Source organism: Streptomyces sp. XD-27, from assembly GCF_030553055.1.
GTDB lineage: Bacteria > Actinomycetota > Actinomycetes > Streptomycetales > Streptomycetaceae > Streptomyces.
The window spans coordinates 573,845-689,187 of the sequence record NZ_CP130713.1 but is presented as its reverse complement, the minus strand read 5'-3'; the positions used below and the strand labels follow the sequence as shown (position 1 = coordinate 689,187).

The window sequence follows — 115,343 nt, the reverse complement described above, 5'->3', positions numbered from 1 at the left end:
TGCGCGACATCTCGTGAGTTCTCCTGAGCCCCTCAGGCCGCGAAGTTGGCTTGTCTGTCGGGGTAGGCCCTCGGCTCACTTTCACCTCTGTGCGCTCACGCAGGGAGGTCACGCACCCATGGCGGAGCGCAGAGTGTCGTCGGTCCTGTACGCAAGGTGCGCCGAGACCGAAACTACGCCGTCAACGCTCCGACACAGTCGCTCGACGATGGGGATCAGGCTCCTGGCCTCGACGGTTCCGCCGAGGGTGACCTGCCCCTCGCGCACCTCGACTGTCACTTCGCGCGGGGCCAGGCCCATCGTCTGCTGCAGCAGGTCCCGGTTGATCTCGTCGCGGATCGCGTCGTCATGGCGCAGGAAGATGCGTAGCAGGTCGCTCCGGCTGACGATGCCCTGCAGCCTGTCCGTCTCGTCCACCACGGGCAGGCGTTTGACGTTCTGGACGTCCATGAGGCGGGCCGCCTCGACCACGGTCCACTCCGGACGCGCGCAGACAGCGGGAGCCGACATCAGCTCCTCGGCCCTGGCCCCTTCGGCTTTGGCCTTCTCCCACGCCTCCAGATGAGGGATCGCCGTCCGGCCGGACGGGTCGGACTGGCCGGAGGACTTGCGCAGCAGATCGGCTTCGGACACCACACCCATCGGGCGGTCCAGATCGTCCACGACGGGTACTGCGGTGACATCGTTCTCGGCGAGCAGCTTGACGATCTCCTTGAACGGCATGTCGCGCCGCGCCCGGACGACGTTGCGGGTCATGAGCTCTCCGACCGTTCGGTGATGCATGGCGCCTCTCCTTTTCCGGCCCTCTTCCGGGTCGTGACAGCCACTGTGGTCCTGTGTCAAGCGTGTCAGAGGTCAGTCGTTCACGGGTGAGCCGACCGGGCCCCTCCCGGGACCGTTCGGCCCTGCGGGGCCACGGCTGGTCGTCTGATGCGGTCGGCACGCTCGGCGTGGCACGTTGGGTACAGCGACGTTTCGCAGGAACGGGTGAGGACCATGCGAGCCAGCCTCGGCGATCAACTAGTTGTCGAAAGCCCGACCACCGGCGCCACACGGCGCGACGGCGAGATCGTCGGACTCCACCACGAGGACGGGACGCCTCCCTACGACGTGCGCTGGTCGGACACGGACCAGGTGACGCTCGTGTTCCCCGGGCCGGACGCGCATATCCACCACGTCGAGCACGCGCCCGGACGAGCCCACCAGGTCTCCCGGCCAAGCGCGAATGAGGCAGGTGAGCAGGCGGCTGCCGTGTCCGGCAGGGCGCCGCATCACCGGGCACCCGACCCCGGCGACATCGGCCGGCGCGTAGCCGCCGAACGCAGGCGACGGGGACTGCCCCGGGCGGAAACCGCCCGCCGCGCCGGCATGACGCCGGACTACCTGGCGTACCTCGAAGAACACCCGGCCGACCCGAGCATGGCGAGTCTCACCGGACTGGCCGACGCGCTGGGCACGACCGTCGCGGCCCTGCGTGGGGGCGGCATCGATCTGCCGCCTGGCCAGGGCCAGGCACTCCTCCACCCTCAGCTGAGGGACCTCAGCCCCGATGAATGCCGTGCCCGGCTGTCCACGCACGGCGTGGGGCGCGTCGCGGTGTCGACATCCGAGGGCCCGGCCGTCATTCCGGTGAACTACGAAGTCATCGACGACGCGATCACCTTCCGGACCGCGCCTGACTCGGCCGCAGCGGCTGCCGTGGGCACGGAGGTCGCCTTCGAGGTCGACCATGTGGACGAGGCCATGAGCCAGGGCTGGAGCGTGCTCGTCGTCGGTCCTGCGCGGGTTGTCACGGAGCCCGACGCGGTGCGGCGGCTGGCCGATCGCGCCCACACCGAGCCGTGGGCGGGGGGCGAACGCGAGATATGGGTGTCGATCCGGCCTGCGCGCCTTACAGGGCGTCGCATCAGTGCGTCTGAGTGACGGGCTCGTCAGGACGCGCTTTGCGCTGGCGTCGTTCCGGTTGGCGCGTCGGATGTGCCGGTGAGATGGCATTCGACGTCCACGACGCCCTCCACAGCGCGGACAAGCCGTGCGGCAACCGAGATGAGCGAGGTGTCGCGGATCTGTCCGCTGAGCGTGACGACTCCCTCGTGCACACGCACGTGGATGGCGTGGCTGAAGGCGGGGAAGAGGTAGGCCACCACCGTGCGGCGGACCTCCTCTTCGATGTCCTCGTCGGCTCGTAGGAAGACCTTCAGCAGGTCGGCACGGCTGACGATGCCCTGCAACATGCCCTCGCCATCGACCACGGGGAGTCGCTTGATGTGCTTCACGGCCATGATCCGCGCAGCCTGTGCCAAGGTGGCGCCAGCGTGCACCGTGACCGCCGGGGTGCTCATGAGTTTCTCAGCGGTCACCGCTCCCGCCTTGGCAAGGTCGGACAGCCGCTGGAGCTGCGTGTAGCGGTTCGGATCGCTGTCGCGGAACTCCTCCTTGGGCAGCAGGTCCGCCTCGGAGACGACTCCGATGACGCGCCCTTCTCCCTCCAGGACGGGAAGAGCACTCACCTTCCACTGCTCCATGGTCCTGACGATCTCCTTGAAGGGCGCGTCGCGTCCGACGGCCACCACGGTCTGGGTCATCACATCGCTCACGATGTGCGGGGTCTCAGGCACTTCGGACCTCCTCCTCTCTCGTTGTCAGGGCACCTGCCCTGCGCCGTGAGGCGCGTACAGGTCGAGCAGTCGCACGCGGGCGGCCCTGAGCCGGTCTGCGATGACGCCGGCGACATAGGTGCACAGTGCGTGGTCCAGTACGGGGTCTTTCTCGCAGAGCTCGCGGACGGCCGCCGCATCGAACTCGTGGGCGCGTACGGGGCTGGTGCTCTCCGCGCCGAGGTGCCATTGCCGGGGCGGGATCAGCCAGGACCAGCCCAGCAGCTCACCGGCACCGACGGTCTCGATGACCGCGGCGCGCCGACCCGGCACGTGAAGGTCGAGAGCGACCGTGCCTGTGTGGATGATCCAGAATCATGATGGCCTTCCTTGGCGGCATGGCATCGAACCTGGCGGGCACGCCGCCCGTCGTACTGCGGAGTGCCTCACCATGCGGCACGCTTGTCTTCGTCGGCGAGACCGAGCAGCGTCTGTTCGGCCGGCCGGAGATGGGAATCGTCGTAGCGGTATGTCAACTTTTCGTTGACGGAGACGACGCCATCCACCTGTTGGGTCAACCGGACCGCGACCGGGATGTCGCTGAGCCGCTCCAACTGGCCCTCGAGGGTGACCACGCCGTCGAGCACATGCACCGCGACCGTGTCCGGTGCGAGCCACAGCGTGCCGACGAGGACTTCCTGGATGACCTCACGGCGGATGTCCGGGTCCGGCCGCAGGAAGACCTGCAACAGGTCGCGGCGGGTCACGATGCCCACCAGGCGGTTCTCCTCGTCGACCACGGGCAGTCGCTCGACGCGGTGCCGCGCCATCGTCCGGGCGGCCTCGGCAATGGTGTCGTCGGCGTGGACGGTGATCGCGGGCCGGGACATCAGGTCACCGGCGCTCGTCGCGTGCGCCTTGGCCTCTGCGAGGCCGGTGCCGCGGCCGGGGTGCCACAGCCGGGACGGCCCCGTGTGGTGGCGCCGCTCGGGCGCGTCGCCGGTCTGCCGGAGCATCAGGTCGCTCTCGGAGATCACCCCGAGCACCCTGTCGTCCGGGTCCAGCACCGGCAGGCCGCTGATGTCGTGGACGGCAAGCAGTTTGGCGACATCCTTGAAGGGAGTCTCCGGCACCACCGAGACCACGTCGGTCACCATCAGGCTGCCGATCTTGCAGTGCTTCATCGCTGGCTCCCTCCGTCACGCACTCCGTGCCGGTCGGATGTCGCCGGGCCGCTCCTCCGTTCTCCCGACTCCTCCAGCGTCCCGCGAGGAGTCGCCCGTCCCCAAGGGCTGATGGGTGCATGGAGCTGGGCCGACCGACCCTGTTGGGCTGCCGACAGCCTCACCCTCCCCAGGGAGTGCCACGCGCGGCTGCGTCACGGTGCCGCACGATCTCCGCCTCGACACGCTCCGCCAGCGGTTCCACTGCCGCGGTGACCGGCACGGAGAGACCTGTTCCGAGCGCGCTGTCGGCTCCCTGGACCGTGTACACCACGAGGTGGCCGGGCAGACGGCCGAGAGCACCGGACAGCTCCACGGCCTCGTCGATGCCAAGGCCGTGCGCGCTGCGTATCCGGGGGGTGCCGGAGCGCAGCTCATGCCGATCCAGCTCTTGTCGGTGGATGAGCCCGGGATGCTCCGGGTCCGCGAAGGTGGCGTCGACCACGATGGCGAGACCGGCGTCCTCCCAGAGTCTGGTCAGCCGTGCGGGATCCCCGTCGCATGCCGTCACCTCGGTACCTGGCGGCAGTGGCCGGTCCGCGGCGCGTGCCGCCAGCCGGGCGGTTACGGAGAAGGCCACGCCGTCGTCCCGCCGGGACGTGTCGCCGACACCGATGACGGCGATGCGTGGAGCCGTACCCATTGCTCTGTTCCTTTTCGTCGCTCTGTTTCTCGTGTCCGTACGACTCCACGATCGTGGCGAACCGGCGCGGCGGCACCCGGGCCGAAGGTCCCTTTCCGGCGCCGATCCGCCTGTCGCGGTGGCCTCGGGGCGGTGCGACGGTATTCACAGGGGGACTCGGAGGATGGGAAGGAAGGCGGTGGGGACGATGGAGGTCCCGCTGGTCGTGGGGGTCGACGGATCGGACTCCAGTCTTCAGGCGGTGGACTGGGCTGTGGACGAGGCGGCGCGCCACGGGCTCCCACTGCGCCTGGTCTATGCCTCCCTGTGGGAGCGTTACGAAGGCAGCCGCCCGTCCTTCGGTACCGACCGCCCTTCCGAGGAGGTGCTGGCCGAGCACATCACCGCTGCCTCCGCGGAGCGCGCCCGGCTCCGCAATCCGGATGTGAAACTTTCAACTGACGTGCTGCCGGACGACGCGGTGAACGCGCTGCTGCGTGCGGGCCGTGAGGCATTCGCTGTGGTCACGGGCTCGCGCGGTCGAGGCGCGCTGACCGGGATGCTGCTGGGTTCGGTGAGCCTGGCAGTGGCGGGCCGAGCCATCTGCCCGGTCATGGTGGTTCGCGGCTCCGAGCAGAACAGGCAGGGGTCCTTCCAGCGGGTGACGGTCGGCGTCGGCGACTCCACCGAGGGATCAACCGCCGTACGGTTCGCCTTCCGCGAGGCCGATGCGCGCGGCTGCGCACTCCACGCCGTACGCGCCTGGCGCCGCCCGGCCCATGAGCACGCGGACCACCTGTTGGTCGCGGACGATGCCGTCCGTGTCCACGAGGAACGCGCCTCGACAGCCCTGACCGACGCGCTGCGCGGGGCCGAGCGGGAGCACCCCCGGGTCGAGGTACACCGCGAGGTGACGGAGGGCACGCCGCACAAGGTGCTCCTGGACGCTTCGTCGGGCGCGGACCTGCTGGTCGTCGGGGCGTTGAGGCGCCATGGCCACTTCGGTCTGCAGCTCGGCCGGATCAACCACGCCGTACTGCACCACGCGGACTGCCCGGTCGCCGTCGTCCCGCAGCGAGCATGAATCCCCGTACGTCTGCCGGTTCTCCGGCCACCTCGTGAAGTGAGGGAAGCGAGGACGAGGATGCCGGAGTGGAGCTGGGAGTACGAGGGCTACGACCCCGGTGCCGAGCGGCTGCGGGAGTCCCTGTGCACCCTCGGCAACGGCTACTTCGCCACCCGCGGTGCGGTGCCCGAGAGCAAGGCGGGCCTGGTGCACTATCCGGCCACCTACGTCGCCGGGTGCTACAACCTCCTGGAATCGACGGTGGCCGGACGCCGAGTGGAGAACGAGGACCTGGTCAATCTCCCGAACTGGCTGCGGTTGCGGTTCCGTCTTCGCTCCGCCGACGGTGCGGCGGGCCCGTGGTTCTCCCCGGACACCTGCGAGCTGCTCGAATACCGGCACACCCTCGATCTGCGCCGGGGCACGCTCACCCGCCGATTGCGGTACCGGGACAGCGAGGGCGGCCCGGTGAGTGTGGAGCAGTGCCGCCTGGTCCACATGGGGGATCCGCATCTGGCCGCGCTGCGGACCGTCGTCACCGTCGAGAGCTGGTCGGGCGAGATCGAGGTCGACTCCGCCATCGACGGCGACGTGATCAACGCGAACGTGCACCGCTACCGCTCCCTCGGCAAGAACCACCTGACTCACGTGCAGACCGGATCCGAGGACCCCGACACGGTGTGGCTGCGCTGCCGTACCAGCACCTCCGACATCGGCGTCGGCATGGCGGCGCGCACCGTCGCCCCCGGCCAAGCTCCCTCTTCATCGGGGCTCCATCCCACTCACCACCGTGCCGCGCACCGCCTGGTGATCCCGATCGCTCCCGGTCGGCCCGCCGTCGTCGTCAAGACCGCCGCCGTGCACACCTCACGTGACCAGGCGATCAGGAACCCGCTTGAAGCGGCTGTCGACCGGGTGACCGGAGCCCCGGACTTCGCCACGCTCCTGGACTCGCACACCGCCGCCTGGGAGCGGTTGTGGCGGGGTGCGGAAATCCGGGTGCCCGGGGAGGCGGGCCGTGTCCTGCGCCTGCACCTGTTCCACGTCCTGCAGACGCTGTCGCCGCACACCGCGGAACTGGACGTGGGAGTTCCGGCGCGCGGGCTGCATGGGGAGGCGTACCGGGGACATGTGTTCTGGGACGAGCTGTTCGTGCTGCCGTATCTGAACCTCCACTTCCCGGAGGTGTCGCGAGCGTTGCTGAACTACCGGCACCGGCGGCTTCCGCAGGCATGCCGGGCGGCCGGGGAGATCGGCCGGGCCGGGGCCATGTACCCGTGGCAGAGCGGCAGCGACGGACGGGAAGAGACCCAGCAACTGCATCTCAACCCCCGTTCGGGCCGCTGGCTGCCCGACAACTCCCGGCTCCAGCACCACGTCGGATCGGCGATCGCCTACAACGTGTGGCAGTACTGCGAAGCGACCGGCGACACCGAGTACCTGCACACCAAGGGCGCGGAGATGCTGCTGCAGATCGCCCGCTTCTGGGCGGACACCGCGGCCTACGACCCCCGGACGGACCGCTACCGCATCCGCGGGGTGCTCGGGCCCGACGAGTACCACGACAGCTACCCTGGCGCCGCTGCGCCGGGCCTGGACGACAACGCGTACACCAACGTCACCGCCGCCTGGGTGCTCAGCCGCGCCCTGGACCTCGTACGGCGCCTCCCCGCATGGCGCCGGCAGGAACTGTTCGAGCGCATCGAACTGAACGGCGGCGAACTCCCGAAGTGGGAGGCGGTGTCCCGGCGGTTGCGGGTGCCGTTCCACCAGGGTGTCATCAGCCAGTTCGACGGCTACGGCGACCTCGCCGAGCTGGACTGGGACAGCTACCGCGCACGCTACGACAGCATCCGGCGGCTGGACCGCATCCTTGAGGCCGAGGGCGACACGGTCAACCGCTACCAAGCCTCCAAACAGGCCGACGTCCTGATGCTCGGATACCTCTTCTCACCCGCCGAGCTTCAGAGCCTGTTCCACCGCCTCGGGTACGAGCTGGACGACGAGGTCTGGCGCAGGACCGTCGACTACTACCTGAAGCGCACCAGCCACGGCTCCACCCTCAGCGGCCTCGTCCACGGCTGGGTCCTGACCCGGGCACGGCGGGCCGAGGCATGGACGTACTGCCGGGAAGCCCTGGAAGAGGACGTCGCCGACCTCCAGGGCGGTACGACCGGCGAAGGCATCCACCTCGGTGCCATGGCCGGGACCCTCGACCTCGTACAGCGTGGCCTGACCGGCCTGGAGACCCGCGAAGACGCGCTCCGGCTGGACCCGGTGCCGCTCCCGGCCCTGTCCGAGTACGGGTTCTCACTGCGCTACCGCGGCCACTGGGGGGTCAGCGTGCGGCTGCAGAGCGGACAGCTGCGGATCAGTGTGCCCGACTCGGAGGAATCACCGATCCGCGTCGTCCTGACCGACCGGGCCGTGACCATCGCACCGGGGGACACCTGCACGCTCGTACTGCCGCGGAGCTGATCCCTCCGGCTGACCTGAGCGGGAGGTGGTCATCGGATCGCCGATGGACGACTCTCCGGACGGGCCGCAGGAGCCCGGGAACGCGGCGAGTCGGCGTTCGCCGGTGTCGTCCTCGGCCTAGGCTCCGAGCGTAGGGCCGACTTGGGCGGCAGACGGCTGGGCCGGACGCCTCACTGTCCGGGGCCGCGCGGGCCGCTCCACGGAACGGGGCCGTGGGAGACGAACATGGAGTGGTTGGTCTCGCTGGCGGGAGCCGGGCTGGTCATGGCCGCCCTGCGAGATCTGTTCCACACACTGTGGCATCCCACCCGCCACGGCGGTCTGAGCCGACTCGTCATGACGGCGTTGTGGAAGCTGTCCCAGCATCTGCGCGCTCGCAGGCGCGTGGTCGGGCTCGTCGGGCCGCTCGCCATGGTGACGGTGGTCGGAATGTGGGCCACCACCATCATCCTGGGCTGGGCCATCGTCTACTGGCCCCACATGCCGGAGGCGTTCGGCTTCACGGCCGGTTCGCGACCGTCGCAGCGGTCGGACCTGCTCGACGCCCTCTACCTGTCGCTCTCCACGGTCGCCACGCTCGGACTCGGCGACGTCGTGCCCACCGAAGGATGGCTCCGCGTCGCCGCGCCGTTGGAGGCCCTCGTCGGCTTCGCCCTTTTCACGGCCACCGTCTCCTGGGTGCTCGAAATCTACCCGGCGCTGACGCGCAGAAGGGTGTTGGCGATCCGGCTGGCGCTGCTGCGTCGCTCGGACCCGTCGACGCAGCAGCTCGACTGCGCAGTGGGGGCCTCATTGTTGGAGAGCCTGGCCACCGAGGTGGTGCGCGTCCGCATCGACTTCACCCAGTACGCGGAGGCCTACTACTTCCACGACGGTGAGGATCCCGCGTCCCTCGCGGCCATGGTCGCCTACGCCGCCGACCTCGCCCAGCGCGGGCAGGCCGCCCGGCGGGCGGACGTGCGTCTGACCGCCGATGTCCTCGCCGGTGCGTTGGAAGACCTCGCCGCCATCCTTGACCAGCGTTTCCTCCATACGGGCGGACCACCGTCGGAAGTCTTCGCCGCGTACGCCGCCGACCACGGTCGCAGCCTCCCTCAGGGCACAGATGCCTGACCGCTGCGTCGGCCGGATCCTTGCTGGTGCTGGTCGCGCTCATGCGGTGGACCGCTCTCGTCGGAGTGCTTGCCGCCATCGCCGTGCATGCCGCGCATCATGAAGAACATCATCAGCGGGCACATGGCCACAACGGCCAGAACGAAGAGTGTCTCCGCGGGCACGCCGAGCGCCAGCGTGCCGACGACGACGATGGCGAGCGCGAGCGCGTACAGGCCGTAGTTCTTCGTGTTGCTCATGGCGGCGCCTCCTTCGGGGACAGCGGGCCCGGCAGGGCTGTGGGGGTGGTCGGCAGTGCGGCCTCCTGAGGCGGGTGCGAGCCCGCCGCTCGGCTCGGTCGCTGCTTACTGCCATGGTCCCCGGCTCCGGGCGCGGGGTGCAGGGGCCACTGGTCCCGGGACGGTGGGCTGGTCAGCCCCTACCTGGTACGGGTAGCCGCGAGGCAGGCTGGAGGGAGCGAACAGGCAGGGAGGACGGTCTGCCATGGGTGTCGCCGATGTGGTCGTGGTGGTCTTCGCCACCGTACTGATCGCCGGGCTGGGCTGGGCTGGTTCTTCTTCGGACCGCGCCGGGCCCGTGCGGCGCGGCTGGAGGGCGGGGTCCAGCGGGTCGAGGTGACGGTGCGTGGCGGCTACAGCCCCAGCGTCATCAAGGTACGCCAGGGGGTGCCGGTGGAGCTGGTCTTCGATCGGCGGGAGAGCGGGGAGTGCACCTCCCGGGTCGTCTTCCCCGACCTGAGGGTCAGCGCCGGGCTGCCCGCGTACGCACGCACCACCGTGCGCCTCCGCCCGGCCGACGCCGGCTCCTTCGGCTTCGCCTGCGGGATGAACATGATCCACGGCACGCTGCTGGTCGAACCGACGGACGGACCCGGCGGCACGGCCGCCGCCCCGGACGGCGGCGGCCGGGAGGAGGCTGCCGCCACAGCTGCGGGACCCGCGGGCGGCAGGGAGACCGGAGCCGAGGCGGAAGCGACCGAGGCCGCCGAGCGGAGAGCGGAGATTGCCGATCTGACCCGCCGTGTCGCGGTCGGCGTGGTGCTCACCCTGCCCGTGCTCTTCGCCGTCATGGCCCGTGAGCTCTTCGGTGCTGACTGGCTGCCCGGCTGGCTGCTGAACCACTGGCTGCAACTGGCACTGGTCACGCCGGTGATGCTCTACACCGGGTGGCCGATCCACACCACCGGCTGGGCGGCCCTGCGCCACCGCGGCGCGGAGATGAACAGCCTCATCACCCTCGGGACGAGCGCCGCCTACGGCTACAGCCTGCTGGTCACTCTCGCCCCCGGCCTGCTCCCGGAGGACGTACGGGAGGTGTACTTCGAGGCGGTCGGGGTGATCCTCACCCTCATCCTGCTCGGCCGCCTGCTGGAGGCCCGCGCCAAGGCCGGCACCGGCGAGGCCATCCGCGCCCTGCTGGGCCTTCAGGCCCGCACCGCGCGCGTCGTGCGCGACGGCACCGAGACCGAGATCCCCGTCGAGGACGTCGCGGTCGGCGACGAGGTGGTGATCCGGCCCGGGGAGAAGGTCCCGGTCGACGCCGACGTGCTGTCCGGGTCCTCGCCGGTGGACGAGTCGATGGTCACCGGCGAGCCGATGCCGGTCACCAAGCGGGCCGGGGACACGGTCATCGGCGCCACCGTGAACGGCACGGGATCGCTCCGGGTCCGGGCGAACAGGGTCGGGGCCGACACGACGCTCGCCCAGATCATCCGCTTGGTGCGGCAGGCCCAGGCGTCCAAGGCCCCCATCCAACGGCTCGCCGACGCGGTCTCCGCCTACTTCGTGCCCGCCGTCATCGCCGTCGCCATCGCCACCTTCGCCCTCTGGTACACCATCGGACCGGCCCCGGCGCTCACCCTGGCGCTGGTCTCCGCGGTCGCGGTGCTGATCATCGCCTGCCCCTGCGCCCTCGGCCTGGCCACCCCGCTGTCGGTCATGGTCGGCACCGGCAAGGGCGCCCGGGCGGGCATCCTCATCCGCTCCGCCGAGGCCCTGGAGACCGCCCACAAGCTGGACACGATCGTGCTGGACAAGACCGGCACCGTGACCTCCGGGAAGCCCGTCCTCACGGATGTACGCGCCGCCGACGGCGTCCGGAGCGACGAACTGCTGGGCCTGGTGGCGGCGGCCGAGGCCGACAGCGAGCATCCCCTCGCGGCGGCCATCGTCACCGGGGCCCGTGGCCGCGGCCTGGCCTGGGCTGTGGCAAGCGGCTTCGAATCCCTCACCGGCAAGGGCGTGCGGGCCACCGTCGACGGTCACACGGTCCTGGTGGGCACCGCCCGGCTGCTCGGCGATGTCGACATCGACACCGGTGCACTCCACCCGGTCGCGGCCGGCTTCTCGGCCGAGGGCAAGACCCCGGTCTTCGCCGCGGTCGACGGGCGGCCCGCCGGGGTGCTCGCCGTCGCCGACACCGTCAAGGAGGACTCGGTCCAGGCCATCGCCGCCCTGCACCGGCTCGGCATCGAGACGGTCATCATCACCGGCGACAACGCCCGCACCGCCGCCGCCATTGCCGCCCAGGTCGGCGTGGGGCGTGTACTCGCCGAGGTGCTGCCGGAGCACAAGGCGGACGAGATCCACCGCCTTCAGGGCGAGGGCCGCACGGTGGGCATGGTCGGCGACGGCATCAACGACGCCCCCGCGCTCGCCGCCGCCGACGTCGGCCTGGCCATCGGCACCGGTACGGACGTTGCCATCGAGGCCGCCGACATCACGCTCATCTCCGGCTCCCTGACCGGCGTCGTCACCGCCATCCGGCTCTCCCGCGCGACGATGCGCAATATCCGCCAGAACCTGTTCTTCGCCCTGATCTACAACGCCGTGGGCGTCCCTCTCGCCGCCGGAGCCCTCTACCCGGTGTGGGGCATCCGCCTCAGCCCGATCATCGCCGCAGCCGCGATGGCACTCAGTTCTCTGTCGGTGGTGACCAACGCGTCCCGCCTGCGACGCTGGCGGACCGGCACACCGCCGCCCGCCGCGGCGGAATCCGTCGCACCACAGGTTGATCGCGGACCTCGGCCGCAGGCCACCCGTCGGCCTCCAGCCCGTGCGATCCGGTGGCGGCGGTCGACAGGGCCTGCTCAGCGCAGCCGGCGCAGGTAGGGGTCGTGGGCGTGGCGGGGGAGCACGCGGAAACGGTTCCTGGGCGTCGGCGCCCGGGGAGGTCTTCATCCGGATCGCCCCTGAGCTGGTGACAGGGCGGGTCCTGGACAGCGGCGGTCAGCTCACGGGCACGCGCCAGGTCAGAACCGTCCCGCCACCGGGCGGGGCGGACAGCTGAAGCTCCCCGCCCAGGCGCTCGGCCCTCTCGGCGAGGTTGCGCAGGCCACTGCGGCGGCCCTCGGGCGGGATCCCCGTACCGTCGTCGGTGACGGTCAACGTGAGCTCATCCCCGTCCGTGCCGAGGACCACGTCGACGCGGGCGGCGTGCGCGTGCCGGGCGACATTGGCCAGCGCCTCCGAGAGCACCGGTACCACCTGGTCGGCGACTTCCCTGGGCACCTGCGTGTCCAGCAAACCCTCCATGCGCAGACTCGGCGCGAATCCCAGCACGGGGGTGGCCTCGCCGACCGCCTGGACGACGCGGGCCCGCAGGTTCTGCCCGGCCCCGGGCTGGTGTGACCGCAGGCCGAAGATCGTCGAGCGAATGATCTTGATGGTGTCGTCCAGGTCGCGGACCGCGCGCAGCACCCGTTCGGAGGCGCCAGGGTGGTCGATGACCCGTGCTGCACTCTGCAGCGTCATCCCCGTGGCGAACAAGCGCTGGATGGCCAGATCGTGCAGGTCACGGGCGATCCGGTCGCGCTCCTCCAACAGCGCGACCTGCTCGGCATCCCTCCGCCGCTCCGCGAGCTCCATCGCCACCGCCGCCTGCCCCGCGAAGCCCATCAGCGGCTCGGTCTCCTCCTCGGCGAAGCCCGGACGTCCGGATGCCCGCGCCAACAGCAGCACACCGCGCACCCCGGCGCCTGTGGCGGAGCCAGTCCCGATGGGCACCGCCACCGCGGGACCCAGCCCGGCGACACGGAGCGGGCTCGCGAAGACGCGGGGGCCGTGGGACACGTCCGCGCTCGTGACCGGGGCCACCGTGGAAAACGCCGTACCGATCAAGCTGCCTTCGACCGGCAGTACGAGACCGCGGAGCGCCTCCGCGCCCTCGCCGAGGACGAACTCGACCGACAACGTGGAGGTGTCCGTCATCGGCAGGGCCACCATGGCCAGTGCGGCGTCCGTGATCTCCTTCGCCGACTCGGCGATCAGCCCCATCACCTCGCTCCGGGGCTTGCCTGACATCAGGCTGTAAGTGATCTCCGCATTCGCCCGAAGCCAGCGCTCACGCCGCCGTCCCTCCTCGTACAGCCGGGCGTTGTCGATCGCCACCCCTGCCGCGACTGCGAGGGTGGACAGCAGGGACTCGTCCTCGGCATCGAACTCGGCGCCACCCCGCTTCTCGGTCAGATACAGATTGCCGAACACCTGGTCGCCCACCCGGATCGGAACGCCGAGGAAGGTGTCCATCGGCGGGTGATGCGCCGGGAAGCCGTACGAGGCCGGGTGCTCGGAGAGCTTCGGCAGCCGCAGTGGTTCCGGGTGGCGGATCAGCTCGCCCAGAATGCCGTGTCCGGAGGGGAAGGGGCCGATGGCGGCGATCTGCTCCTCGCTCACCCCGACCGGCAGGAACTGGACGATCTTCCCTCCTGGGCCGATGACGCCCAGGGCCCCGTACTCGGCGTCGACCAGGGATACGGCCTCCTCGACGATGCGCCGTAGTACGTGCTCCAGGTCCAGCCCGCTCCCGACCGACAGCACCGCTTCGAACAGGCCGTGCACCCGGTCTCGCGTTTCCCGGACCGCGTTAAGGCGTGCCTGGAGCTCCTCCAGCAGCTCGTCCAGCCGGAGCTGAGGCACGTGCACCCGGCCCTCATCGGCGCTTCCCAACGTCGCTCCTCCACCAGCGCCCGGCGGTCGAAGATCCTCTCGCACCTCTGAGTATCCGCCCCACCGCGGGAAGGCACGAGAGGGATGAGCCCGACGGGTATGGGGGCCGCGGGCCGCCACGGTGCGTGGCGGCTCTGCTCCACGAGCGCGGTGGCGCGGCCCGGTACGGAGGTCCGCTGTACGACACAGGGCGTTCCCTCCTCACAGGCGACCGGCCTGCGTGGTGGCACCCTGAGAAGCGGGTCCCCTCCTCCGGGGCGGTGGCTCGACACACGACGGGAGCGGCTGATGGCACACAGCGAACCGACCGGTCCGGACACCCCGATCACGGTCTTCCTGCTCGACGACCACGAGGTCGTACGCCGCGGGGTGCGCGATCTGCTCGACGATGAGCCGGACATCACCGTGGTCGGCGAGGCGGCCACCGCCGAGCAGGCCCTGGTACGCGTGCCCGCGCTGCGTCCGACGGTCGCGGTGCTGGACGTACGCCTGCCCGACAGCGATGGAGTGACCGTGTGCCGGGAACTGCGCTCGCGCATGCCCGGCCTGGCGTGCTTGATGCTCACCTCCTTCGACGACGAGGAGGCACTGCTGGACTCGATCATGGCTGGAGCCGCGGGCTACGTCCTCAAACAGATCCAGGGAGCGGACCTGATCTCGGCCGTACGCACGGTGGCCTCGGGCCAGTCGATGCTCGACCCCGCGCCACCACCCGGCTCATGGCACGGCTGCGGGGAACCGGAGCAGAAGAATCAGGGCCGGAGGCCCTGCAAGGCCTGACGGCCCGAGAGCGGGAGATCCTGGCACTGATCGGCGACGGGCTGACGAACCGCCAGATCGGCCGGCGGCTGTACCTCGCTGAGAAGACGGTCAAGAACCACATCTCACACCTGCTGGCCAAGCTCGGGGTGGAACGACGGATCCAGGCCGCCGTCATCGCCACCCAGGCGCAGAGCGCCAAGCAGCGCCCCCAGCACCTCGCCTGACGCGCTTCGTAGGTCGTGCCGACAACCCCGTTCCGTGAACGAGGGGTACCCGGGGACCGTCAGCCCGGAGCCGGTGGCTTCCGGAGAAGTGCCGGTTCGTCGCCGGGTTCATGTCCGCCCATGTCCAGGCGGAACGGCGGGTACTCGTCGGTCATCAGGGCGGCGTAGGCGCTGACCCGTAGCACCCATCGATCCAGACCGAGGATGAAGTCGAAGAGGCCGGAGGGGTACCGGCCGGTCGCCGCCAGCACGATCACCGCGACCAGGGAGAGGTAGCTGATGAGCCCGCCGTACCATGCCGTCCAGTGGAAGCCGCCGAGGAAGATGGCGATGGCGATGTAGTGGGGGATCGCGAGCAGCCACCACTTCACGAGGACCAGACCGCGGGAGAGTCGCTCCGGGTAGGCGATTTCGAGGTGTACCGGGTAGTCGGGCACGTCGGCGAGCGTGAACGGCGGGTAGCGGTCGGTGCCGAGTCCGGCACGGGTGTAGTAGTTGACGCGCCAGTTCCAGCGGAGGACACCGACGTTGAAGTCGAAAAGTACCCGCGGGTATCGGCCGGTGAACAGGATGGCGAAGAAGGCTCCGATGCCGGCGAGCACGAACGCGATCCACAGGAAGACCAGCACGATGTAGTGCGGGATGGCGAGCAGCCATTTGACCAGCCACAGCCATCGGGACAGCTGAGGGTCGAGTGTGGCTTCGACGCGTACGGGATACGGGGCGGACGTCACCTTGGTCATCTCCCTCAACGCCCCTCCGTGAGCGGGCGGATCGTCGATGTCCTGATGTGTCGCAGACCGGTGTCTTGGACAGGAGAGGAGTCAGGGCGGGGTCGGCCTCGGACACGAGGCGGAGCCGCCGGTGCTGACACGAGCACGCAGATTCCGGAACTGACGGGTCTGCATGATGAGGTGAGCGGGTTCCCCCAGCAGCAGGTCGGCCACCCACATGAGCGGACGCGGCGTGCCACGGCCACGCGTGCGTACCACGAGGCGGGTTGCGCACGCGGAAACAGGCCGGAGATGGAATCCCCAGATCCCGCCGACGTAGCCCCGCGGTGGGGGCCACCGGCTTGGGTCGAACGGCCGGCCCGAGGGCAGCTTCAGATCGGCACGCAAGACCAGCGACTTCGGTGGATCCACCACGGCGGCCGTGAACCAAGCGGTGCCGTTCGGCACCGAGGCGAGGCGTTGGCCCTCCTTGAGGTCCTGCCACTCCGGCACGATGCTCTCCGCACTGGTCCGGCCGCCGTTGTCGAACCGGTCCCAGCTGTACCAGCCCGCCCGATCGCACCCCATCTGCTGCAGCCAGGGCCAGACGTCCTCGGGGGAGCCGGCAGCGTCACGGCCATCGTCGTCTGACTGTCCGCGTAGGGAACGAGCTCGTCTCCTGGATAAGCGCGCGCAGCCTCATCGGCTGTCGCCCCCCAGCGACGGACCCGGGGCCGCACGAGAAATGCGTACACGCCCACAGCGGCGCCCAGGACGACCGGGGAGATCCGCTTCAGGAACGGTTCATGCCCGTCCATATGCCCAGGCTCCCACCGGAAGCCACCGGTCACCACTTCAGCAGAGCGCGGATCTCCCGTTCAGCTCAATGCCGCTCCCCATGCCGTCGCCCGGTCGATCTCCCCTTCGCGTAGCGGGCCCTCGGCGTCCTCGATGAGGAAACCCTCCGGCTCCGCCACGAGCTGGTACCCGTGGTGGCGCAGTCTGCGTGCGATGCCGTGAGCGGCGCCGCCGGCCAGGCGGGAGTCCATGCGGGTGTCGAAGGCGGCGGCGCGGGTGGCGTCGCGGGCCTTGGGAAGTGTGTGGAACCAGTCGCGGACGCCCGGCCCCTCCGCACCCGGTTCGGGCTCGTGCTGGTGCTCGGCCTGCTCGCCTTCCCTCTTGTCGGCCGTCAGCCCCATCTTCCGTGACAGGCGCGAGGTCATGCCCCGCATGTGGGTCGGGCCTCCGACCACCAGCAGGTCGGCCGGACCGACGCGCTGCGGGTCCGCCTCGTCCACCGGCACGCAGTCGACTTCGGCCTCCGGACGCGACTCCCGTACGCCCTCGCCGATGGCCTCGGCGACCTGGCGCGTATTGCCGAACAAGCTCTCGTACACGATGACGACACGCATCACATCTCATCTCCTCCAGCACCTCGCTCGGCGGGCCCGGGCCGGGCCCGGTGTTCCACGATCTCCTTGACCGCTTGGAGTGCTGCGCGCATGACGATGCCGACCCCTGGCGAGACGAGCGACCAGTAGCGGCCGAACCGGGCGAGGGCTTCCAGACCTTGCCGACGGCGCCGAAGATCATCTCCCGCCCGGGGTTCTCTCCCAGCGCCACCCACGGCTGGTCCTGCGGCCTCGTGTCGACAGCGTCGAGCAGATCGGCCAGCCGCATCGAGGACGGCTCCGGTACGGGCTGGCCGCGGAACCGGTCCGGCAGCGCGCCGTCCAGGAGCAACGGGGCTGCGCTCATTTCGCCGGCGGTGTTGCCGTTCATCAGAGCCTCCCGGGGCCGACACCTCCAGTGTGGATGATTGCCACGCCCACTGATCGTGTGCACCCGCCACTCGACGCGAACCGCCGCGTGACGATCCGGGAGCACCGCGTACGGGGCCGGTCGGCGGAGAGGAAGAGGGTTCCCTGGGCGCGCCAGTGGCCCGTGCCTCCTGCGGGGACGGGTGCAACCCAGACGAAGGGCTGTTCCAGCGCGTCGGCTATCCGGACGCTCAGCGTCACGGTGAGGGGCTGACTGGTGGGGTGGTGCGGTACAGCGGGCTCGGCTGGCCACCGAGTCCGCTGGTGCGGCGGCCGACTTCGGCTGCAAGGGAGCGCTGGGTGAGCGCCCGACAAGGGTACGTATCCGGGCACCGTCAAAGGCGCGTACACGCGGGCCGTGAAGTGGGAGGCCCCCATCGGTACTGCCTACTTCAAGCTGTTCCCCGTGAAGGCCCTGTCCCGTAGCCGCAGCCGCCGCTCTCTCGGTGCTGCCGTCATCTCGGCCTCGCCGCCTGCTCCCGGGTGGTGAATCCCGAGAGCAGCGTCAAGATTCCATAGTGAACGCGTAAGAATCCTGTAAGGTGCCTGGCGGAGTGCCGGGAAGTCTGGTCGGCGAACAAGGGATCAATCTCTTGACCGATCGGGGGCGAAACTCATGGTGCTCATCGCTGTCTTCGGCGTTGCACTCCTCATCGCGGTACTGGTCTCGGGTCTGGCGGCCCGGTCCGTACTCTCCACGTCTCTTCTCTTCCTCGTCGCCGGTGCGCTTGTCGGTGACGGTTTCCTTGGGCTGATCCACGTCTCCGCGGACAGCTCCATCGTCGCGGTCACTGCTGATCTGGCACTGTTCGCCGTGCTGTTCACCGACGGCATGCACGTCTCGTTTCCCGCGCTGCGCAGCGCCTGGCGGAACCCGGCGCGGGCCCTCGGGCTCGGCATGCCGCTGGCCTTCGTCGGGATGGCGCTGATCACCCACTTCCTGGCCGGCCTGGACTGGACGACGTCCTTCCTGGTCGGGGCGGTGCTGGCGCCGACCGACCCGGTGTTCGCGTCGGCGATCGTGGGACGCAAGAAGGTGCCGGCCCGGCTGCGGCAGCTGCTGAATGTGGAGAGCGGGATCAACGACGGGCTGGCGCTGCCGGTCGTCCTGGTGCTGATCACGGCCGCAGGTCCCACCTCGGGCACGGCCGAGGCGTCGCTGTCGAAGATCGGCCTGGAGCTGGTCGGCGGGCTGGCGCTTGGTGTCGTGCTGCCGTTGGTGGTGAACGGGCTGGTGCGGTTCCGGCTGCTGGGTGCCGAGCCGAAGCTCCAGCCGCTGCTGCCCTTGGCAACCGGTGTGATCCTGTACGCGACCTGCCACCTCACCCACGCCAACCCCTACCTGGCGGCGTTTTCCGCGGGCGCGGTCCTGGCCTCCGTCTCGGCGGAGTCCAAGGAGGCGTTCGAGCCGCTGGGTGAGGCCCTGGCGGAGTTGAGCAAGTTCGCCGCGCTGCTGGTGTTCGGTGCGCTGCTGACGCCGGAGCTGTTCGGTGATCTGTCGGTTGGCGGGTACGTGGCGGTGGTCCTGGCGATCGTGCTGATCCGGCCGGCCTCGCTGCTGATCTCGCTGATCGGTACGCGCTTCGACCGGCGGGAGCGGCTGGCGGCGGCCTGGTTCGGGCCGAAAGGTTTCGCCTCCGTCGTGTATGGGCTGCTGGTGCTGCAGTCCGGCATCCCGCAGGGCGAGGAGGCGTACACCCTGATCGCGGTGTGCATCGCGTTCTCCATCGCCGCCCACAGCAGCACGGATGTGCCTGTCGCCCGCCTCTTCGATGTCGAGGACCTCGTCGGCATACCGGACGACGACGATGAGGACGCGAAGAGGAAGACGGCCATGGCCGCACAGCCCGCGGCCTCTAGAGAGTAGGACGGCGATGCGCGCACGTGATCTGGCGGTGGAGTATCCGTCGGTGAGTCTGGACAGCGACGCTCTGGACGCGGCGCGGCTGCTGGCCGAGCAGCGGTTGCCCGGGGTGCTGGTGATGGGCGACGACGGGGAGCCGTACGCCCTGCTGCCCGCGTCCCGGCTGGTCAAGCTGCTGGTGCCCGGATATGTGATCGAGGATCCGACGCTTGCGGCGGTGGTCGACGAGCCGCATGCGGACCGGATGTGTGAGGCGCTGGCGGGGCGGCGGGTGGCCGACTGCCTGGCCAAGGAACGTCAGAAGCCGTCGGTTGCGGACCCGGACGACACCGTGCTGGAGGTCGCCGCGCTGATGGCGCGTGACCGCAGCCCGCTGGTCGCGGTGGTGGAACGAGGCAGTCGGAAGCGCGGCGGCTCCCGGCTGCTCGGGGTCATCACCGCCGCGCACCTGCTGGAGCGACTCCTTGGGGTGACATGAGGGACTGGCACAGCTGGGCGGCGGTCGTCGTCTTCGTGATCGCATACGTGGCGATCATCAGCGAGCGGGTGCACCGTACGGCCGCCGCCCTGGCAGGGGCCGGGATCATGCTCGCGATCAGCGCCACCGACGACAAGGCGGCGTTCTTCGACGAGCACTCCGGGATCGACTGGAATGTCATCTTCCTGCTGCTGGGGATGATGGCGATCGTCGGTGTGCTGCGGCAGACGGGCCTGTTCGAGTATCTGGCGATCTGGTCGGTCAAGCGCGCCCGCGGCAAGCCGTTCCGGGTGATGGCGATGCTGATAGTGATCACCGCGGTCGCCTCCGCGCTGCTGGACAACGTCACCACGGTCCTGCTGGTCGCCCCGGTCACCCTGCTGGTCTGTGAACGGCTCGCCCTGCCCGCCGCGCCGTATCTGATCGCGGAGGTGATGGCGTCCAACATCGGCGGCACCGCGACCCTCGTCGGTGACCCGCCGAACATCATCATCGCCAGCCGGGCCGGCCTGTCCTTCAACGACTTCCTGGTCCATCTGGCACCGATCTCCGCGGTCCTCACCGCCGTTCTGGTGGTGATGTGCCGGGTGATGTTCCGCAAGGTGTTCGTCTACGACGAGGAACGCGCCGCCGAAGTGCTGGCCCTGGAGGAGCGCGAGGCGATCCGCGACCACCGGCTGCTGGCCCAGGGCCTGGCCGTCCTCACCCTCGTCATCATCGGATTCGTGGCGCACCCGGTGCTGCACTTCGCGCCGAGCGTCGTCGCCCTGCTCGGTGCCGGGCTGCTCATCGCCGTCTCCTCGGTGGAGACCGGCGAGGCGCTGAACGAGGTCGAGTGGCCGACCCTGGCCTTCTTCGCCGGGCTGTTCATCATGGTCGGCGCGCTGATCGAGACCGGCGTCATCGGCGAGGTCTCCGGCGCCCTGGCGGATGCCACCGGCGACAGCGAGCTCCGCGCGGCGATGCTGCTGGTGTTCGGCTCCGCCGCGCTGTCGGGAATCGTCGACAACATTCCGTACGTCGCCACCATGGCCCCCATCACCGCCGACCTGACGCACAGCTTCGGCGGCGGCGACGGCCCGCATGTGCTGTGGTGGGCGCTGGCCCTCGGCGCGGACCTCGGCGGCAACGCCACCGCCATCGGCGCCTCCGCCAACGTCGTGGTCCTGGGCATCGCCGAACGCAGCCGCCAGCCCATCTCCTTCTGGCAGTTCACCAAGTACGGTCTGGTCGTCACCGCGGTGACCGTGGCACTGGCCGCAGCGTATGTGTGGCTGCGCTACTTCGCCCTGAGCTGATCCGAAACCGCTGACCATATGACGGGGGGCTTGATGGTCGTGCCTGCCAACGCCGGACCGTCCACGGACCCGGCCGTCCCGCACATGGTCGTCTGCGGTGACGACGCCCTCGCCCACCGCCTCGCCGCCGAGCTCCGCGAGGTCTACCGCACCCGCGTCACGGTCGTCGTCCCCGCTGCCACCCCGGCACCGGATGCCACCGGGACGCCTGCCGCGGGGCTGCGCCGCGGAAGAGAGCTGCGCGCCTCCGCGCTCTTCGACCGCGTCACCGCGGCGGTCGGGCGCACCACCGTCCCCCGCCAGCCGACGGCACACCCGGCCCCGGACCAGGACGAACGGATCCTGGAGGCCCCGGTCTCACCGACGACGTCCTGACCGAGGCAGGGGTGGCGCGAGCCACCGCCCTCGCCCTGGTCCATGAGGACGACGAGACCAACATCCACGCCGCCTTGCGCGCCCGCCGCCTCAACCCCCGGCTGCGGCTCGTCATCCGGCTGTACAACCGGAAGCTGGGCCAGCACCTGGAAGAGCTGCTGGACCAGGCCGCGGCACTCGCTGTCCCCGGCCTGGATCCCGCTGAGTTGGACGCCGCCACGACCGTGCTCTCGGACGCCGACACCGCGGCCCCGGCCCTGGCCGCCACCGCCGTCGCGGGCACCCGCAAGGTGGTCCAGGCCGACGGGCTGCTCCTGCGCGCGGCCGAGCGGACACCGCCCGGCCGCGGCGAGGTCGCCGACCCAGGGCTGTGCACCCTCGCGCTGCTCTCCTCCACCGCCGCCGACCCCGCCGGCAGCGAGGGCTCCGACAGCAGCGGCGACGACGGCCCGCGACTGCTGCCGGACGACGCCGAGGTCGCCGCCGCCACCGGACGCGGCACCGTGGTCCTGGAGACCGTCTCCTCCACGGGCGCATCGCCGGCCCCGCGACGCCTGGGCGGCCGCGGCGTGCCGCTGTCCTCGCTGTTCTCCCGCCGCCTGCGCTGGTCGGTGGCGGGCGTCGCGGCCGCGGTGCTGACCCTGGCCATCGCCTCCTGGCAGATCACCGGAGCACACCCCCTCCACGCGGCCTACCTCTCCCTGCTCGACCTGCTGGCCATCGGAGACCCGGCCGTCGACGAACCCACCGGACGGCAGATACTCCAGGTCCTGTCCGGACTCACCGGCATGCTGCTCCTCCCCCTGCTCGTCGCCGCGGTACTGGAAGCGCTCGGCACCTTCCGCACCGCATCCGCGTTGCGCCGCCCGCCGCGGAGACTCTCCGGGCATGTCGTACTGCTCGGGCTCGGCAAGGTCGGCACCCGAGTCCTGGCCCGGTTGCGTGAACTGGACATTCCCGTGGTGTGCGTGGAGGAGGCCCCCGAGGCGCGCGGCATCCCGCTCGCTCGCAGACTGCAGGTGCCCACCGTCGTCGGCGATGTCACTCAGGAAGGCGTACTGGAGGCCGCCAAGATCGAGCGGGCCCACGCTCTCCTCGCCCTCACCAGCTCCGACACCACCAATCTGGAGGCGGTGCTCTACGCCCGCTCGGTCAGCCCCGACCTCCGGGTGGCGCTGCGCCTGTACGACGACTACTTCGCCACCGCCGTCTACCGCACTCTGCGCGCGGCCCATCCCCAGGCCCTCACCCGCAGCCGCAGCGTCTCCACCCTCGCGGCGCCGGCCTTCGCGGGAGCCATGATGGGGCGCCAGATTCTGGGCGCCATCCCGATCGAACGGCGCGTGCTGCTCTTCGCCGCCCTGCCGGTGGCGGGGAACCCGCAGCTGGAGGGCCGCACGGTCGCCGAGGCGTTCCGGCCCGGAGGCTGGCGGGTGATCGCGCTCGACGCCGCCGAGCCCACCGACCGGCTGCGCGACCTCGCCGCCACGCCCCCGGACGGCGGCGGCCCCTCGCCCAGTCTGGTGTGGGACCTGCACCCCGGTTACGTCCTGCGGCCTCAGGACCGGGTGGTGCTGGCCGCCACCCGGCAAGGACTCGGCGAGTTGCTTGGCCGCCGGCCTGTCAGCTGAGCGCGGGGGCCGAAGGGTGCCGGCCTCGCTCCGACTCAGGTCACTGGATTCCGGTGGCTCCGGTCACCATGCGTTGATGACCGGCGCGTCGGGTTCGTGCTGCCGCCAGGCCTCATTGAGGCGCGCGAGCCGGTCCGCGGCGGCGATGCCGCGCAGGGACGCCACCTTGCCGTCGCTGACCTCGAACGCCACGGCGCCCACGACCCGGTCGTCGACCACGGCGAGGACGGCCGGGGAGCCGTTGACCAGCGCGATGTGGAACGCAGGGGAGCCGCCGGCCAGCCGCCGCTTCGCCGGAGTGGGCTTGAGGCCGGCCCGCACGTAGGAGGCGACGCGCTCGCGCGTCGTGTACCGCAGCAGCCGCCTGGCCAGTCCGGCGCCGTCCGAGACCGCGGTCGCGTCTGCGGTGAGCATCGCCACCAGCCGTTCGGTGCGCCCCGACGTGGCGGCGGCGAGGAACTCCTCGACGATCCGGCGCGCGGACGCGGGGTCCACCTCGCCGCCGCCGCGGCGCTCGGCGGCGACCCGGCGTCGGGCCCGGTGGACATGCTGCTGGCTCGCGGACTCGGTGATGTCGAGGATCCCGGCGATCTCGGCGTGGGGGTACGAGAAGGCCTCGCGCAGGACGTAAGCGGCCCGCTCGACCGGCGAGAGGCGCTCCATGAGAGTCAGTACGGCCAAGGACACCGATTCGCGCTGCTCGAAGGTGTCGGCGGGGCCGAGCATCGGGTCGCCCTCGAGGAGTGGCTCGGGCAGCCAGTCTCCGACAGCGCGCTCATGGCGCGCCTGCGCCGAGCGGAGCCGGTCGAGGCAGAGATTGGTGACGACCTTGGTCAGCCACGCCTCCGGCACCTCGATACGTTCCCGGTCCGCGGCCTGCCAGCGCAGGAACGCGTCCTGCACGGCGTCCTCCGCGTCGGCTGCCGAGCCGAGCAGACGGTACGCGAGCGAGGCCAGCCGGCCCCGGCTGGCCTCGAACCGATCGATGGCTGCGCTGTCCATGCGGAACAGCCTATGCGGCGCCCCTCACACCGGCCTGGTCGGGCGCGGTGGCCAGGCGGCGCTTGCGCTTCGGCATGCCGAAGGTCGGGTGGGCGATGCCCCACCCGGCCCCCTTGAGCACGCCCGACTTGAGCCGCGCGGCGGTCCGGCCGCCCAGGTACCAGGACTTCGACCGGACGTCCCCGTCCACCATCTGGAATATCGCGTCCCGCCGCCCGAGGCTGATGTGGTTGCCGTGGTACTTCAGCCCGGTGGTCGGGACCTCGCGGCCCGTCAGGCGCGCGATGACCGCGGCGGTCGCCTGCATGTTGGTGAAGCCCGCCGAGGCGCAGGACATCGGCAGCGGCCGGCCGTTCTCGCCGATCGCGTAGGCGCAGTCACCGGCGGCGTAGACGTCCGGGTGTGAGACCGAGCGCATGGTGCGGTCGACGAGGATCTGGCCGGTCTCGGCGACCTCCAGGCCGCTGGCGGCCGCGATGGGGTGCACGGCGAACCCGGCCGACCACACCGTCACGTCGGCCGGGATGGACGTACCGTCGGCGGCGATCGCCCGTGTCGGCTCGACGGCTTCGATGCCGGTGTGCTCGTGGACGGTGACGCCGAGCCGGTCGAAGGCCTGGCGCAGGTGACGGCGGGCCTTCGGGGAGAGCCAGGCGCCCAGCTCGCCGCGGGCGGCGAGCGCGACCGAGAGGTCGGGCCGGGACTCGGCGAACTCGGTGGCGGTCTCGATGCCGGTCAGCCCCTCACCGACGACCAGCACGGTGCCGCCCTCGCCCAGGCCGGCCAGGCGCTCGCGCAGACGCAGCGCCGAGGACAGGCCGGTCACATCGAAGGCGTACTCGGCCACGCCGGGGACGCCATGGTGGGCTACGGAGCTGCCGAGCGCGTAGAGAAGTGTGTCGTACGCGAGCTCGCCATCGCCGTCCTCGCCGGTCACGGCGACGGTTCTGCGCTCGGGGTCGACGCCGGTGACGCGCGCCAGGCGCAGCCGCACCCCGGTGCCCGCGAATACGTCGGCGAGCTTGCGGAACGCGAAGTCCTGGCCGATCGCGAGCTGGTGGAGCCGCATCCGCTCAACGAAGTCGGGCACGGCGTTGACGACGGTGATCTCGGTGTCGGCGGGGGAGAGCCGGCGGGCCAGGTTTCCGGCGGCGAAGGCCCCGGCGTATCCGGCGCCGAGTACGACGATGCGGTGCTTCATGGCGTTGCTCCTGTCTCGTTCGCGTGCCCCTTGAACGAGACGGCGCCCCGATTGCTGACAGGAGCCGGGTGTGACGCGGGTCACCGAACTCAGACGAGCGGCTGAGCCTCCGACAGGCGCCTGGGCCCCACTTGGGCAGTCGAAAGGGACGATGGCCAACTACGGATCGAGATGGCCAACTATCGATCGGCGTCACACCGGTCATCGTCTTGCAGGCCAAGAACTTGGCTTTGTATGCGAGAACGGACAGCCTTGTTCACGAGTTTGGGAGGCCGCCAGTGTCCGTCGGCGAGTCGAAAAGTTCACGAGTTTCGACAGCGCCGGTATTCGACGGCATCTGATTGTCCTTCAGGCAGATCCGAACGCGCGCTCGTCCGCTGCGGTCAGCTGGTGCGGCGGGAGCGGGCCAGAGCCAGTCCGCCGAGGGCCGTGCCGATCAGCCCCACCAGCATGGCCACGTAGGCCCCGCCAAGGCCGTTGCCGGTGCCGAGGCCACCGTCGGCGGTGGCCGCGACCAGCCCGCCGAGGGCCATGCTGATCAGCCCCGCCGCCATGGCCAGCATGGCCCCGAGAGATCCGTTGGCAGCGCCGAGACGACTGGCGGGGCGGGCCAGCGCCAGCCAGGCGATGACCACGCCGGCCAGCCCCAGCAGCGCGCCCGTGGTGGCCCCGAGTCGCCCGAGGCCGAAGTCGTAGAAACCGGCGGCGACCGGCTGGGCCGAGGAGTGCGCGGACGCCGGTGCGGCAAGCCCGATGCCTCCGAGCAGGGCGGCAGCGGCGGTGGCAAGCAGGCGGCGAACAGACATTGAGGTGTTCCTTCTCTTCCGACGACACGACTGGACGTCGCTTGAGCATGTCCGTTGGACCCACCGCCGGTCGTCCTGCGGACGCAGGCACTTCGCTCTGCCGCCGCTGGCGCACCCGGCTGCTACAGGCGCGGTAGGCGCCGCGACGCTACTGCGTGTGCGGTAGTCGGCCGCTCGTCCGCGAGCGGGACTCGCCCGCGGCGGCATCCGGCTAAGGTGCGCGCATGATCAAAGGACGGTTCGGTGTTCGCGCCGGCGTCACAGACTGGGTGATCGCCGTCGGCGTGGCGGCGGCGCTGCTGGTCACCGGGCTATCCGGGCAGCACTCCGTCACGAAGCTGGACCTGCTCGGCTACGCGTTGCTGGCGGCCGGCGGCCTGGCGCTTGCCGCGCGCCGCCGTGCTCCGGTTCCCGTCCTGGCCCTCACCGGGCTGTGCGCGGTGGGGTACCAGGCGGCCGGTTTCGATGTGCCTGCCGTCGCGTACCTGTTCGCGGTGTACGCGGCCGTGCGGGCGGGACACCGCACGATCACGGTGGCGGCGAGCGTGGCCGTGCTGGCTGCTCTCCCCCTGGCGGCCCTGGCCTCGGGTCTGCACGACACGGGCGAGGCGTTCGCGCAGGCCCGAGGCGCCCTCGAGCTGGCCTGGCTGATCGCCGCCGGGGCCGCGGGGGAAGCGCTGCGGCAGGCCGAGCGGCGGGCGGATGATGCCGAGCGCACCCGGGAGGAGACCGCGCGGCGCCGCGCCGACGAGCAGCGGCTGGACATCGCACGGGAGTTGCACGATTCGCTCACCCACCAGATCTCGGTCATCAAGGTGCAGGCCGAAGTCGCCGTCCACGTGGCCCGCAAGCGAGGGGAACAGGTACCGGAGGCCCTGCTGGCCATCCAGGAGGCCGGTCGTGAGGCGGCCCGGGAATTGCGCGCGACCCTGGAGGCGTTGCGCGACGACGACACGGCCCCGCCGCGTGGGCTCGACCACGTCCCGGAACTGGTGGAACGAGCAAGCAAGACCGGCCTGGAGGCGACGCTCACGATCGAGGGGCAGCGGCACGACGTGCCGGCCGCGGTGGGCCGGACCGTCTACCGGATCGTTCAGGAGTCGCTGACCAACATCGCCCGTCACGCGGACGCCGAGACGGCGTCGGTCCGGATCGACTGCCGCCCCGACGCCCTCGCGATACGCATCGATGACGACGGCAAGGCCACACCGGTCACCGCGCCGACGCCCGGCGTCGGGCTGCTGGGGATGCGCGAACGCGTCACCGCCCTCGGCGGCCGGCTGCGGGCGGAACCGCGCGGCGAGGGCGGCTTCACCGTCCAGGCCGAACTCCCCCTGGACCGAACGTCATGATCCGTGTCCTGCTGGTCGACGACCAGCCACTCATTCGCAGCGGATTCCGCGCACTCCTCGATCTCGAAGACGACATCGAGGTGGTGGCCGAGGCCACCGACGGCAGCGAGGGCCTGGAGCTCGCCAAAGAGCACCTGCCCGACGTCGCGCTCATCGACATCCAGATGCCGGTCATCGACGGCATCGAGGCGACCCGGCGCATCGCCGCGGACCCGGCCCTGGCCGGAGTGCACGTCGTCATCCTGACCAACTACAGCTTGGACGAATACGTCTTCGACGCGCTGCGCGCCGGCGCTGCCGGATTCCTGGTCAAGGACATTCGGGCGCGGGGCTGGAAGAGCTGACCAGCCGTGAGCGCGAGGCCGTCGTCCTGGTCGCGCAGGGCCTGTCCAACGACGAGATCGCGGGCCGTCTGGTGATCAGCCCGCTGACCGCGAAAACCCACATCAACCGGGCCATGGCCAAGCTGCATGCCCGTGACCGGGCCCAACTCGTGGTCCTCGCCTACGAATCCGGCCTGGTAGCCCCACGCAACTCCTGACATCGACGGTCCGGGTCTGTCCGTCCAGGACGTGCACGATGGAGGCACGGAGGTGGGATGCCCCGCCGAACGGCCTCGGCGATGTGTGCCTGCTGTAGTACGAGGTGGCCAGGGTGACCCCCTCCCGGTCGAACGCGTGCCGCATGGACGGGCGGACGTGGACCAGGTTGGAGAAGACCTCGACGCGCATCCCGAGAGCCATGGCGCGGTCGATGAGCTGGGGCAGATACGGGTGGAGCGTGGGTTCGCCCCCGATGTACTGCACCATCCTCACACCGAGCCCGGCCGCCTGGTCCAGGACGCTGAACCAGCCATCCCGGCTCATGGTGGGCTTCTGGGGCGGTTCAGCGGGTGGCTGTGACTTCCTCGGCGGTCTTGGAGAGAAGCGCCGCGTTGGCGTCGGTGTCATGACTGAGGGCCAGCGACCGACGCGGAAGCCTGGCGAGGTGCTCGGCCAGGGCTGTGGTGCCGGTCGTGGTGGTGGGGGCGAGGCCGAAGATGTCGGGGTAGCGGTCTTCGGACTTCGTCGTGAAGACGTCGGCCTCGGTCAGAGCGCGGTCGTCCTCGACAAGGGCCGGGGCGACCCCGGGGCTCATGGTCGGGAAGAGGAGGCCGGCCGCGTCCGCGCTCGTGGACAGTGTGAGGGCGAGCCACGCAGTGAGTTGGTCGGGGAAGACGGAGCCGGCCGCGGACGAGTTCGCGGGCGAGGCGGGCGACGGCGACGGCGTTCCACCAGGGGCCGAAGTACCAGCGATCAGCGGTGCAACGGGCAGGAGGTTGCGGTGGTCGCCCTCGGAAGTGAGGACTACCCGGTCCTGCCGTGACCAGCGGCGGGACCGGCCACCCCGCCGCGGGGCGGAACATGGGACCGGCGGCGCGCGGGATTACGGTTCACCGCAGGCAACCTTCACCAGTGCTGGCGGCGCTCATGCCGTATCGGTTGAATGACCGATGTGGTGATCCCCCGCCAGGGCCCATAGTCCTCATCGTCCGACCTCGCGACCCCGTCGTACGCGCCCCCACTCCGGGGGGTGTGCGCGCGGCCGCGACGCACCGATGAAAGGACGCCGCCTTGGCCACCCACGCAGACCTGGTCTTCCTCAACGGATCGGTCCTCACCGTCGATCCCGACTTCACCGTCGCCTCCGCGCTGGCCGTGACCGACGGGGTGATCAGTGCCGTCGGCGACCGCGATGACGTTGCCCCGTCCATCGGCCCCGGCACCCAGGTGGTCGACCTCGACGGCGGAACGCTGCTGCCCGGCATCAACGACTCGCATCTGCACGGCTGCGCGTTCGGGATCGGCATGCCCCCGCTGTCGCTGGACGTCAGCCACCCGGCCGTGCGCTCCATCGCCGACGTGGCCGAGGCTGTGCGGGACGCGGCAGCGCACACCCCGGCGGGGGAGTGGATCAGCGGCCACGGTTGGGACCCCGGTTACCTCGCCGAGTGCGTCGCCGACCCCTCCCGGCTGCCGACCCGGCACGATCTGGACGCCGTCAGCCCGGACCACCCGGTGCTGCTGTACTCCTTCTCCGGCCACGCCACCTGGGTCAACTCCGCCGCCCTCGCCCGCGCCGGCGTCGACCGGGACGCCGTGGACGCGTACGGCCCGCTCATTGTCACCGATGCCGCCGGGGAGCCCACCGGCCTCCTTCAGGAAGGCGCGCAGGATCTGGTCCATCGGGCGCTGCCCGCGCTCTCCCCGCAGGTACGCGCCGAGGCGATCAAGTCGACCCTCGCCACCCTGGCCCGGGTCGGCGTCACCAGCTACACCGAACCCGGCCTCGGGCCCGGCGGCGACTCCCTCATGCGCGGGGCCCTCGCGCAGAGCACTTTGGAGGTCTATCGGCGGCTGCTGGCCGGCGGTGAGTTGACCGCGCGGGTCAGCGTGCTGCTGCTGCCGACCGGGATGGTGGGCACCGCCGAGGAGTTCATCCAGGCACTGGGCGGGGCCGGCGGCCTCACGACCGCCGACCCCCGACTGCTCAACGTTGTCGGCGTGAAGATCTTCGCTGACGGCATCGTGCCCAACAAGACCGCCTGGATGCACGAACCGTACGTCGGCGGCGGCTGCGGATCCCTGTGCGTCGGCGGCGACACCGACGACGAGCGCGTCGCCGAGGTCGGCCGGATGATCCGGCACGCGCACGCCGCCGGCTACCAGATCGGCGTCCACGTCACCGGCGACCGCGGCATTGATGCCGTCGTCGACGCCTTCGCCGCCGCGGCCGCCGAACACCCGCGCAACGACCCCCGGCACTACGTCATCCACGGCGACTTCCTCACCGCCCGCAGCATGAAGACGCTCGCCGAGCACGGCTTCGGCGTGAACATGAATCCCACGATCAAATGGGTCGTGGCCGATGTGGAGGAGGAGTTCGTCGGCCCGGAGCGGGCGGCGTATGCGTGGCCGTACCGCGATGCCCTGGACGCCGGGGTGACCGTGGCCAGTGGCTCGGACGCCCCTGTGACCTTCCCTGACTGGCGCCAGGGCGTCGCCACCATGCTGCTGCGGGAGTCCAAGGCGAGCGGCCGGGTCAGCGGGCCGGACCAGCGCATTCAGTTGGCCGAGGCGCTTCGCACCTATACGGTCAACGCCGCTTGGCAGGACTTCGCCGAGGAGTGGAAGGGCTCCCTGGAGGTCGGCAAGGTCGCCGACCTGTGCGTACTCGCCGGGGACCTGCTCTCCGCCGACCCGCGCGACATCCCGGGCATGCCGGTCGTCCTCACCGTCGTCGGCGGCGAGGTCGTGTACGACGCGGCGGACACCCCGACCGAGGCGACGGAAGGCGACACACCCCCGGTTTGACCCGCCCCGCCCAGGTGATCATGCTGGGCGGATGGCGGCGAAGCGGAGCACAGCGGACGTGTTGGACGCGGCCTTGCGGGTACGCGAGGCCGCGCGGCATGCCGTGGCCGGGGCCGCGGCCCCCGACTCCGTCCTCACGGCGCTGTCCGACGTCATCGACTACGACCACGCCTCGCTGTCCCGGTGGGACCCGCTGCGCCGCCGCCACCTCACCCTGGCCGGCAGCTACCCGGCCGACACCGCCGCGTACATCGAGACCCGGCTGCACGACGACCCGGTGTTCGCGCTGATCCGCCATTCGACGGGCGGCACACGGTGGCTGCGCGACGTGCCCGGACAACTGCGGCGGACCTCACCGGGGTTCCGCGAGGTGCTGGAGCCGCGGGGCATCGAGGACGGTGTGGCGCAGTGCCTGTTCGCCCCGGACGGCCGGTACGTCGGAGTGCTCAACGTGAGTACGACGCGGGTACGGGCGCGACAGGACCCCGCCCGGGGCGTGCTGACCCTGCTGGGCGAATGCCTCGCGGCGGTCGCCGACCCGCTGTGGCAGCCGCCGTCCGACGCACCCGGCACGCCGGACGGGACCGCGGACCAGGCATACGCCGTGGCGCTCCCGGCGGCGGAGCGGGCCGCCCCGGTGCCGCTCGCCGGAGCGGCGCCGCCACCGGAGTTCGCCGACGCGGAGTCCCCGTTGACCGTTCTCGTACGGCGGATGGCCGCCCGGCGGGCGCTGCCCGCCACGGTCCTGGTGCCGCACGGCCGACGCCTCCTGGAGCTCCGGCTGTCCCGCCAGGGCGCCGGGACCGTCGTCGTGTGCCGCCCCGTCGCCCGCCCCGCCGGGCTCTCCCCGCGCGAGCTGGAAGTGCTGGCCGAACTCACCCACGGCCGGACCAACCGCGAGATCGCCGCCCGGCTCTTCGTCGGTACGCGTACGGTCGCGACCCACATCGAGCACATCCTCGCCAAGCTCGACGTCGCCAACCGCGCGGCCGCCGCTGCCCGCGCCGCGGCATGGGGGCTCGAGCCGGTGGACGGGACCGGGCCCGCCGCGGGCTGAGGCGGTGTGCCGGGCGCGTACGCCGCCGCGCCGGCATCCGTTATCCGTTACCTGTGTCCCGGATCCCGTGGCCCGCCCCGCCGCACCCGGCACCCGTCGCCCGCCTCGCCGTAACCCGACACCCGGCACCGCGCATGAGCCCGCTCTCGCGGACAGCCCGGCCCCCCGGTCGGGGGTCCAGCCGGTTTTCCTCACCTGTCCGGGAACTCACCCCGGCCGCCGGCCGACTCCTGATGCAGCGGCGCGGCACCCGGCCTCGCGCCCGCGCCCCGACCGCTGAGGAGCCCCCACCACCATGTGCGGAATCACCGGCTGGGTGTCCTTCCACACCGACGCCCGCCACCACACCCCCGCCATCGAGGCCATGACCGCCACCCTGGCCGCCCGGGGGCCCGACGCCGCCGGAATCTGGCTCGGCGAGCACGCCGCGCTCGGCCACCGCCGGCTGGCCGTCATCGACATCGAGGGCGGCGCCCAGCCCATGAGCGCGACCCGCCCCGGCGACGACGCCGCCGCCACCGTGCTCACGTACAGCGGCGAGGTCTACAACCACCACGAGCTCCGCGCCGAACTGCGCCGCCTCGGCCACGGCTTCCGTACCCGCTCCGACACCGAGGTCGTGCTGCGCGCCTACGAGCAGTGGGGAGCCGGGCTCGCCGAACACCTGGAGGGCATGTTCGCCTTCGCGGTCTGGGACGAGCGGCGGCAGCGGCTGCTGCTGGTACGCGACAGGCTCGGCGTCAAGCCCCTGTACTGGGCCCGGATCGGTGGCGGCCTCGCGTTCGCCTCCGAACCCAAGGCGCTGTTCGCCCATCCCGAGCTGAATCCCCGGGTGGACGCCGACGGGCTGCGCGAGGCGTACAGCCTGCTCTTCAGCACCGGCCCCACCCTGTGGAGCGGCGTCCGCGAGGTCCCGCCCGGCGGCCTGCTCACCCTCGACCGGGGCGGCGTCACCGAGCGCCTGTACTGGCGGCTGGAGGCCCGGCCCCACACCGACGACCCGGACGGCACCGTCGAGCGGATCGCCGACCTGGTCGGCCACGCCGCCCGGACCCAACTCGACGCCGACGTCCCCCGCTGCAGCCTGCTCTCCGGCGGCCTCGACTCCACCGTGCTGACCGCCCTCCTCGCCGCGGAACTGCGCCGCCGCGAGGGCCCGGACGCCCGGATCCGCTCGTACGCCGTGGACTACAGCGACCAAGCAGAGCGGTTCACCGGCGACGTCCTGCGCACCGGGCACGACACCCCGTACGCCACCGAGGCGGGCGCGTACATCGGCACCGACCACGCCACGGTCGTACTGGACCCGCACGACCTGCTCGACCCCGAGCACCGCCGGGCGGTCGTCGCCGCCCGCGACTCGCCGATCGGCGTCGGCGACATGGACACCTCCCTCTACCTGCTCTTCGGCCGCATCCGGGAGCACTCCACCGTCGCCCTGTCCGGCGAGGCCGCGGACGAGGTCTTCGGCGGCTACCCCTGGTTCCACGACCCCAAAGCGCTGGCCGCGCCCACCTTCCCCTGGCTGCTGGTGACCGGGGACGAGGCCGCCATGCCGCTGAACCCGGACCTCGCCGCGACCCTGCGGATCGCCGAGTTCCGCGCCGACGCCCACCGCGACGCGCTCGCCGCCGTACCCCACACCGAGGACGAGACCCCGGCCGAGCACCGGCAGCGCGAGATGCAGCACCTCTCACTCACGCGTTGGCTGCGCCAGCTCCTGCACCGCAAGGACCGCCTCAGCATGGCCCAGGGACTGGAGGTCCGCGTCCCGTACTGCGACCACCGGCTCGTCGAATACGCCTTCAACACCCCCTGGGCGCTGAAGAGCCACGACGGCCGGGAGAAGAGCCTGCTGCGGGACGTGGGCACCGGTCTCGCCCCCGCATCGGTTCTGTGGCGGGCCAAGAACCACTATCCGGCCACGCACCACCCCGACTACAACCGCGGACTCCAGGCGATGGCCCGCGACGCCCTGGACGCCCACCACGGGCAGGTGCGCGACATCGCCGACGAGAACGTCGTCAAGGCCTGCCTGGACACCCCGCCCGACGCGCTGTCCTGGGGCCACCGCCTGCGGCTGGAGCGGGTGGTCGACCTCGCCCTGTGGCTGGACCACCACCGGCCCGAGATCAGCCTCTGAGGCCCCGGGACCTCCGCGGGGACATCCCGGTGCCGCCCCCTCGCCCCGGCAGTACGGTGCCGTTCCGTACGCTTGGTCCTTACGAGCTCGGGGGACGGGGGAGGACAGGTGAGAGCCGAGTGAGCACCGGGGATCCGGCCTGCATACGGAAGAGGGGTCAGGAGACCGCCAGGGAACCGCGTTTACCGGCGCAGCGCGGCCCGGGGGAGGAACGGCTCGGATCGGGGGAGGACAGGCTCGGGTCGGGGGCGGACAGGCCCGGACCGGAGGAGGACCGGGGAGGACCGCTCGCGTCCGAGGACGGCGCGCCGCCGGAGAGCGGTGCGCCCTCCGACCGTGGCCGCGGCCGGCTCGGGAAGGTCCTGGCGCACCCCGTGTCCGTCTCGCTCGTCGTCGCCGCGGTCCTGCACCTGGCGTGGGTGCGGCTGATCGCGAACAGCGGAGGCGATCTGGCCGCGCAGGACGCCTGGGCGGAGTTCGCGGCGGACCATCCGGACTACGCGTACTCGCTCGCCTGGTTCGGCGGGATGCACCCGGTGTCGTACAGCGCGCTCTCGCCTTATCTGATGGCGGTCCTCGGCGTCCGCACCACCATGGTGATCGCGGGCACCGTGTCCGCCGGGCTGCTGGCGCTGCTGCTGGTGCGCAGCCGCGCGGTGCGCCGCCCGCTGTGGCCCGCGCTGTACGGGACGGTCGCGCTGATCTGCAACGCGGCCTCGGGCCGGGTGACGTTCGGGCTGGGCATGATGTTCGGTCTGGCGGCGGTGGCCGTCGTCTTCGCGTGGCCGCGGAAGTGGCGGTCGCGGCGGTGGACCCACCGGCTGGCGCGGGGCGGCCTCGCGGCGCTGCTGTCCGGACTGGCGACCGCCTCCAGCCCGGTCGCCGGGCTGTACGTCGGGATCGTGGCCGCGGCCCTGTGGCTGACCGGGCGGCGCGCCGCCGGGTACGCGCTCGGCGTCACGCCCGCGGTGGTGGTCGGTCTGTCTCATTGGCTGTTCCCGTTCTCGGGGACCATGCCGATGAGCCTCAACTCGGGGGTCGTGCCGTTCCTGAGCGGCGTGGCGGCCTTCGTCTTCGCGCCGAAGACGTGGCGTACGGTCCGGATCGCCGGACTCCTCTACGCGGTCGCGGTCGTCCTCGTCTTTCTGATCCCCTCGCAGATAGGCTCCAACATCAACCGGTTCGGCGGGGTCTTCGGCGGGGTGGTGCTGATCGCCGCGCTGCCCGCCCGCAAGGACATCCGTGCCGTGCTGCTGCGTGCCGTTCGCCGGAGGCGGGTCGTGCTGGGCAAGTGGGCCGTGCTGGCCGTGGCCGTCGTGACGGTGGGGACGGATCCCGTGTGGAAGTCGGCCGACGATGTCATCAGGACCACACCGTCGGCGTCCTGGGAGGCGAGCGAGCTGACGCCGCTGCTGGACCGCCTGGCGCAGGAGCACGCGGAGCGCGGCCGGGTCGAGGTGGTGCCCACGAGCAGCCACCGCGAGTCGTCGGCGATCGCACCCCACTTCAACATGGCGCGCGGCTGGAACCGCCAGGCGGACAAGGAGCGCAACCCGCTCTTCTACGACGGCACGCTCGACGCATCCCGCTACCACGACTGGCTGCGGCGCTGGGCGGTGCGCTACGTGGTCCTGCCCGAGGACAAGCCGGACGGTACGGGGGCGGGGAAGGCGGAGGCGGAGTTGGTCGCCGCGGGCCAGCCGTACCTGGACAAGGTGTGGTCCGACGCCCACTGGACCCTGTACAAGGTGCGGGACCCGGTGCCGATGGCGGACCCGCCGGCCGTCGTCCGCAGCGCCCGGGACGTGAAGCTGACCATCGACGTGAAGGCCGCGGGCCCGGTGCTGATCCGGATACCGTACTCGCCCTGGCTCGGCCTGATAGACGCCGAGGGCCGGAACGTCGCACCGCCGAAGCGGGGGCACGGCGGCGCCCCCGCGGTGAACACGCAGGGCTGCCTGGTCAAGGAGGTCCAGGAGGCCCGGGAAGGGCAGCCGAAGGACGAGTGGACGGTGCTGCACGCCCCGCGGCCCGGCACGTACCGCATAGGGGCGCGCTACAAGCTGCCGCGCGGGACGCCGTGCCCCGACGAGTTGGTGGACTGAGGCCGTCACCGGCCGTGGACCGAGGCCGTCACCGGCCCGACCGGGAGACCGGGCGGGCCGTCAGCGGCCCATGACCAGGCCGTCCTGCTCGGCGCCCCGGCTGTGGACGGCGTCCCGGACGCGCTCCAGCGCGGCGCGGTAGCGGCCGTCGCCGGGGTGCTTCTCCAGTGCCCGGGGGAGGTTCACCACGGTGATGGGGTCGTTGTCCACGATGTGCGGGATGAACTCCGCCTTCGTCACGGTCCAGGCCCGGCCGCGGGCGGTGGGCGGGGCGAAGGTGAAGCGCGCGGCCGACCCCATCTGGCCGCGCGCGTCGTTCATGACGCCCGCGACCTGGTCGCCCATGCCGTACACGACCCAGGTGCCGTTGACCTTCTCGTACGCCTGGGGGACGTGGGCGTGGGTGCCGATGACGAGGTCGATGTCGCGGCGGCCGCGGGTGGCCGAGGCGGTGAGTTTCCTGGCGAGGGAGCGCTGGAGCGCGTCCGGCGCCTCCTGCCACTCGGTGCCCCAGTGCGTGCTCACCACGACGACGTCGGCTCCGGCGCGGCGGGCGGCGCGGGCGTCCTTGATGATGCGGGCCGGATCGATGCGGTTGACCAGCCAGGGCTTTCCCTTGGGGACGGGGATGCCGTTCGTCCCGTAGGTGTAGGCGAGTTGGGCGACCTTGGCGCCACCCGCCTTCAGCAGGGTCAGGTGGCGGCGCTCCGCGGCGGAGCGGGCCGAGCCGGCGTGCCCCAGGCCGGCCCGGTCCATGGCGTCGAGGGTGCGGGTCACCCCGGCGGCTCCGGCGTCGAGCGTGTGGTTGGAGGCGGTGGAGCACGCGTCGTAGCCCAGCGACCTGACCGCCTGGGCGAGCTGCGGCGGGGTCTTGAACGCCGGGTAGCCGGTGAACGGCCCGCCGTCGGCCCCGTACACGGTCTCCATGTGGCATATCGCCAGGTCGGCGTCCGTGACCATGGGCTTGACCCCGGTGAGCATGCGCCGGAAGTCGTAGCCGTCGCCGCCCGCGTCCGCCCGCGCCTGACGGATGACCGAGGCATGGATGAGGAGGTCGCCGGTGGCCACCAGGGTGAATCCCCCGGCGTCCCGGGCCGTCGCTCCGGGGGCCTCATGGCGGTCCAGGTGACCCGCGGGCGTACCGCTGCTGCACGCGATGGCCGTACCGGTCAGTGCGGCGGCGACGAGCACCGCGCGCGGGAGCTTGTGAGGGGGCATGGTTCGCACGCATTCATATGAGACAAAAGGGTCGATAGTCGCATGTATTGCGTGCGGGAGGGGTGGCCTTCGCGCGGCGACACGGGAATTCACCGGAACGAGTGACGTCATGCGTCCGATAGGGCTCGGGGCCCGGACCTGTCGTCCGAATAGGTGAGGCGCCCGGGTGTTCGGGCGCCAACTTCGGCCCCGAATCAGCCGGTTGCGGCAGTACGTCCGATGTGAATATCGCACATGAGTACATGCCGGTGAAATATGCGCGCGGGGCTCCGCGGCACGCTGATCTGACTATGCTCGCTGTTGCGCAGCGCGTCAGGACGACTACGGCCCGTGCGACTGCGCCGCCGCCGATCGTGTGCGGCCCCACCACACTCACCCGTGTCGCCCCCACCTTTCCGAGCGCATTGAGGATGTCGATGGTTCGAGTCGGTACGTCACGTGAAGGACCGGAGCCCGGCTCCGCCCGCCCGTGGCTTTTCCTCCCTCTCCTGGTCGCCGTATGCACGATGGCGGCCGTGCCGCTGGCGCCCTCCGGAGCCCGAGCCCCGGTCGGCGTGTGCGGTGGGGTGGCCACCGCGTCGGTGGCGGCCGCCGCCGGCGAGGTCATACGCCGCGGACGGAAGATCGCCGAGCAGGGCAGGCTCCACGCCGAACAGGAGGAACTGCTGCGGAGCCGGCTCGCGGACCAGCAGCGGGAGACCTTCCGGCTGGCCAACGAGCTGCTGCCGATCGTCGTGAAGCGGCTCCAGGGCGGCATGCCCGCCGAGGAGGTCCTGCGGGACCTGCGCTGCGCCTCCATCGTCGACCCGGACTACGAGGCCGCCCACCGCAGGCTGCTGAGCTCGATGGTCAGCATCGTCGACACCGAGGAAGCGCTGCGCGACTCCGCGCAGCGGGCCTTCGTCAACATCGCCCGCCGGGTCCAGGCCCTCGTCCACCAGCAGGCCCAGGACCTGCGGGAGATGGAGGACAAGCACGGCAACGACAAGGTCGTCTTCGCCGACCTGCTGCACATCGACCACGGCACCGCGCTGGTCGGGCGGCTGGCGGACAGCATCGCCGTACTCGGCGGCGCTCGGCCGGGCCGCCAGTGGGTGAAGGAGGTCCCCCTCTTCAACGTGCTCCGCGGCGCCATGTCCCGGATCATGGAGTACCGCCGGGTCGACCTGCACTCGGTGGCCGACATCGCCATCATCGGCGCCACGGTCGAGCCGCTCATCCACGCCCTGGCCGAACTGCTGGACAACGCCACCCGGTACTCGCCGCCGAGCACCCGCGTCCACCTGACCGCGACCGAGGTGCAGAACGGCGTCGCGATCGAGATCGAGGACGCCGGAGTCGGCCTGACCGACGAGGCCGCCAAGCGCGTGGCGTACGCCCTCGACCTGGAAGGCGGCGGGCTGGACGTCGACGATCTCGGGGAGGCGCCACGGCTCGGCCTCGCCGTCGTCGGACGACTCGCCGCGGCCTACAAGTTCGACATCTCGCTGCGCAAGTCCGCGTACGGCGGCGTACGGGCCGTCCTGGTCGTCCCCCAGGACCAGACCACGGCCACCCCCGTGCCCGGCGGCATGATCGCGCGGGCCGCGAAACTGCCGCCGCCCAAGCGCCGGCTGCGGCCGGGCGCCACCCCGCCCCCGGAGCCCGCCCCCGGCGCCGCCACCGAGCCCGAGCCGCACCGCGGCGTCAACGGGCTGCCGCAGCGCCGTCGCCGCGCCCCCGGCTTCCCCGCCCGCGGACGGGCCACGTCCGCGGCCCCCGCCCCCCGTTCGCCCGCGCCCGCCGCGGAGACCAGCAGGCGTACGCCCCCCGCCCCGGGGCTGTGGGTGGCCGACTTCATGTCGGGCCTCAACGGAACGGCCCCATCGGACGGCTCCGACCGCTCGAAAAGTGATGAGCCATCAGGTAAGGATGCGTAGGTAATCAAGGTGACGACACAGCAGCGGCCCAACATGGACTGGATGCTCAAGGATCTGGGCACGAGCGTCCCGCAGATCCGCCATGTCGTGGTGCTGTCCTCGGACGGCCTGTGCATGGCCCGGTACGGCGCCGACATCGACATCGCCGACCGCGTGGCGGCGGCCTGCGCCGGGCTGCAGAGCCTGGCCGCGGCCATCGCGGCGGAGTTCCCGCACGGTGACGGGACCATGCGGCTGGTGGTCCTCGAGGTCGACGCCGGCTTCTTCTATCTGATGGCCGCCGGCGCCGGCGCCTATCTCGCCGCGCTCGCCGACGAAGGGGTCGACGCCGGGCTGATGGCCGCCCGCATGCGGGACCTGGTCGCCCGGATCGGTGAGCACCTGACGAGCCCGCCACGCGCCGACGGGCAGTACGCATGACGGCAGGACCGGAAGCGGAAGACGAACGACCGGAGCGCTGGGACGAGGGCGGGCCCGAGCGGCTGTACATAGTCGGGTCCGGCCGGGACCAGACCGACAAGCGATCGGACCTCGATCTCGTCACCCTGATCGTGGCCCGCGGCACTCCCGGCTCGGACATGCAGCCCGAGCACGGCGCGATCATCCACATGTGCAACTACCCGCTGTCCGTCGCGGAGATCTCCGCCTACCTGCACCTGCCGGTCAGCACGGTGACGGTGCTCCTGGCGGTGCTGCTGGACGGCGGCCACATCGAGGCGCGCGCGCCGCTGCCGACGGCCACGCTGCCCGACATCGCAATCCTGGAGGCGGTGATGCATGGACTGCAAAACCTCTGAGACCGTCGTCGGCCCGCGCAGCGAGGACGCCCTGCCCGCCACGGTGGCCTCGGCCGTCAAGGTGGTGATCGTCGGAGGCTTCGGGGTCGGGAAGACCACACTGGTCGGCTCGGTGAGTGAGATCCGGCCGCTGACCACCGAGGAGACCATGACCGAGGCGGCCGTCGGCATCGACGACATCGCCGGGGTGGAACGCAAGACCTCGACCACGGTGGCCATGGACTTCGGTCGGATCAGCCTCAACCCCCGGCTGGTCCTGTACCTGTTCGGCACGCCCGGCCAGGAGCGCTTCTGGTTCCTGTGGAACGGGCTGTTCGAAGGCGCGCTGGGCGCGGTCGTCCTGGTCGACACCCGGCGGCTGGAGGTCAGCTTCGACGTGATCGGCAAGCTGGAGGACCGCGGCGTGCCCTTCGTCGTGGCCGTCAACGCCTTCCCCGATGCCCCGTTCCACCCCAAGGAGGACCTCCGGGAGGCGCTGGACATCCCCGACCACGTACCGGTGATCGACTGCGACGCCCGCGACCGCATCTCCAGCCGCGACACGCTGATGACCCTCATGCACTATCTGCACGCCCTCGCCACAGGAAACCCGGAGCCCCAGTGACGCCCCCTCAGTTCGACTCCGCCCGCGCTGACTCCGCCCTCGCCCCGCCCCCGGGCTGCCCGGCCCACCAGGGCCTGGACGCCAAGGGCGCGCTGCCGCTCTTCGGGCCCGCATACGAATCCGACCCGCTGCGGGTCTTCGAGCGACTGCGGGCCGAACACGGCGCGGTGGCGCCGGTCCGGCTCATCGGCGACCTCCCCGGCTGGCTGGTGCTCGGCTACCGCGAGATCCTGGAGGTGGTGCGGACGCCCACCCGGTTCTCCCACGACTCGCGGCACTGGCACATGCTGAAGGAGGGCAGGGTCCCCCCGGACAACCCGCTGCTGCCCATCATCGGCTGGAACCCGGACCGGATGACCGCCGACGGCGACGACCACCGGCGGATGCGGGACGCGACCACGCAGTGCCTGGACCGCTTCGACCGCCGGGGCCTGCGCCGGCACGTGATCCGCTTCACCAACCAGCTGGCCGACGCGTTCTCCGCCGAGGGGCGCGCCGACCTGGTGCCGCAGTTCTCCCAGCAGCTGCCCATGCTCGTCCTGACGCAGCTCTTCGGCATGCCCGAGGAGTCCGGCCCGCGCCTGGTCGAGGCCGCCATCGAGCTGGTGAAGGGGTCGGAGAAGGCCATCGCCGGCAGCGAGTACATCAAGGAGACCCTCGCGCGTCTGGTGGCGCGCAAACGCGTGGATCCGGGCAGCGACCTCGCGACCTGGCTGGTCGAACACCCCGCCGGACTCAGTGACACCGAACTCGCCGGCGTCCTGTGGCTCGTCCTCCTCGCCGCGAACGAGAACACCTCCGGCCTGCTGGCGAGCACCTTGCGGATGGTCCTGACGGACCAGCGGTTCCGCGCCTCGCTGGCGGGCGGGCAGATGACCGTGCCCGACGCGGTGGAGCACGTGCTGTGGGACGACCCGCCGACGACCGTGGTCCCCGCCCGATGGGCCACGTCCGACACCGAACTCGGCGGCCGCCCCATCAAGGCCGGGGACATGCTGCTGCTCGGGGTGGCCGCGGGGAACATCGACCCGGCGGTCCGCCCCGACCTCGACGCCCCCATGTACGGCAACCGGTCCCACCTCTCGTTCAGCGGGGGACCGCACGAGTGCCCCGGCCGGGAGATCGCGCGCGCCATCGTCGACACCGCCATCGACGCGCTGCTGGTGCGGCTGCCCGACCTCCACCTCGCCGTGGACGAGGACGAACTCGGCTGGCGGGCCACCACCTGGACCCGCCAACTCACCGTGCTCCCCGCACAGTTCGCCCCGCGGCGGCCGATCCCGGAGGCGTCGGCGCAGGCCGCCCTCCCAGCCGGGCAGCACCAGCCGCTGCCCCAGCTGGAGCCCGCGGCCCCGCCCGCCGCCCCGGCCCCCGTACAGGCCGCCGAGCCCAAGGCCCGTCGGCCCTGGTGGCACCCGCTGACGCGCTGGTTCCGGCGGCGGTAGCCGGACCGGCGTACGGGGCGCGCCGCCGGCCGCCATGAGACGCGGGCCCGGTCAGGGGTGGACCGGGCCCGCTTCGCCGGTCAGATGGTGGCGGTGTCGATCACGAACCGGTAGCGCACATCGCTGGCGAGCACCCGCTCGTACGCCTCGTTGATCTGGTCGGCCCGGATGACCTCGATGTCGGCGCCGAGGCCGTGGGCCGCGCAGAAGTCCAGCATCTCCTGGGTCTCCGCGATGCCGCCGATCATCGAACCGGCGAACGACCTGCGCTGGGTGATGAGCGCGAACGGGGCGATGGGCAGCGGCTGCTCCGGCGCGCCGAGCTGCACCAGGGTGCCGTCGGTCTTGAGGAGACCGAGGTAGGCGTTCAGGTCCAGGTCGGCGGAGACGGTGTTGACGATCAGGTCGAAGGTGCCCGCCAGCGCCTCGAAGGTGGCCGGGTCGGAGGTGGCGTGGTAGTGGTCCGCGCCGAGCCGCAGCCCGTCGTCCTTCTTCCGCAGCGACTGGCTGAGCACGGTGACCTCGGCGCCCATCGCGTGCGCGATCTTCACGCCCATGTGGCCCAGACCGCCCAGGCCCACGACGGCGACCTTCTTGCCGGGGCCCGCCTGCCAGCGGGCGAGCGGCGAGTACAGCGTGATCCCGGCGCAGAGCAGCGGGGCGGCCTCGTCGAGCGCGAGACCCTCCGGGATGCGCAGGGCGTAGTGCTCGTCGACGACGAGGTGGGTGGAGTAGCCGCCCTGGGTGGGCTCGCCGTCCCGCCCGGTCGCGCCGTACGTGCCGACCAGGCCGCCCTCGCCCGTGCAGTACTGCTCCAGGCCGGCCGCGCAGTTCTCGCAATGGCGGCAGGAGTCCACGAAGCAGCCCACGCCGACCCGGTCGCCGACCGCGTGGCGGGTGACCGAGGAGCCGACCGCGGAGACGACGCCCGCGATCTCGTGACCGGGGACGAGCGGGAAGTGCCCGCCCTCGCCCCATTCGCCCCGTGCGCTGTGGATGTCGGAGTGGCAGATGCCGGCGTACTTGATGTCGATCAGGATGTCGTGCTCGCCGAGCTCACGGCGAGTGATGGTGGTGCGCTCCAGCGGAGCCTTCGGTGCGGGTGCGGCGTAGGCGGCGACAGTGGTGTGGCTCATTTCCCCAACCCTGCGGGGGCCGGGCCGGGCGGACAAGAGCTCCCTTGGACCTAGGACCGGCGTGCCTAGGACTGGCAGTACCACCCAGGGACGCGGGCCGTCGCCCGTGCCCCTGGGTGCGCGGACCGTCGCCCGCGCCGGACCCGACTCAGCCGACGGTGCTCCGCGGGCGTACGGGCGGGCCCGCGAGACCGGGCCGGCGTGGCAGGAGGAGCGTGCGCAGGGCGACGGAGGGGGCGAGCAGCCGGCCCGGCCCCGCGGTCATGAACGTGAGGTCGCGGAAGGCGGCCCCGACCGTGCGGTCGATGGCCGCGCGGGCCACAAGACGGTTGAAGTACCAGGTCCGCAGCCGTTCGGGGAGACCCGGCGGCGTGGTGTCGTCGGCCGCGGCGTACGGCCGGTCCGCGCCGACGGCGGTCATCCAGGCGGTGTCGCCGGCCCGGGCCGTGGCCGCCTGGGCCGCCGCGGCGAAGCCGGGCGCCGACAGATCGCGGGCCGAGGCGATGTCACGCAGGGCGCGGGCGCTCATCGCGGCGACCGACATGCCCTGGCCGTAGATCGGATTGAAGGTGCAGGCGGCGTCGGAGACCACGACGAGGCCGTCGGGCACCCCGCCCGGCGCCTCGTAGCGGCGACGGCGGTTGGAAGTGTCGCGGAAGCCGTACGCCGGGGCCACCGCCTCGGCGGCCCGGACGTGGTCGCGCAGGTGCGGCTCGTCGAGGGAGGCCACGAAGTCCAGGACGCCGGCGGACTCGGTCGGCGGGTGGTGGCCGCGCACCCCGGCCAGGGTGAGCAGCCAGTTGCCGTCCTCCACGGGGCACCAGACCGCGCCCCGCGGGCAGTCGGCCCGGGCCTGGACCGCGATCCCCGCGTCGAGCGGCGCGGCGGGCCGGAACATCTGCGTCGTGTAGGCGATCCCGGCGTCCACGACCTCCTCGCGCGGGGGCCGGCGGCCCAGCTCCGCCAGCCACCTCGGGGCGCGCGAGCCGCGCCCGGACGCGTCGACGACGAGGTCGGCGGGCAGTTCCCGCTCCGCGCGCCCGGCGTCGCGGGAGCGGACCCGAATCCCCGTGACCCGGTCCGCGCCGCCCAGCAGGCCGACGGCCTCGCTGCCCTCCAGCACCGCCACCCGGGTGCGGGACTTCGCGGCATCGGCCAGCACCCGGGCGCGCACGGTGGCGTCGAAGACCGGGCGGGTGCAGCTGATCATGGAGTGCCGGCCCTCGTGGTAGCGCCGCTGCCAGCCGCTCGGGGCGCGGGTGAGGAAGTCGCGGGGCGCCTCCAGGCGGCGCGCCCCCGCGGCCTCGAGTTCCGCGAGCGTTCCGGGCAGCAGGGACTCCAGGGCGCGCTGGCCGCCGGTGAGGAAGACGTGCAGGTGCCGACTCTGGGGCACGCCCTTGCGGAAGACGGGCTCGGCCGGGTAGCGGTCGCGTTCGACGACGGTGACCGTGTCCACATGGTCGAGCAGTGCCCCCACGGCCAGCATCCCCGCCAGCCCGCCGCCGACCACCACCGCGTCACTCACCGGCACTCCATCCTCTCGGGAACATGGGCTGCCAGCCTGACGGGGCGCCAGGAAGGCGTCAACCGCCGCCCCTTGGGGAAATTGCTGATGCCCCATTAATAGCGGTAAGTGCGGACACGTAATGACCAGCCGCTCATGGCCGGTGGCAGCTCGACCGGGTCGATGTCGATATTCGAGTGGCGGGGCCGCCACTGGCCGTAGCGTGGGGGCGAAGTTCGCAGCCGAAGCCGTTAGGGGATACAAATTCAGTCAGTTGTCGAATTATCATCCCTGCGCGTGTGATCTTGCGCACAGAATGCGTTTTCTGATGTGTGCCGAGAGTTTCATGGGCATGGCAGGCACGTATCAGCCACATGGTCTCGGGATTGCGGACGTGGGAAACGCCCCGTTTTGCAATGGCGGAACGGCTCGGGTTCACCGGCGGGTTACCCGCAGTTGGTGACAGAGAGTGAGTCGGTGCGGGATGTAGTTAGTTGACCGCAGCGAAAACTGCCCAGTTAACTACCAGCGATCAGCAGATCGTGCAGTCGGGAGACTTCATGCGGATGCCGGGTTCCAGCAGCTCCACCCAGCCCTCCCTTTTCCCTGTCGTCATAGCCGTCAATCCGGTGCACCGGCCGTCCCCGCGGCTCACCGCCGCCGCGGCACGGGCGGGCGCGCTCGGAGTGCTGGAACTGCCCGTCGGCGATCCCGGAGAACTCGCCGACGTGCTCGACCGCGCCAGCCGCTGGTCGCCGCGGCCTTTCGGCATACGGATACGCCCCGGCTGCGCCGTGCGCGCCGACGAACTGCCCGAACAGGCCGGCACGGTACTCCTCGCGGACCCCCGCCGCTCGGCCGGGGAGTTCCCCGGACGCCAGGTCCTCGTGGAGGTGACGGACCGTGAGGAAGCGCTGCGCGCCGCCGAGTCCGGGGCCGCCGGGCTGATCGTCCGCGGCAGCGAGAGCGGCGGGCGGGCCGGGCCCTTGAGCACCTTCGTCCTCCTCCAGCGGATTCTCGCCGAAGAGGCGCTCGCGCTGCCCGTCTGGGCATGCGGCGGAATCGGGCCGCACACGGCCGCCGCCGCCGTCGCCGGAGGCGCCGCGGGCGTCGTGATCGACACCCAGCTCGCCCTGTACGACGAGGCCGGTCTGCCGATGGCGGTGGCGGCCGCGCTCACCGGCCTCGACGGCTCCGAGACCGTCACCCACCACGGCATCCGCGTGCTGCGTCGGCGCGGCCCCGGCGCCCCCGAACTCCCCGAGGGTGCCGAGGAGTTCGCCGCCCGCATCGGCAGCGACGACCTGCGGACCCAGTTCCTGCCGGTCGGACAGGACGCCTTCCTCGCCGACACCTTCGCCCGCCGCTGGCGCACGGTCGGCGAAGCCGTCAAGGGGCTGCGCTCGGCCATCGAGGCGGCCTTCGAGGACGACGCGCCGGCCACCGCCCTCGGCGCCGGCTCGCCCGGCGCCCGCGCCCTGGGCACCGCACTGCCCGTCGCCCAGGGCCCGATGACCCGCGTCAGCGACCAGCCCGCGTTCGCAGCCGCCGTGGCCGCCGAGGGCGCGCTGCCCTTCCTCGCCCTGGCGCTCGCCTCCGGGGAGCAGACCCACACCCTGCTGGAGCGCACCCGCGACGCGCTCGGCGACGCCCCGTGGGGCGTCGGCGTCCTCGGCTTCGCCGACGAGGAGATCCGCTCCGCCCAACTGGACGTCGTACGGGAACTGAAGCCGACCCACGCCATCATCGCGGGCGGCCGGCCCCCGCAGGCCGCCGCCCTGGAAGCGGCGGGCATCACCACGTTCCTGCACGTTCCGTCCCCCGGCCTGCTGCGGCAGTTCCTCGGCGCCGGAGCCCGCCGGTTCATCTTCGAAGGCGCCGAGTGCGGCGGCCACGTCGGCCCCCGCAACAGCTTCCCGCTGTGGGAGGCCCAGATCGGCGTCCTCCTCGACTTCGTGGCCGCCGAGCCCGTCGCGGCCGCCGAGCTGACCGTCCTCTTCGCGGGCGGGGTGCACGACGAGCGGTCCTCCGCCATGGTCGCCGCCCTGGCCGCACCCCTGACCCGGGCGGGCGTCGCGTACGGCGTGCTGATGGGCACCGGCTACCTCTTCACCGAGGAAGCGGTACGCGCCGGCGCGATCCAGCCGCTCTTCCAGCGCCAGATCCTCGCCGCCGACCGCACCGACCTGCTGGAGACCGCGCCCGGCCACGCCACCCGGTGCGCGCACAGCGCCTTCACCGCCGACTTCGCCGACCGCAAGAGCACCCTGCGCGAACAGGGCGTACCCGACCGCGAGATCTGGGAGCAGCTGGAGAAGTTCAACGTCGGCAGGCTCCGCCTGGCCAGCAAGGGCATCGAGCGGGTCGGCGGCGAACTGCGCCCGGTCGACGAGGAACGCCAGGCCGGCGAGGGCATGTTCATGGCCGGCGAGGTCTGCGTCCTGCGCGACCGGACCACCACCGTCGCCGCGCTCCACGCGTCCGTCGGCGAGGGCGCCGCCCGCCACCTGCGCGCCAGGGCCGGTGAACTCCGCACCCGCCTGGGCCTGGACCGGACCGCCGAAGAGCCCGCGCCCGCACCGCTGCGGATCGCGGTGGTCGGCATGGCCGGCATGTTCCCCGGCGCCGAGGACCTGTCCGCCTTCTGGGCCAACATCCTCTCCGGCAAGGACTGCGTCACCGAGGTCCCCGGCCACCGCTGGGACACCGAGCGCTACTACGCGCCGGACGGCGACGGCGAGCGGACCCCGTCCCGGTGGGGCGGCTTCCTGCCGGAGATACCCTTCGACCCCCTCCAGTACGGCATCCCGCCCGCCTCCCTGGCCGCCATCGAACCCGTCCAGCTCCTCGCGCTGGAGGCCGCCCGGCGCGCCCTGACCGACGCCGGCTACGCCACGGCCGGCACCGACCACGCCCGTACCTCCGTGGTCTTCGGCGCGGAGGCGGGCAGCGACCTGTCCAACGCCAGCACCCTGCGCACCGTTTTGCCCGCCTACATCGGCGAGCTGCCGCCCGCACTCGACGCGCAGCTGCCGCGGCTGACCGAGGACTCCTTCCCCGGCCTGCTCGCCAACGTCATCGCCGGACGGATCGCCAACCGCCTCGACCTCGGCGGTGCCAACTACACCGTCGACGCCGCCTGCGCCTCCTCCCTCACCGCCGTCGACGTCGCCTGCAAGGAACTGTCCACCGGCACCAGTGACCTGGTGCTGTGCGGCGGCGCCGACCTGCACAACGGCATCAACGACTATCTGCTCTTCTCCTCCGTTCACGCGCTGTCGCCCTCGGGGCGCTCGGCGACCTTCGACTCCGCCGCCGACGGCATCGCGCTCGGCGAGGGCGTGGCCTGCGTCGTACTCAAGCGGCTCGCCGACGCCGAACGCGACGGGGACCGGATCTACGCCGTGATCGACGGCGTCGGCAGCGCCAGCGACGGCCGCGCGCTCGGCCTGACCGCGCCCCGCCCGAAGGGCAGCGCGCCGCGCTGGACCGCGCGTACCGCAACGCCGGGGTCTCCCCGGCCGACGTCGGCCTCATCGAGGCGCACGGCACCGGCACCGTCGTCGGCGACCGCACCGAACTCGCCACCCTGACCGAGGTCTTCGCCGAAGCCGGCTCCGCGCCCGGCTCCTGCGCGATCGGCTCGGTGAAGTCCCAGATCGGCCACACCAAGTGCGCCGCCGGGCTGGCCGGGCTGATCAAGACGACCCTCGCGCTCCACCACGGGATCAAGCCCCCGACCCTGCACGTACGGGAGCCGAACGCGGCCTGGGACGCCGAGCGCAGCCCCTTCGTCTTCCACACCGCCGCCCGCCCGTGGGCCGCCGAACCCGCCGAACGGGTCGCGGGCGTGAGCGCCTTCGGCTTCGGCGGCACGAACTTCCATGTCGTCCTGCGCGCCTACGACCAGGCCCCCGCCCCGCACGCCCTGGACGCCTGGCCCGCCGAACTCCTCACCTTCCGCGGCCAGGACGCCGCCGCGGCCCGCCGCGCCGCCCGCGGCCTGCTGGAACTGGTGGAGCGCGGCGGCACCTGGCGGCTGCGGGACTACGCGCGGACCGCCGCCCGCCGCGGCGACCAGGCCGCGCTGCGCGGCGAACCGGTACGGATCGCGGTCGTCGCCCCGAGCCTGACCGAGCTGCCCGCCCTGCTCCGCCGGGCGGCCGACGGCGAACACGACCCGGCGGCAGGGCTCTTCGCGGACCGTGGGGAAGAGCCGGGCGAGGCAGCCGGCTCCGCCGCGGACACCGGCATCGGCACATCCGCCGCCGTGGAGTCTGGCATCGGCGCATCCGCCGCCGCGGACCAGGCTCCCGCCGACCCCGGCAAGCTGGCGTTCCTCTTCCCCGGTCAGGGCAGTCAGCGGCCCGGCATGCTCGCCGACCTCTTCGTCGCCTTCCCCGAGCTCCAGCGCTATCTGCACCTCGGCGCGCGCTGGGCGGACACGCTCTACCCGCCCGCCGCGTTCGACGAGGCCGCCAAGGCCGAGCAGCTCGCCCGGATCACCGACACCGCCGTCGCCCAGCCCGCGCTCGGCGTGGTCGAGCTGGCCGCCGCCGAACTGCTGGCCATGGTCGGCGTACACCCCGACATGGCCGCCGGGCACAGCTACGGCGAGCTCGTGGCCCTCGGCGTGGCCGGGGCGCTCGCACCGCACGACGTACTCACCGCCAGCGCCGCACGCGCCGAGGTGATCCTGGCCGAGGTCGCCGCGGGCGACCCCGGCGCGATGGCCGCCGTCACCGCCACCCCCGAGCAGGTCGACGAGGTCCTGCGGTCGGCAGGCCTGGACACCGAGGTCGTCACCGCGAACCGCAACTCGCCCCGGCAGACGGTGATATCCGGCCCGACGGAGCGGGTCGCCACGGCCGTCGGCCGACTGCGCGACGCCGGCCACCCGGTCAAGCCGCTCCAGGTGGCCTGCGCCTTCCACAGCCCTTTGGTGGCCGGCGCGGGCGAGGCCTTCGCCCGCCGCCTGGACCCGCTGACCGTGCGCCCGCCCCGCGTCGAGGTCTGGGCCAACCGCACGGCCGAGCCGTATCCGGCCGATCCCCAGGAGATACGCGCCGGGCTCGCCGCGCAGATCGGCGCGCCGGTCCGGTTCGCCGAGCAGATCGAGGCGATGTACGCCGCCGGCGCCCGTACCTTCGTCGAGGTCGGCCCCGGCCGGGTGCTGAGCCGACTGGTCGCGGCGCAGCTCGGCGACCGCCCGCACCGCACGGTCCAACTGGACGGCGGCGGCCGCGCGGGCGGGCTGACCGGCTTCCTCACCGCCCTCGCCGGGCTCGCGGTCAGCGGCGTGGACCTGCGCACCGGTCCGCTCTTCCAGGGCCGCGACGCGGTCGACGCGGAGACCGCCCCGGCGGCACGGCCCGCCGGCTGGACCGTGGACGGCCAGCTGCTGCGCCTCGCCGACGGCACCATCCCGCCCCACGCCCTGCAACCCGCCCGAGTCGTCACGGAGCTGAACGTGTCGGAGAACGCCACCCCCCACGGCATACCGCTGTCCGGACCCGACGCCCTGATCACCGAGTTCCTGCGCACCAGCCGGGAGATGGTCGCCGCGCAGCGCGACGTCCTGCTGCGCTACCTCGGTGCAACGGACGCCGTCCCGGCCGCCCCCGCCCTCCCCGTCGTCCCCGCGGCGACCGCCGCACCGGCCATCCCCGCGGCCGTCCCCGCGGCCCTCGTCGCCCCGGAACCGGCCGCACCCCCCACTACCCCCGCCGCGCCGGACCGCGAGGCCGTGCTGGCCTCGGTGTTGTCGGTGGTGGCGGAGCGTACGGGGTATCCGGTGGAGATGATCGAGCCGGGTTTGGATCTCGAGGCGGATCTGAGTGTGGATTCGATCAAGCGGGCTGAGATTGCGGGTGAGTTGGCGGCGCGGTTGGGGCTGCCGGTGGACGCGGGTGCCGATCTGGAGGGGTTGAGTACGGCGCGTACGGCCGCGGGGATCGCGGGGCTGCTGGCCGAGCGGCTCGGTGGACCGGCCGATCCCGAGCCCGGCCCCGCCGCTTCCGTCGCCTCCATCGCTTCCGCCGGGGTTGCGGGGACGGCCGCAGCGACCGCGGGGGCCGGGACGGCCTCCGCGACCGGTTCGCCCGCCGCCGAGGTCCTGCCCCCGCAGCGCCTGGAGTTCACCGAGGCCGAGCTGCCCGCCGTGACCGGAACCGTCGCACCCGGCGCCACCGTGTGGATCCTCGGTGGCGGCGACGGCGGGGATGGCGGGGAGAGCGGCGCGGTGGCCCGGGCCGTGGCCGAGCGGCTGACCGCCGCCGGTGCGCGCTCCCGGCGGATCACCGGCGGCGACCTGCCCGACGGGAGCGCCGACGCCGTCCTGTTCCTGGACGCCCTCGACGCGGCCGAGCCCCCGCTGCCGGAGACGTTCGAGCTGTACCAGCGGGTCCTGGCCACCGGGCCCCGCCGGCTGCTCGCCGCGGACCGCAGGACCGAGGGCGCGGCCACCGGACTGCGCGGCTTCTTCCGCACCGTCGCCCGCGAGTACCCCGAACTCACCGCGACCCTGGTGGAGGTGGCGGCCGACGCAAGCCCGCGGGCCGTGGCCGACACCCTGGCCGCCGAACTCGCCGCCACCGACCGGGAACCGGTCGTCCTCAGCCGCGGCGGCACCCGGCGCGCCCTGCGGCTCACCCCCACCGGCCTGGGCACGCTCGGCGCGACCGGCGCCGGACCGGCCGGGGACGGCGCCGCCGAGGCCGCGGCGGCCGGGCTCGACCGCGACTCCGTCGTCCTGCTGGTCGGCGGCGCCCGCGGCATCACCGCCCGGTTCGCCCGCACGCTGGCCGCCACCAGCCGCTGCCGCATCGAACTGATGGGCCGCACCCCCGTCCCGCCGGAGTCCGAGGACCCGGCGACCGCCGGCGCGCAGGGCCGGGACGGGCTGCGCGCCGCCCTCCTCGCCTCCGGCATGTCCGCTCCCGCCCAGATCGAGCGCCGCGTGGCGGCCGTGCTCGCCGAGCGCGAGGTACGCGCCACCCTCGCCGCCCTGCGCGACCTGGGCAGCGAAGCGCGCTACCACTGCGTCGACGTCCTCGACTCCGAAGCGGTACGGGCCGCGGTGAAGGCCGTCCACGCCGAGCACGGCAGGCTCGACGGCGTCGTCTACGCGGCCGGGGTCATCGAGGACAAGCTGATCGCCGAGAAGTCGGCGGAGTCCTTCCGCCGGGTGTTCGCCACCAAGGTCGACGGCGCCCGCGTCCTGCTGGACGCGGTCGACGCCACCCCCGCCGAGCCCCGGTTCGCGGTGCTGTTCGGCAGCATCGCGGGGGCGCTGGGCAACCGGGGCCAGAGCGACTACGCGGCCGCCAACGACGCGCTGGAGGAGCTGGGCCGCCGCTGGTCCACCGGCGACCGGCGCGGCCTGACCGTCCACTGGGGGCCGTGGGCGGCGGCCGAGACCGGCGGCGGCATGGTCACCCCCGAGCTGATGCGCTCGTACGCGGCGCGCGGCATCAAGCTCATCGACCCCGAAGAGGGGCCGCTGAGCCTGCTGCGCGAACTCGCCTGGGGCGCGCCCACGGTGCACGCCGCGGTCTACACCGCGTCGGGGTGGTGACCTGGATGGCCCCGCACACCCCCCACATATCGGACACTCCCCACGCACCCGACACTCACCGCGTACCGGTCGCCATCGTCGGCATGGCAGTGTTCCTGCCGGGCGCCAGGGACCTGGACGGCTACTGGCGGAACATCGTCGGCGGCGTGGACGCCATCACGGACGTCCCCGCCGGACGCTGGGACGAGCAGTTCTACGCCCCCGACGGGCCCCGCCGGGCGGACCGGGTCTACTGCCGGCGCGGCGGGTTCGTCGACGCGGACGCCGAGTTCGATGTCACCCGGTTCGGCATCATGCCGGCATCGGTGCCCGGCACCGAGCCCGACCAGCTCATCGCCCTGCACGTGGCCCATCAGTCGATCGCGGACGCGGGCGGCGCGGCGGTACTGCCCGCCGACCGGCAGCGGGTGGGCGTCGTGCTGGGCCGCGGCGGCTATCTGACGCCCGGACTGGTCCGGCTCGACCAGCGGGTGCGCACCGCCCAGCAGCTGGTCCGCACGCTGCGCGAGCTGGTGCCCGACATCGACGACGACCGGCTGGAGCGGGTGCGGTCGGCGTTCACCGACCAACTCGGCCCGGAACAGCCGGAGTCGGCCATCGGCCTGGTGCCCAACCTGGCCGCCTCCCGGGTCGCCAACCGGCTGGACCTACGCGGCCCCGCCTACACCGTCGACGCGGCCTGCGCCTCCTCGCTGGTCGCCGTCGACCACGCGGCCCGGGAACTCGCCGCCGGGCGCTGCGACGTGATGCTGGCCGGGGGAGTGCACCACTGCCACGACATCACCCTGTGGAGCGTCTTCAGCCAGCTCGGCGCGCTCTCGCCGAGCCAGCGGATCCGCCCGCTGCACCGGGACGCCGACGGCGTGCTGATCGGCGAGGGCACCGGCGTCGTGGTCCTCAAGCGGCTCGCGGACGCCGAACGCGACGGCGACCGGATCTACGCCGTGGTCTCCGGTACGGGTGTCGCCAGCGATGGCCGCACGGCCAGCCTGTTCAACCCCGACCCCGGCGGCCAGGTCCGTGCCGTACGCCAGGCGTGGGACGCGGCGGGGCTCGACCCCCGGGCGGCGGACGCGATCGGGCTGCTGGAGGCGCACGGCACCGCCACCCCGGCCGGTGACCGCGCCGAACTCGCCACCCTCGCGGAGGTGTTCGGCCCGGCCCGGGGCGAGCGGGCCGCGATCGGCTCGGTGAAGTCCATGATCGGCCACACCATGCCCGCGGCGGGCATCGCCGGCCTGATCAAGGCCGCGCTGGCGCTGCACCACGGCGTGCTGCCGCCGACCCTGCACTGCGAGGACCCCCACCCGGGCCTGGCCGACACCCGCTTCGCCCCGCTGTCCGAGGCCCGCCCCTGGGCACCGCCGACCACCGGAGCGCCGCGCCGGGCCGCCGTCAACGCCTTCGGCTTCGGCGGCATCAACGCGCACGTCGTACTGGAACAGGCCGCGACGGAACCGCGCACCGCGCCGCGCCGACAGGTCGCCGCCGCGCCGGGCCGGCGCACGGCGCCGGAATCGCGTACCGCGCCGCAGCAAGAGGCCGCCACCGCGCCCGAGTTGCGCACCGCGCCGGGATCGCCTACCGCGTCGGAACCGCGTACCGCGCCGCAGCGCGAGGCCGCCACCGCGACGGAGCCGCGTACCGGCTCGGAACCGCGTACCGCCCGCGCCGTCGTGTCCGAGCCGGAGCGCGTGCTGCGCCTGGCCGCGTCCGGTCCCGGCGCGCTGGCCGCGCTGCTGGACGCCGACGACGCCGCGGTCCTGGCCGCCGGTCTGGACGAGCGTGCGTCCGTCACCGCACCCGCCCGGCTGGGCATCGTGGACCCCACCGCGCGCAGGCTCGCGCTGGCCCGCAAGGTGCTGAGCAAGGGCAAGCCCTGGCAGGGCCGCAGCGACGTGTGGTTCAGCCCGGCGCCGCTGCTCGGCCCGGCAGGCGGCCGCACCGCGTTCGTCTTCCCCGGCCTGGAGGCCGAGTTCGACCCCCGTGTGGCCGAGCTGGCACGGCACTTCGCGCTCGACTGGTCCGCCGGCGACGGCGCCAAGGTCGGTGACGTGGGGCGGCACGGCGCGGCCGTGTTCCAGCTCGGCCGGCTGCTCGACACGGCGCTGCGCCGCCTGGGCGTGGTGCCGGACGCCGTCGCGGGGCACAGCGTGGGCGAGTGGACGGCCATGGCCTGCGGCGGCATCCACGCCGACGACGAGGTCGACGCCTTCCTCGCCGACTTCGACCCGGACGCGCTCCGGGTGCCGGGCGCGGCCTTCGCCGTCCTCGGCCTGCCCGCCGACCGGGTGCTCGCCGAACTCGCCGACCGTACCGACGTGGTGCTCTCCCACGACAACGCGCCCAACCAGTCGATGATCTGCGGCCCGGAGGGCGCGGTCCAGGAGATCGTGCTACGGCTGCGCGGCCAGGGGGTGATCGGGCAGATCCTGCCGTTCCGCTCCGGCTTCCACACCCCGATGCTCGCCCCGTACCTGGACCCGATCCGGCGCGCCGCGGAGACCTACACCCTGCACCCGCAGACCACCCCGGTCTGGTCCGCCACGACCGCCGCGCCCTATCCGCAGGACCCGGCCGGCGTCCGGGAGCTGTTCGTCCGCCACCTGCTGGAGCCGGTGCGGTTCCGCCTGATGATCGACGCGATGCACGGCGCCGGGTACCGCGCCTTCATCCAGCTCGGCGCGGGCCAGATCGGCTCGCTGATCGACGACACCCTGGCCGGCCGCGACCGGCTCGTGGTCTCCGCGCACGCCACCGGCCGGGACTGCCTGGCGCAGCTGCGCCGGGTGGTCACCGCCCTGTGGGCAACCGGCGCGACCCCGGACGCCGGACCTCTGCTGACGCCGTCTCCGTCTCCGTCTACGGTGGGCTACGGGGCTGTCGAGGGCGCCGAGCCGGGCGCCGCCGGGCCCGTGGACACCGGGTCCACGCACAGCGGGTCCCGGGACGCCGGGGCAGCCGATGCCGCGCCCGCCGACGCCGGGGCCGCGCACGGCGCGCCCCGGACGGCTGGCGCGCAACACGGCACTGCCACGGCCCGTACTGGCGTGGCCCCGGCCACCACCGCCTCGGCGGCGACCGGAGCCGCCCCTGCGGACCGGCCCGGGGTTCGGCTCGACCTCGGTGGGGCGTTGGTCTCGCTGCCCGCGCACGCTCGGGGCCTGCTCGGCGCGGCGCCGGTCCGTTCCGCCGCGCCCGCCGACGACAGCGTGCTGGACCGGCTCGGCCGCTCCGGTGCCGGTCACCCGGCGGCTGCCGAACTGTCCGCGCTGCTCTACGACACCGCTGCGCTCGCGGGCGAACTCCTCGACGCCCGTGCCGCCGTTCAGGGCCGGGGCATCTCCGCCGCCGACGCGGCATCGGTGTCCCGGCCCGCCGACGCCCGCGTGGCCGTGCCGCCGCGCACCGGCGGCCCGCAGTCCGCAGCGCCTCTCGTGCCGCCCGGCGCGCCGGTGACGTCCGCGGTGACGTCCGTGGTGACGCCGCGTCTCGGCGCGGCGGCCACGAGCGGCGTTGCCGGGCCGGCCGTGCCGCCCACGGGGCGGTCCACCGGCCCCGCTGGGCCCGCCGGGCCGTCAGTGGCCCCCGTGGCCCCCGGATCTCCCGCGGTCCCCGGCGCGTCGGACCGCGTCCGTACCCCCGCCAGCGGTGCCGAAGGGCTCGCGTCCGTGCCGCCCGCACCGCCCTCCGGCCCACCCCTCTCCGACGTGCTCCGCGTGGACGTGGCCGAGATGCCCTATCTCCTCGACCACTGCTTCTTCCGCCAGCGGCCCGGCTGGCCGGACGACGGCGACCGGTGGCCGATCGTCCCCGCCACGACGGTCGTCACCCACCTCATGGGCATCGCGGAACGCGCCGTCCCCGGGACGCGCGCGATCGCCGTGCACGACGTACGGCTGCTGAAGTGGATCGAGGCGATCCCGGCCGTCGACGTCCCCGTACAGGTGCGCCGGACCGCGCCCGACCGCGTCCACGTCAGCCTCGTCGGCTCCTCGGAGGCCGTGGTCGAGCTGGCGCCCCGGTACTCCGCGCCGCCCGCGCCCTGGCCCGTCGACCAGGCCGCCGAGCGCGTCCCCGAGCTGACGGCGGAACAGCTCTACAGCGAGCGGTGGATGTTCCACGGCCCGCGCTTCCAGGGCGTCAGCGAGCTGACCGCCCTCGGCGACCGGCACGTACGCGGCGTGCTCACCGATCCCGGCCCGCCCGGCGCGCTGCTGGACAACGTCGGCCAGCTCCTCGGCTACTGGATCATGGCGACGCTGACGGAGCGCACCACCGTCTTCCCCGTACGGATGGACCAGATCCGCTTCCACGGCCCCCACCCCCGCCCCGGCGACCGGCTGGAGTGCGCCATCCGGATCACCGACGTCACCGACAGCACCCTCACCGCGGACATGCAGCTCGTCCACGAAGGCCGGGTCTGGGCGCAGTTCAGCGGCTGGCAGGACCGCCGCTTCGACACCGACCCCAACATCCGGGCCGTGGACCGCTTCCCGGGGAGCAACACCCTGTCCACCCTCCGGCCCGAAGGCTGGGCCGAGGTCCACGAACGCTGGCCGGACCTGGCCACCCGCGAGCTGATCAGGCGGAACATCCTCGGCGGCGACGAGCGTACCCACTACGAGAAGCTCCCGCCGGTACGCCGCCGCCAGTGGCTGCTCGGCCGGATCGCCGCCAAGGACGCGGTCCGCGCCCTGCTGTGGGCCGAGGAGCCCGGGGACATCTATCCGGCCGAGATCGCCGTCCGCAACGACGCCGAAGGCCGCCCCACGGTCCATGGGGTGCACGGCCGCGCGCTCGGCGACGGCCTGGTGGTCTCCCTCGCGCACCGGGCCGAGGCCGGGGTGGCCATCGCCCGGCGCGGGCCCTGCGGGATCGACATCGAGGAGGTCGCCGAACGGCCGCGGCCCACGATCGAGGCGGCGTGCGACGCCGGGGAACTGGCCCTGCTGGCGGAGCGGGTGGCGACGGGGACCGACAGCGAGGCAGTGTGGTTCACCCGCTTCTGGGCGGCCAAGGAGGCGGTCGCCAAGCGCCGCGGCACCGGACTGCGCGGCCGGCCCGCCGACTTCCGCGTGGTGGCCGCCGCCGCGGACCGGCTCCGGGTCGAGATCCAGGGCGCGTCGTACGACGTACGGGTGCGGCGCAGCGCCAACCCGCCCGGACTGCCGGCGCGGGAGTACGTGGTCGCGTGGACGGCCGACGGCCAGGGACACGGCCGGGACAACGAGTGCCGGGACAACGGATCAGGAGAAGCGACATGAGCACTGAGACTGTGACTGTGACTGCGGAACAGACGACGGCGGCGGCGGGACACGCGACGACCGCGAACCCCACCACCACGGCGGGGCACCCGACGACCGCGGGCGCCCCCACGACCGCGGGACACCCGACGACGGCCGGCTCCGCCCTGGCCGCGGACCCCGACGCCGTACTGGTGGACATCGCGGGCATGCTGCGGATCCTGCTGGAGGAGTACGCCCTGGACGACGCCGAGATCACCCGGGAGACCACCTTCCACGACGACCTCGAACTGGAGAGCGTCGACCTGGTGACCCTCTCCGGGTCGCTGCGCGAGCACTACGGCGACCGCGTCAACTTCGCCGCCTTCATCGCCGACCTCGAACTGGACGAGATCATCGCGCTGACCGTCGGCCGGCTCGTCGACTACGTGGTCGCGTCGCTGCGCGCCACCGAGCGGAGCTGAACCGATGGACAAGCTCCGTACCGGCGAGATCACCACGCACGTCCAGCGACTGCCCGCGCAGCCCCGGCCCGCGGACGGCTCCGAGCCGCCGCTGGTGGTGTTCGTCCACGGGTTGCTCACCGACAGCCTGGCCAGCTACTACTTCACCCTCGGCCCCGCGTTCGCCGCCCAGGGCATCGACGTGCTCATGTACGACCTGCGCGGGCACGGCCGCAGCGACCGGCCGCGGCAGGGGTACCGGCTGGAGACCTTCGTCGGCGACCTGGTCGCGCTGCTCGACGAGCTGGGGGAGACCCGCCCGGCGCACGTCGTCGGCAACTCCTTCGGCGGCACGATCGCCACCGGGCTCGCCGCCTGGCATCCCGAGCGCGTCGCCACCGTGACCATGATCGAGTCCGAACCGCCGGTCGCCGAATGGACCCGGCACATGGCCGACGGACTCGCCGACGCCAAGAACCAGCTCCGGCACGAGGAGGTCATCCGCTGGATATCGGCCAACCACGGCGCGCACACCGCCCGGCTCTCCCGGGGCGCCAGCCGGATCCTGCAGACCACCACGCTCGCCGAGGACGTCCCCGCCAGCAAGGTCATCGACGACGACCTCAGCGCCATCGGCTGCCCGATGCTGGCCGTCTTCGGCGACGAGTCCGGGCTCAGCGCCCAGGTGCCCGGACTGCGGGCGAAGCTGCCGCGCTGCCGCACCGTGGTCCTCGCCGACCAGGGCCACTCGGTCCTGGTGGAGCGGACCGCCGAGACCCGCGACCTGATACTGGACTGGGTGCGCGAACACACGCCGGCAGTGCGGGAGCACCCGCTGGCCGAGGCCGTGCGGTGACCCGGTTCCTGCTCGTCGTCCCGCCGCTGGTCGGGCACACCAACCCGCTCGTCGGCGTCGCGCACGAACTGGCCCGCCGCGGCCACCGGGTGGCCTGGGCCGGCTACCCCGACCAGATCCGCCGGCTCGCGGGCACGGACACCACCGTCTTCGCGTGCGCGATGCCCGGCGCGGAGGTCCGCAGACCGCCCAAGCTCATCGGGCCGGCCGCCTTCCAGTTCCTGTGGGAGGAGTTCTTCGCCCCGCTGGCGGAACTCATGGCGCCCGGCGTCGACATGGCGGTCCGCACCTTCCGGCCGGACGTCGTGGTCACCGACCAGCACGCGGTGGCGGGCGCCCTCGTCGCCGAGCGGCACGGCATCGTCCACGTCACCTCCGCCAGCACCTCCGCGGAGTTCGTCGACCCGCTGGCCGGCATGCCCAAGGTGGGCGCCTGGCTGGACGGGCTGCTGGCCGGGCTCCGCGGCCGGCTCGGCGACCCGGCGCGGACCGGCGACCCGCGCTTCTCCCCGTACGGGATCCTGGCGTTCACCGGCCGGGAACTGATCGGGGACGCGGCCCTGCCGCACGACAGGGTGCACCTGGTCGGCCCGGCCATCGCGCCCCGCTCCGCCGCCGGACCGGACTTCCCCTGGAACCGGCTGGCCCCGGACCGCGCCAAGGTGCTGGTCACGCTCGGCACGGCGAACGCGGACGCCGGCGGCCGGTTCCTCGCCACCGCGGCCGAGGCCCTCGACCGGCTCGGCGACCGGGTCCAGGGCATCGTCGTCGACCCCGGGCACACGCTCACCGCCGTACCCGACGGGGTGCTGGTCCTCGACCACGTACCCCAACTGGACCTGCTGCCCCACCTCGACGCGGTCGTCTGCCACAGCGGTCACAACACCGTCTGCGAGTCCCTGTGGCACGGGGTCCCGCTGGTGCTCGCGCCGATCCGCGACGACCAGCCGATCGTCGCCGGACAGGTGGTCGCGGCGGGCGCCGGGGTACGGGTGCGCTTCAACCGGGTCGACGCCGCCCGGCTCGGCGCCGCCGTCGAGACCGTCCTCGACGGGGACGGCGGCCACCGGGCCGCGGCCGAGGCGATCGGCCGCTCCTTCCGCGCGGCGGGCGGCGTGACCGCCGCCGCCGACCACCTCGACCGGATCGCCGCCCGGCACCCGCGGCCCGCCGCCGAGCCCGCGCCCGGCCGGTGACCGCCGAGCCGCGCCCGGCCGGTGACAGCCCGGCCCGCGCCCGGCCCGTGACCACCCGCGGCGGCGCACGGCCCCGCACGCCTGCTCACGAACGCGAACCCAGGACCCAGGACCCACACATGACAACGGCATCCGACACCCCCGCCGACCCACGGACTCAGCTCCCGCCACCGGCCGGAGGCAAGGACACGCCCGCGGCTCCCGGCGGCGATCCCGACGGCACGCGGCCGCCGGGCGATTTCGACGGCACCCGCCCGCCCGGCGATTCCGACGGCGCAAGCGCGCCCGAGGCGCCCGACGGCACTGCCGAGCCCGGCGCCTCCGCCCCCATACGGACGCTGCTGCGGTACGCCCGCCCGCACCGGATGGTGCTCACCGCCACCCTGTTCCTCGTCCTGGTGGCCAGCGCCGCCGGCCTGGTGCAGCCGCTGGTCGCCCAGCACGTCCTGGAGGGGCTGGCCGACGGCGACAGCGTCGTCGGACCGGTCCTGCTGCTGGCCGCCCTGGTGGTGCTCGGCGCCGGACTCACCGGACTCCAGTCCTGGTGGCAGCAGCGCACCGCGGAACGCGTGGTCCGGCAGATCCGCCGGGACCTGGTCTTCCGGATGATCCGGCTGCGGGTGCCGGAGCTGGACCGCCGGCCCCCGGGCGACCTCATCGCCCGGGTCACCTCCGACAGCACCCTGGTGCAGAACGCCGCCACCGACGGCCTGGTCATGGTCGCCAACGGCACGCTCAGCATCGTGGGCGCGATCGCGCTGATGGGCGTGGTCCACCTGGGGCTGCTCGGCATCACCCTCGCCGTCCTGCTCACCGTCGCCGTCGGGATGCTGCTCGTCCTGCCCCGGATCAGCGGCGCCGTGGCCCGCGCGCAGGAGTCCGTCGGCGCGGTCGGCGCCGCCCTGGACCGCACCCTGGGCGCGGCCCGCACCGTCAAGGCCAACGGAGCCGAACGCCGCGAGACCGAGCTGGCCGAGGAGGCCATCGAGGGGGCGTACCGGGCCGGACTGACCGGCGCCCGCTACGTCGCCGTGGTGCAGATCCTCTCCGGCGTCTCCGTCCAGCTCGCCTTCCTCACCGTACTCGGCGCCGGGGCGCCCTCGTCGCCTCCGGAGACCTCGGCGCGCCCGAGCTGATCGCCTTCCTGCTGTACGTCTTCTACCTGGCGAGCCCGATCGGCTCCCTGGTGTCGGGGCTGAGCATGCTCCAGCAGGGACTCGGCGCCGTGGGCCGCATCGAACAGGTCGGCGGCATGCCGATCGAGGAGGACGTGGACCTGGACACCGGAGCCCGGGACGAACCGCTCCCGGCCCGCCCCGCCCTGCCGCCGACCGTCGAGTTCAGCGACGTGCGCTTCGGCTACCCCGGCCGCGGACCCGCCCTGCGCGGCATCTCCTACACCGTCGCCGGCGGCACCCAGACCGCGCTGGTCGGGCTGTCCGGGGCGGGCAAGACCACCATGTTCGCGCTGCTCCAGCGCTTCTACGAACCCGAGTCGGGCCGGATCCTGCTGGACGGCGTGGACATCGCCACCCTGCCCCGGGCCGAGGTGCGCCGCCGGATCGCCTACGTGGAGCAGGACTCGCCGGTGCTCGCGGGCACCATCGAGGACAACCTGCGGTACGCCGCCACCGACGCCACCGACGAGGACATCGCCGAGGCCCTGCGGCTGACCCGCCTGGACGCGCTGATCGCCCGCCTTCCCGACGGCCTGCGCACGGAGGTCGGCACCCGGGGCGTCACCCTGTCCGGCGGCGAACGCCAGCGGCTGGCCATCGCGCGGGCCCTGCTGCGCAAACCGGAGGTGCTGTTGCTGGACGAGGCCACCGCCGCGCTCGACGCCAGCAACGAGCGGGCGCTGCGCGAGGCGGTGGACCAGGCCGCCCGCACCTGCACCGTGCTGCTCATCGCCCACCGGCTGTCGACGGTGACCGGGGCCGACCAGATCGTGGTCCTGGAGCACGGCCGCGTCCGGGCCGCGGGCAGCCACCGCGAGCTGGTGGAGACCGACGAGCTGTACCGCGAACTCGCCGCCTCCCAGATGCTGGTCGGCGGCGAGGACGGCTGACCCACCCGGCGTGCCGGTCCTGGAAGAGGTCCCGGTCCACGTGCGGGCCGTCCGGAAAGCGTGTGCGCCGCCCCCGTCCCCAGGGGGCGGCGCATGCGGGCCGTCTCCGCTCTCGCGACGGCCCGCGGATCAGGGGTGCCCGGAGAGTCCGAGCGAGGGGAGGAGCGCCGCCGTGACGAACCGCGTGAGGTACTCCTCGTCCGCGTACGGGCCTTCCAGGATCGGCCGGATGCGCATGGCTCCGAACAACTGCGCCGCGACGAACTCCAGCGCCGGGTCGTCCGCGTCGACCTCGCCGCGTTCCACGCCGCGTCGGACCATCGACTCGACCGCTGCCAGTTCGGGTTCGACCAGGGCCTCGCGCAGCGCGTCCATCAGCTCGGGATCGTTGAGGGCGGCATGGCCGAGCGCGTGCTGGAGCGTGGTGTCGATTCCGGAGCAGTCGCCCATGGCGCGCGCCGCCGCGAGCAGGTCACCGGCCAGTGAGCCGGTGTCGATGCCGGCCAGCCGCACCTGGCGGGTGCCGCGCAGGGCGGCCGCGACCAGCCGCGGCTTGGTCTGCCACTGGCGGTAGAGGGTCGACCTGCTGGCGCGGGTCCGGGCGGCGACGCCCTCCATGGTCACCGCGTCGTAGCCGCCCTCCCTGAGCAGGTCGAGCACGGCCTCGTAGAACTCCCGCTCCCGTTCCGGCGTGATCTTGGAGCGGCGAGCGGGGACCGCGATGTCCTGTGCGGGCATGGTCCCTCCTCTCGGCCTGACGGTTCTCGATACGCCAGTGTATCGGTACGCGAGTGTATCGGTACATCGCTGTATCGGTACACTCCTGTATCGATGGGTGCGCGTTCCGGCGCGCGCCACCACCGCGATACGAGGGGACGGGCTGATGGAGGTGAGCGCGACCGGCATAGCCGTCGTCCTCTCCCTGGTCTCCGCCGTGGCCTACGCCGCCGCCGCGGTCGCCCAGGAACGGCTCGCGTCCCGCGCCCGCGCGGACCGGACGGGTCTGCTGCGGCTGCTCGGCAGCGGCGCCTGGTGGGGCTCGGTCGGGCTGAACGCGGCGGGAGCGGCGCTGCACGTGGCAGCCCTGAGGTTCGGGCCGCTCACCCTCGTCCAGCCGCTCGGCGCGCTGACCCTGGTCGCGGCCGTGCCGCTCGGCGCGCACCGCGCCGGGCGCCGGGTCACCCGCGCCGAACGACGCGGCACGGCGGGCACTCTCGTAGGCCTCGCCGCCCTGCTGACAGCCACGTCTGCCGCCGCGCCCCAGGACACGCTCGGGGCCCGCCAGGCGCTGGGCGTCGCGGCCGTGAGCGCCGTACTGATCGCCGTACTCGCCCGGCCCGGGGCGCGCCCGGGGTTGCGGCACGCCGCCGCCTCCGGCATCGCCTCCGGTGTCGCGTCGGCGCTCACCCAGACCGTCACCGTGGCGCTCACCGCGGACGGCGCCGGACCCCCGACGCGCGTGCTGCTCGTGGCGCTGCTCGTCGCGGTCTTCGCCGCGGGCGGGCTGCTGCTGGCGCAGACCGCCTACCGGGACGGGCTCGGCGCGCCGCTCGCCGTGGTGACCCTCGCGAACCCGGTTGCCGCGGCCGTCATCGGGCTCGCGCTGCTGGGCGAGCGGCTCCACGGCGGGGCGGCCGGAGTCGCGGCGGCCGTGGCCGGGGCGGCCCTGGCGGCCCGCGGCGTGGTCCTGCTCACGCGGCCCGCCGCGACACCCGCTGCCCCCGCTCCGGCGGTCGACGGCGCGGTGTCCGGCCCGGCGGAGCCGCCCGCCGCGCGCGTGCCCGGTCCCCGCGTGCCCGGTTCCAGCGAGCCGGGCCCCAGCGCGCCCGGCCCCGCCGCCTGCCTGCCGCCCCGCGCCCGTGCCCGCCCGACGACCCGCCCGGCGCGGCCCCGGCACGTGTGCCGTACGGGCGGAAGTACCGGCGGGATCCCCGAACTCCCCGCCGCGCCCTCGCAGATCGAGGACGATGGGACCCGCGGTCCGCGCGCCGGTGCGACCCCCGCCGCGTGGCCGCCGCAGGGCACCCCGCCCGCCGCCGTCCCACGTTGAGGAGCCGTCACCGATGAGCAGCAGTACGCACGACGTCACCGCCCCCGCGGCGCCCCGGGTCGAGGAGGTCGCCGCGGACATCTACGCGTACGTCCAGCCCGACGGCACCTGGTGGATCAACAACACCGGCTTCCTCGTCGGCAAACGCGGAGTGATCAGCGTCGACGCCTGTGCCACCGAGCGCCGCACCCGCGCCTACCTCGACGCGATCAAGGCGGTCACGCCGCAGCCGGTGCGCACCCTGGTCAACACCCACCACCACGGCGACCACACCTTCGGCAACCACCTCTTCCGCGGCGCCACCATCGTGGGCCACGAGGGCGTGCGGGCCGGGATACGGGACTGGGGCCGCCCCCGCTCGGCGCCGTACTGGACCGACGTCGAGTGGGGCGACATCCAGTTGGAGCCGCCGTTCCTCACCTACACCGACGGCGTCACCCTGTGGGTCGACGACCTGCGCTGCGAGGTGCGGCACGTCGGCACCGCCGCGCACACCACCAACGACTCGATCGTCTGGATCCCCGAGCGCCGGGTCCTCTTCTGCGGCGACCTGCTGTTCAACGGCGGCACCCCGTTCCTCGTCCAGGGCTCGCTCGCGGGCGCCGTCAGCGTGCTGGAGGACGTGATCAGGCCCCTGGGCGCCCAGACCATCGTGGCCGGGCACGGTCCGGTCGCCGGGCCCGAGCTGATCGACACCGTCCTGGGCTACCTCCGGTTCGTCCAGGACACCGCGGCCCGCGGCCGCGCGGCGGGCCTGACCCCGCTGGAGACGGCCCGCGAGACCGACCTGGGACCGTACGCGGAACTGGCCGACCGCGAGCGGATCGTGGGCAACCTGCACCGCGCCTACGCCGAACTGGAGGGCGCGGCCCCCGGGGCCCCGATGGACGCCCGGAGGGCACTGGACGACATGATCGCCTACAACGGCGGCCGCCCGCTGTCCTGCTACGCCTGACCCCCGTTCGGGCAGGGCTGGTAGGCGTTCAGCTGGAGCAGGTACATGTCGCGGAACGCCCCGGTGCCGGTCGCCGGGTCCATCAGCTCGTCGAAGGTGCCGTGCTCGGCGACCTGGCCGTGCTGGAGGACGTAGATCTCGTCGGCGTGCCGGACGCTGTGCAGCCGGTGGGTGATGAGGATGACCGTCTGCCCGTCGGCGGCCAGGTCCCGGATCCGGTCGAAGACCTGCTGCTCGGCGGCGGCGTCCAGCGCGCTGGTCGGCTCGTCGACGACCAGGATCTGGGCGTCGCGCAGCCGCGCGCGGGCGATGCCCAGCCGCTGCCACTGGCCACCGGAGATCTGGTGCCCGCCCCGGTAGCCCCGGGCCAGCAGCGTGCCCCACCCGTGCGGCAGGTCCGTGATCACCTCGTCCGCCCCGGAGTAGCGGGCCGCCGCCTCCAACTGCTCGTCGCAGACCGGGGTGCCGGTGCGGCCGATGCCGACGTTGACCCGGGCCGTGAACGGCCACCGGTAGAAGTCCTGGCTGACCACCGCGATCCGGTCGAAGATCTGCGCGCGGTCCGCCTCCGTGGCGTCCACGTCGTCCCAGTGGACGGTGCCGCTGTCCGGGGCGTACAGCCCGCACAGCAGCCGGGCCAGCGTCGACTTGCCGCTGCCGTTGGTGCCCACCAGCGCGATGGTCCGCCCGGCCGGGATGGTCACGTTCACTCCTTTCAGCGCCGGGCCGCTGTTGTTGCCGGGGTAGGAGAAGGTGACGTCCGTGAAGCGGATCCGCCCGACCTTGGCGGGCAGGTCCCGGCCGCCGGTGGGGATCAGCCGGCGGTCCGCCTCGGTGCACAGCCGCTCCAGGTCCCCGACGAACAGGCTCTCCTCGTACAGGTAGTTGACCTGGAGGACGAGGCTGTCGAGGCTGGCGGCCCCGGAGCGGATCCCGATGACGGCCGTGCCGGCCGCGGACAGCGCCATCGTGCCCGTCCACAGCAGCAGCCCCAGCGCCCCGTAGGTGGCCGCCGCCGCCAGGCCCGTGCCGCAGGCCGCGAGCAGCCCGGTACGCGCGGCGAGCCGGGCGAGCCGGGTCTGCTCGTGCTCACCGGCCTCCGACATCGCGCGGTAGTGCCGCAGCAGGAACGGCGCCACACCGTGCACGCGGACCTCCGGCGCGGCCTGGGTGTCGATCAGGATCCGCCCCAGCAACTGGCCGGCCCGCGCGTGCTGGACCCAGCTGTGGAAGGAGCGGTAGCGGCGGCGGGCGATGGTCAGCGAACTCCACGCGCTGGGCAGGGTCATCAGGGCCAGCAGGGGCAGCAGCACCGGGTGCAGGGCCGCGAGCACCCCGGCGGCGGCGACGAGCGAGATCAGCGCGTTCACCACCGACGTGCAGTACTTGATCAGCCGCCGGGCGGCCGAGGCGCCCCAGGAGGCGGAGTCCAGGAGCTTGTGGAACTCGTGGTCCTCCACGGCCGCGAGCTCCACCCGCGCCACCCGTTCCAGATACGCCTCCGTCGCCACCCGCTCCACCTTCGGCTCGAGGCGGCCGGTGCCCGCCGTGGACGCCGAGCGCAGCAGCGCCCCGACCATCGCGGAGAGCGCCACCACCACCATGGCGGGCAGGGCGGCGGCGAGCCGGTCGGCGGTGGTGCCGCCGTCGAGCAGGTGCGCCAGCACCTGGTTGACCGCGACCAGGCCGACGGCCTGGGCGATCCCGCGGCCGGACTCCGCCGCCGCGACGACCCGCAGCGCGCGCGGATCGGCCTGGTGCGCCAGGCGCACCGTGGTGCCGAGCAGATGCGGTAATCGCCGCACCATCGACCGGAGCGTCAGCTCGAGGAACGACCCGTCGTGCCGGTTCCATCCCATGTCGTACCGCAACGGCCCGCCGAAGAGCAGCCGTTCCGACTCCGAACACCGCTCGTCGTCCGCGGTCTCCGCCGATCCGGTGAAGCCCCATCTCACACCACGTCACCTCAGCCCTCGTCCCCCGGATGTCGGTTGCCGACGGCATATCAGAGGCTGGTGGAGAACGGCTCAAGCGGCTTGTCGGCGCCCTTGACGTGCCTTCGCCGTGCCTCTACGGGCTGGACGATTATTCGAACTATGTTCGAAATCTCGAACGCGGGACCGGAAGACGGCTGACGCCGGGGTTCCGACGGGCGATTGTCAGTGGCGGGTGTCACGCTGAGTACATCAGGGATCCGTGAAGGGAATCGTCATGATCACCACTGACTTCGTACCCGGTTCGCCCTGCTGGATCGATCTCGGGGCACCCGATGTCGCCGCCACAGCCGCGTTCTACGGCTCGGTCTTCGGCTGGGAGTTCCGGCCCATGAGCGAGGATCAGAGCGAATACGGCACCTTCCAGATGAACGGCAAGACCGTCGCCGGGATCGGCCCGCTCACCGAGGCGGGCGCCCGCTCGGCATGGATGATCTACTTCCACACCCGGGACGCCGACGCGACGACCCGGGCCGTGGAGGCGGCGGGCGGCACGGTGCGGGTCGCTCCGGTCGACGCCGACGGTGAAGGGCGGATGGCCCAGTTCAGCGACCCGCAGGGCGGCCAGTTCGCCGTCTGGCAGCCGGGTCGGTACAAGGGGATGGACGCGGCGGACCAGCCGGGCGCGCTGTGCTGGACCGAGCTGTACACGACCGACGCGGCCGCCGCGAAGGAGTTCTACGGCGGCCTCTTCGGCTGGCGGACCAACGATGTGCCGCTGCCGGGCGGCGGCGGGACGTACTCGCTCATCACCCCGGCAGGGCAGGGCGAGGAGCGGATGCAGGGCGGCCTGATGCAGTTGCCCGCCCAGGCCCTCGAGCTGACCGGCGGCCGCCCCTACTGGCACCCGGTCTTCGCGGTCGAGGACTGCGACGGGACCGTCGCCAAGGTCACCGGGCACGAGGGCCGCGTGCAGATGGGCCCGGAGGACGCGCAGGACGTCGGCCGGCTGGCGGTCTGCGTCGACCCGTCCGGCGCCGACTTCGTCGTGCTCACCCCGGTCGCCACCGCAGCCTGACCAGGGCACGGGCGCGCGGCGGCGTCAGCGCAGCGCGGGCGTCAGCGCAGCGCGGTGGCCCCGTCGACGTACAGATCCTGCATGGTGATGTGCCGGGCCCGGTCGGAGGCGAGGAAGACGACGGCGTCGGCGATGTCCCGCGGCGCTGCGGCGCGGGGGAGGGGGCCACCGGCGGCCCGGTCCGTCGGCGTGTCCGCGGCGCCCGGGGCGACCACGTTGCAGCGGACTCCGCTGCGCGCCAGCTCGCGGCCCAGGCACTTGGTGAACATGCCGGCGGCCGCCTTGGACGCGGCGTACGCCGCCATGCCCGCGTGCGGGATGCCGGCGGTGCCGGCGTCGACGGTGACGATGCATCCGCTCCGGCGCATGGCCATCCGGGAAGCCACGGCACGGGAGGTGTGGAAGACGCCGGTGGTGTTCACGGCGAACGTGTCCGCCCAGTCCTGGTCGCTGAGTTCGGCGGCCGGCGCGGTGCGGAGCACCCCGGCGACGTTGACCAGGATGTCCAGGGGACCGTGATCGCGCTCGACCGCGGCCACGGTGGCGTCCACGGCGGCACGGTCGGTGACGTCCAGCCGGTACGGGGCGAGGGCGCCGGCCCGGGCTGCCGCACCGGGTTCGCCCTGCCGGGCCGCACACGCGTCGCGCCAGGTGCCGGAGAGCTCTCCGAGGGTGTCGGCGTCGCGGTCGGCTGCGGCCACGGTGGCGCCGAGCCGGGCCAGTGCCCGTGCCACGGCCGCGCCGATGCCGTGCCCGGCCCCGGTCACGAGCGCGACACGGCCCGTGAACTCCCCCTGGACGACCGGGTCGTGCACCGGCATGGACTCCCTCCCCGGAAGGCAACTGAAAGTAAGGTGAGCCTAACCTAACATTTCTTGACAGGGTGTACGCCGCCGCGACAGCATCCCGCCGGTGGAGATCACCGACCTGACACCGGCTGAACGGCGCGTCTGGCAGGCGTTCCCCCTCGGCGAGGGCGTCGACTTCCGGGACGGCGCGGACGACGACCCCGCCACCGGCGCGTCCTGGGGCCGGAGCGGACCGTACGCGCCCGGGTGCTGCGGGCGCTGCTGCTCGACGGGCCGTCACGAGACGGCGAGATAGCGGGTCTGAAGGTGTGGGGCGCGCGCATCACCGGGGAGCTGAACCTCAAGTATGGGACGGTTGAGCACCCCGTACGGCTGCGGTCCTGCCACTTCGAGCAGACCCCGGAGCTGTATGGGGCGCGTGTCCGCGTCCTGGCCCTGAGCGACTCGGTCCTGCCGGGGCTCACTGCTGGGAACCTGAACGTCGATGGGGTGCTACGCCTCACCTGCTGCCGCATCACGGGCCCGGTACGGCTGGCCGGGGCGCGGATCGCCGGTGCGGTCCTCGCTAATGGGGTCCACCTCGGTGATCCGGCGAGCACGGAGGAGCCCCAGGAATCGGTTCTCCAGCTCAACCACGCTGATATCAGCGCTGACCTGTGGGCTCCCGGTCTGGTCGCCCACGGCGAGGTCCGGCTGAACGGCGGCACCGTCGGTGGACAGGTCAACCTCAACGACGCACAGCTCACCGCCCCCGGCGGCCACGCGCTCCAGGCCGAGACCCTCAACGTCGGCACCGATCTGCACGCGATGCGGCTGCGCGCCCACGGCAGGGTCGACCTGCGCGGCGCCAGGATCAACGGCCAGCTCAACTTCGCCTACGCCGCGCTCGCCAACCCCGGCGGGGTCGCGCTGCGCGTCAGCAGCTGCGTCGCGGGCGAGATGTGGCTGCGGGAGGCGAAGCCCGTCGTGGGCGCCGTCAACCTCCGCCGCGCCCAGTTCGACGTCCTCTACGTCCCGCCGGAGGTCTGGCCGGACGAGGTCAAGCTGGACAGGCTCGGCTACGGCTCGCTGCTGCCGCATCTGCCCGCCGCCGAACGGCTCCCGGTGCTGGAGCGCGAACGCGCCGGCTACGTGTCGTACTCGTACGAGCAACTCGCCGCCGCGTACCGCACGGCGGGCGACGAGGCCGCGGCCCGCGCCGTCCAGCTCGCCAAGCTCCGCCGCCACCGCCACACCCTGCCCTGGTACGCCAGGGTCTGGGGCCACCTCCAGGACGTGACCGTCGGCTACGGCTTCCGCCCGATGCGCGCCGCCGGATGGCTGCTGGCGCTGCTGCTCGTCGGCGCGCTCGCGTTCGCCGTGCGGCATCCGCGCCCGTTGAAGGCCGACGAGGCCCCCGACTTCAATCCCGTCTTCTACACCCTCGACCTGCTGCTGCCGATCATCGGCTTCGGACAGGAGGCGGCCTTCGCGCCCCAGGGCTGGTTCCAGTGGCTGTCGTACCTGCTGGTCGTCACCGGCTGGATCCTGGCCACGACGACCGCGGCCGGCATCACCCGCTCCCTGAGCCGCCAGTAGCCGACCGCGGCCGCTTCGCGCGTGGGGCGTCAGGCGGCGGGGCCGCCCATCAGCCCGGCAAAGGCCGCGGGTTCGGTGTCGAATCCCCTGACGGCCTGCCGGAATTCCCATGCTCCCGCATTGTCCCGGGTGAACTCCGCCACCTTCACGGCGGTGGAGGCGCCGACATCCGAGAAGTCGTACCGCGCGAACTCCAGGCCGTTTTCCCTGAATCGGACGTCGGTGTTCGCCACCTCGCCGAAGGTCTTGCGTCCCTCGCGCTGCTGGATGGCGACGCCCACCACGACCCGTATGTAGGACGTGCTCAACCGGTCGAGTTCCAGCGTCATCACCTCGTCCGCGCCGAAGCCCAGGCCCGTGCGGCTGTCCCTGTTGAGCGTGATGGTGCCGTCCGGGGACCGGCTGTCGAAGTGCACCAGGTAGGCGGGCTCGCCGTGCGGGGCGTCCGCCGTGTAGGTGGCGGCCACGATGTCGAGATCATTGGCGGGCGTGCCGCTGGGACTGGGGTCCCACCGAAGTGCCACCTCGATTTTCCTGAGCCCCTTGCTGAGACCGCTCACCGGACTCGCCCTCCCTGGAACCGGGCCGATATGGAATATGTGCGCCCGGCCAAGCATAGTGCGGTCGCCAGGGGTTGAGGATTTGTCAGGAGGGATTCGCCAGGGAGGGGGTCCGGTGCTGCTCAGCGGTCGCGGCCTCGCGGGCCGCCTGCCGCTCAGCCCGCCGTGTCGTTATAGGGATTCTCGGGCTCCGGAATCCGGCGCAGACCGGTCACATCGAGCGCGGCGCGCGCCTTCGCGGTGCCCGGCTCGCCGCTCGGGCGCCAGGTGCCGGTCACGGTCACCCAGGCCCCGGAGGACGGTGGACTCCCGCCGTTCATCTCCACCTTGATGGCCTGGGCGTCGGCCGCGCAGCAGCCGAGCATCAACCGGGTCAGATACCAGCGTTCGCCCTTGCCGCGCGTCACGAACCCGGTCATCCGCACCGTACGGCCCTTCAGGCTGCGTTCCTTGTCCCACACGGCTCGCGTCGAGAAGTCCAGCAGCGTCATGGGGAGGGGCGAGCCCGCCGGCAGCGGGTCGAACCGCGCCTGCTCCTCGACCGCCATGGGGCGCTGGCGCTCGGCGGTGTACGAGGCGAGAGCGGGCGGGGCGGAGAACAACAGGCCGACGACGGGGAGGAAGAGCAGCCACGCGACGCTCGGCCCGCGCGAGTGGTCGTGGCCGTGTCCGTGCTCGTGTCCGTGCTCGCTCTGCGGATCCTGCCCGACCTCTGCGTGGCCGTGGGCGTCTCGGGTGTCGCCCTGCGCCGGCCCGTCGCCGTGCGCGTCCTCGGCGCCGTCGCGGCCGGACGCGACCGCGGCCCGCTCGTACGGGAACGGGAAGCCGTCCCGCCAGGCGCCGGCCAGGCCCAGGGCGATCAGCACGATCCCGGCGGCGATCAACGGGAGCCGCAGCCCTTCCTTCACGTACCGCAGATACACGTCGCCGAACAGCGAGATCCGCAGGACGGCGGCGCCCGCCATGGTGAGGAGGAGAATCTCGACCTGGCGCTTCACAGGATCCACCATCCGATCAGGACGCTGCAGGCGACGGCCACGACCGCCGTCGCCGCGGAGAAGCGGACGGCGAACGCCGATCCGAAGGTGCCCGCCTGCAGGGCGATGAGCTTGAGGTCGACCATCGGCCCGACGACCATGAACGCGAGTCTGGCCGTGGGCGAGAAGCCGGTCAGCGAGGCGGCGACGAAGGCGTCCGCCTCCGAGCAGACCGCCAGGATGACGGCCAGGGCGGCGAGGAACAGCACGGACAGCCAGGGTCGGTCGGCGAACGCGTCCAGGACGGTGCGCGGCACGGCGACGTTGAAGGTGGCCGCGGCCATGGCCCCGAGGACCAGGAACCCGCCGGCGTGCAGGAAGTCGTGCTGGAAGCCGAGCCGGAACTCCTCCCACCGGCTCTGCCCCGGCTGGTGCCCGGTGTGCCGGGGGCGCAGCCGCAGCCACTCCGGGCGCCCGAACGCCAGCCACAGCCAGCCCATGGCCGCGGCGGTCGCGAGCGAGGCGACGAGCCGGGCGGCCACCATGGCGGGGTCGTTGGGGAAGGCCACGGCCGTCGCGGTCAGCACGATGGGATTCACCGCCGGGGCCGCCAGCAGGAACGTCAGCGCCGCGGCGGGCGCCACGCCGCGGCGGATCAGGCTCCCGGCCACCGGGACCGACGCGCACTCGCACCCGGGCAGCACCACTCCGGCCGCGCCGGCGACCGGCACGGCCAGCGCGGGCCGCTTGGGCAGCGCCTTGGCGAAGAAGTGGGCCGGCACGAAGGCGCCGATCGCGGCGGAGAGGACGGTGCCCAGCAGCAGGAACGGCAGGGCCTGCAACGCGATGGCCACGCAGACCGTCCGCCACGCCTCGAGGGCGGGGGCGTCGAACCAGCGCCCGCTGCCCAGGACCGCCGCGCCGGCGATCGCGAGGGCGAGGAATCCCGTCCGGCCCGCCAATGCCATGACAGCGGGTGCCCCGCGCGGGCGCGCGGGCGCGCTGTGCGCCGCGGCGGGCACCTCCGTACCGACTCGCTCTTGTGTGGGGGCACAGCGACTCCGAGACTCGACCGTTGGGCAGGGATCGTAACGATAATCATTCCGCCCGCTCCGGCATAGCCTGCGGGCGTGTACGCGCGGTCCGGCGCCGCCCGCTCCAGTAGCGTGTACGGGTGGTCTGTGCCTACGGGCAGTTGTCAACACGCGGCACACATGGGGGGCGTGGCGATGCACAGCGATAACGACGCCGAGGACGCGGCCCGAGGCGGCGGAGACGGCGGTCCCGCGGACGCGCCGCAGGTGGGGAACGAGCTGTCCGGCACGGTCACCGGCCCGGTCGTCCAGGCAGGGCGGACCGGCGACATCTCGACGCACCACCACTACTACCGCCCGCCGTCACCGCTGCCTCCGTCACCTCCCGACGTCCCGCACGAGGTGCCCGGCGGCACGCCGTTCTGGGAGAACCGGGACGAGGAGCTGGCGGCCGTGAGCGGCTGGCTGGCTCCGGACCACGGCGGTTCCACCCGCGTCTGCGTGCTGACCGGACTGCCGGGCGTGGGGAAGCGGGGCATGGCCCGCCACTGGGCGGAGTCCGTGCGCGGCCGCTTCCCCGGCGGCGAGCTGTACGTCGACGTGGGCGATCTGCGGCGGCTCGGCGGTGGAGTCGACCTGTCGGAAGTGGCGGACCGCCTCCTGCGGTCCCTCGGCGTCGACGTGGACTTCATTCCGCCGTCGCTGTCGGAGCGTGTGGGCCTGCTCCGGACGAAGACCGCGCAGCGACCCCCGCTCCTCGTCCTGGAGGGCGTCAGCGAACCGGCCCACGTCACCACGTTCGCCTTCAACTCGCCCGGCAGCGCCGTGCTGGCCACCAGCAGTGAGCAGCTCGCCGAACTCCTCCTGGACGGAGCCCGGCTCATGCCGCTGGAACCCCTCGGCCCGGACGCCGGTATGCGTCTGCTGTCCACGCTGTGCGGCCCCGAGCGGATGGCCGCGGAGCCGGAGGCGGCCCGGCGGATCGTGGCGGCCTGCGGCGGCCTGCCGGTCGCCCTCCACCTCGCCGCCGCCCGCCTGATCCGCGGCAGGCGGCTGTCCCTGAGCGGGCTCGCCGACGAACTGTCGGACGAGAGCAGGCGCCTGAGCGGCCTGTCGCACGGCACCGACCGGGGCATCGCCGCCATGCTCACCGTCGCCTGCCGCGGCCTGGCGCCGGACGAGGCCCGCATGTACCGGTGCCTGGGGCCGCTGCCGATCCGCACTTACGACGCGTGGACGGCGGGCGCGGCGGCGGATCTCGAACCCGCGACCGCACAGGGGCTGCTGGACGGGCTGGCGGACGCCAGCCTCCTCGACATCGCCTCCGACGGCCGCTACGCGTTCCACGACCTGGTCCGGCTGCACGCCCGCGAACAGGCCGCGGTGGCGGGCGAGCCGGAGCGGGACGCGCTGCGCCGGGTCCTGACCCTCTACGTGGTCCGGACGGCCGCCGCGGACCGGGCCATCAGGGCGGACCGGCTGCGCATCACCGACGTCGACGCGCTCCTCCAGGGCCGGGACGACCCGTTCGGCGCGGCGGGCAAGGACGCGGCGCTGGACTGGCTTGCGACGGAGCGCGCCAACGCCATGGCGCTGCTGAGGGCGGCGGATCGGCAGGCGCGGGGCGAGCAGGGCCTGGACCGGCTGGTGCGGGGCGAGGAGGGTCCGGCCAGGCCGACGCTGGACGAGCAGGAGCAGGAGCAGGAGCAGGACCGGCCGACGCGAGGCGAGCAGGGCCTGGACCGACAGATCTGGCAGCTGGCCGAGACCCTCATCGTCCTGTTCCTCCACGACCGGATCCTGGGCGACTGGGCGGAGGCCGCCAGGATCGGCGCCGCCGCGGCGGCCCGGGACGGCGACGCGGCGGCCGAGGCCCGGCTGCGCAGCCTGCTCTCCCGCCCGTTGATGGACCTGGGCGAGTACGACGCGGCGCGGGAGGAACTGGAGGCCGCCCAGCAACTGGCCGACCGCAGCGCGCACCTCGTACTGCGGGCCTCCGTGCAGGAGTTCCTGGGCCGTTACTGGGACCGTGTCGACCGGCACCGGGCAATCGCCGCCTACCAGCACTCGCTGGAGCTCAACGAGAGGGCGGAGGAACGGCGGGGAGCCGCCATCGCCCGGTACTTCCTCGGCTGCGCACAGGACGCCAGCGGTGACCACGCCACGGCCCTGACGACGCTGCGCGAGGCGATCCGCGGACTGCGAGGCGTCGGCGACGTGCGGATGGCAGGGCGCGCCCTGCACGCGGTCGGCGACGCGCACGTGGCCCTGGGCGAGACCGACCTGGCGGCGATCGCGCTGAGCGAGGCCATCGGCATGCTGCGGCAGGAGCGCTCCACGCACCACGAGGCGCTGGCGTGCGAGAGCCTGGCGCGGCTGTGCGCGCGGGCGGACGACCCGGCCGCCGCGCGCGAGCACTGGTCCCGCGCCCTGGAGATCTACGAGGAGGGCGGCAGCCCGAGGGCAGGGCGGGTACGCGAAGCGCTGGCGGCGCTGGAGGAGGGCTGACCGCGCGTCAGCCCTGGCGGCACCGGGACGGGAGGGGCGTGGCCTTGTGGGCGCGGGCAGGCCACGGCGTAGCCCCGTGGCGGGCTGGTCAGGGCGTGCCGGCCCCGCTGTCAGCCTGGACCGCCTGGCGCACCCGCGGCGGCGGGCCGCACGCGGGCCCTGGCTGTCCCCGCAGGTCACGGCGTGGTGGCCCCCTCCGGTCCGGTCAGCGCGGGCGTGGTCTGACCCGTAGCTCCACGTCCTCCTCGCGGCGGCCGACGCGCAAGCTCACCGGTCCGGCCGGCGGCAGCCCCGCCCGCAGCAGCGTGTAGACGACGGCCGCGTGCAGCGCCGGATCGGTCAGCCCGCCGGTGGCCGCCGTCTCCACCACCCGCCCGTCCCGCAGCCCGACGAGGCATCCGCCCGCGAAGGGGACCGCCGCCACCCGGCTTCCCGGATGCGCGAGCAGGGTGTCCTCGATCCAGCGGATCGCGGTCACCGCCGTCTGTGCCGGTGCGGCGGCGGTCAGTACGGAAGCGCTGTCCCGCAGCCCCCGGTCCGAGGGGGTCTCGGCACACGACAGGTGCCGGAACCGCTCGGGCGTCTCCGGCCGCCGACACTCGACGGCGGCCGGGAACCGTTCGACGTCGACCACCACGCGCCCGCCCTCCTCGGCCGCGCCGCTGTACGTCGCCAGGGCGGTCGGCGGCGTGAGGCGGACCCGCGGCGGCGGGTACGTCGGGACAGGCGGCGCCCCGGCCGGTTCGGGCAGCCGCAGAAGCTCGTAGAGGTGCGTGCGGAGGGCGGCGAGGGCCGTGCCGGGGCACGCGAACGCGCGGTCGGTGATGTGCGCGAGGCGGCCGGGCCGGTGCCCCGCGAGCGCCTCGTCGACCTGGCCGCGCAGGGGACGGCGCCGGTCGAGACGGGCCGCGGTCCGCCCCAGCTCCGTCATCGGCGTACCCGGCACCGCGTCCGCGCCGAACGCGCCCAGCAGCAAGGGACGGTCGACGGCCGCCCCGTACAGGGTGACCGACCCGTGGTCGCCGATGACGACGTCCGCCGCGATCAGCACGGCCTGCCAGTCCCTGACCGGAGGGACCATGAGCAGCCCCGCCGCCTCGGCGGCGTCCTGGAGCGTACGCAGCTGCCAGGCGCCGTGCGCGGACCACACGTTCGGGTGCGCGATGGCGGCCACGCGCCAGGTGTCCGCGGGCAGTTCGGCCAGGAGCCGGCCGGGCAGCCCCGGGTCCTGGCCGAGCAGCGAGGTCTCGCGCCAGGTGGAGCTGAGCACCAGCAGGCGGTGGTCGGGCTCCAGGCCGAGCGCGCGCCGGTAGCCGTCGCGGCGGTCGAGGCTCGCGAGCAGCTGGTCGTGGCACGGGTCGCCGACGAGCAGCGTTCGCCCGGCGGCCTTGGGATGGGCCCGCGCCAACTGGTCGGCCTGGTCGGGGTGAGAGACCGTCATCCAGGCCCGGCCGCTCTCCAGAAGGGCGTCGGAGACCACTCCGGAGAGCCGCTCGCGGTGGCTGCGGGAGTCGGGTACGGACTTGTGGAACCCCACCCCGTGCGGCAGGACGAGCACGGGGTACTCCCCGTCGGGGACGTCGATGTTCTCGCTCGCGGACATCACGAGATCGGGGCTGATGGCGGCGAGCTGCTCCCACGGCATGATCCGGCAGCCCGCGGCGCGCAACAGGTCGTACACGCCGTCGTTGAAGGCGGAGGAGGGGTCGAAGGCGAAGACGGTGCCGACCCGTTCGTCTCCGCGCAGCAGGTCGGGCAGGACGTCCAGCAGCCGGACGGTCGACGTCACGGTCCGGGCGGCCGCCACGAGGAGCCGCTCGTGGGGGAAGGTGCGCCAGCGGTCGGCGTCGGGACCTATCGGTACGCGCAGTGGCTGGTCAGCGACCATGACGGCGCTCCCGTCCCGCCGCCCGGAGCCGTGTCGCCGCTGCGGGGCTCAGGCGGCCCCGCGCGTCCCGGCAGACCCGGGCCACGGGCCACGGGCCACGGGCCACGGGCCACGGGCCACGGGCCACGGGCCACGGGCCACGGGCCACGGGCCACGGGCCACGGGCCACGGGCCACGGGCCACGGGCCACGGGCCACGGGCCACGGGCCACGGGCCACGGGCCACGGGCCACGCGGCATGGTGCCTCTACCACCGCCCGTGCCCCCGGGCAACCCGCCCGCGGCGGGACGCCGCCGGAGGCGGTCCCGCCCGGTCGGTTGACGGAGTACGGGTGCATGACGGCTGCTCCGGTGGGCGGGGGCGGACGCGGGAACTGGGGCTGGCTGGGCAGTGGGGCACGAGTCTACGACGGGTGCCGGAGGGGCACGGGAGACAGGAGCGGGGAGAGGAGTGGAGGGAGGAGTGGGGGGACGGGAACGGGGGACGGGAGCGGGCACCCCGTCACCGTCCCCCGCGGCTCACCACTCGCCGTCGCTCACCGGCCGTTCGTCCTTGAGCTGGACCGCCGGCGGCGGTGCCGGCGGCGTCCACCCCGGCTGTTCGTCCGCGAGCCAGTGACCGGTGGGCCTGACCCCGGCGAGTTCCGCCGAGGCGGGCAGGTCCGCCGCGTCGGCGTCGTAGTAGTCGAACCACGGTAGCCCCTGCTGGGCGTACGCCTGCGGCGTCACCGGGGTCGGCGGCGGCGCCTCGCCCGTGATCTGCCACCACTGGGCGGCCGACGCCAGGTGGACGAAGACCCGGCCGCTGGGCTCGGCCTGGTAGTCCGACAGCGGCCGCTGGTCCGCGTAGACCTCCTGCCGCATCCGGCCGCCGGCCCCCAGCCCCATGGACCGGACGGCGGCAGGCGGCGCACACCCGGGTGCGGCCGGGGCCGCGGGTGCCGCGCCCGGCGATGGCGGAGGGCAGCCGTAGCCGCCGGGTGCCGCAGGGCCGCCCGGTGCCGCAGGGCCGCCCGGTGCCGCCCCGGGCGGGGGTGGCGGCGGCGCCCCGTAGCCGCCGTCGGACGGCGGGTACGGCGGGAGCGTCCGCTGCCAGGTCGCGCGGGCCGCGTCCGTCAGCTCGTGGACGGCGAGCTGCACCCCGCCCCACCGCTCCTCGCCGGTGACCTGGCCCTCCACCGTGGCCCCCAGGCCCATCGGCACCGCCACGAACTGGCGGATGAAGCCGTCACCGGAGTTGATGCCGTCCAGCCAGGGCTGCTGCGGCACCGCGACATAGTTCTGCGGCCGCCGGCCCAGGGCCGGACTCCACGGCTTCCCGGAGACGGCGCACACCTTGCCGACGCCGACCTTCAGCGCGACCGGCGTCACCGCCGAGAAGTTCAGCCACATGGCCTCCCGCTGATACACCGGCAGCATCACCCCGCCGCGCCGCCGCCACTCCTCCGGCACGGTGTGCGGGTAGTCCTCCACCCGGCGCAGCGGGAACGCCCCCAGCCCCGGCGGGAGCGGATACGTACCCGTCTCGGGGATGCGGAGGGTCCGCATGAACCGCACCTGCGCCCCGCCGGGGAGTTCCAGCGCGTCGCCCACGACCCTGATTCCAGCCACCTTTGCCTGCCTTTCCGTAGCCGGACCTGTCGTCAGCAACGGACGCAGCCGGGCGCCGACGGGTTCCGGCCGACGGCCAATGGCCAGCGGTGATGGGGCACGTCAGTGACGGCGGGTCGGGCGGCGGCCCGGCGGCTGCTGGGGCTCGGGCAGCGACGGCACCTCCGGTACGGAACGGCGCTGCGGGCTCTTCTCGGAGACCGTCAGCCGCTGCCCGTAGTGGCAGATCTCCAGCGGCGAGCCCGCCAGGAGGCTGTACGTGGCCTCCGAGTCCTGGATCTCCACCCGCAGGCGGCGCCGCAGCACCTGCACGGAGAAGGCGAGCCGGGCCAGTTTCTCCGGCAGCTTGGGGGCGAAGTGCAGGACGCCGGCGCGGTTCCGCAGCCCGCCGAAGCCCGCGACCAGCGCGATCCACGTCCCGGCCAGCGACGCGATGTGCAGCCCGTCCCGGGTGTTGTTCTCCAGGTCCTTCAAGTCCATCAGCGCGCTCTCGCCCACGTAGTCGTAGGCCAGCCGCAGATGGCCCACCTCGGCGGCGATGACGGCCTGGCAGCACGCCGAGAGCGAGGAGTCGCGGACCGTCAGGGCCTCGTAGTACGCGAAGTTGCGGGCCTTCTCCTCCTCGGTGAAGGCGTCGTCGCGCATGAACATCGCCAGGACCAGGTCGGCCTGCTTGACCACCTGCCTGCGGTAGAGGTCGAAGTACGGGAAGTTCAGCATCAGCGGGTACTGGTCCGGGCGGGTGCCCGCGAAGTCCCACACCTGATGCATGGTGAAGGCCGCCGACTGGGCGTGCACGCCCAGATTGTGGTCGATATGGATGGTCATCGCCTCGGCGGCGTCCCGCCACGCCGCCGCCTCCTCGTCGTCCACGCCCAGCGCCGCGGCCTGCTCCGGATGGCGTTCGGTGATGTCCGCGGCCGCGCGCAGGTTCGCCTGCGCCATCAGGTTCGTGTACGCGTTGTCGTCCGAGAGCGCGCTGTACTCGTCCGGGCCGGTGACCCCGTCGATGTGGAACCGTCCGTGGTGGTCGTGGTGGCCCAGCGACCGCCACAACCGGGCCGTCTCCACGAGCAGTTCCACCCCGGTGTCCCGCTCGAAGTCGGCGTCCGACGTGCACGCGATGTAGCGCACCACGGCGTCGGCGATGTCGGCGTTGACGTGGAAGGCGGCGGTACCGGCGGGCCAGTAGGCCGAGCACTCGGCGCCGTCGATGGTCCGCCAGGGGAACACGGCGCCCTGATGCCCCAGTTGGCGGGCGCGCTCCCGCGCGGCGGGCAGGGTGGACTGGCGCCAGCGCAGGGCCTCGGCCACCGAGTCCGGCGCGGTGTACGTCAGCAGCGGCAGCACGAAGGTCTCGGTGTCCCAGAAGGAGTGCCCGTCGTATCCCGAACCCGTCAGCCCCTTCGCCGGAATGGCCCGCCGCTCGCTGCGGGCCCCGGCCTGCAGCACATGGAACAGCGCGAACCGCACCGCCTGCTGGATCTCCGCGTCCCCCTCGACCTCCACGTCCGCCCGGCTCCAGAAGTCCTCCAGGTACGCGCGCTGCTGCGCCAGCAGCCCGTCCCAGCCGGTGCTGCGCGCCCCGGCGAGCGCGGCGTCCACCTGGCCCCGTACGGCGGGCACCGACCGTGCGCCCGACCAGCCGTACGCCACCATCTTCTCCAGCCGCATCGACTCACCCGGCCGCAGTACGCAGGTGACGGTGAGCCGGGCCAGGTCGTCGCTGCTCTCACTCGACGTGCTGCGCAGGTCGGACGCCCGCACCACGTGGTCGGCGGCCGCCGCGACCCGCAGCCCGCTGCGCCGGGTGCGGTGCACCAGCCGCAGCCGGCTGCCCTGGGCGGCGTGCTCCTCCGGGTCGAGCGGCGACTCCAGGGCGGCCGCGACCCGGGGGTCCCCGACCACCGGCGGGAGCTGCTCGTTGGCCACCAGCTCGGACTGCACCACCAGCTGCACCGTGGAGTCCACCGCCTCCACCTCGTAGGCGATGGCGGCCACCGCGCGCTGGGTGAAGGAGACCAGCCGGGTGGAGCGCACCCGCACCGTGCAGCCCGCCGGGGAGCTCCACTCGCAGGTGCGCTGCAGCACTCCGGCGCGCAGGTCGAGGACCCGCTCGTGGCTGAGGAGCTGCCCGTACCGCAGGTCGAACGGCTCGTCGTTGACCAGCAGCCGGATCAGCTTGCCGTTGCTGACGTCGATGACGGTCTGGCCCGACTCGGGATAGCCGTAACCGGCCTCCGCGTACGGCAGCGGGCGCAGCTCGTGCACCCCGTTGAGGTACGAGCCCGGCAGCCCGTGCGGCTCGCCCTCGTCGAGGTTGCCGCGCCAGCCCACATGGCCGTTGGAGAGCGCGAACAGCGACTCGCTCTGCGGCAGCACGTCCAGGTGCAGCTCGGTCTCGCGCACGCACCACGGTTCGACGGCGTACGCGTCATGCGTGATCACGGATGTCCTCCAGCAGGTCGGCGAGGTCCGTCACGACGATGTCGGCGCCGTGCGCGCGCAGGGCTCGCGCCTGACCGGTCCGGTCGACCCCGACGACGTACCCGAAGTGCCCGGACCGTCCGGCGTCCATGCCGGCCAGCGCGTCCTCGAAGACGGCGGCCTGGGCCGGGCGGACCCCCAGCATGCGGGCGGCCTCCAGGAAGGTGTCGGGGTGCGGCTTGCCGGGGAGCCCGCGCTCGGCGGCGACCACGCCGTCCACCCGGACCTCCAGATACGGCTCCAGGCCCGCGGCGGCGACCACGTCCTTGCAGTTGGCGCTGGAGGAGACCACAGCGGTGCGCAGCCGTGCCGCGCGGACCGCCTCCAGGAAGCGCACGGAGCCCGGATACGCCGCGACGCCCTTGTCGCGGATCATCCGCAGCAGCAGCGCGTTCTTGCGGTTGCCGAGCCCCTGGACGGTGTCGCTCTCCGGCGGGTCGCCGGCCGAGCCCTCGGGGAGCCGGATCCCGCGCGAGGCGAGGAAGGTGCGCACGCCGTCGGCGCGGGGCCTGCCGTCCACGTACTCGTCGTAGTCGGCCACGGGGTCGAACGGACGGAAGCCCGCTCCCTCCCGGCGGCGCAGGAACGCGTCGAACGTCGCCTGCCACGCCGCGGCGTGCACGACGGCGGTCCGGGTCAGCACGCCGTCGAGGTCGAACAGGCAGGCCGTGATGCCGTCCGGGAGGCGGGGCGAGAGATCCGTCATATGGTGTTATGTCCCCTCGGTCGGGCACGGGCATGCCTACGGGCGGAGAACTCGTCCGCGTGGCGGTCGGCCCGGGCTTCGGCTCCTGGCGAGGGTCAGGCCGGCCTGATAGCCCAGGCGGGGTCAGGCCGGGGCGGTGCCCAGGCGGTCAGGTCGGGGTGGTGCCCTGGCGGGGGGGGCAGGCTGGGGTGGTGCCCAGGTGGTCAGGCCGGGAGGGCGCGCAAGCCCCGAGGGGCGGCCTGCGTCACCACGCTGTGCGGCGCGGTGAACGGGGTCCCGGGCCGCTCCGGCGTCTTGCGGCGACCGCGGTCAGCACGTCACCGGTCGGCATCCGGCCGGACCGCTGCCCCGCGGGCGGCCGCTGCCGCGTACGTGGCCGGCGGCAGCCCCATCGGACCGGCGGGCTCGGGGTGGGCCGCGCCGCGGGCCGCGGCGGCCGGCCGGTCGACGAGGACCTCCGCGACGCGCGCGGCCTGCACCCGGATCTCGGGGATCGCCGTGCTCTCCCACAACTCGCCGCGCCGGTGCGCGCCCAGGGTCCACAGCGGTGCCCGTGCGTCGCCACCGGGCCCGAGGAGCCGCCCGTCGGCATCGGTGGCGTAGCCGATGCCGAGCGGGCCGGGGGCGGCGAGCCCGGCCTCCAGCAGTCCGCGGTGCAGCGGATCGCCGGACCGGGCGGGGTGGGTCTCGGGGCCCGTGCAGTCCACCACCCAGCCGACCCGCAGCACCCGGCCGTCGTCCAGCGTCACGCACAGGTCCGCCGCCGCCGAGTCCGCGCGGTCGCTCACGGCGCCGGTCTGCGACGCGACGTCTGCCTGGGCCACGGACGCGACCTGGCCGGCGGACACGGTCAGTCGCCGCGCCCGCCTGAGTCCGGCCACCGCCTCCGCGGTCGCGGGCGCCATGCGGTGCCGGTGGATGTTCCACAGCGACCGGTCCCTGGCCAGGAACTCGTCCCGCTCCTCGGGCGTCAGGGTGCCCCAGAGGCGGGCGGTCAGCGGGCGCAGCCCGTCCAGCGCGGGCCGCCAGTCGCCGTGGCTGCGCACCGTACGGCGGACATGCCGGTACACGCGGCACCGCAGCTGACGCAGCGGCAGTCCCTCCAGCGGCTCGGGAGGAGCCACCGGAGGCAGCGGCGTGGCGGCGTGCGGCCGGGGGAGGGCGCCGGTGCGGGAGACGGCGTGCACGGTGCGGCCGAGCCGGTCGAGGGAGAGCGCCACGTCCACCGCGGTCAGGCCGGTCCCGACCAGGAGGACGTCGCGGTCGCAGGCCAGCGGCCCGTCGAGCGCGCCGGGCGCCCACGCGTCGGCCACGAACCGAGGGGAGCGGCGCAGCGCGCCGGGCACCCAGCCGCCGCGGCCGGTCAGCGGACCCGTGGCCAGGACGGCGGCGTCGGCGTGCAGGACGGAGCCGTCGGACAGCGCCAGCGCCGCTCGGGCACCGGCCCACGAGCAGCCGGTGGCCCGCGCCCGTACGTGCCGCAGCGCCGCCGCACCACGGGCCCGTACCGCCGCGTCCGCGAGCGCGTCCGCCAGATAGCCGCCGAAGCGCCCGCGCGGCACGAAGTCGGTGGCGGTCGCGCGGGGGTCGCCGTGGCGGACGAGCCAGCGCAGGAAGTGGCCGGCGTCGTCCGGGTAGCAACTCATGTTGCCCGCCGGGACGTTGAGCCGGTGCCGCGGGTCCTGTGTCGCGTACGCGGTCCCCGCGCCGGCCTCCGGGCCGGATCGACCAGCACGACCTCCAGCCGGGCGGGCCGCCGTGCGGCGGCCTCGCACAGATGCAGGGCGACGAGAGTGCCGGCGGCTCCCGCGCCGACCACGGCGACGGTCTGCCGGTCCTGGTGAGCTCGTAAGGACACCGCTTCCTCCAGTTCCTCCGGCGGGCGCATTCTCTACTAACCCGATGAACTATATGGAGATAGCGTTGCCCGTAGGGGCAGTTGAGGCGGGAGTGGCCCGCGTCGCGCGGGCGGCGGACGATGAGCGGGGGAGCCGGGGGAGCGAGGGAGCGGGGGAGAGCGCTGGCATGGGCGGCGTGAGACATTACTGCGCATGCGGATATCGGCGAGAGTGGACTACGCGGTGCGCGCCATGGCGGAGCTGGCAGGGACCGGGGCCGCGCCGACCAAGGCGGAGCACCTGTCGGCGGTCCAGGACATCCCGCTGCGCTTCCTGCTGTCCATCCTGCGCGAACTGCGCCAGCACCGGCTCGTGCACAGCGTCCGCGGACCCGAGGGGGCTACTTCCTGGCCCGGCCCGCCGACGAGATCACCCTCGCGGATGTGATCCGCGCCGTGGACGGCTCCCTGGCGAACGTGCACGACCTGAGCCTCGGCGGCCTCAGCTACCCCGGGGCGGCCGCCGCCCTGCCGGACGTGTGGCGGGCCGTACGGGTGAGCCTGCGTCAGGTGCTGGAACACGTCACCCTCGCCGACCTCTCCCGGGGGAGCTGCCGCCGGTGGTGCGCGAGCGCGCGCAGGAGTACATCGACGACGTCCGCTACCCGCCCAAGCCGGTGGCAGAGGGGCCCGCGCGCCCGGCGCCCTGACCGCGGCGCGGGCGCGGGCCCGGGGTGCTGCTGGGCGGCGGACGCGGATGTGGTCGACGTGATTCCCCGGGCAGTTGTGCCTGCCCCGGTCCGCTCCGCTCCTCCGGGGCATGATCGCCGGGCCGGTACAGTCGGGTCCCGGACGGGGGCACAGGGCCTCTGGTGGGCCGCCCGGCCGGAGACCGGCGGGGCGTACGGGGAGCAGGCGCACACCGATGGACGAACTCGCCGGGCGGCACCGCGAACGCGCCACGCTGGAGGACTTCCTCACCGGGGTACGGTCCGGAGCCGGCCGGGTGCTCGCGGTGCGCGGCGAGCCCGGCGTGGGCAAGTCCGCGCTGCTGCGGTACGCCGTGGCCGGGGCGGCCCCGGCCCGGGTGCTGCGGGCCACCGGGGCCGAACCCGAGAGCGGACTGGCTTTCGCGGCGCTGCACCAGCTCCTGCGTCCGGTGGCCGAGCTCGCCGACGCCCTGCCCGCCGCCCAGCGCGACGCGGTGCGCGCCGCCCTCGGCCTGACGGCCCCGGCGGCCGCGCAGGACCGGTTCCTCGTGTCGGCCGGTGTGCTGTCGCTTCTGGCCGAGGCCGCGCGACCGCACGGCCTGGTGTGCGTGGTCGACGACTTCCACTGGGTGGACCGGGCCTCCGCCGACGCGCTGCTGTTCGCCGGGCGCCGCCTGGACACCGACGCGGTGGGGCTGCTGATCGCCACGCGCGACACGGCGGACGCCCGGCACGCGTTGCGCGGCCTGCCCGATCTGCGGCTCGCCGGACTGGACGCGGCGGAGGCGGCCCTGGCACTGGCCGCGTGGACCGCGGTGGAACCGGCGCAGCAGGTCGCCGACCGGCTCACGGCCGCCACCGGCGGCAACCCGCTCGCCATGCTGGAGACCGCCGAACTCCTGACGGCCGGACAGCTGACGGGCCGTGAGCCGCTGCCCGACCCGCTGCCGCTGGGCGACGGCGTCCACGCGGTCTACGGCGAGCAGATCGCCCGGCTGCCGGACGACACCCGGCGGGCGCTGCTGGTCGCCGCGCTCGACGGGCGCGGCGAGCCGGGGGTGGTGCTCGCGGCGGCGGCCCGGCTCGGCGCACCGCCCGAGGCCGTACACGCGGCGGAGGCGGCCGGGCTGGTGGAGGTGGCGGCCGACGCCGTCGGCTTCCGGCATCCGCTCGTCCGCTCCGCCGTGCACGCCGCGGCCGGCCCCGCGGACCGCCGTGCCGCCCACGCGGCGCTGGCCGCGGTGCTGGACGAGACGGGCGACGCCGACCGGCGCGCCCGGCACCGGGCCGCGGCCGCCCTCGGCCCGGACGAGGACGTCGCGGCGGACCTGGCCGCGGCGGCGGACCGCGCCCGCACCCGGGGCGGCTACGCGGACGCGGCGGACGCCCTGACCCGCGCCGCCCGGCTGACCCCGGACCCCCGGACCCGAGCCCGCCGCCTGACGGACGCGGCCGTCACCGCCTGGCTCGGCGGCCGCCCCGGCCAGGCCCAGACCGCCCTGGCCGCCGCCGCGGAGGCGACCCGGGACCCCGCCGTACGCACCGAACTCGCGCAGCTGCGCGGCCGCTTCGAACTGACCGCGGGCGATGCCGCCGAGGCCCTGCGGATCTTCCTGGCGGCGGCGGACGGGGCGGCGACGCGGGCGCGGGGCGCTGATCCGGGTGCGAGTGTGGGCGCTGATCCGGGTGCGGGTGCGGATTCGGGTGCGGGTTCGGCGGGCGCGGACGGGACGGCGGCGGTCCGAGCCGAGCGCGCTGACCGCGCCGGGCTCGGCGACCGTGCCGGGCTCGGCGACCGTGCCGACGCGGTCGCCCATGCCACCGAGGCCGGGGAACCCGTGGCGGAGTACGGCCGGGAGGCCGAGCCCTGCGCGGCCCGGCCCGCCGCCGCCCCGGACGCGGCCCGGCACGCCGCCGCCCCGGCCGAAGCGCACCGCCAAGCGCTCCGGCAGGCCGTCTCGCTGCTCGCCGATGCCGCCGAAGCCGCCGCGTACGTCGGCGACACCGACGCCGCCGTACGGATCGGCCGCCGCGCCGAGGAGCTGGACGGGCCGTGGGACCCCGCGACCGCGTTTCTGCGGGACATGCTGGTCGGAGCCGGAGCGTTGCAGGGCGGGGACGCCCCGCGCGGGGTGCCGCTGCTGCGGCGGGCGCTCGCCGGCGTCCGGGGCGACGAGGACGACGCGGCCACCCTGCTGTGGGCGGCGAAAGCGGCCAGTCTGCTGGGTGAGGGCGACGCCGCCGCGGACTACGCCGCGCGGGCCGGAGGCGTGGCCCGGGTGTCCGGGATGACCGGCACCCTCCCCGTCGTCCTGGAGAACGCGGCCACCGCCGAGCGCATGAACAGCCGGTTCGCGCTCAGCGCCGCGCTGTCCACCGAAGGCCTCGCCCTGGCCCGCGCGTCGGGAGCCGCCAACTCCGCCGCCGCGCACCTGGCCAACCTCGCGGTCTGCGCCGCCGTCAGCGGCCGCGAGGACGACTGCCACGAGCACGCCCACCAGGCGCTGGCCATCGCGATCCCGCACCGGCTCGGGCTGCGGGCCGGCATCGCCTCCTACGCGCTCGGCGTACTGGACCTGGCCCTGGGCCGGTTCCGGCAGGCCCACGAGCGGTTCACCGCGCTGACCGCCGCGGGCCCCGGCGCCGGGCACCCCGTCGTCGTATGGGGCTCGGTGGCGGACCGGGCGGAGGCCGCCGTCGCCGCGGGCGACCGGGCCGCCGCCCGCGCCGCCGTCGACTTCCTCGCCCGCTGGTCGGCGCATGCCGCGTCGCCGCGCTCCCGCGCGCTCCTCGCCCGCTGCCGGGCGCTCGCCGCCGGGGACGACGACGCGGCCGTGGCCCTGCTCCGCGACGCGCTCGGGCTGCTCGCCGCCGACAGCGGCGCCGGGTACGACCGCGCCCGTACCGCGCTCCTCCTCGGCGAGCGGCTGCGCCGCGACCGGCGGGCCGCCGAGGCCCGCCCGCACCTGCGGCAGGCCGCGGAGGCGTTCCGGCGGATGGGCGCCGAGCCGTGGGAACGCCGGGCCCTGGGAGAGCTGCGGGCCGCGGGCGAGACCGCCGACCGGCCCGCGCCGGACGCCCTGGCCGCCCTCACCGCGCAGGAGCTGCGCATCGCCCGGCTGGTCGCCGAGGGCGCGTCCAACAAGGAGGTCGCCGCCCGGCTCTTCCTCAGCCCCCGCACCGTCGAATACCACCTGTACAAGCTGTATCCGAAGCTCGGGATCACCTCGCGCACCGAGCTGGCCCGCCTCGTACAGCGCACCGCCCCGTAGGGCCACCGGCCCGCCCCCGTAGGCCCCGTAGTCCGTACCAGTAGTCCTACGGATGGCACCGGTGCCGCGTCCCGGCAGAGTTCCTCCCGTTGGGGCGACACCGTCTCGGCGCAGGCGACACGACAAAGGAACACATCCACATATGACTGCTGACGCGCGGCTGATCCAGGTAGGCGACATCGAGCTGTGGACCGAGGAGTTCGGCGACCCCGCCCACCCCCCGGTCCTGCTCATCATGGGCTCGATGACCCAGGGCCTGCTGTGGCCCGACGAGTTCGTGGGGCGGCTGGCGGCCGCCGGGTACCGGGTCATCCGCTACGACCACCGGGACGTCGGCCGCTCGACGGCCCGCGACTTCGAGACCTACCCGTACACCTGGGCCGCGCTCAAGGACGACGCCCTGGGGCTGCTCGACGCCCTCGGCATCGACCGCGCCCACCTCGTCGGCCACTCCGCGGGCGGACTGATCGCCCAGTGGATCGCCGCCGAGCACCCCGAGCGGGTGCCCACGCTCACCGTGATCGGGTCCTCGCCGCTCGGCGGCCGCGAGGCGCAGGTGCTGATCCGGGCCCTGACGGGCGAGCCGCAGGAGGCGGGCAGCCTGCCGGAGCCGAGGCCGGAGTTCACCGAGTTCTTCCGGACGGCGATGGCCGCCCCGCCGCCCGCCGACCGCGCCGCGGCGATCGACTTCCAGATCGAGATGGCCAGGGTGCTGAACGGCACCGCCCTGCCGTTCGACGAGGACGCCCAGCGCCGCCTCGAAGAGCGGCTCTTCGACCGCGCCCGCGACCCCCGCGCGGCGGTCAACCACCGCCTCGCCGGAATGGCCGACCCCGAGGTCGAACCCGTCGGCGCCCTGGGGCGGGTGCAGGCACCCACTCTCGTGGTCGAGGGCACCTGCGAACCGGTCAAGCCGGGCCACGGCCGCCTCATCGCCGAGGCGATCCCCGGCGCCCGCCTCCTGACGGTCCCGGACATGGGCCACATGATCGCGCCGGAGGCCGTGGCGCCGGTCGCCGCGGCCCTGGTCGACCACCTGTCGGCGGCGGCCCCGCCGTCGCCGGCAGCGCACCGACGGTGACCGAACAGCCCGGGCGTCCGTACGGCGTACGCCCGGGCCAGGTCCCGTCCGGGCTCCGGGCCAGGTGTCGTCCAGGCCCGGGTCGGGTGTCGTCCGGACTCCGAGCCAGGGTCGTCCGAGCCCCGGGCCAGGTGTCGTCCGGGCCCCAGCGGGGCACCCGTGGAGCCATGGTGCGGCCCAATGACGAGGTCGCGGCCCTGCTCCAGGAGTACGCCGACCTCATCGCGATCACCGGCGGCGACGCCTTCAAGGCGCGCGCCTACGAGAAGGCCGCCCGCGCGATCGGCGGCTACCACGCCGACGTCTCCACACTCGACGCCAAGGGCCTGCGCGAGATCCCGAACGTGGGGAAGTCGATCGCCGACAAGGTCGTGGAGTACCTGCGCACCGGCCACGTGTCCACGATCGAGGAAGTCAGGGTCGCGATCCCGGCCGGGGTCCGCGAGCTGATGACCATCCCCATGCTGGGCCCCAAGAAGGCCATGGCGCTCTACGAGGAGCTGCGCATCTCCTCCGTGGACGAGCTGCTCGACGCCCTCCACGAGGAGCGGCTGCGCGACGTCAAGGGCTTCGGGAAGAAGACCGAGGAGAACATCCTGCACGGCATCGCCCTCATGCAGAAGGCGGGCGGCCGCATCCTCCTCAACGCCGCCATGGACGTCGCCGAGCAGGTCGTCTCCGAGCTGTCGCGGGTCACCGGGTGCGAAGGCTGCACGTACGCCGGATCGCTGCGCCGTATGAAGGAGACCATCGGGGACATCGACGTCCTCGTCGCCGCCGACCGGTCGGCGGCGTTCATGGACGCGTTCAGCGGTCTGCCGTACACCGCCGAGGTCATCGCGCACGGCGAGAAGAAGACCTCCATCCGCACCACCAAAGGGCTCCAGGTGGACCTGCGGGTGCTGCCCCCCGACTCATGGGGCGCGGGCCTGCAGTACTTCACGGGCAGTAAGGCGCACAACATCCGGGTCCGCGAGATGGCGGTGCGCCACAAGCTCAAGCTGTCCGAGTACGGCCTGTTCCACGCCAAGAGCGGAAGGAAGATCACCTCGCAGACCGAGGAGGAGATCTACGACCGGCTCGGCCTGCCCTGGATCCCGCCGACCCTGCGCGAGGACCGCGGCGAGGTGGCCGCCGGGCTGCGCGGCGAACTCCCCGAGCTGGTCACCGAGGAGGACATCCGCGGCGACCTGCACACGCACACCGACCTCACCGACGGCCTCGCCCCGCTGGAGGAGATGGTCGCGGCCGCGGCGGCCCGCGGCTACGCGTACTACGCCGTCACCGACCACGCCCCGGACCTCGTCATGCAGCGGATGACCGACGAGAAGATGCTCGCCCAGCGCGAGCGGGTGCGGGAACTGGACCGCGAGCACCGCCGGATGCGGGTGCTGCACGGCACCGAGCTCAACATCGGCCCCGACGGGGACGTGGACTGGCCCGGCGACTTCCTCGAAGGCTTCGACGTGTGCGTGGCCTCGGTGCACTCGCACTTCAGCCAGAGCCGGGAGGCGCAGACCCGGCGGCTCATACGGGCCTGCGAGAACCCGTACGTCGCGGTCATCGGCCATCCGACCACCCGGCGGATCGGCAAGCGGCCCGCCATCGACGCCGACTTCGACGCGGTGTTCGAGGCGTGCGCCAGAACCGGCACGGCGCTGGAGGTCAACGCCCATCCGGAACGGCTCGACCTGGGCGACGAGGAGATCCTGCGCGCCAAGCGGTACGGGGTGAAGTTCGCGGTGAACTCCGACGCCCACGCCACCCCCCATCTGGCGTACATGCGCTACGGCGTGGGCACCGCGCAGCGGGGCTGGCTCACCCCCGACGACGTCATCAACACCTGGCCGCTCCAGCGGCTGCGCCGCTTCCTGCGCGAGGGCCGGAATCGATCACTCCACCAGGCGGATTCCACTCGTTCGTGAGAGAACAACTCCCGTTGCACGAAGGCACGTTCAGGCCCCTCGGTGAAGGAGTGCGGAGTCTCCCGTGGCATTGGAATTCCGAAATACGGCCGACGTGAAGAAGTTCACAGAAAGCCATCTCGGCTCTGAAGTCCGATGGTTGATGGTGCAGGATCTCCTCCCGGTACAAGATCCCGTCACCGAGGCGGGACCATCCGGGCGGACGCCGAGTCCTGCCGCCGCACCGGATGGCCGGACAGATACGCACAGCGGCAGGAGCGGGAGACCCAAGCACGGCGGACCACGAACACGGTGGTCCTTGGGGTGAAGCCACTTATGTGGCCGGGCAACTTCGCCGGCCCGAACCCGACAGGTCATCTTTCGCAGGCGGATGACGAAGGGCTTCGGCATGTCCGCGATTTCTCGCAAGACCGTGCTTCCCCGTATACCCGCGCTCATATCCAGGACGGGTCAGGTCTCGGCGCTCACCGTGGCGACCGTCACCGCGTCCCTGCTGGTCCCGGGTATGAGCTCCGACGCACAGGCGGCGACCTTGGGATCCAAGGCGCTCAAGATCGCCGCATCGAAGAAGGGCGCACCCTACTCGTACGGGGCAGCGGGCCCCAACCGGTTCGACTGTTCCGGGCTGACGCTCTATTCCTACAAGAAGGCGGGCAAGACGCTGCCGCGTACGGCGGCCGCCCAGTACAACAAGTCCCGGCACGTATCCTCGGGTTCTCGTAAAGCCGGTGATCTGGTGTTCTTCCATTCCGGCGGCAGCGTCTACCACGTCGGGATCTACGCCGGAAAGAACCAGATCTGGCACTCGCCCAAGCCGGGGAAGTCCGTCCGGCTGGAAAGGATCTGGACCCGCCAGGTGTGGTACGGACGGGTCAACTAGGCAATTCCGGGGCGGGCCAGGACCGCAGGGTGCGCCGACTGGTGAACCGGTGCTCGCGGCCGGTGACCGGGTCGGTGAACGCCAGCTCCCGGGCGAGCAGCTGCAGCGGTTCGCTGAAGTCGTCGGGGGCGGGATCGCCGACCACCGGGTAGACCGGATCGCCGAGGATCGGTACCCCGAGCGCGTTCATGTGCACCCGCAGCTGATGGGTGCGCCCGGTCACCGGGCGCAGCCGATAGCGGCCGAGCCCGCCCCGGTGCTCGACCAGCTCGACGCGGCTCTCGCTGTTGGGCGGGCCCGCCACCTCCCGCGCGGCCATCACTCCGCGCTCCTTGACGATCCGGCTGCGCACCGTCCGCGGCAGCGTCAGCCCGGGGTCGTGACGAGCGACGGCCTCGTACTCCTTGCGCACCGCACGGTCCTGGAACAGCGACTGGTACGTGCTGCGGTGCTCCGGCCGGATCACGAACATCACGACGCCCGCGGTGAGCCGGTCCAGCCGGTGGGCGGGGCTCAGCTCGCGCAGGCCCAGGTCCCGGCGGAGCCGCACCAGGGCGGTCTCGGTCACGTGGCGGCCACGGGGCGTGGTGGACAGGAAGTGCGGTTTGTCCACCACCAGCAGGTTCTCGTCGCGGTGGAGCACCTCCAGCTCGAAGGGGACCGGCACCTCCTCGCGCAGCGGCCGGTAGAACCACAGGAAGGCGCCGGGCGTGAAGGGGGCGCCGGGCGCGACGGGCCCGTCCGCCCCGACGATCCCGCCCTCGTCCAGCAGGGCGTCGACCCGATCGGGCCCCAGCGCGGGCAGCCGGTCGACCAGGTGGTCCCGAATCGTCGCCCAGTCCCCTTCGGCGGGCAGCCGCAGCCGGACCGGGTCGATGCCGTCGCGCTGCGGCAGGGGGCGGGCGGGGCGGTGGTTCTGCGTCTCATCGTGCTGCCAGCCTATGGCGTGCCCGGCCCTGGTCGGCCCGGCCGGCCCTTGCCCGGCCCGGCACCGGACCCCTGGGGCGGGGGTGGGCCGGGCCGCACGGGGTACTCGGAGGGCCCGACGACCCGGGCGGCGGGCGCCGGGCGGGTCCGGAAGGAGCAGCCATGCAGAAGGACACCCCCTCGCCGTGGGAGCACACCCCCTCTCAGGCCGAGGGAGAACGGGACGACGAGAACGAGACACCCGGCAGGAGGCTGCCAGGAACCGAGAAGCACCCGGACGTCCCGCGCACCACGCCGTCCCAGGCGGAGGGCGAGCGCGACGACACTCTGTGACCGCGACGGCGTACGGTTAGGGTCGGGGCGGGACCGGAAACGATCACGGGGAGCCGAGCGGACATGGGCGGGGACACGGGGGGAGCGCTGCTGCGCCTGAGCGGGGTGAGCCGTACGTACGGCGAACGGCAGGCGCTGCACCCGCTGGACCTCGACGTGGCCGGTGGCACGTGCACAGCGCTGTTCGGCCACAACGGCTCCGGGAAGTCCACCCTGTTGCGCATCGCCGCGGGCCGCGACGCGCCCACCACCGGCCAGGCCCTGTTCGCGGGCCGCCCGGTCCACGAGGACGACCCCGAGGTCCGGGCCCGCGTCGCCGTCGTCGGCGACATGGTCGCCTGCTATCCGGACCTCACCGTCCGCGAACATCTCGAACTGGTCGCCGTCGCCCACGCGGTGGCCGACGCGGACGCCTGGATCGACCATGTGCTGGCCGACCGCCGGCTGTCCGACCACGCCGCCGCTGTGCCCGGATCCCTGTCGTCCGGACAGATGCAGTCCCTGCTGCTGGCCGCCGCGCTCGTCCGGCCACGGGACCTGCTCATCCTCGACGAACCGGAGCAGCGCCTGGACCCCGGAGCCCGCGACCGCCTGGCCGAACTGCTCGTGGCCGAGAAGGCCGACGGCGTCGCGGTGCTCCTCGCCACCCACCAGGCGGAACTCGCCGAAGCGGTCGCCGACCGCATGGTGGCCCTGGAAGACGGCCGGGTGATCGCCGAGGGCACCCCCCAGCAGGTACTGACCCGCCTGGGGCTGCGCGCATGACCGACCGGACGAGAACCGCTGAGCAGGTGCCCGCGCGGGACACGGAGAACGACACGGCCGGGCCCGGCGCGGACGTTGCGGCCAGGCTCGGCGCGGACGTTGCGGCCGGGCTGGGCGCGGACGATGCGGCCGGGCACCGGGCGGACGATGCGGTCGCCCCGTACGGCGATGACGCCGCCGCGCCCGAGGTCGACGACATGTCCGCGCCCGAGCTCGGCGACACCGCCGCGCCCGAGGCCGACGACGACGTCTGGTCCGAGGCCGACGACGACCGCACGTGGGAGGCTCTGCGCTGGCTGCGGGTCAAGCGTCGGGAGCATCGCCGGCAGAAGAGCCGCGATCTCGCCGTCGCCGTCTACGGTGTCCTCCTCATCGTCGTCGGCTACGGCAGCGGCTACGCCTTCCACTTCGTGCGGCAGGCGCACCTCGGCGCCGACTACAGCGGGGCGGGCGAGGCCGTCCGGCAAGCCCTGCCCGCCGTCTTCACTCTGGTCACGGCCGCCGCCGCACTGCTCGCCGCCCGTGACGCGCTGTGGCGCGGCCCGGTCGTCGTCCCGGCCCGACCGTCGGCTGGCTGCTGGCCCAACCGGTCCGCCGGGCGGCCGTGCTGCGGCCGTGGCTGTGGCTCTCCGCCGGGCTCGCCGTGCTCCCCGCCCTGCTCCTGACGGCCGCCGCCGCCACGTTCCTGTACGTCACCGGCGTTGCCACGTTCGGCATGGCGCTGCTCGCCCTCCTTCCCGCCGCCGTATGCCTGCCGCCGCTGACGGTCGCGCTCGCCATGGCCGTGGAGCGCCGGCCCGGTTGGGCGGGGTGCGTACGGCGGTACACACCCGGCGCCGTCGCCCTGCTCATGCTGCTCACGGCGCAGACGGTGCTGGCGGCCCGGGGCCACCGGAGTTCCGTACTGGAGTGGTGTGAGCTGTGGTCCGGGCCGTGGGGCTGGGCGGCCCAGCCCGTGGTGCACGCCTGCGGCGGCACCGCCCCCGCGTGGCCGGCCGCCCTGGCGCTGCTGCTCGCCGCCACCGCCGCCGCCCTCGCGCAGGCACACCGCGACGGCGCCCGGCTGTCCAACGCCGAGCTGCGCCGCCGGGCTTCGACCGTCTCCGCGGTCACGGCGGGCCTGTGGACCATGGACCCGCGGGTCGCCAAGCTGGCGGTCGTGCGGGCCGCGGGCGGCGGCACGGCGGTCCGAGGTGTCCGGCTGCGGCCGCCGCGCGGCCGCCGGGCGGCGATCGTGTGGCGGGACGCGCTGGCCCTGCTGCGCGCCCCGGGCCTGCTGGGCAAGGCGCTCGCCTGGCTGATCTGCGCGTCCGCCACGGCCGGTGCGGCGGCCGCGCTCGGTGGCAGGGCGCGGGTCTTCCTGCTGGCGGTGGCGCTGCTCCTCGGCTACGCGGGGGTGGCCGCGCTCGCCGAGACCGCTCGTCTGGAGACCGACGACGTACGCCGCTCGGCCTGGTCGCCGGTGCGGCTGCGCCACCTGATGCTCCAGCACGCCGTCGTACCCGCGACGGTCGGTGCCCTGCTGGCGGCCCTGGTCGCAGTGCCGTACGCTGCGGCCGGCTCCCTGTGGCCGCTGCTGCTGATGCCGCTGTGCGCGCCGCCGCTCGCGGCCGCCGCGGTGTCCGGGGCATGCCGCGGGCCGGCGCGCACGGACCTGCTGTTCACCGGCGTCAGCACCCCCGTCGGCGACCCCGGTCCGCTGCTGTACGCCTTCTGGTACATGGCCGGGCCGTTGGCGGCGGTGGGGTCGCTGGCCTTTGTCCTCGACGACGCGCTGTCGCACGGGCCCGCCCCGGGCACGGCCGTACGCGTCGCGGCTGTCCCCCTCGCCCTCACCGCCGGGCTGCTGTTCCGCGCCGCCCGCTCCGCCGACCGGCTCGTACGGAACGCATGACGCCCGCGCTCGGGCGACGGCGCCCGGGGAGAGCGCCGAGCCTCGGACGGATCCGGGCCGGGCGTCATGCCGCCGCCGTCTCCTCCTCCCAGGCGAAGGGCCGCAACTGCTCGTCCAGTGGTGCCCCGATCAGCCGGTTCGCCAGCGTCGACATCGTGTAGGCGCCGATGCCCAGGACCACCTCCAGGGCGTTCTGAGCGGTGTAGCCCTGGGCCAGGAACGCCTCCACGGCGGCGTCGGGCACCGCCCCCGCGGTCGCCAGCACATCGAGGGCGAAGACCCGTATCGCCTCCAGGTGCGTGTCGTCCAGCGGCTGTCGCGCACGCAGGGCCGCGACCAGGTCGGGGTGGGCGCCGAGCGCCTGGAGTTTCGCGGTGTGCATCGCCACGCAGACATGGCAGGCGTTGCGGGTGGCGACGGTGAGGATGACGACTTCACGCTCCACGGGGCTGAGGCTCGTCGCCTCGAACAGCCCGCTGAGCTTGAGGAATCCGTCCAGCAGATGCGGCGAGGCGGCCATACGGCCGACGGCCGCCGGCAGATAGCCCAGCCGCTGGGCCACGGCCTCCATCGTCTTGCGGGAGGCGGCGGGCGCCGAGTCCGGCGTGTGGTCGGTGAACGCGTGCGACGGCATTGGGGCATCCTTCCGCGCGCCGTGACACGCCGTGGGATGCGGCGGGGACGGCACAGGCACTAAGATGGACAACGTGGTTGACCAAATCGTAAACCAGGTTGTCGAGTCGCGCAATGGCTGAACGCACCCCTGAATCAACGTCAGAAGCACCGCGAGAACCCCGCGATAGCGCCGGATTCGAGCTCCCGCTGCTGCTGTTCGCGGGATTCCGCTCGATCATCGACCGGCTGCACGCCGAGCTGGCACGCCAGGGCCACCCGGATGTCCGCCCGGCCTTCGGCTTCGCGATGCAGGCCATCGGGCCCGACGGTGCCACCGCGAGCGAGCTGGGGCGGCGGCTCGGCGTCTCCAAGCAGGCCGCGGGCAAGACGGTCGACCGCCTGGTGGGCCTCGGCTACGCCGAGCGGGCGATCGACCTGCGGGACGCGCGGCGCAAGATCGTCCGGCTCACCCCGCGCGGGATCGATTCCCTGCGCCGGTCCGCCGCGATCTTCGAGGAGCTGCGGGCCGAATGGGTCGCGGCGCTGGGGGTGGAGCGCGTCCGCGCGCTGGAGGCGGACCTGCGCACGCTGGCGCCCGGCGGCTTCTTCCGCCTCGACGTCGCGGGCTGGTTCGGCGCGTAACCGCCTCCGGCCGTCCCGGAAAGATGACAAGGCGTCAGGAAAGTTGGTGCCTGACCCTTGCCGACACAACCCGACCAGGTCAGGATCGGCTGCTGCCGGCACCGATCCGACCCGGGAGGCGTCATGCGTCCGCTCCGCGTCGCCACGACACTCGCCCTCGCAGTGGCCCTCCTCCACGCCGTCCCCGCGGCGGAACCGGCACAGGCGCTGGCACCCACGGAACGAGCTGCGCCGTCCCGCGACTGGACGCCACCGTCCGGCACCGTCACCACCCCCGACGGCGTCACGCGCCTCGCCGACCGGTACGGCCGCGCACTCCGGCTGCGCGGGCTGAACCTCGGCAAGACCGACACCGTGACCGAAGAGCACATCGCCCAGCTGGCCCGCGACGGCTTCGACCTCCTGCGGCTCAACATCCAGTGGGAGAAGGTCGAACCGCGCCGCGGCCGCTACGACACCCGCTATCTGCGCTCTCTCGACCGGGTCCTGGACTGGGCCGACCGCCACCGGGTCCTGGTCCTGGTCGACTGGCACCAGGACGTCTACGGCCCGGCGTTCGGGCACAACGGGATCCCCGCATGGGCCACCCGCACCGACGGCCTGCCCTTCGAACCGAACCCCGACGACTGGTTCGCGGACTACTTCCAGCCCGCCGTACAGGCCGCCTTCACCCACCTGTACGACGACGCCGACCTGCGCGCCGCCCAGACCGCCGCCTACGCCGAGGTCGCCGCCACCCTGCGCGGACACCGCTCCCTGCTGGGCTACGACCTGTTCAACGAGCCCTTCGGACCCGTTCCGGGGGACCCCACCGACCCCGACGACCAGGCCGACGCCGCCGCCGCGCTCGAACGCGGCCGGCTCGCGGCCATGTACCGCAGGCTGATCGGCGCCGTCCGCGCCGCCGACCCCGACGCGTGGCTCTTCCTCGAACCCACCGTCCTGGTCGGCCAGGGCGTGCCCACCAGCCTGCCCGGCTTCGACGACCCGCGGCGCGGCCCGGACCGCCTCGGCTACGCCCCGCACTACTACGACACCGCCGTCGAATCGGGCGCCGACTGGGACCCGTCGAGCCGCTTCATCGAGAACTACGAAGCCGCCATCGGCGCCTACCCCGCCGCCCACCGGCTTCCGGTGCTCGTCGGCGAATGGGGCCCGCCCAAGGCCACCAGCCCCGGAAACGCCGAGCTGATACGACGCCAGGTGGCCTCCATGGACGGCTTCGCCTCCGGCTGGGCCATGTGGTACGACTGCCGTGCCGAGGACGGCGGCGGCTACTGCGTCCGCGAGCGGGACGGCAGCCCCGCCCCCGGCAAGGAGCCCGCCTTCGCGCCCCACGCGCGGGCGGTGGCCGGCGCCCCGGGCCCCGAGTCCTACGACCCGGCCACCCGGACGTACACCCTCACCCTGACCGCCGACCGCACCACGCGGCGCGCCTGGACCCTCCTCAGCCTGCCCGCCACCGCCTTCCCCGACGGGGCGCGGGTCTCGGTGACCGGCGGAGGCACGGTGGTCGTGGCCACGCGGCCGGGCGAGGCGGAGGTGCTGCTCCCGGCGGCCCGTCCGGGCGCCACGGTACGGGTGACGGCGACCGCCCGCTGACCCTGGGGCGACGGCAGGAAAAGGTCTCGGCCCGCCGCCGGGTACGCCCGAATGCCGGTACCTCCGTCTGCCATTCGTACGTACAGCCCGGGCGCGGCCGGTGAACAGCGGGGGAACGGCGCCCGCCCTGAGACGCTCGCACCGTGATCCACGTGACCGAGCTGCTCAAGCGTCTGGTGATCGGCCGCGCCAAGCGCAGCGAGGAGCTGCACGAGACGCTGCTGCCCAAGCGCCTCGCCCTGCCGATTTTCGCGTCGGACCCGCTGTCCTCCGTGGCGTACGCCACCCAGGAGATCCTGCTCGTCCTGACCCTCGGCGGGCTGGCGTATCTGCACTTCACCCCGTGGATCGCCGCCGCCGTCGTCTTCCTGATGACCGTCGTGGTGCTCTCCTACCGCCAGGTGGTGCACGCCTACCCCAGCGGCGGCGGCTCCTACGAGGTGGCCTCCACCAACCTGGGGCCCGCCGCCGGGCTCGTCGTCGCCGCATCCCTGCTGGTCGACTACGTGATGACGGTGGCGGTCTCGGTCGCCTCGGGAGTGGACAACATCATCTCGGCGGTGCCCGACCTGGACTCCCACCGGGTGGGCATCGCGCTGGGCTTCGTGGCCCTGCTCACCGCGGCGAACCTGCGCGGCATCAGGGAGTCGGGCCGGGCGTTCGCCGCCCCGACCTACCTGTTCATCGCCGGCGTGCTGATCATGGTCGGTACGGGGCTGTTCCGGTACCTCGTGGGCGACGCGCCGGTCGCCGAGAGCGCGGCGTACGACATCGAACCCGAGCCCGGCGACGCGGACCTGGCCGGACTGGCCCTGATGATGCTGGTCCTGCGCGCCTTCTCCAGCGGCTGCACGGCGCTGACCGGAGTCGAGGCCATCTCCAACGGCGTACCGGCCTTCCGTAAGCCCAAGTCGAAGAACGCGGCGTCCACGATGGCGGCGATGGGCCTGATCGCCATCGCGATGTTCAGCGGCGTCACCACGCTCGCCGTGGTCGCCAAGGTGCACATCGTCGAGGACCCCTGCCACCTCGTCGGTCTCGCCGACTGCGGGGACCACACCCAGCGCACCGTCATCGCCCAGCTGGCCGCCGCCGTCCTCGGCGGCGACAGCAGCGTCGGCTTCTACTACATCCAGGCGGCCACCGCCCTGGTGCTGATCCTGGCCGCGAACACCGCCTACAACGGCTTCCCGCTGCTGGGCTCGATCCTCGCCGAGCACCGCTACCTGCCGCGCCAGCTGCACAACCGGGGAGACCGGCTCGCCTTCTCCAACGGCATCCTGGCGCTGGCCATCGTCGCCGGCGCCCTGCTGTGGGCCTACAAGGCCAACGTCACCGACCTCATCCACCTCTACATCCTGGGCGTCTTCACCTCCTTCACGCTCTCCCAGTCCGGCATGGTCCGGCACTGGAACCGCGCACTGCGCGCCACGCCGGACCCCGCCGCCCGCCGCCGCTACCACGTGGCGCGCGTCGTCAACGCCACCGGCGCCGTCATCACCGGCCTGGTCCTGGTGATCGTGCTGGCCACCAAGTTCGTCCAGGGCGCCTGGCTGGCGGTGCTCGCCGCCGTCCTGCTGTGGCTGATGATGCGCGGCATCCGCCGCCACTACGACGCCACGGCCGCCGAACTCGCCGTCACCGACCCGCGCGACGAACTCGCCCCGCCCTCCCGGGTGCTGGCCATCGTCCTGGTCTCCACCGTGCACAAGCCCACCCTGCGCGCCCTGGCCTACGCCCGCGCGCTGCGCCCGGACCGCCTCGAAGCCCTCACCGTCGCCGTCGAACGCGAAGAGGCCGCCGAGCTGGAGCAGCGCTGGGCGCAACTGGACGTCGACGTGCCGCTGAAGGTCCTCGACTCCCCGTACCGCGAGATCACCCGGCCCGTGGTGGAGTACGTGCGCTCCATCCGGCGCACCAGCCCGCGCGACGTGATCAGCGTCTACATCCCCGAGTACGTGGTCGGCCGCTGGTGGGAGAACCTGCTGCACAACCAGTCCGCGCTGTGGCTCAAGAGCCGACTGCTGTTCACGCCCGGCGTGATGGTGACCAGCGTGCCGTGGCAGCTCAGCTCCTCCATCCGCGCCGACCGCCCGGCGCCCCGCGCCCCGGGCTCGGTGCGGCGCGGCGAGCCGCCCAGCCCCGCCGCGTCCCACCACCGGCCCGGCACGCGCTGACGAACGCCTAGCGCGAGAGGGCCACCGGGTCGTCCTCCAGCGGCAGGCTGTCCATGAAGGAGCTGACGGAGAACACCGCGCGCCCCGGACCGGGCGGCCCGTATCCGGGCGGCGAGGTCAACCCGAACTCCTCCAGCGTCGCGCGGTACACCTCCAGCAGCCGGATGTGGTACTCCAGCGGCGCGCCCTGCGGATTGGCCTTCCCCAGCGGGGTGGTGGGCTCCGGGCACCAGGTGGTGAACCGCGGGGTGATGCCCCGCGACATGAAGTACCGCAGCCCCTCGGCCGTGGAGTCGATCGCCTCGTCGACGGACGTGAAGCCGAACGGCTCCGCCATCTCCACGCCCGCGACGAAGTTCGGGATCACGTTGCGCGGGCCGAAGACCTCGGCGGAGTCCAGGATCCGCCGGTGCCACTCGTCGCGGCCCACATAGCGCTCCTTGCCCGGGCAGTACAGCTCGAACAGCCGCCGGTCCCACACCTCGTAGTTGGGGTGGTAGATCCGCACCCCGTAGTCGTGGAACCGCTGGACGTCGGCCTTGGGCAGGGCCTGCGCCACGACCTTGCCGATCCACCGGCCGGGGAAGCGCTCCTCGATGGCCTGCGCGTAGTGCCCGTAGAAGTCGGCCTCGTCCCGGCCCGCGACCTTGGAGGTGATGGAGCCGCCGGTCAGGGTGTACGCCGTGGAGGCGCGGGCGGTGTCGTACTTGTCGATGATCTCCAGTGCCTCCAGCACCTCCTCCACCGGCTTGACCCCGGTGTAGGGGCGCCCGGCCGCCTTGTGCTGGCGCCAGTTGTGGTTGATGTCGCAGTACTGGCACTCCTCCTTGGCGCCGAAGTACTGGCAGACGCGGAACACCGTCAGATAGATGAGGTAGCCCCACTGGATGGTCGGCGCGACCTCCATCACCGACTTTCCGCCTGACAGCTTGTGCCGGTAGTACTCGGGCATCGGCGGCAGCCCCACGTCGGCGATCCGCGTCCCGTCGAGATAGAGCCCCAGCGCGCCGTCGTCGCCCGCCATCACCCGGTACGGGGAGGCGGGGTTGACGCGCACCGAGACCACCGTGCGGCGCAGCTCGTAGGGCCCGCCGGTGAGCACGATCTCCTCCGGCGGGCGGCGCAGCGCCGCGGCGCCCAGCTCGGGCAGGGTGCGGTGGTCGAAGGAGAAGATGAAGTACGACTTCGGCTTGACCTCGCCGGACGCCTCGTCCGCGCTGTCGCTGAGCGCCGACTCGTCGAAGGCGATGCCGCCGCGCAGCAGGTCCTCCTTGATCACGGCTTCACGTGGCACATGGGGGAAACGCCCCATCAGATCCTCGACCAACGCGGTACGGCTCTGCATGCGCGGCTCCTGCCGTCGTTCCGTTACTCCCTGCGGCCCATTCTGGCAACCCCTGCGTACCGCTTTGCGCACCGGGGTCCTGTTGTGTCCTCAGGTGCCGGGGGGCCGCGTCCTCAGCTGCCGAGGGGCCCGCGCAGGCCCCGCCACACCGGCGCGCGCAGCCGCCCCCCGCGGGTCCATTCGAGGAACTCCACCTCGCCGCCGAGCACGGGCCGCACCCAGCGGACCGGCTGGGTCAGGTCGACGGCGCTCGTGTCCTGAAACGGCGGCGCGGGCGTCTGAAGCGGGCACAGCAGTCCGGCGAGGCGGCGGCTCTCCTGCTCGGAGAAGCCCGTGCCCACCGACCCCGCGTAGCGCAGTCCGCCCTCCCCGCCCACCCCGACCAGCAGCGAGCGGACCGCGGCGGCCGCGGGTCCCTGGGCACCCAGCCGCCGACGAGGATGTCGACCGTGCGGACATGCTTGGTCTTGATCCAGTTACGGGACCGCCGACCGGGTTCGTAGCGCGAGGACACGCGCTTGGCGACCACGCCCTCCAGACCCTGCTCCCGGGTCCAGGCCAGGGCGGTCTCACCGCGGCCCGGCGGCCAGTACGGGGGGACGGCGACGTACGGGGCAGGGAACACCAGCCCCTCCAGCAGCCGCCGCCGCTCGGCGTACGGCAGCCCCACCGTGGACCGCCCGGCCAGATGCAGCACGTCGAAGAGCATCAGCGTGACCGGTACGGTCCGCGCCACGGCCCGCACCCGCGCCGGACGCGTGAGGCCCATCCGCTGCTGCAGCCGCCCGAAGTCGGGGCGGCCGCGCTCGTCCAGGGCGACGATCTCGCCGTCCAGGACCGCGGTGAGCCCGGGCACGGCGACGGCGCCGAGCTCGGGATACTCGGCGGTGATCCGCCGACCGGTGCGGCTGACCAGCCGCGCGGTCCCGTCGCCCGGCAGATAGGCCAGCGTCCGGACGCCATCCCACTTGACCTCGTACGCCCAGTCGGCCGCGCCCGTCGGCAGCGCGCCCAGGGTCGCCAGCATCGGCGCCAGCTCCGGAAGCCCCGGTGGCGCCGAACCGGCCGCGGAGGTGGACGGGGGAGAGGCCATACCCGATCACACAGCAGCAGCCCCGCACCCCGGGCGGCCGACGCGCCGCACGGAGGTGAAACGATCCCCGCATGGTGGACACGTGCGTCCCGCGCGGGTTCCGGAGTGGTTGTCAGACCGCCCCGCTAGGTTGCCGCCATGACGGAATTCGTACTGGTTGCAGGCGCGTGGCTCGGATCGTGGGCGTGGGACGAGGTGGTGCCGCGGCTGCGCGAGGCCGGTCACGGCGCCCACCCGTTGACGCTGTCCGGCCTCGCGGACAGGCAGGGGGTGCCGGCCGGGCAGCAGACCCATGTCCAGGACATCGTCGACCAGGTCGAACGCCATGACCTGCGCGACGTCGTCCTGGTCGGGCACAGCTACTCGGGCATTCCGGTCGGTCAGGCCGCCGAGCGGATCGGCGACCGGCTGGCCCGCGTGGTCTTCGTCGACTCCAATGTCCCGGCCGACGGCGAGTCATTCGTCTCCGGCTGGTGGGAGGGCCCGGCGAAGCTGGAGGCTTCGATCATCGGGAACGGCGGCTTCTGGGCGCCGCTGACCGCGGCCGACTGCGACGGCCAGGGCCTCACCGACGAGCAGATCGCACGGCTCGTGGGTGGCGCGACGCCGCACCCGGGCGCCTCTCTGGCCGAGCCGGCCGTGCTGGCGCGGTCACTGGGCGAGCTTCCGGCCACGTACATCAAGTGTCTGCTCGACGGCGCCGAGCCGAGCGACGACGTGGCCGAGCTGCTGACCAGCGAGCGCTGGCGGCTGGTCGAGATGGACACCGGCCACTGGCCGATGTTCTCCCAACCGGGCGAGCTGGCGCGGATCCTGCTCGACGCGGCCGGGAGGTGACCGCGGTTCCCTGCCGAGGCCGTCGTCCGGCTCGGTGGCGATGCCGCCCTAGCCGCCGGCCGTCTGCCACTCACCGAGGCCCGGCAGCAGCGACTCCGGGCGGACGGGCAGGTCCCGTACGCGTACGCCGGTCGCGTGCCGGACCGCGTTGGTGACGGCGGCCGCCGTGCCGACGATGCCGATCTCGCCGATGCCCTTGGAACCCATCGGATTGAGCAGGGAGTCCCGCTCCTCGACCCAGTACGCCTGGACGTCGGGCGCGTCCGCGTTCACGGCCACGTGGTACGACGCCAGGTCGCGTTCGGCGTGGTCGCCGAAGGCCGGGTCCATGGTGCTGTGCTCCATCAGGGCCATCGACAGGCCCATCGTCATGCCGCCGACCAGTTGGGAGCGGGCCGTACGCGGGTTGAGGACCCGGCCGATCGCGAAGACCCCGAGCAGCCGCCGCACCCGGGTCTCCCCGGTGTCCATGTCCACCGCCACCTCGGCGAACTGCGCGCCGAAGGCCCGCCGTGCGACGTCCTCCGAGAGGGCCGCCACCTCGTCCTCGGTGTCGACCCGCACCGACAGCCCCGACTCCGGCAGCGGGCCGCGCTGTTCGGCCACGGCGCGCGCCAGCGAGCGGCACGCCTTGTGCACGGCCCAGCCCCAGGACGCGGTCCCGGCCGAGCCGCCCGCCAGCGGCGCCCGCGGCAGATCGCTGCACCCGATCTCGATCCGCACCAGGTCCACCGGGACGTCGAGGGCGTCGGCGGCGATCTGCGCCAGCACCGTGCGCGCCCCGGTGCCGATGTCGGTGGCGTTGACCCGGACCTCGAAGCCGCCCCCGGCGGCGGTGCGGGCCTCGGCGTGCGAGGGGCCGACCTCCGCCGGATAGCCGGAGGCCGCCACACCGGTGCCGATCAGCACCCGGCCCGCGGCGCGGCTGCCGGGGCGCGGATCGCGGTGCTCCCAGCCGAAGCGGCGCGCCCCCTCCCGCAGGCAGTCGGCCAGCCCGCGGCTGCTGAACCGCCGCCCCGAATCGGGCTCGACCGGGGAGTCGTTGCGCAGCCGCAGCTCCACCGGGTCGATCCCGCAGGCGACGGCCAGCTCGTCCATCGCCGACTCCAGCGCGAACATTCCCGGGCACTCCCCGGGCGCCCGCAGCCAGGACGGCGTCGGCACGTCCAGCCTGGTCAGCCGGTGCGTGGTGCGGCTGTTGGGGCTGACGTACATCGTCCTGGAGGGGAGCGCGGCCTGCTCGGTGAACTCCCGTACGGTCGAGCTGTACGTGAACACCTCGTGCGCGAGCGCGGAGATCCGGCCGTCGGCGTCCGCGCCGATCCGCATCCGCTGCTCGGTGCCCGCCCGATGCCCACCACTGCCGCCATCTGTGGCCGGGGCAGCGCCAGTTTGACCGGACGGCCGGTGGCCATGGCCGCCATCACCGCCAGCACCACGTGCGGCCGCGGCGTCCCCTTGCCGCCGAACCCGCCGCCGACGTGCTCGGACACGACCGTGATCCGCTCCGGTTCCAGGCCGAACAGCCCGGCCAGGGTGTCGCGGACCAGAGTGGCGCCCTGGCTCGAGTCGTACACGCGCAGCCGCCCGCCCGCCCACACCGCGGTCGCGGCATGCGGCTCGATCGGGTGGTTGTGCAGGGCGGGGATGCGGTAGACGGTGTCGATCCGCACCGGCGCGGCCGCGTAGGCGGCGTCGAAGTCGCCGCGCTCCCGGTCGGCGGGGAAGCCGCCGTTGGCGTGCTCCGGCGCGTACAGGCCCGGATGGGCGGCGTGGAACCGGACGTCGTGCGGCTCCTGCGCGTACTCCACGTGCACCGCCTCGGCCGTGGCCCGCGCCGCCTCCACGGTGTCCGCGACGGCGAGCGCGACGAACTGCCCGCGGTGCGCCACCCGCGGCGACTGGAGCACCAGCAGCGTCGGGTCGTCGGCCCCGCCCAGCCGGGGCGCGTTGTCGTGGGTGAGCACGGCCAGCGCGCCGGGTTCGGCCAGGGCCCGTCCGGTGTCGATCGCGGTGATCTGCCCCTTGGCGATCGCCGCGGGCACCGGCCAGGCGTGGACGCAGCCGTCGACGGGGTGCTCGGCCGCGTACCGGGCGGCGCCGGTCACCTTCGCGCGGCCCTCCAGCCGGACCACCGGCTCCCCGGTCCCGCCGTGGCTCATGGACCCTCCTCGGTAGGGGTACGGTCCGTGTCGCCCTGCGCGGTAGGGTCCGCGCCGCCGTGCGTGGCAGGGTCCGTGTCGCCCTGCCCGGTACGGTCCGTGTCGCCCTGCGCCGTGGTGAGCCCGGCGAGGGTCCGTACCGCCACATGGCGCAGCAGCGGCAGTTTGAACGCGTTGTCGCGCAGCGGCTCCGCCGGGGCCAGCTCGGCGTCCACGGCCGCGGCGTACGCCTGCTCGGTGGCCGGGCCGCCCAGCAGCCGCCGCTCCGCGGTCCGCGCCCGCCACGGCTTGTGCGCCACCCCGCCGAACGCGAGCCGCACCCGGCGGACGGTGCCGTCCGCGACCTCCAGCGCGGCGGCGGCCGAGACCAGCGCGAACGAGAACGAGGCCCGGTCCCGGACCTTGCGGAAGGCGGAGTACGCGGCCTCCGGCACCTCGGGCAGCTCGACGTGGGTGATGAGGTCGCCGTGGGCCAGCTCGGTGTCGCGGTCCGGACGGTCGCCGGGCAGCCGGTGCAGCTCGTCGAGGGGCACGGTGCGCGGCCCGTCGGGTCCCAGGATGTGGACGTCGGCGTCCAGCGCGGCCAGCGCGACGGCCATGTCGGACGGGTGCGTGGCCACGCAGTGCTCGGAGGCGCCGAGCACGGCCAGGTCGCGGTGCACGCCTTCCCGCGCCGGGCACCCGGTGCCGGGGGCGCGCTTGTTGCACGGCTTGCCGGTGTCCTGGAAGTACAGGCAGCGGGTGCGCTGGAGCAGGTTGCCGCCGACGGTGGCCGCGTTGCGCAACTGGCCGGAGGCGCCGGACAGCAGCGCCTGGGAGAGCAGCGGGTAGCGGAGGCGCACCGCGGGGTCGGCGGCCAACTCGCTGTTGGTGACGGTGGCTCCGATGAGCAGCCCGCCGCCGGGCGTGGGCCGCACGCCGCCGTACGGCAGCCCGGTGACGTCGATCAGCAGCTCGGGGCGTTCCACGCCGAGCTTCATCAGGTCCACCAGGTTGGTGCCGCCGGCCAGATAGCGGGCCGTGGGGTAGGCGCGCAGGGCGGCCACCGCCGCCTCGGGGTCTGCCGCGCGCTCGTACCGGAAGGCCTTCACGGGGTATCACTCCCCGCGCCGCCGGCCGCCCCGCCCGGTCCGGTGGCTCCTCCGGCGGCCGCTCCCTGCCGTCCGGTGGCTCCTCCGGCGGCCGCTCCCTGCCGTCCGGTGGCTCCTCCGGCGGCCGCTCCCTGCCGTCCGGTGGCTCCTCCGGCGGCCGCTCCCTGCCGTCCGGTGGCTCCTCCGGCGGCCGCCGCTCTCTGTCGTCCGGTGGCAGCTCCGGCGCCGGCGGCGTCGCGCACCGCGCCGACGATGTTCACGTACGCGCCGCACCGGCAGAGGTTGCCGCTCATGCGCTCCCGGATCTCCGCCTCCTCGGGCGGCACGGGCGCGCCGGCGGGGTGGCCGCGGTCGGTCACCAGGCTGGGCAGGCCGGCCGCCAGCTCGTCCAGCACACCGGCGGCGGAGCAGATCTGACCGGGCGTGCAGTAGCCGCACTGGAAGGCGTCCCGCTCCAGGAACGCCTCCTGGAGCGGATGCAGCCGCGACCCGTCCGACAGGCCCTCGACGCTGGTGATCCGCGCGCCGTCGTGGGCCACGGCCAGCAGCAGGCAGCTGTTCATCCGCAGCTCGTCCACGAGCACCGTGCAGGCGCCGCACTGCCCGTGGTCGCAGCCCTTCTTGGCGCCGGTCAGATCCAGCCGCTCGCGCAGCACGTCCAGCACGGTGGTGCGGTGGTCGACCACCAGGTCACGGGCGGCCCCGTTCACGTACAGCGTGATCCGGGACGTGTGCTCCGCCGTGTCCGCCGCGTCGGACGTCTCCATACCTGCCTCACCTGCCTCCTCGCCCGGCCGGGCGACCGTCGGCGCGGGCAACGTCCGCACACCGGGTGCGGACATGACTCCGGTATCCGGAAGGGGAGCTTCCGAAACGGTGGTGGCGGCACGTCACCCGCAGGCAGGCCCGCCCTTCGTGGCGTGATTGGCGCGAGGGCCTGCGGGAACCCGGTCGGCGAGGGTCCGGGACGCCGACCGAGGGGTGCTGATCATGCGCTACGAGGAACTGACAGGTCTGGTCCAGAACCGGGCGGGGCTGCCCGACCGGCAGTCCGCGGAGCGGATCCTCCGGGCGGTCCTGGAGACCCTCGGCGAGCGGATCCCGGACGGGCTGGCTGACCATGTGGCGGCGCAGCTCCCGGGCGAGGCGGCGGTGTCCCTGCGGCGGGCCGGGCTGTCCCACGAGGGCTCCCCGGAGGAGCGGGCCTATCGGCGCGAGCACGGTGAGCGGTTCGACCTGACGGGGTTCGCGGGGCGGGTGGCGTGGCGCGCGCGGACATCGGAGGAGCGGGGGCTGGAGGAGGCCGCGGCCGTCTTCGAGGTGCTGGACTCGGCGGTGAGCCCCGAGCTGTCCGAGCGGCTGTACCACGCGCTGCCGCACGACATCCGGGAGCTGATGCCCGAGGGGCGGGTCACCGGCCGGTGACGCCCTGGCATGCCGTTCCCTGTTGGTTTGGGTAGATTCATGGCGATGCCGCTTTGCATCATGTAAGGAAGGGCGCAGCGATGGCGGGTAATGACCTGGAAGCCCTGCTCGGCGGGCTGCTCGGTGCCGGACGTGGTGGCCCGGCGCATCTGATGGGGTCGCTGCTCAGTGCCCTCGGCGCCGGCAGCGGCAGCGGGGGGAACGCGCTGGACCGGCTGATGGAGCAGCTGCGGGACGGCGGGCTCGGTGACCAGGCGGATTCCTGGGTGAGTACGGGGGCCAACGACCCCATCAGCGGCCCGGAACTCGCGCAGGGACTGCCGTACCAGGTGCTGGAGTACGTCGCCGAGGAGGCGGGCATCTCCCCGGAGACCGCCGCCGACCAGCTGGCCGAGGTGCTCCCGGAGGCGGTGGACAAGCTCACCCCGGACGGCACGGTGCCGCAGGGCTCGCTGGAGGACGCCCTCACGGAGCGGCACGGCGGCTGAGCCGTACCGCTCCGCGCGACGCGGCGGCCGGATCACCGGCTGGGCCGCGTCCACAGGCGCAGCAGCCGGTCTCTTACGCCGGCCGATCGCCGATCGCCCTCGGCCACTGCGGCCCGCTGCTGCCACCGCCGTGACCGGTACGGCGGCGACCTGGCAGCCGGCATGGGTCCGGCCCGTGGGCCCTGAGGTCACGGCCCGGCCCTGGGGCCCTGGCGTCACGTGGCGGGGCCCTGGCGTCACGTGGCCAGGACCGTGAAGAGCCCGCCGTCCGGGTCGCGCAGCGTGGCCTCCTTGCCCAGCCGGGAGGCGTGCGGCGACTGCGTCACCGTGCCCCCGGCGGCCCGCGCCGCGCGCACCGCCTCCTCCACGTCGGCGACCTTGAAGTACACGTGCCAGCGGGGGCGGACATGCGGGTCGGGCGCCGCCTCCACGGCGCCGCCGCTGATCCCCGCGACCTCCACCGACTCGGCCCGGACGATCACCTGGTCGCCCTTGTAGACGACGTCGCAGCCGCCCTCGCCCTCCGAGGCCCAGTTGAGCACCCCCGCGTAGAAGATGGCGGCGGCGAAGGTGTCGCGCGTGCGCAGCTCCAGCCAGGCGGGCGCGCTGCCGCGCCCGACCGACCAGTGCGGCAGCTGCCCCTGCCAGATCCCGAACACCGCGCCGTCGGGGTCCGCGGCGAGCGCCGCCCGGCCCTTGCCGAAGTTGATCGGGCCGACCGCGACCGTGGCGCTGCGCTCCCGGATCCGGGCGGCCGCCGCGTCGGCGTTCTCCACGGCGAAGTACGGGGTCCAGGACACCGCCATCTGGTACGTGTGCGCGACCGCGCCGATCCCCGCCACGGGCGCCCCGTCGGCGAACGCGACGCAGAAGCCCTCCTCCGGCGCCCCGGAGCGGAACGTCCAGCCGAGGACCGATCCGTAGAACTCCTGGATCGTCTCCATGTCCCGGGACATCAGACTCACCCAGCAGGGCGCTCCCACCACTGCTTCTCTCGTCGCTCTCGCCGCACTCGCCGCCGACATGAGACTCGCCCAGCTCCTCTTCCGCGCCCACACCGACGTGCCCTCCGCCCCGCGGTGGCAGAGGGTACGGGCCACGATCGTCACAGCCGCTGAGTACGGGTTCCCAGGTCACACCGGCACTAACTCACTCTTTCGGGGTGCTTGGCGGGCGCCGTTCACATGATCGGGCCACCGGGTTTGCCCCTGGGGATCTCGGGTACCCCGGTAGGCCCACCCGCGAAGGGAGGAAGACATGACGAGCCGCACTCCGCAGGAGCCGGGGCCGTCGCGCGTCGTGGTCGTCGGCGCCACCGGCAACGTCGGCACCGCGGTGGTGCGCTCGTTGGGAGAGGATCCCGCGATCGGGTCGATCGTGGGGATCGCCCGGCGGGAGCCGCTGTGGGACGCGCCGAAGACCGCTTGGGTGAGCGCGGACATCGGGGCGGACCAGGCGGACCTCGTCGGGCACTTCGCGGGGGCGGACGCGGTCGTCCACCTGGCGTGGCGGTTCCAGCCCGCGCGCGACCCGGCCACGACCTGGCGGACGAACGTCACCGGCAGCCTGGCCGTCTTCGACGCCGTGGCGGCCGCGGGCGTGCCCGCCCTCGTGTACGCCTCGTCCGTCGGGGCCTACTCGCCCGGCCCCAAGGACCAGGCGGTGGACGAGAGCTGGCCGACGCACGGCTGGCCCGAGGCCGCGTACCCCCGCGAGAAGGCGTACGTCGAGCGCGTCCTGGACGCCTTCGAGTTGCGCCACCCCGGCGTGCGCGTGGTGCGCATGCGACCCGGCTTCATCTTCCAGCGGGCCGCGGCCGCCGAGCAGCGCCGGCTGTTCGCCGGGCCGCTGGTGCCGGGCCGGCTGGTCCGCCCGGGGCTGGTGCCGGTGGTCCCGGACCTGCCGGGCCTGCGGTTCCAGGTGCTGCACGCCGACGACGCGGCCGAGGCCTACCGGCTGGCGGTCACCGGGTCCGCACGCGGGGCGTTCAACCTCGCCGCCGATCCGGTCGTGGACGCCCGCCTCCTGGCCGAGCTGCTGCGGGCGCGGGTGGTGCGGCTGCCTGCCGCCGCCGCGACCGCGGCCCTGTCCGCGCTGTGGCGGCTGCACGCCGTCCCCGCCACACCGGGCCTGCTGCGCACGGTCCTGCGGCTGCCGGTGATGGACACCGGCCGCGCCGCCGAGGTGCTGGGCTGGCACCCCCGGTACAGCGCCCGCGAGGCGCTGGCGGAGCTGCTGACCGGCCTCCGGGAGGGGGCGGGGGCGCCGACGCCGCCGCTGCGCGGTCGCGGCCGCGGGTGGGAGGCCATGCCGGGCTGGTAGCCGCCGCATGAGGTCCACAAGGCCGGTTCGGCGTCGAGGTCCATGTCGAGGTTCATGAGGCCGGTTCGGCGTCAGGCCGGGTCGGCCATGACGCGGTCCCGCAGCGTGGCACAGGTCCGGCTCAGGAGCCGGGAGACGTGCATCTGCGAGATCCCGAGCTCCTCGGCGATGCGGCTCTGCGACATGCCGCGGAAGAAGCGGAGGTAGAGGATCTGCCGCTCCCGGTAGGGGAGGCTGCGCAGCTGGGGCTTGAGCGCCTCGCGGTCCACCACCCAGTCGTAGCCCGGTTCCAGGTCGCCCAGTGTCTCGGTCAGCGAGTAGCCGTCCTCGGTGCCCGGCAGCTCGGCGTCCAGGGAGAGCGGCGAGTAGCTGTTCATCGCCTCCAGGCCGAGCCGCACCTCCTGGTCGCTCAGGTGGGCGTAGGCGGCGATCTCCTGCACGCTGGGGCCGCGCTGGTCGAGCGAGTACGACAGCTCCCGTTCGGCGACCCGCACCTGGTTGCGGAGCTCCTGGACCCGGCGGGGCACATGCGTGCCCCACATATGGTCCCGGAAGTGCCGCTTGACCTCGCCGACGACCGTGGGGACGGCGAAGCTCGCGAAGGTGTTCCCGCGCGCGGGGTCGTAGCGGGCGACGGCCTTGACCAGCCCGAGCGCGGCGATCTGCTGGAGGTCCTCCAGGGACTCGCCGCGGTTGCGGAACTGCCGGGCCAGCCGGTCGGCCATGGGCATCCAGGCGCTGACCACCTGCTGCCGGAGCGCGTTCTTCTCCGGACCGTCCGGAAGCGCGGCGATCTTCTCGAACATCTCCGCCGTGTCCGGGGCGTCGTCGTGCGGATGCCGCGCCGAGGGACGCCTGGCCTGTGTACGTACGCTCATGTCGGAGAGCTCCAGGATCGGTGGTGAGCGGAGCACCAGCGGGAGCGTGCGCGACCGGGACCCAAGGCGACGGTCCCGGGTGCGACCGGACCCGCGGAGAGTGCCTCCGGTCCGAAGCACCTGTTGTGTACGGGCCACGTGTCAATGCCGCGCTCCAACGGGACGAAGCATGACAATCAACCCATCACCTCCACCGTAGCCATCCTGAAAGATCACCGCATCCGGCTGACTCCGCGGCGCTGCCTCGGGCGGTGAGCCATCGGAGGGATGCCATGCGAGAACCCCGGCGGCGGGTCGCCGCCGCGTCCGTGCTGGCCGCGCTCGTGCTGGTCGGCGGCGCCGGCTGCGCGACCCTGGGCGAGCGGCGTTCGGCCGCCCGCGCCGCCGCCCTCGGGTTCGAGCGGGCGCTGCTGGCCGCGGACGGCGCCGCCGCCTGCGCGGCCCTGGCCCCCGAGACCCGCGAGGAGGTGGCGCGGTCCGCCGAGTCCCGCTGCCGCGAAGCGGTCCTGGCGGAGGAGCTGCCCGCCGCGGGTGCCGTGCGCGAGGTCGATGTCCACGGCCGGCAGGCCCGTGTGGTGCTCGCGTCGGACACCCTGTTCCTCTCGCGCTTCCGGGCGGGCTGGAAGGTGGTCGCGGCGGGGTGCGTCCCGCGCCCCGGCCGCCCCTACCAGTGCACCGTGAAGGGCGGGTGGCGGCCGCCGATGAGGACGATGTTCACCCTGTGCCTGCTGATCATCGCGGCCGGGCTCGCGTACAGCATCGTGCTGGGGGCGATCCAGCGATGACATCCGTGCGCGGGTTCGTGCGGGAGAACGGGCTCGGTCTGGCCTTCGGCAGCGCGTTCCTGGTCGCTCTGGCCGGTCAGGCGGTCGCCGGCCACGCCGAATTCAACAACGAGCTCACCGCCGACGGGCTGCAGCCGATGGGCTTCGGCGCCTACCTCGCCTCGTCGGACTTCGCCGTCGACGTCATGGAGAACTGGCAGTCGGAGTACCTGCAGTTCTACCTCTACCTCTACCTCTATCTGACCGTCTGGCTGGTGCAGCGCGGCTCACCCGAGTCCAAGGCCCTGGGGCGGGAGGGGCACGAATCCGACGAGGAGCAGCGCATCGGCCGCTACGCCACGGCCGACTCGCCGCGCTGGGCCGGCGTCGGCGGCTTCCGGCAGAACCTCTACGCCACCTCCCTCGGCCTGGTCATGGGAGGGGTCTTCGTGCTGTCGTGGTTCGCCCAGTCCATCACCGGTGTCGCGGCCTTCAACGAACGGCGGCTGCGCGGGCTGGAGGCGCCGACGAACTGGGGCGGCTACCTCGGCTCGGCCGACTTCTGGAGCCGTACGCTGCAGAACTGGCAGTCGGAGTTCCTGGCCATCGCCTCCATGGCGGTGCTCTCGATCTACCTGCGGCAACGGGGGTCGCCCGAGTCCAAGCCGGTGGGAGCCCCGCACGCCGCGACGGGGGTCGCGGGCTGAGGGGCCCTTGGCCTACTTCCCCAGGGCGTTCTTGAGCTGCTCCTTGTTCATCTGGGACCGGCCCTCGATGTTCTTTTTCTTGGCTTCCTCATAGAGCTGGTCCTTGGTCGGGCCCTTCGGCCCCGACGGCCCCGACCGCTGCCCGCCCCGGCGGGAGGAGGACATGTCCTGGATCGACGTACGGCTCGCGGTGCGCGACTCCCCGGAGCGGGCGCGCTCCTTGTTCACCGTCCGGGCGGCGATCTCCTTCGCGCGCTTGTCGCTCTCGCCGCGCTGCTTCGCGCTGTCCTTGATGTGTTCGTACTGGCGTTCGCGCTTGGGGCTCGATCCCCTGGGCATGACGGGACACCTCGTTCTCTTCCCCGTTCCCTGCTGTGACGCTTCCGGGTTCCCCGGCCGACCGATCCCTAACGGCACCCGCGGGCCGCGTTTGACGGCCTCGGAAGCGGTTACCCGGGAGCAATGAGTGCTCAGCTGAGTTCGGCGCGCGTCGGGGTCTGCGTCTCCGGGGACCGGGACGACGCGTACCGCGTGTTCGACGTCCTCAAGGCCGCGTTCCCGGCGACGAACGCCGGGGTGCGCGAGAAGGCCACCGTCTCGCCGCCGGACGCCGCCGCCCACGGCCCCACGGTCTGGTCCATCGTGGTGGAGGCGAGCGGCCGCGGGACCGCCGAGGGCCCGGTCGGGCTGGACGAACCGATCGCCGTCGACCTGTACGGCACCGGTCCGGAGCTGCGCTGGGTGCGCGACGTGCTGGAGAGCGCGTTCGGCATCGACAGCGAGCAGCACGTCTCGGGCGAGCACGAGATGGAGGTCCGGCTCCGGCTGAGCCCGACCGTGACGAGGTAGCCCGACCGCGACGAGGGTGACCACACCCGGGGTGTGCGCATTTCAGCCAAGTCCAGGGGTGGTATCTTTCCGGAGATTTCGTCTCACAATGCGCTGTGTCGCGGCGAGTTGCGATCGTGGAGGCAGCTTCCGGCGGCTCCACTGCGTCTCTCTTTGGAGAGAGCCAGAAAGGAGGGGCGTCGTGAACTGCACCCAGTGTGGAGCCCCGGTCATCCAGGGACCGAGCGGCAGTTGGAGCTGCAACAACTGCGGAGCCGCGGGTTGAGGTCCGTCCCCGCCGTACGGCGGGGACGGTTCCTCATGCCGCCCGG

The 115,343-nt window shown here is 73.3% G+C and carries 84 protein-coding genes, 10 pseudogenes and 1 riboswitch; of the genes and pseudogenes, 54 read left to right on the top strand and 40 right to left on the bottom strand.

What is annotated here, in order from left to right; translation table 11 throughout:
• Positions 1–108: 108 nt before the first annotated feature.
• Positions 109–783, bottom strand: coding sequence for a CBS domain-containing protein (locus Q3Y56_RS02900; RefSeq protein ID WP_304460397.1), 675 nt, complete (start codon positions 781–783; stop codon positions 109–111).
• 213 nt (positions 784–996) lie between these two features.
• Between Q3Y56_RS02900 and Q3Y56_RS02895 the strand changes: the two genes are divergently transcribed.
• Positions 997–1,923, top strand: a complete 927-nt coding sequence (locus tag Q3Y56_RS02895) for a pyridoxamine 5'-phosphate oxidase family protein (protein WP_304465455.1) — start codon at positions 997–999, stop codon at positions 1,921–1,923.
• Between the two features lie 8 nt (positions 1,924–1,931).
• Here Q3Y56_RS02895 and Q3Y56_RS02890 read toward each other — a convergent pair whose 3' ends face one another.
• From Q3Y56_RS02890 to Q3Y56_RS02875, 4 genes and pseudogenes are all read right to left on the bottom strand, one after another.
• Complete coding sequence (locus Q3Y56_RS02890) at positions 1,932–2,618, bottom strand: CBS domain-containing protein (protein ID WP_304460396.1); 687 nt, start codon at positions 2,616–2,618, stop codon at positions 1,932–1,934.
• Positions 2,619–2,642: 24 nt separating this feature from the next.
• Positions 2,643–2,972: pseudogene (locus Q3Y56_RS02885) on the bottom strand (hypothetical protein); the annotation flags it as partial.
• Positions 2,973–3,043: 71 nt separating this feature from the next.
• A complete protein-coding gene (locus Q3Y56_RS02880; protein ID WP_304460395.1) occupies positions 3,044–3,781 on the bottom strand; it encodes a CBS domain-containing protein in 738 nt (245 codons plus the stop codon).
• A 160-nt stretch (positions 3,782–3,941) separates the two neighbouring features.
• Complete coding sequence (locus Q3Y56_RS02875) at positions 3,942–4,463, bottom strand: hydrogenase maturation protease (RefSeq protein ID WP_304460394.1); 522 nt, start codon at positions 4,461–4,463, stop codon at positions 3,942–3,944.
• A 187-nt stretch (positions 4,464–4,650) separates the two neighbouring features.
• On the opposite strand from Q3Y56_RS02875, the gene Q3Y56_RS02870 reads away from it, so the two are divergent.
• The 3 genes from Q3Y56_RS02870 to Q3Y56_RS02860 all read left to right on the top strand — a co-directional run bounded on the left by Q3Y56_RS02870 (position 4,651) and on the right by Q3Y56_RS02860 (position 9,099).
• Complete coding sequence (locus Q3Y56_RS02870) at positions 4,651–5,526, top strand: universal stress protein (protein ID WP_304465454.1); 876 nt, start codon at positions 4,651–4,653, stop codon at positions 5,524–5,526.
• A gap of 60 nt (positions 5,527–5,586) precedes the next feature.
• Entirely contained in the window at positions 5,587–7,986 is a 2,400-nt protein-coding gene (locus tag Q3Y56_RS02865) for a glycoside hydrolase family 65 protein (protein WP_304460393.1), read from the top strand.
• A gap of 225 nt (positions 7,987–8,211) precedes the next feature.
• A complete protein-coding gene (locus Q3Y56_RS02860) occupies positions 8,212–9,099 on the top strand; it encodes a potassium channel family protein (RefSeq protein ID WP_304460392.1) in 888 nt (295 codons plus the stop codon).
• Here the strand turns inward: Q3Y56_RS02860 and Q3Y56_RS02855 are convergent.
• Positions 9,081–9,338, bottom strand: a complete 258-nt coding sequence (locus Q3Y56_RS02855) for a DUF2933 domain-containing protein (RefSeq protein WP_304460391.1) — start codon at positions 9,336–9,338, stop codon at positions 9,081–9,083. The genes Q3Y56_RS02860 and Q3Y56_RS02855 overlap by 19 nt on opposite strands.
• A 244-nt stretch (positions 9,339–9,582) precedes the next feature.
• On the opposite strand from Q3Y56_RS02855, the gene Q3Y56_RS02850 reads away from it, so the two are divergent.
• On the top strand, positions 9,583–9,717 hold the full coding sequence (locus Q3Y56_RS02850; protein WP_304460390.1) for a hypothetical protein: 135 nt from the start codon (positions 9,583–9,585) through the stop codon (positions 9,715–9,717).
• The gene (locus tag Q3Y56_RS02845) at positions 9,714–12,209 is read left to right on the top strand and encodes a heavy metal translocating P-type ATPase (RefSeq protein ID WP_304460389.1); all 2,496 of its coding nucleotides are present in this window, start codon (positions 9,714–9,716) and stop codon (positions 12,207–12,209) included. The genes Q3Y56_RS02850 and Q3Y56_RS02845 overlap by 4 nt, the downstream gene beginning before the upstream one ends.
• A 117-nt stretch (positions 12,210–12,326) precedes the next feature.
• Here the strand turns inward: Q3Y56_RS02845 and Q3Y56_RS02840 are convergent, their stop codons facing one another.
• Positions 12,327–14,045 carry a GAF domain-containing sensor histidine kinase gene (locus Q3Y56_RS02840; RefSeq protein WP_304460388.1) on the bottom strand — a complete coding sequence of 573 codons (1,719 nt, stop codon included), beginning with the start codon at positions 14,043–14,045 and terminating at the stop codon, positions 12,327–12,329.
• A 288-nt stretch (positions 14,046–14,333) separates the two neighbouring features.
• On the opposite strand from Q3Y56_RS02840, the pseudogene Q3Y56_RS02835 reads away from it, so the two are divergent.
• Positions 14,334–15,031 (top strand): annotated as a pseudogene (locus Q3Y56_RS02835) (response regulator).
• Between the two features lie 59 nt (positions 15,032–15,090).
• On the opposite strand, the gene Q3Y56_RS02830 reads toward Q3Y56_RS02835, so the two are convergent.
• Together Q3Y56_RS02830 and Q3Y56_RS02825 are read right to left on the bottom strand one after the other, a co-directional pair.
• Positions 15,091–15,774: a DUF4389 domain-containing protein gene (locus tag Q3Y56_RS02830; protein ID WP_304460387.1), complete on the bottom strand. Its 684-nt coding sequence runs from the start codon at positions 15,772–15,774 to the stop codon at positions 15,091–15,093.
• Positions 15,775–16,622: 848 nt separating this feature from the next.
• Entirely contained in the window at positions 16,623–17,156 is a 534-nt protein-coding gene (locus tag Q3Y56_RS02825) for a flavodoxin domain-containing protein (RefSeq protein ID WP_304460386.1), read from the bottom strand.
• A gap of 1,024 nt (positions 17,157–18,180) precedes the next feature.
• Here Q3Y56_RS02825 and Q3Y56_RS02820 point away from each other — a divergent pair.
• The 4 genes and pseudogenes from Q3Y56_RS02820 (at position 18,181) to Q3Y56_RS02805 (ending at position 23,210) form a co-directional block, all read left to right on the top strand.
• A complete protein-coding gene (locus Q3Y56_RS02820) occupies positions 18,181–19,431 on the top strand; it encodes a sodium:proton antiporter (RefSeq protein WP_304460385.1) in 1,251 nt (416 codons plus the stop codon).
• Between the two features lie 7 nt (positions 19,432–19,438).
• Positions 19,439–19,906 carry a CBS domain-containing protein gene (locus tag Q3Y56_RS02815; RefSeq protein ID WP_304460384.1) on the top strand — a complete coding sequence of 156 codons (468 nt, stop codon included), beginning with the start codon at positions 19,439–19,441 and terminating at the stop codon, positions 19,904–19,906.
• Positions 19,903–21,204 (top strand): ArsB/NhaD family transporter, encoded by a 1,302-nt coding sequence (locus Q3Y56_RS02810; protein WP_304460383.1) that lies wholly within the window; start codon positions 19,903–19,905, stop codon positions 21,202–21,204. Before Q3Y56_RS02815 ends, Q3Y56_RS02810 begins: the two co-directional genes overlap by 4 nt.
• Before the next feature lie 84 nt (positions 21,205–21,288).
• Positions 21,289–23,210 (top strand): annotated as a pseudogene (locus tag Q3Y56_RS02805) (NAD-binding protein).
• 63 nt (positions 23,211–23,273) lie between these two features.
• Here Q3Y56_RS02805 and Q3Y56_RS02800 read toward each other — a convergent pair.
• From Q3Y56_RS02800 to Q3Y56_RS02790, 3 genes are all read right to left on the bottom strand, one after another.
• Entirely contained in the window at positions 23,274–24,212 is a 939-nt protein-coding gene (locus Q3Y56_RS02800) for a sigma-70 family RNA polymerase sigma factor (RefSeq protein ID WP_304460382.1), read from the bottom strand.
• Positions 24,213–24,222: 10 nt separating this feature from the next.
• Entirely contained in the window at positions 24,223–25,413 is a 1,191-nt protein-coding gene (locus Q3Y56_RS02795; RefSeq protein WP_304460381.1) for an NAD(P)/FAD-dependent oxidoreductase, read from the bottom strand.
• Positions 25,414–25,796: 383 nt separating this feature from the next.
• The gene (locus Q3Y56_RS02790; RefSeq protein WP_304460380.1) at positions 25,797–26,219 is read right to left on the bottom strand and encodes a DUF6223 family protein; all 423 of its coding nucleotides are present in this window, start codon (positions 26,217–26,219) and stop codon (positions 25,797–25,799) included.
• A 224-nt stretch (positions 26,220–26,443) separates the two neighbouring features.
• Between Q3Y56_RS02790 and Q3Y56_RS02785 the strand changes: the two genes are divergently transcribed.
• Positions 26,444–27,571, top strand: coding sequence for a sensor histidine kinase (locus tag Q3Y56_RS02785; protein WP_304460379.1), 1,128 nt, complete (start codon positions 26,444–26,446; stop codon positions 27,569–27,571).
• Positions 27,568–28,112: pseudogene (locus Q3Y56_RS02780) on the top strand (response regulator transcription factor). The gene Q3Y56_RS02785 and the pseudogene Q3Y56_RS02780 overlap by 4 nt, the downstream one beginning before the upstream one ends.
• On the opposite strand, the gene Q3Y56_RS02775 reads toward Q3Y56_RS02780, so the two are convergent.
• Together Q3Y56_RS02775 and Q3Y56_RS02770 are read right to left on the bottom strand one after the other, a co-directional pair.
• Entirely contained in the window at positions 28,018–28,437 is a 420-nt protein-coding gene (locus tag Q3Y56_RS02775) for a radical SAM protein (RefSeq protein WP_304465908.1), read from the bottom strand. The pseudogene Q3Y56_RS02780 and the gene Q3Y56_RS02775 sit on opposite strands and share 95 nt — an antisense overlap.
• Before the next feature lie 19 nt (positions 28,438–28,456).
• Entirely contained in the window at positions 28,457–28,708 is a 252-nt protein-coding gene (locus Q3Y56_RS02770; protein WP_304460378.1) for a hypothetical protein, read from the bottom strand.
• Positions 28,709–29,184: 476 nt separating this feature from the next.
• Between Q3Y56_RS02770 and Q3Y56_RS02765 the strand changes: the two genes are divergently transcribed.
• From Q3Y56_RS02765 to Q3Y56_RS02750, 4 genes are all read left to right on the top strand, one after another.
• Positions 29,185–30,924, top strand: a complete 1,740-nt coding sequence (locus tag Q3Y56_RS02765; protein ID WP_304460377.1) for an amidohydrolase — start codon at positions 29,185–29,187, stop codon at positions 30,922–30,924.
• A 31-nt stretch (positions 30,925–30,955) separates the two neighbouring features.
• The gene (locus tag Q3Y56_RS02760) at positions 30,956–31,981 is read left to right on the top strand and encodes a LuxR family transcriptional regulator (RefSeq protein WP_304460376.1); all 1,026 of its coding nucleotides are present in this window, start codon (positions 30,956–30,958) and stop codon (positions 31,979–31,981) included.
• Between the two features lie 295 nt (positions 31,982–32,276).
• Positions 32,277–34,124 carry an asparagine synthase (glutamine-hydrolyzing) gene (asnB, locus tag Q3Y56_RS02755; RefSeq protein ID WP_304460375.1) on the top strand — a complete coding sequence of 616 codons (1,848 nt, stop codon included), beginning with the start codon at positions 32,277–32,279 and terminating at the stop codon, positions 34,122–34,124.
• Between the two features lie 374 nt (positions 34,125–34,498).
• Positions 34,499–36,229, top strand: a complete 1,731-nt coding sequence (locus Q3Y56_RS02750; protein ID WP_304460374.1) for a DMT family transporter — start codon at positions 34,499–34,501, stop codon at positions 36,227–36,229.
• Between the two features lie 60 nt (positions 36,230–36,289).
• On the opposite strand, the gene Q3Y56_RS02745 is transcribed toward Q3Y56_RS02750, so the two are convergent.
• Entirely contained in the window at positions 36,290–37,447 is a 1,158-nt protein-coding gene (locus Q3Y56_RS02745; RefSeq protein WP_304460373.1) for a CapA family protein, read from the bottom strand.
• Between the two features lie 506 nt (positions 37,448–37,953).
• Between Q3Y56_RS02745 and Q3Y56_RS02740 the strand changes: the two genes are divergently transcribed.
• From Q3Y56_RS02740 to Q3Y56_RS02720, 5 genes are read left to right on the top strand one after another with little or no spacing between them, the layout of a single operon-like run.
• On the top strand, positions 37,954–39,366 hold the full coding sequence (locus Q3Y56_RS02740; protein ID WP_304460372.1) for an ATP-binding protein: 1,413 nt from the start codon (positions 37,954–37,956) through the stop codon (positions 39,364–39,366).
• A 33-nt stretch (positions 39,367–39,399) separates the two neighbouring features.
• Positions 39,400–39,786 (top strand): roadblock/LC7 domain-containing protein, encoded by a 387-nt coding sequence (locus tag Q3Y56_RS02735; RefSeq protein WP_304465453.1) that lies wholly within the window; start codon positions 39,400–39,402, stop codon positions 39,784–39,786.
• Complete coding sequence (locus Q3Y56_RS02730) at positions 39,783–40,163, top strand: DUF742 domain-containing protein (RefSeq protein WP_304460371.1); 381 nt, start codon at positions 39,783–39,785, stop codon at positions 40,161–40,163. Before Q3Y56_RS02735 ends, Q3Y56_RS02730 begins: the two co-directional genes overlap by 4 nt.
• Entirely contained in the window at positions 40,144–40,767 is a 624-nt protein-coding gene (locus tag Q3Y56_RS02725; RefSeq protein ID WP_304460370.1) for an ATP/GTP-binding protein, read from the top strand. Before Q3Y56_RS02730 ends, Q3Y56_RS02725 begins: the two co-directional genes overlap by 20 nt.
• Entirely contained in the window at positions 40,764–42,212 is a 1,449-nt protein-coding gene (locus Q3Y56_RS02720; RefSeq protein WP_304460369.1) for a cytochrome P450, read from the top strand. The genes Q3Y56_RS02725 and Q3Y56_RS02720 overlap by 4 nt, the downstream gene beginning before the upstream one ends.
• An 80-nt stretch (positions 42,213–42,292) precedes the next feature.
• Here Q3Y56_RS02720 and Q3Y56_RS02715 read toward each other — a convergent pair whose 3' ends face one another.
• Complete coding sequence (locus tag Q3Y56_RS02715; RefSeq protein ID WP_304460368.1) at positions 42,293–43,348, bottom strand: NAD(P)-dependent alcohol dehydrogenase; 1,056 nt, start codon at positions 43,346–43,348, stop codon at positions 42,293–42,295.
• A gap of 148 nt (positions 43,349–43,496) precedes the next feature.
• Positions 43,497–44,879: an NAD(P)/FAD-dependent oxidoreductase gene (locus Q3Y56_RS02710; protein WP_304460367.1), complete on the bottom strand. Its 1,383-nt coding sequence runs from the start codon at positions 44,877–44,879 to the stop codon at positions 43,497–43,499.
• 467 nt (positions 44,880–45,346) lie between these two features.
• On the opposite strand from Q3Y56_RS02710, the gene Q3Y56_RS33340 reads away from it, so the two are divergent.
• The 8 genes from Q3Y56_RS33340 to Q3Y56_RS02675 all read left to right on the top strand — a co-directional run bounded on the left by Q3Y56_RS33340 (position 45,347) and on the right by Q3Y56_RS02675 (position 62,237).
• Entirely contained in the window at positions 45,347–48,445 is a 3,099-nt protein-coding gene (locus tag Q3Y56_RS33340) for a beta-ketoacyl synthase N-terminal-like domain-containing protein (protein ID WP_369696702.1), read from the top strand.
• Positions 48,337–52,428 carry an SDR family NAD(P)-dependent oxidoreductase gene (locus Q3Y56_RS33335; RefSeq protein ID WP_369696843.1) on the top strand — a complete coding sequence of 1,364 codons (4,092 nt, stop codon included), beginning with the start codon at positions 48,337–48,339 and terminating at the stop codon, positions 52,426–52,428. The genes Q3Y56_RS33340 and Q3Y56_RS33335 overlap by 109 nt, the downstream gene beginning before the upstream one ends.
• A gap of 5 nt (positions 52,429–52,433) precedes the next feature.
• Positions 52,434–57,695, top strand: a complete 5,262-nt coding sequence (locus tag Q3Y56_RS02700; RefSeq protein WP_304460366.1) for a type I polyketide synthase — start codon at positions 52,434–52,436, stop codon at positions 57,693–57,695.
• 188 nt (positions 57,696–57,883) lie between these two features.
• Entirely contained in the window at positions 57,884–58,138 is a 255-nt protein-coding gene (locus Q3Y56_RS02695) for an acyl carrier protein (protein WP_304465452.1), read from the top strand.
• Between the two features lie 4 nt (positions 58,139–58,142).
• A complete protein-coding gene (locus Q3Y56_RS02690) occupies positions 58,143–58,973 on the top strand; it encodes an alpha/beta fold hydrolase (RefSeq protein ID WP_304460365.1) in 831 nt (276 codons plus the stop codon).
• Positions 58,970–60,169 (top strand): glycosyltransferase, encoded by a 1,200-nt coding sequence (locus Q3Y56_RS02685; protein ID WP_304460364.1) that lies wholly within the window; start codon positions 58,970–58,972, stop codon positions 60,167–60,169. Before Q3Y56_RS02690 ends, Q3Y56_RS02685 begins: the two co-directional genes overlap by 4 nt.
• Positions 60,170–60,288: 119 nt before the next feature.
• Entirely contained in the window at positions 60,289–61,305 is a 1,017-nt protein-coding gene (locus Q3Y56_RS02680) for an ABC transporter ATP-binding protein (protein WP_304460363.1), read from the top strand.
• 65 nt (positions 61,306–61,370) lie between these two features.
• Entirely contained in the window at positions 61,371–62,237 is an 867-nt protein-coding gene (locus Q3Y56_RS02675) for an ABC transporter ATP-binding protein (RefSeq protein ID WP_304460362.1), read from the top strand.
• A 129-nt stretch (positions 62,238–62,366) separates the two neighbouring features.
• Here Q3Y56_RS02675 and Q3Y56_RS02670 read toward each other — a convergent pair whose 3' ends face one another.
• Entirely contained in the window at positions 62,367–62,975 is a 609-nt protein-coding gene (locus tag Q3Y56_RS02670) for a TetR/AcrR family transcriptional regulator (protein ID WP_304460361.1), read from the bottom strand.
• A 151-nt stretch (positions 62,976–63,126) separates the two neighbouring features.
• Here Q3Y56_RS02670 and Q3Y56_RS02665 point away from each other — a divergent pair, with 151 nt between their 5' ends.
• Together Q3Y56_RS02665 and Q3Y56_RS02660 are read left to right on the top strand one after the other, a co-directional pair.
• Positions 63,127–64,287 carry a hypothetical protein gene (locus Q3Y56_RS02665; protein ID WP_304465451.1) on the top strand — a complete coding sequence of 387 codons (1,161 nt, stop codon included), beginning with the start codon at positions 63,127–63,129 and terminating at the stop codon, positions 64,285–64,287.
• A 13-nt stretch (positions 64,288–64,300) separates the two neighbouring features.
• Positions 64,301–65,242 carry an MBL fold metallo-hydrolase gene (locus tag Q3Y56_RS02660; RefSeq protein WP_304460360.1) on the top strand — a complete coding sequence of 314 codons (942 nt, stop codon included), beginning with the start codon at positions 64,301–64,303 and terminating at the stop codon, positions 65,240–65,242.
• Here the strand turns inward: Q3Y56_RS02660 and Q3Y56_RS02655 are convergent.
• Positions 65,233–67,101 (bottom strand): ABC transporter ATP-binding protein, encoded by a 1,869-nt coding sequence (locus tag Q3Y56_RS02655; RefSeq protein WP_304465450.1) that lies wholly within the window; start codon positions 67,099–67,101, stop codon positions 65,233–65,235. The two genes, Q3Y56_RS02660 and Q3Y56_RS02655, sit on opposite strands and share 10 nt — an antisense overlap.
• 352 nt (positions 67,102–67,453) lie before the next feature.
• On the opposite strand from Q3Y56_RS02655, the gene Q3Y56_RS02650 reads away from it, so the two are divergent.
• The gene (locus Q3Y56_RS02650; protein WP_304460359.1) at positions 67,454–68,254 is read left to right on the top strand and encodes a VOC family protein; all 801 of its coding nucleotides are present in this window, start codon (positions 67,454–67,456) and stop codon (positions 68,252–68,254) included.
• 41 nt (positions 68,255–68,295) lie between these two features.
• Here Q3Y56_RS02650 and Q3Y56_RS02645 read toward each other — a convergent pair whose 3' ends face one another.
• Positions 68,296–69,075, bottom strand: coding sequence for an SDR family NAD(P)-dependent oxidoreductase (locus Q3Y56_RS02645; RefSeq protein ID WP_304460358.1), 780 nt, complete (start codon positions 69,073–69,075; stop codon positions 68,296–68,298).
• A gap of 91 nt (positions 69,076–69,166) precedes the next feature.
• Between Q3Y56_RS02645 and Q3Y56_RS02640 the strand changes: the two are divergent.
• Positions 69,167–70,641, top strand: a pseudogene (locus Q3Y56_RS02640) (membrane-associated oxidoreductase).
• Positions 70,642–70,670: 29 nt separating this feature from the next.
• Here the strand turns inward: Q3Y56_RS02640 and Q3Y56_RS02635 are convergent.
• From Q3Y56_RS02635 to Q3Y56_RS02625, 3 genes are all read right to left on the bottom strand, one after another.
• Positions 70,671–71,201: a TerD family protein gene (locus Q3Y56_RS02635; protein ID WP_304460357.1), complete on the bottom strand. Its 531-nt coding sequence runs from the start codon at positions 71,199–71,201 to the stop codon at positions 70,671–70,673.
• Positions 71,202–71,356: 155 nt separating this feature from the next.
• Positions 71,357–72,199 carry a TIGR03943 family protein gene (locus Q3Y56_RS02630; protein WP_304460356.1) on the bottom strand — a complete coding sequence of 281 codons (843 nt, stop codon included), beginning with the start codon at positions 72,197–72,199 and terminating at the stop codon, positions 71,357–71,359.
• Entirely contained in the window at positions 72,196–73,146 is a 951-nt protein-coding gene (locus tag Q3Y56_RS02625) for a permease (RefSeq protein WP_304460355.1), read from the bottom strand. The genes Q3Y56_RS02630 and Q3Y56_RS02625 overlap by 4 nt, the downstream gene beginning before the upstream one ends.
• 261 nt (positions 73,147–73,407) lie before the next feature.
• On the opposite strand from Q3Y56_RS02625, the gene Q3Y56_RS02620 reads away from it, so the two are divergent.
• A complete protein-coding gene (locus tag Q3Y56_RS02620; RefSeq protein ID WP_304460354.1) occupies positions 73,408–75,720 on the top strand; it encodes a tetratricopeptide repeat protein in 2,313 nt (770 codons plus the stop codon).
• Between the two features lie 205 nt (positions 75,721–75,925).
• On the opposite strand, the gene Q3Y56_RS02615 is transcribed toward Q3Y56_RS02620, so the two are convergent.
• The 6 genes and pseudogenes from Q3Y56_RS02615 to Q3Y56_RS33330 form a co-directional block, all read right to left on the bottom strand.
• Positions 75,926–77,608 carry a CDP-glycerol glycerophosphotransferase family protein gene (locus Q3Y56_RS02615; RefSeq protein WP_304460353.1) on the bottom strand — a complete coding sequence of 561 codons (1,683 nt, stop codon included), beginning with the start codon at positions 77,606–77,608 and terminating at the stop codon, positions 75,926–75,928.
• Between the two features lie 518 nt (positions 77,609–78,126).
• Positions 78,127–79,218, bottom strand: a complete 1,092-nt coding sequence (locus tag Q3Y56_RS02610; protein ID WP_304460352.1) for a hypothetical protein — start codon at positions 79,216–79,218, stop codon at positions 78,127–78,129.
• Between the two features lie 102 nt (positions 79,219–79,320).
• On the bottom strand, positions 79,321–81,666 hold the full coding sequence (locus Q3Y56_RS02605) for a glycoside hydrolase family 65 protein (RefSeq protein ID WP_304460351.1): 2,346 nt from the start codon (positions 81,664–81,666) through the stop codon (positions 79,321–79,323).
• Positions 81,653–82,411 carry a beta-phosphoglucomutase family hydrolase gene (locus tag Q3Y56_RS02600; protein ID WP_304460350.1) on the bottom strand — a complete coding sequence of 253 codons (759 nt, stop codon included), beginning with the start codon at positions 82,409–82,411 and terminating at the stop codon, positions 81,653–81,655. Before Q3Y56_RS02600 ends, Q3Y56_RS02605 begins: the two co-directional genes overlap by 14 nt.
• 317 nt (positions 82,412–82,728) lie before the next feature.
• Positions 82,729–84,186, bottom strand: a complete 1,458-nt coding sequence (locus Q3Y56_RS02595; protein WP_369696701.1) for an FAD/NAD(P)-binding protein — start codon at positions 84,184–84,186, stop codon at positions 82,729–82,731.
• A pseudogene (locus tag Q3Y56_RS33330) lies at positions 84,177–84,299 on the bottom strand (hypothetical protein); the annotation flags it as partial. The gene Q3Y56_RS02595 and the pseudogene Q3Y56_RS33330, both read right to left, overlap by 10 nt.
• A gap of 163 nt (positions 84,300–84,462) precedes the next feature.
• Between Q3Y56_RS33330 and Q3Y56_RS02590 the strand changes: the two are divergent.
• The 5 genes and pseudogenes from Q3Y56_RS02590 to Q3Y56_RS02565 form a co-directional block, all read left to right on the top strand.
• Positions 84,463–84,791 (top strand): annotated as a pseudogene (locus Q3Y56_RS02590) (Rrf2 family transcriptional regulator); the annotation flags it as partial.
• Between the two features lie 382 nt (positions 84,792–85,173).
• The gene (locus Q3Y56_RS02580) at positions 85,174–88,230 is read left to right on the top strand and encodes a LuxR family transcriptional regulator (RefSeq protein WP_304460348.1); all 3,057 of its coding nucleotides are present in this window, start codon (positions 85,174–85,176) and stop codon (positions 88,228–88,230) included.
• 142 nt (positions 88,231–88,372) lie between these two features.
• Positions 88,373–89,311 (top strand): alpha/beta fold hydrolase, encoded by a 939-nt coding sequence (locus Q3Y56_RS02575; RefSeq protein ID WP_304460347.1) that lies wholly within the window; start codon positions 88,373–88,375, stop codon positions 89,309–89,311.
• A gap of 167 nt (positions 89,312–89,478) precedes the next feature.
• The gene (polX, locus tag Q3Y56_RS02570) at positions 89,479–91,236 is read left to right on the top strand and encodes a DNA polymerase/3'-5' exonuclease PolX (RefSeq protein WP_304460346.1); all 1,758 of its coding nucleotides are present in this window, start codon (positions 89,479–89,481) and stop codon (positions 91,234–91,236) included.
• 193 nt (positions 91,237–91,429) lie between these two features.
• Positions 91,430–91,620: riboswitch (cyclic di-AMP (ydaO/yuaA leader) on the top strand.
• A 4-nt stretch (positions 91,621–91,624) separates the two neighbouring features.
• Positions 91,625–92,116, top strand: a complete 492-nt coding sequence (locus Q3Y56_RS02565; protein WP_304460345.1) for a C40 family peptidase — start codon at positions 91,625–91,627, stop codon at positions 92,114–92,116.
• On the opposite strand, the gene Q3Y56_RS02560 is transcribed toward Q3Y56_RS02565, so the two are convergent.
• Positions 92,109–92,783 carry a pseudouridine synthase gene (locus Q3Y56_RS02560; RefSeq protein WP_304460344.1) on the bottom strand — a complete coding sequence of 225 codons (675 nt, stop codon included), beginning with the start codon at positions 92,781–92,783 and terminating at the stop codon, positions 92,109–92,111. The genes Q3Y56_RS02565 and Q3Y56_RS02560 overlap by 8 nt on opposite strands.
• A gap of 422 nt (positions 92,784–93,205) precedes the next feature.
• Between Q3Y56_RS02560 and Q3Y56_RS02555 the strand changes: the two genes are divergently transcribed.
• The 4 genes from Q3Y56_RS02555 to Q3Y56_RS02540 all read left to right on the top strand — a co-directional run bounded on the left by Q3Y56_RS02555 (position 93,206) and on the right by Q3Y56_RS02540 (position 96,035).
• Positions 93,206–93,376 (top strand): hypothetical protein, encoded by a 171-nt coding sequence (locus Q3Y56_RS02555; protein ID WP_304460343.1) that lies wholly within the window; start codon positions 93,206–93,208, stop codon positions 93,374–93,376.
• Positions 93,377–93,439: 63 nt separating this feature from the next.
• Positions 93,440–94,141, top strand: coding sequence for an ABC transporter ATP-binding protein (locus tag Q3Y56_RS02550; protein WP_304460342.1), 702 nt, complete (start codon positions 93,440–93,442; stop codon positions 94,139–94,141).
• Complete coding sequence (locus Q3Y56_RS02545) at positions 94,138–94,806, top strand: hypothetical protein (RefSeq protein WP_304460341.1); 669 nt, start codon at positions 94,138–94,140, stop codon at positions 94,804–94,806. The genes Q3Y56_RS02550 and Q3Y56_RS02545 overlap by 4 nt, the downstream gene beginning before the upstream one ends.
• The gene (locus tag Q3Y56_RS02540) at positions 94,746–96,035 is read left to right on the top strand and encodes a hypothetical protein (protein WP_304460340.1); all 1,290 of its coding nucleotides are present in this window, start codon (positions 94,746–94,748) and stop codon (positions 96,033–96,035) included. Before Q3Y56_RS02545 ends, Q3Y56_RS02540 begins: the two co-directional genes overlap by 61 nt.
• A 64-nt stretch (positions 96,036–96,099) precedes the next feature.
• On the opposite strand, the gene Q3Y56_RS02535 is transcribed toward Q3Y56_RS02540, so the two are convergent.
• Positions 96,100–96,669, bottom strand: a complete 570-nt coding sequence (locus tag Q3Y56_RS02535; RefSeq protein WP_304460339.1) for a carboxymuconolactone decarboxylase family protein — start codon at positions 96,667–96,669, stop codon at positions 96,100–96,102.
• A gap of 113 nt (positions 96,670–96,782) precedes the next feature.
• On the opposite strand from Q3Y56_RS02535, the gene Q3Y56_RS02530 reads away from it, so the two are divergent.
• The 3 genes from Q3Y56_RS02530 (at position 96,783) to Q3Y56_RS02520 (ending at position 101,071) form a co-directional block, all read left to right on the top strand.
• Positions 96,783–97,292, top strand: coding sequence for a MarR family winged helix-turn-helix transcriptional regulator (locus Q3Y56_RS02530; protein ID WP_304460338.1), 510 nt, complete (start codon positions 96,783–96,785; stop codon positions 97,290–97,292).
• A gap of 123 nt (positions 97,293–97,415) precedes the next feature.
• Positions 97,416–98,894 carry a cellulase family glycosylhydrolase gene (locus Q3Y56_RS02525; protein ID WP_304460337.1) on the top strand — a complete coding sequence of 493 codons (1,479 nt, stop codon included), beginning with the start codon at positions 97,416–97,418 and terminating at the stop codon, positions 98,892–98,894.
• A 143-nt stretch (positions 98,895–99,037) separates the two neighbouring features.
• Positions 99,038–101,071, top strand: coding sequence for an APC family permease (locus Q3Y56_RS02520; protein ID WP_304460336.1), 2,034 nt, complete (start codon positions 99,038–99,040; stop codon positions 101,069–101,071).
• A gap of 7 nt (positions 101,072–101,078) precedes the next feature.
• Here Q3Y56_RS02520 and Q3Y56_RS02515 read toward each other — a convergent pair whose 3' ends face one another.
• From Q3Y56_RS02515 to Q3Y56_RS33320, 3 genes and pseudogenes are all read right to left on the bottom strand, one after another.
• A complete protein-coding gene (locus Q3Y56_RS02515) occupies positions 101,079–102,416 on the bottom strand; it encodes a radical SAM protein (RefSeq protein ID WP_304460335.1) in 1,338 nt (445 codons plus the stop codon).
• 113 nt (positions 102,417–102,529) lie between these two features.
• A complete protein-coding gene (locus tag Q3Y56_RS33325; RefSeq protein ID WP_369696700.1) occupies positions 102,530–102,793 on the bottom strand; it encodes a hypothetical protein in 264 nt (87 codons plus the stop codon).
• A 143-nt stretch (positions 102,794–102,936) separates the two neighbouring features.
• A pseudogene (locus tag Q3Y56_RS33320) lies at positions 102,937–103,443 on the bottom strand (ATP-dependent DNA ligase); the annotation flags it as partial.
• A 204-nt stretch (positions 103,444–103,647) separates the two neighbouring features.
• Between Q3Y56_RS33320 and Q3Y56_RS02505 the strand changes: the two are divergent.
• Positions 103,648–104,346, top strand: a complete 699-nt coding sequence (locus Q3Y56_RS02505; RefSeq protein ID WP_304460334.1) for an alpha/beta fold hydrolase — start codon at positions 103,648–103,650, stop codon at positions 104,344–104,346.
• A gap of 48 nt (positions 104,347–104,394) precedes the next feature.
• On the opposite strand, the pseudogene Q3Y56_RS02500 reads toward Q3Y56_RS02505, so the two are convergent.
• From Q3Y56_RS02500 to Q3Y56_RS02490, 3 genes and pseudogenes are all read right to left on the bottom strand, one after another.
• A pseudogene (locus Q3Y56_RS02500) lies at positions 104,395–106,508 on the bottom strand (xanthine dehydrogenase family protein molybdopterin-binding subunit).
• On the bottom strand, positions 106,505–107,599 hold the full coding sequence (locus Q3Y56_RS02495; protein WP_304460333.1) for a xanthine dehydrogenase family protein subunit M: 1,095 nt from the start codon (positions 107,597–107,599) through the stop codon (positions 106,505–106,507). The pseudogene Q3Y56_RS02500 and the gene Q3Y56_RS02495 overlap by 4 nt, the downstream one beginning before the upstream one ends.
• A 227-nt stretch (positions 107,600–107,826) precedes the next feature.
• Positions 107,827–108,366, bottom strand: a pseudogene (locus tag Q3Y56_RS02490) ((2Fe-2S)-binding protein); the annotation flags it as partial.
• Positions 108,367–108,589: 223 nt separating this feature from the next.
• On the opposite strand from Q3Y56_RS02490, the gene Q3Y56_RS02485 reads away from it, so the two are divergent.
• Both Q3Y56_RS02485 and Q3Y56_RS02480 read left to right on the top strand, forming a co-directional pair.
• Positions 108,590–109,024 (top strand): DUF2267 domain-containing protein, encoded by a 435-nt coding sequence (locus tag Q3Y56_RS02485; protein ID WP_304460332.1) that lies wholly within the window; start codon positions 108,590–108,592, stop codon positions 109,022–109,024.
• Positions 109,025–109,104: 80 nt separating this feature from the next.
• Positions 109,105–109,512 carry a YidB family protein gene (locus tag Q3Y56_RS02480; RefSeq protein WP_304460331.1) on the top strand — a complete coding sequence of 136 codons (408 nt, stop codon included), beginning with the start codon at positions 109,105–109,107 and terminating at the stop codon, positions 109,510–109,512.
• A 236-nt stretch (positions 109,513–109,748) separates the two neighbouring features.
• On the opposite strand, the gene Q3Y56_RS02475 is transcribed toward Q3Y56_RS02480, so the two are convergent.
• The gene (locus tag Q3Y56_RS02475) at positions 109,749–110,468 is read right to left on the bottom strand and encodes a VOC family protein (RefSeq protein ID WP_304465449.1); all 720 of its coding nucleotides are present in this window, start codon (positions 110,466–110,468) and stop codon (positions 109,749–109,751) included.
• Positions 110,469–110,769: 301 nt separating this feature from the next.
• Here Q3Y56_RS02475 and Q3Y56_RS02470 point away from each other — a divergent pair, with 301 nt between their 5' ends.
• Positions 110,770–111,834 carry an NAD-dependent epimerase/dehydratase family protein gene (locus tag Q3Y56_RS02470; protein ID WP_304460330.1) on the top strand — a complete coding sequence of 355 codons (1,065 nt, stop codon included), beginning with the start codon at positions 110,770–110,772 and terminating at the stop codon, positions 111,832–111,834.
• A 71-nt stretch (positions 111,835–111,905) separates the two neighbouring features.
• On the opposite strand, the gene Q3Y56_RS02465 is transcribed toward Q3Y56_RS02470, so the two are convergent.
• Positions 111,906–112,712 carry a SigB/SigF/SigG family RNA polymerase sigma factor gene (locus tag Q3Y56_RS02465; protein WP_304460329.1) on the bottom strand — a complete coding sequence of 269 codons (807 nt, stop codon included), beginning with the start codon at positions 112,710–112,712 and terminating at the stop codon, positions 111,906–111,908.
• Between the two features lie 272 nt (positions 112,713–112,984).
• On the opposite strand from Q3Y56_RS02465, the gene Q3Y56_RS02460 reads away from it, so the two are divergent.
• Together Q3Y56_RS02460 and Q3Y56_RS02455 are read left to right on the top strand one after the other, a co-directional pair.
• Positions 112,985–113,497: a hypothetical protein gene (locus Q3Y56_RS02460; protein WP_304460328.1), complete on the top strand. Its 513-nt coding sequence runs from the start codon at positions 112,985–112,987 to the stop codon at positions 113,495–113,497.
• A complete protein-coding gene (locus Q3Y56_RS02455; RefSeq protein WP_304460327.1) occupies positions 113,494–114,183 on the top strand; it encodes a DUF6766 family protein in 690 nt (229 codons plus the stop codon). Before Q3Y56_RS02460 ends, Q3Y56_RS02455 begins: the two co-directional genes overlap by 4 nt.
• Before the next feature lie 12 nt (positions 114,184–114,195).
• Here the strand turns inward: Q3Y56_RS02455 and Q3Y56_RS02450 are convergent, their stop codons facing one another.
• Complete coding sequence (locus Q3Y56_RS02450) at positions 114,196–114,522, bottom strand: plasmid stabilization protein (RefSeq protein WP_304460326.1); 327 nt, start codon at positions 114,520–114,522, stop codon at positions 114,196–114,198.
• A gap of 123 nt (positions 114,523–114,645) precedes the next feature.
• Here Q3Y56_RS02450 and Q3Y56_RS02445 point away from each other — a divergent pair, with 123 nt between their 5' ends.
• Complete coding sequence (locus tag Q3Y56_RS02445; RefSeq protein ID WP_304460325.1) at positions 114,646–115,032, top strand: hypothetical protein; 387 nt, start codon at positions 114,646–114,648, stop codon at positions 115,030–115,032.
• Positions 115,033–115,343: the final 311 nt, after the last annotated feature.

Coding starts and splice junctions, on each gene's coding strand:
- Q3Y56_RS02865 (WP_304460393.1), top strand. CDS start 5,587: ATGCCGGAGTGGAGCTGGGAGTACGAGGGCTACGACCCCGGTGCCGAG.
- Q3Y56_RS02785 (WP_304460379.1), top strand. CDS start 26,444: ATGATCAAAGGACGGTTCGGTGTTCGCGCCGGCGTCACAGACTGGGTG.
- asnB (WP_304460375.1), top strand. CDS start 32,277: ATGTGCGGAATCACCGGCTGGGTGTCCTTCCACACCGACGCCCGCCAC.
- Q3Y56_RS02445 (WP_304460325.1), top strand. CDS start 114,646: ATGAGTGCTCAGCTGAGTTCGGCGCGCGTCGGGGTCTGCGTCTCCGGG.
- Q3Y56_RS02575 (WP_304460347.1), top strand. CDS start 88,373: ATGACTGCTGACGCGCGGCTGATCCAGGTAGGCGACATCGAGCTGTGG.
- Q3Y56_RS02550 (WP_304460342.1), top strand. CDS start 93,440: ATGGGCGGGGACACGGGGGGAGCGCTGCTGCGCCTGAGCGGGGTGAGC.
- Q3Y56_RS02645 (WP_304460358.1), bottom strand. CDS start 69,075: ATGCCGGTGCACGACCCGGTCGTCCAGGGGGAGTTCACGGGCCGTGTC.
- Q3Y56_RS02465 (WP_304460329.1), bottom strand. CDS start 112,712: ATGAGCGTACGTACACAGGCCAGGCGTCCCTCGGCGCGGCATCCGCAC.
- Q3Y56_RS02615 (WP_304460353.1), bottom strand. CDS start 77,608: ATGGTCGCTGACCAGCCACTGCGCGTACCGATAGGTCCCGACGCCGAC.
- Q3Y56_RS02450 (WP_304460326.1), bottom strand. CDS start 114,522: ATGCCCAGGGGATCGAGCCCCAAGCGCGAACGCCAGTACGAACACATC.
- Q3Y56_RS02670 (WP_304460361.1), bottom strand. CDS start 62,975: ATGCCCGCACAGGACATCGCGGTCCCCGCTCGCCGCTCCAAGATCACG.
- Q3Y56_RS02530 (WP_304460338.1), top strand. CDS start 96,783: ATGGCTGAACGCACCCCTGAATCAACGTCAGAAGCACCGCGAGAACCC.
- Q3Y56_RS02700 (WP_304460366.1), top strand. CDS start 52,434: ATGGCCCCGCACACCCCCCACATATCGGACACTCCCCACGCACCCGAC.
- Q3Y56_RS02625 (WP_304460355.1), bottom strand. CDS start 73,146: ATGGCATTGGCGGGCCGGACGGGATTCCTCGCCCTCGCGATCGCCGGC.
- Q3Y56_RS02680 (WP_304460363.1), top strand. CDS start 60,289: ATGACAACGGCATCCGACACCCCCGCCGACCCACGGACTCAGCTCCCG.
- Q3Y56_RS02535 (WP_304460339.1), bottom strand. CDS start 96,669: ATGCCGTCGCACGCGTTCACCGACCACACGCCGGACTCGGCGCCCGCC.
- Q3Y56_RS02695 (WP_304465452.1), top strand. CDS start 57,884: ATGCTGCGGATCCTGCTGGAGGAGTACGCCCTGGACGACGCCGAGATC.
- Q3Y56_RS02825 (WP_304460386.1), bottom strand. CDS start 17,156: ATGCGTGTCGTCATCGTGTACGAGAGCTTGTTCGGCAATACGCGCCAG.
- Q3Y56_RS02830 (WP_304460387.1), bottom strand. CDS start 15,774: ATGACCAAGGTGACGTCCGCCCCGTATCCCGTACGCGTCGAAGCCACA.
- Q3Y56_RS02815 (WP_304460384.1), top strand. CDS start 19,439: ATGCGCGCACGTGATCTGGCGGTGGAGTATCCGTCGGTGAGTCTGGAC.
- Q3Y56_RS02455 (WP_304460327.1), top strand. CDS start 113,494: ATGACATCCGTGCGCGGGTTCGTGCGGGAGAACGGGCTCGGTCTGGCC.
- Q3Y56_RS02810 (WP_304460383.1), top strand. CDS start 19,903: ATGAGGGACTGGCACAGCTGGGCGGCGGTCGTCGTCTTCGTGATCGCA.
- Q3Y56_RS02545 (WP_304460341.1), top strand. CDS start 94,138: ATGACCGACCGGACGAGAACCGCTGAGCAGGTGCCCGCGCGGGACACG.
- Q3Y56_RS02735 (WP_304465453.1), top strand. CDS start 39,400: ATGGACTGGATGCTCAAGGATCTGGGCACGAGCGTCCCGCAGATCCGC.
- Q3Y56_RS02745 (WP_304460373.1), bottom strand. CDS start 37,447: ATGCCCCCTCACAAGCTCCCGCGCGCGGTGCTCGTCGCCGCCGCACTG.
- Q3Y56_RS02860 (WP_304460392.1), top strand. CDS start 8,212: ATGGAGTGGTTGGTCTCGCTGGCGGGAGCCGGGCTGGTCATGGCCGCC.
- Q3Y56_RS02900 (WP_304460397.1), bottom strand. CDS start 783: ATGCATCACCGAACGGTCGGAGAGCTCATGACCCGCAACGTCGTCCGG.
- Q3Y56_RS02725 (WP_304460370.1), top strand. CDS start 40,144: ATGGACTGCAAAACCTCTGAGACCGTCGTCGGCCCGCGCAGCGAGGAC.
- Q3Y56_RS02895 (WP_304465455.1), top strand. CDS start 997: ATGCGAGCCAGCCTCGGCGATCAACTAGTTGTCGAAAGCCCGACCACC.
- Q3Y56_RS02690 (WP_304460365.1), top strand. CDS start 58,143: ATGGACAAGCTCCGTACCGGCGAGATCACCACGCACGTCCAGCGACTG.
- Q3Y56_RS02855 (WP_304460391.1), bottom strand. CDS start 9,338: ATGAGCAACACGAAGAACTACGGCCTGTACGCGCTCGCGCTCGCCATC.
- Q3Y56_RS02775 (WP_304465908.1), bottom strand. CDS start 28,437: ATGAGCCGGGATGGCTGGTTCAGCGTCCTGGACCAGGCGGCCGGGCTC.
- Q3Y56_RS02620 (WP_304460354.1), top strand. CDS start 73,408: ATGCACAGCGATAACGACGCCGAGGACGCGGCCCGAGGCGGCGGAGAC.
- Q3Y56_RS02580 (WP_304460348.1), top strand. CDS start 85,174: ATGGACGAACTCGCCGGGCGGCACCGCGAACGCGCCACGCTGGAGGAC.
- Q3Y56_RS02870 (WP_304465454.1), top strand. CDS start 4,651: ATGGAGGTCCCGCTGGTCGTGGGGGTCGACGGATCGGACTCCAGTCTT.
- Q3Y56_RS02760 (WP_304460376.1), top strand. CDS start 30,956: ATGGCGGCGAAGCGGAGCACAGCGGACGTGTTGGACGCGGCCTTGCGG.
- Q3Y56_RS02770 (WP_304460378.1), bottom strand. CDS start 28,708: ATGAGCCCCGGGGTCGCCCCGGCCCTTGTCGAGGACGACCGCGCTCTG.
- Q3Y56_RS02730 (WP_304460371.1), top strand. CDS start 39,783: ATGACGGCAGGACCGGAAGCGGAAGACGAACGACCGGAGCGCTGGGAC.
- Q3Y56_RS02515 (WP_304460335.1), bottom strand. CDS start 102,416: ATGCAGAGCCGTACCGCGTTGGTCGAGGATCTGATGGGGCGTTTCCCC.
- Q3Y56_RS02650 (WP_304460359.1), top strand. CDS start 67,454: ATGATCACCACTGACTTCGTACCCGGTTCGCCCTGCTGGATCGATCTC.
- Q3Y56_RS02470 (WP_304460330.1), top strand. CDS start 110,770: ATGACGAGCCGCACTCCGCAGGAGCCGGGGCCGTCGCGCGTCGTGGTC.
- Q3Y56_RS02525 (WP_304460337.1), top strand. CDS start 97,416: ATGCGTCCGCTCCGCGTCGCCACGACACTCGCCCTCGCAGTGGCCCTC.
- Q3Y56_RS02800 (WP_304460382.1), bottom strand. CDS start 24,212: ATGGACAGCGCAGCCATCGATCGGTTCGAGGCCAGCCGGGGCCGGCTG.
- Q3Y56_RS02660 (WP_304460360.1), top strand. CDS start 64,301: ATGAGCAGCAGTACGCACGACGTCACCGCCCCCGCGGCGCCCCGGGTC.
- Q3Y56_RS02740 (WP_304460372.1), top strand. CDS start 37,954: ATGGCGGCCGTGCCGCTGGCGCCCTCCGGAGCCCGAGCCCCGGTCGGC.
- Q3Y56_RS02675 (WP_304460362.1), top strand. CDS start 61,371: ATGCTCCAGCAGGGACTCGGCGCCGTGGGCCGCATCGAACAGGTCGGC.
- Q3Y56_RS02475 (WP_304465449.1), bottom strand. CDS start 110,468: ATGTCCCGGGACATGGAGACGATCCAGGAGTTCTACGGATCGGTCCTC.
- Q3Y56_RS02480 (WP_304460331.1), top strand. CDS start 109,105: ATGGCGGGTAATGACCTGGAAGCCCTGCTCGGCGGGCTGCTCGGTGCC.
- Q3Y56_RS02820 (WP_304460385.1), top strand. CDS start 18,181: ATGGTGCTCATCGCTGTCTTCGGCGTTGCACTCCTCATCGCGGTACTG.
- Q3Y56_RS02505 (WP_304460334.1), top strand. CDS start 103,648: ATGACGGAATTCGTACTGGTTGCAGGCGCGTGGCTCGGATCGTGGGCG.
- Q3Y56_RS02795 (WP_304460381.1), bottom strand. CDS start 25,413: ATGAAGCACCGCATCGTCGTACTCGGCGCCGGATACGCCGGGGCCTTC.
- Q3Y56_RS02790 (WP_304460380.1), bottom strand. CDS start 26,219: ATGTCTGTTCGCCGCCTGCTTGCCACCGCCGCTGCCGCCCTGCTCGGA.
- Q3Y56_RS02485 (WP_304460332.1), top strand. CDS start 108,590: ATGCGCTACGAGGAACTGACAGGTCTGGTCCAGAACCGGGCGGGGCTG.
- Q3Y56_RS02460 (WP_304460328.1), top strand. CDS start 112,985: ATGCGAGAACCCCGGCGGCGGGTCGCCGCCGCGTCCGTGCTGGCCGCG.
- Q3Y56_RS02600 (WP_304460350.1), bottom strand. CDS start 82,411: ATGACGGATCTCTCGCCCCGCCTCCCGGACGGCATCACGGCCTGCCTG.
- polX (WP_304460346.1), top strand. CDS start 89,479: ATGGTGCGGCCCAATGACGAGGTCGCGGCCCTGCTCCAGGAGTACGCC.
- Q3Y56_RS02565 (WP_304460345.1), top strand. CDS start 91,625: ATGTCCGCGATTTCTCGCAAGACCGTGCTTCCCCGTATACCCGCGCTC.
- Q3Y56_RS02715 (WP_304460368.1), bottom strand. CDS start 43,348: ATGAGCCACACCACTGTCGCCGCCTACGCCGCACCCGCACCGAAGGCT.
- Q3Y56_RS02555 (WP_304460343.1), top strand. CDS start 93,206: ATGCAGAAGGACACCCCCTCGCCGTGGGAGCACACCCCCTCTCAGGCC.
- Q3Y56_RS02655 (WP_304465450.1), bottom strand. CDS start 67,101: ATGGGATGGAACCGGCACGACGGGTCGTTCCTCGAGCTGACGCTCCGG.
- Q3Y56_RS02875 (WP_304460394.1), bottom strand. CDS start 4,463: ATGGGTACGGCTCCACGCATCGCCGTCATCGGTGTCGGCGACACGTCC.
- Q3Y56_RS02850 (WP_304460390.1), top strand. CDS start 9,583: ATGGGTGTCGCCGATGTGGTCGTGGTGGTCTTCGCCACCGTACTGATC.
- Q3Y56_RS02880 (WP_304460395.1), bottom strand. CDS start 3,781: ATGAAGCACTGCAAGATCGGCAGCCTGATGGTGACCGACGTGGTCTCG.